The organism is Kocuria sp. CPCC 205235 (assembly GCF_040980905.1).
Classification (GTDB): domain Bacteria; phylum Actinomycetota; class Actinomycetes; order Actinomycetales; family Micrococcaceae; genus Kocuria; species Kocuria carniphila.
In genome coordinates, this window is sequence record NZ_JAVKPR010000002.1 from 1 (window position 1) to 115,343 (window position 115,343).

94 protein-coding genes, 3 pseudogenes and 1 riboswitch (1 of these 98 running past the window's edge) are annotated in these 115,343 nt (G+C 63.8%); of the genes and pseudogenes, 44 read left to right on the forward strand and 53 right to left on the reverse strand.

Annotated elements, in window-relative coordinates; translation table 11 throughout:
- Positions 1-239: 239 nt before the first annotated feature.
- The 18 genes from RF638_RS01550 to dacB all read right to left on the reverse strand — a co-directional run bounded on the left by RF638_RS01550 (position 240) and on the right by dacB (position 16,881).
- On the reverse strand, positions 240-572 hold the full coding sequence (locus RF638_RS01550; RefSeq protein WP_095797707.1) for an Lsr2 family protein: 333 nt from the start codon (positions 570-572) through the stop codon (positions 240-242).
- Positions 573-831: 259 nt separating this feature from the next.
- Positions 832-1,095: a hypothetical protein gene (locus RF638_RS01555; RefSeq protein ID WP_129700748.1), complete on the reverse strand. Its 264-nt coding sequence runs from the start codon at positions 1,093-1,095 to the stop codon at positions 832-834.
- A gap of 59 nt (positions 1,096-1,154) precedes the next feature.
- Complete coding sequence (gene lysS, locus RF638_RS01560; protein WP_259912660.1) at positions 1,155-2,678, reverse strand: lysine--tRNA ligase; 1,524 nt, start codon at positions 2,676-2,678, stop codon at positions 1,155-1,157.
- Between the two features lie 23 nt (positions 2,679-2,701).
- On the reverse strand, positions 2,702-3,544 hold the full coding sequence (gene panC, locus RF638_RS01565) for a pantoate--beta-alanine ligase (protein ID WP_259912661.1): 843 nt from the start codon (positions 3,542-3,544) through the stop codon (positions 2,702-2,704).
- Positions 3,541-4,467, reverse strand: coding sequence for a Rossmann-like and DUF2520 domain-containing protein (locus RF638_RS01570; protein ID WP_095797704.1), 927 nt, complete (start codon positions 4,465-4,467; stop codon positions 3,541-3,543). Before RF638_RS01570 ends, panC begins: the two co-directional genes overlap by 4 nt.
- On the reverse strand, positions 4,464-6,188 hold the full coding sequence (locus RF638_RS01575; RefSeq protein ID WP_129700744.1) for a PH domain-containing protein: 1,725 nt from the start codon (positions 6,186-6,188) through the stop codon (positions 4,464-4,466). The genes RF638_RS01570 and RF638_RS01575 overlap by 4 nt, the downstream gene beginning before the upstream one ends.
- Complete coding sequence (locus tag RF638_RS01580) at positions 6,188-6,703, reverse strand: PH domain-containing protein (protein ID WP_129700742.1); 516 nt, start codon at positions 6,701-6,703, stop codon at positions 6,188-6,190. Before RF638_RS01580 ends, RF638_RS01575 begins: the two co-directional genes overlap by 1 nt.
- Positions 6,687-7,244 (reverse strand): DUF3180 domain-containing protein, encoded by a 558-nt coding sequence (locus tag RF638_RS01585; RefSeq protein ID WP_095797701.1) that lies wholly within the window; start codon positions 7,242-7,244, stop codon positions 6,687-6,689. The genes RF638_RS01580 and RF638_RS01585 overlap by 17 nt, the downstream gene beginning before the upstream one ends.
- A 7-nt stretch (positions 7,245-7,251) precedes the next feature.
- Positions 7,252-7,767, reverse strand: coding sequence for a 2-amino-4-hydroxy-6-hydroxymethyldihydropteridine diphosphokinase (gene folK, locus RF638_RS01590; RefSeq protein WP_129700740.1), 516 nt, complete (start codon positions 7,765-7,767; stop codon positions 7,252-7,254).
- A 2-nt stretch (positions 7,768-7,769) separates the two neighbouring features.
- On the reverse strand, positions 7,770-8,171 hold the full coding sequence (gene folB, locus RF638_RS01595; protein WP_095797699.1) for a dihydroneopterin aldolase: 402 nt from the start codon (positions 8,169-8,171) through the stop codon (positions 7,770-7,772).
- A gap of 6 nt (positions 8,172-8,177) precedes the next feature.
- Positions 8,178-9,089: a dihydropteroate synthase gene (gene folP, locus RF638_RS01600; protein WP_315278839.1), complete on the reverse strand. Its 912-nt coding sequence runs from the start codon at positions 9,087-9,089 to the stop codon at positions 8,178-8,180.
- Complete coding sequence (gene folE, locus RF638_RS01605) at positions 9,086-9,742, reverse strand: GTP cyclohydrolase I FolE (protein ID WP_129700738.1); 657 nt, start codon at positions 9,740-9,742, stop codon at positions 9,086-9,088. The genes folP and folE overlap by 4 nt, the downstream gene beginning before the upstream one ends.
- Positions 9,743-11,890, reverse strand: coding sequence for an ATP-dependent zinc metalloprotease FtsH (gene ftsH / locus RF638_RS01610; RefSeq protein WP_129700736.1), 2,148 nt, complete (start codon positions 11,888-11,890; stop codon positions 9,743-9,745).
- Between the two features lie 221 nt (positions 11,891-12,111).
- Positions 12,112-12,663, reverse strand: a complete 552-nt coding sequence (hpt, locus tag RF638_RS01615; RefSeq protein ID WP_095797695.1) for a hypoxanthine phosphoribosyltransferase — start codon at positions 12,661-12,663, stop codon at positions 12,112-12,114.
- A 52-nt stretch (positions 12,664-12,715) separates the two neighbouring features.
- Entirely contained in the window at positions 12,716-13,738 is a 1,023-nt protein-coding gene (tilS, locus tag RF638_RS01620; RefSeq protein ID WP_368841275.1) for a tRNA lysidine(34) synthetase TilS, read from the reverse strand.
- Between the two features lie 39 nt (positions 13,739-13,777).
- On the reverse strand, positions 13,778-14,239 hold the full coding sequence (locus tag RF638_RS01625; protein WP_259912669.1) for a DNA-binding protein: 462 nt from the start codon (positions 14,237-14,239) through the stop codon (positions 13,778-13,780).
- Between the two features lie 52 nt (positions 14,240-14,291).
- Positions 14,292-15,389 carry a zinc-dependent metalloprotease gene (locus RF638_RS01630; RefSeq protein WP_259912670.1) on the reverse strand — a complete coding sequence of 366 codons (1,098 nt, stop codon included), beginning with the start codon at positions 15,387-15,389 and terminating at the stop codon, positions 14,292-14,294.
- 46 nt (positions 15,390-15,435) lie between these two features.
- Positions 15,436-16,881, reverse strand: a complete 1,446-nt coding sequence (gene dacB, locus RF638_RS01635; protein ID WP_368841276.1) for a D-alanyl-D-alanine carboxypeptidase/D-alanyl-D-alanine-endopeptidase — start codon at positions 16,879-16,881, stop codon at positions 15,436-15,438.
- Between the two features lie 171 nt (positions 16,882-17,052).
- Between dacB and RF638_RS01640 the strand changes: the two genes are divergently transcribed.
- Positions 17,053-17,568: an inorganic diphosphatase gene (locus RF638_RS01640; protein ID WP_095797691.1), complete on the forward strand. Its 516-nt coding sequence runs from the start codon at positions 17,053-17,055 to the stop codon at positions 17,566-17,568.
- A 438-nt stretch (positions 17,569-18,006) separates the two neighbouring features.
- Complete coding sequence (locus RF638_RS01645) at positions 18,007-18,900, forward strand: hypothetical protein (protein ID WP_259912672.1); 894 nt, start codon at positions 18,007-18,009, stop codon at positions 18,898-18,900.
- A gap of 81 nt (positions 18,901-18,981) precedes the next feature.
- Here RF638_RS01645 and RF638_RS01650 read toward each other — a convergent pair whose 3' ends face one another.
- The 3 genes from RF638_RS01650 to serS all read right to left on the reverse strand — a co-directional run bounded on the left by RF638_RS01650 (position 18,982) and on the right by serS (position 21,970).
- Positions 18,982-19,593, reverse strand: a complete 612-nt coding sequence (locus RF638_RS01650) for a hypothetical protein (protein ID WP_238663118.1) — start codon at positions 19,591-19,593, stop codon at positions 18,982-18,984.
- Between the two features lie 79 nt (positions 19,594-19,672).
- Positions 19,673-20,584 (reverse strand): HAD family hydrolase, encoded by a 912-nt coding sequence (locus tag RF638_RS01655; RefSeq protein WP_095797690.1) that lies wholly within the window; start codon positions 20,582-20,584, stop codon positions 19,673-19,675.
- 81 nt (positions 20,585-20,665) lie between these two features.
- Positions 20,666-21,970, reverse strand: a complete 1,305-nt coding sequence (serS, locus tag RF638_RS01660) for a serine--tRNA ligase (protein ID WP_259912674.1) — start codon at positions 21,968-21,970, stop codon at positions 20,666-20,668.
- Between the two features lie 127 nt (positions 21,971-22,097).
- On the opposite strand from serS, the gene RF638_RS01665 reads away from it, so the two are divergent.
- A complete protein-coding gene (locus RF638_RS01665) occupies positions 22,098-23,090 on the forward strand; it encodes a diacylglycerol kinase family protein (protein WP_259912675.1) in 993 nt (330 codons plus the stop codon).
- A 208-nt stretch (positions 23,091-23,298) separates the two neighbouring features.
- On the opposite strand, the gene RF638_RS01670 is transcribed toward RF638_RS01665, so the two are convergent.
- Genes RF638_RS01670 through RF638_RS01685 form a run of 4 tightly spaced genes read right to left on the reverse strand, consistent with a single transcriptional unit; the run spans position 23,299 to position 27,566 of the window.
- Complete coding sequence (locus RF638_RS01670) at positions 23,299-24,693, reverse strand: GntP family permease (RefSeq protein ID WP_095797687.1); 1,395 nt, start codon at positions 24,691-24,693, stop codon at positions 23,299-23,301.
- 5 nt (positions 24,694-24,698) lie between these two features.
- Entirely contained in the window at positions 24,699-25,703 is a 1,005-nt protein-coding gene (gene pheA, locus RF638_RS01675) for a prephenate dehydratase (protein WP_368841277.1), read from the reverse strand.
- A complete protein-coding gene (locus RF638_RS01680) occupies positions 25,700-26,035 on the reverse strand; it encodes a rhodanese-like domain-containing protein (RefSeq protein WP_031272826.1) in 336 nt (111 codons plus the stop codon). Before RF638_RS01680 ends, pheA begins: the two co-directional genes overlap by 4 nt.
- A 43-nt stretch (positions 26,036-26,078) precedes the next feature.
- Positions 26,079-27,566, reverse strand: coding sequence for an amino acid permease (locus RF638_RS01685; RefSeq protein ID WP_368841278.1), 1,488 nt, complete (start codon positions 27,564-27,566; stop codon positions 26,079-26,081).
- Between the two features lie 343 nt (positions 27,567-27,909).
- On the opposite strand from RF638_RS01685, the gene RF638_RS01690 reads away from it, so the two are divergent.
- From RF638_RS01690 to RF638_RS01710, 5 genes and pseudogenes are all read left to right on the forward strand, one after another.
- The gene (locus tag RF638_RS01690) at positions 27,910-29,586 is read left to right on the forward strand and encodes an amidohydrolase (RefSeq protein WP_315278873.1); all 1,677 of its coding nucleotides are present in this window, start codon (positions 27,910-27,912) and stop codon (positions 29,584-29,586) included.
- A 95-nt stretch (positions 29,587-29,681) separates the two neighbouring features.
- Positions 29,682-31,328 (forward strand): thiamine pyrophosphate-binding protein, encoded by a 1,647-nt coding sequence (locus RF638_RS01695; protein ID WP_095797683.1) that lies wholly within the window; start codon positions 29,682-29,684, stop codon positions 31,326-31,328.
- 99 nt (positions 31,329-31,427) lie between these two features.
- The gene (locus RF638_RS01700; protein WP_129700716.1) at positions 31,428-32,639 is read left to right on the forward strand and encodes a PLP-dependent aminotransferase family protein; all 1,212 of its coding nucleotides are present in this window, start codon (positions 31,428-31,430) and stop codon (positions 32,637-32,639) included.
- A 355-nt stretch (positions 32,640-32,994) separates the two neighbouring features.
- A pseudogene (locus RF638_RS01705) lies at positions 32,995-34,325 on the forward strand (amidohydrolase).
- Positions 34,326-34,424: 99 nt separating this feature from the next.
- A complete protein-coding gene (locus RF638_RS01710) occupies positions 34,425-36,053 on the forward strand; it encodes an amidohydrolase (protein ID WP_368841279.1) in 1,629 nt (542 codons plus the stop codon).
- A 114-nt stretch (positions 36,054-36,167) separates the two neighbouring features.
- Here RF638_RS01710 and RF638_RS01715 read toward each other — a convergent pair whose 3' ends face one another.
- A complete protein-coding gene (locus RF638_RS01715) occupies positions 36,168-37,208 on the reverse strand; it encodes an Lrp/AsnC family transcriptional regulator (RefSeq protein ID WP_016996809.1) in 1,041 nt (346 codons plus the stop codon).
- Between the two features lie 592 nt (positions 37,209-37,800).
- Here RF638_RS01715 and RF638_RS01720 point away from each other — a divergent pair.
- Positions 37,801-38,772 carry an MFS transporter gene (locus tag RF638_RS01720; protein ID WP_368841280.1) on the forward strand — a complete coding sequence of 324 codons (972 nt, stop codon included), beginning with the start codon at positions 37,801-37,803 and terminating at the stop codon, positions 38,770-38,772.
- Between the two features lie 91 nt (positions 38,773-38,863).
- Here RF638_RS01720 and RF638_RS01725 read toward each other — a convergent pair whose 3' ends face one another.
- Positions 38,864-40,243 carry an NAD-dependent succinate-semialdehyde dehydrogenase gene (locus RF638_RS01725; protein WP_368841281.1) on the reverse strand — a complete coding sequence of 460 codons (1,380 nt, stop codon included), beginning with the start codon at positions 40,241-40,243 and terminating at the stop codon, positions 38,864-38,866.
- A gap of 126 nt (positions 40,244-40,369) precedes the next feature.
- On the opposite strand from RF638_RS01725, the gene RF638_RS01730 reads away from it, so the two are divergent.
- From RF638_RS01730 to pgm, 6 genes are all read left to right on the forward strand, one after another.
- Positions 40,370-40,693: a helix-turn-helix transcriptional regulator gene (locus RF638_RS01730; protein ID WP_016996806.1), complete on the forward strand. Its 324-nt coding sequence runs from the start codon at positions 40,370-40,372 to the stop codon at positions 40,691-40,693.
- 509 nt (positions 40,694-41,202) lie between these two features.
- On the forward strand, positions 41,203-42,630 hold the full coding sequence (locus tag RF638_RS01735; protein WP_223286231.1) for an APC family permease: 1,428 nt from the start codon (positions 41,203-41,205) through the stop codon (positions 42,628-42,630).
- A 105-nt stretch (positions 42,631-42,735) separates the two neighbouring features.
- The gene (locus RF638_RS01740) at positions 42,736-44,211 is read left to right on the forward strand and encodes an NAD-dependent succinate-semialdehyde dehydrogenase (RefSeq protein WP_368841282.1); all 1,476 of its coding nucleotides are present in this window, start codon (positions 42,736-42,738) and stop codon (positions 44,209-44,211) included.
- Between the two features lie 44 nt (positions 44,212-44,255).
- Positions 44,256-45,599, forward strand: coding sequence for a 4-aminobutyrate--2-oxoglutarate transaminase (gene gabT, locus RF638_RS01745; protein WP_368841283.1), 1,344 nt, complete (start codon positions 44,256-44,258; stop codon positions 45,597-45,599).
- A 332-nt stretch (positions 45,600-45,931) separates the two neighbouring features.
- Positions 45,932-47,440 (forward strand): amidase, encoded by a 1,509-nt coding sequence (locus RF638_RS01750; protein WP_259912682.1) that lies wholly within the window; start codon positions 45,932-45,934, stop codon positions 47,438-47,440.
- A 66-nt stretch (positions 47,441-47,506) separates the two neighbouring features.
- Entirely contained in the window at positions 47,507-49,141 is a 1,635-nt protein-coding gene (pgm, locus tag RF638_RS01755; protein ID WP_368841284.1) for a phosphoglucomutase (alpha-D-glucose-1,6-bisphosphate-dependent), read from the forward strand.
- Between the two features lie 314 nt (positions 49,142-49,455).
- On the opposite strand, the gene RF638_RS01760 is transcribed toward pgm, so the two are convergent.
- The 3 genes and pseudogenes from RF638_RS01760 to RF638_RS01770 form a co-directional block, all read right to left on the reverse strand.
- Entirely contained in the window at positions 49,456-54,285 is a 4,830-nt protein-coding gene (locus tag RF638_RS01760; RefSeq protein ID WP_368841285.1) for a DEAD/DEAH box helicase, read from the reverse strand.
- A 112-nt stretch (positions 54,286-54,397) separates the two neighbouring features.
- The gene (locus RF638_RS01765; RefSeq protein ID WP_259912685.1) at positions 54,398-54,778 is read right to left on the reverse strand and encodes a GIY-YIG nuclease family protein; all 381 of its coding nucleotides are present in this window, start codon (positions 54,776-54,778) and stop codon (positions 54,398-54,400) included.
- A gap of 282 nt (positions 54,779-55,060) precedes the next feature.
- Positions 55,061-55,309, reverse strand: a pseudogene (locus RF638_RS01770) (hypothetical protein); the annotation flags it as partial.
- Between the two features lie 124 nt (positions 55,310-55,433).
- Here RF638_RS01770 and RF638_RS01775 point away from each other — a divergent pair.
- Complete coding sequence (locus RF638_RS01775) at positions 55,434-55,724, forward strand: YrhK family protein (RefSeq protein ID WP_193554306.1); 291 nt, start codon at positions 55,434-55,436, stop codon at positions 55,722-55,724.
- Between the two features lie 223 nt (positions 55,725-55,947).
- Here RF638_RS01775 and RF638_RS01780 read toward each other — a convergent pair whose 3' ends face one another.
- Positions 55,948-56,721, reverse strand: a complete 774-nt coding sequence (locus RF638_RS01780) for a metal-dependent transcriptional regulator (protein ID WP_202976193.1) — start codon at positions 56,719-56,721, stop codon at positions 55,948-55,950.
- A 98-nt stretch (positions 56,722-56,819) separates the two neighbouring features.
- Between RF638_RS01780 and RF638_RS01785 the strand changes: the two genes are divergently transcribed.
- Positions 56,820-58,202: a uracil-xanthine permease family protein gene (locus RF638_RS01785; protein WP_368841286.1), complete on the forward strand. Its 1,383-nt coding sequence runs from the start codon at positions 56,820-56,822 to the stop codon at positions 58,200-58,202.
- A 64-nt stretch (positions 58,203-58,266) separates the two neighbouring features.
- Here RF638_RS01785 and RF638_RS01790 read toward each other — a convergent pair whose 3' ends face one another.
- The 13 genes from RF638_RS01790 to RF638_RS01850 all read right to left on the reverse strand — a co-directional run bounded on the left by RF638_RS01790 (position 58,267) and on the right by RF638_RS01850 (position 71,506).
- Positions 58,267-58,833 carry a type II toxin-antitoxin system RelE/ParE family toxin gene (locus tag RF638_RS01790; RefSeq protein ID WP_129700698.1) on the reverse strand — a complete coding sequence of 189 codons (567 nt, stop codon included), beginning with the start codon at positions 58,831-58,833 and terminating at the stop codon, positions 58,267-58,269.
- On the reverse strand, positions 58,830-59,138 hold the full coding sequence (locus RF638_RS01795; RefSeq protein WP_368841287.1) for a type II toxin-antitoxin system Phd/YefM family antitoxin: 309 nt from the start codon (positions 59,136-59,138) through the stop codon (positions 58,830-58,832). Before RF638_RS01795 ends, RF638_RS01790 begins: the two co-directional genes overlap by 4 nt.
- A gap of 84 nt (positions 59,139-59,222) precedes the next feature.
- Entirely contained in the window at positions 59,223-60,104 is an 882-nt protein-coding gene (locus tag RF638_RS01800; RefSeq protein ID WP_368841288.1) for an alpha/beta fold hydrolase, read from the reverse strand.
- A 32-nt stretch (positions 60,105-60,136) separates the two neighbouring features.
- Entirely contained in the window at positions 60,137-61,177 is a 1,041-nt protein-coding gene (locus RF638_RS01805) for an enoyl-CoA hydratase/isomerase family protein (RefSeq protein WP_368841289.1), read from the reverse strand.
- Positions 61,178-61,211: 34 nt separating this feature from the next.
- The gene (locus RF638_RS01810) at positions 61,212-62,375 is read right to left on the reverse strand and encodes a serine hydrolase domain-containing protein (protein ID WP_368841290.1); all 1,164 of its coding nucleotides are present in this window, start codon (positions 62,373-62,375) and stop codon (positions 61,212-61,214) included.
- A complete protein-coding gene (locus tag RF638_RS01815; RefSeq protein WP_368841291.1) occupies positions 62,372-64,333 on the reverse strand; it encodes an ATP-binding cassette domain-containing protein in 1,962 nt (653 codons plus the stop codon). Before RF638_RS01815 ends, RF638_RS01810 begins: the two co-directional genes overlap by 4 nt.
- Complete coding sequence (locus tag RF638_RS01820) at positions 64,334-65,275, reverse strand: ABC transporter permease (RefSeq protein WP_129700688.1); 942 nt, start codon at positions 65,273-65,275, stop codon at positions 64,334-64,336.
- Positions 65,272-66,228 carry an ABC transporter permease gene (locus tag RF638_RS01825; RefSeq protein ID WP_368841292.1) on the reverse strand — a complete coding sequence of 319 codons (957 nt, stop codon included), beginning with the start codon at positions 66,226-66,228 and terminating at the stop codon, positions 65,272-65,274. Before RF638_RS01825 ends, RF638_RS01820 begins: the two co-directional genes overlap by 4 nt.
- A 3-nt stretch (positions 66,229-66,231) precedes the next feature.
- Positions 66,232-67,869, reverse strand: coding sequence for an ABC transporter substrate-binding protein (locus RF638_RS01830; RefSeq protein WP_368841293.1), 1,638 nt, complete (start codon positions 67,867-67,869; stop codon positions 66,232-66,234).
- 319 nt (positions 67,870-68,188) lie between these two features.
- Positions 68,189-69,058, reverse strand: coding sequence for a glycerophosphodiester phosphodiesterase family protein (locus tag RF638_RS01835; protein WP_368841294.1), 870 nt, complete (start codon positions 69,056-69,058; stop codon positions 68,189-68,191).
- 36 nt (positions 69,059-69,094) lie between these two features.
- Positions 69,095-69,889 (reverse strand): HAD family hydrolase, encoded by a 795-nt coding sequence (locus RF638_RS01840; protein WP_129699654.1) that lies wholly within the window; start codon positions 69,887-69,889, stop codon positions 69,095-69,097.
- Between the two features lie 46 nt (positions 69,890-69,935).
- Complete coding sequence (locus RF638_RS01845) at positions 69,936-70,457, reverse strand: YbhB/YbcL family Raf kinase inhibitor-like protein (protein ID WP_129699655.1); 522 nt, start codon at positions 70,455-70,457, stop codon at positions 69,936-69,938.
- 119 nt (positions 70,458-70,576) lie between these two features.
- A complete protein-coding gene (locus RF638_RS01850; protein WP_368841295.1) occupies positions 70,577-71,506 on the reverse strand; it encodes a carbohydrate kinase in 930 nt (309 codons plus the stop codon).
- Between the two features lie 201 nt (positions 71,507-71,707).
- On the opposite strand from RF638_RS01850, the gene RF638_RS01855 reads away from it, so the two are divergent.
- Positions 71,708-73,123 carry a glyceraldehyde-3-phosphate dehydrogenase gene (locus tag RF638_RS01855; RefSeq protein ID WP_368841296.1) on the forward strand — a complete coding sequence of 472 codons (1,416 nt, stop codon included), beginning with the start codon at positions 71,708-71,710 and terminating at the stop codon, positions 73,121-73,123.
- A gap of 442 nt (positions 73,124-73,565) precedes the next feature.
- Here the strand turns inward: RF638_RS01855 and RF638_RS01860 are convergent, their stop codons facing one another.
- The 5 genes from RF638_RS01860 to RF638_RS01880 form a co-directional block, all read right to left on the reverse strand.
- Positions 73,566-73,787, reverse strand: a complete 222-nt coding sequence (locus tag RF638_RS01860; RefSeq protein WP_368841412.1) for a GNAT family N-acetyltransferase — start codon at positions 73,785-73,787, stop codon at positions 73,566-73,568.
- 43 nt (positions 73,788-73,830) lie between these two features.
- The gene (locus RF638_RS01865; RefSeq protein WP_368841297.1) at positions 73,831-75,105 is read right to left on the reverse strand and encodes an acyl-CoA dehydrogenase family protein; all 1,275 of its coding nucleotides are present in this window, start codon (positions 75,103-75,105) and stop codon (positions 73,831-73,833) included.
- A 102-nt stretch (positions 75,106-75,207) separates the two neighbouring features.
- A riboswitch (SAM riboswitch) is annotated at positions 75,208-75,299 on the reverse strand.
- A 52-nt stretch (positions 75,300-75,351) separates the two neighbouring features.
- Positions 75,352-76,680, reverse strand: coding sequence for a M18 family aminopeptidase (locus tag RF638_RS01870; protein ID WP_095797658.1), 1,329 nt, complete (start codon positions 76,678-76,680; stop codon positions 75,352-75,354).
- A gap of 10 nt (positions 76,681-76,690) precedes the next feature.
- A complete protein-coding gene (locus tag RF638_RS01875; RefSeq protein ID WP_368631044.1) occupies positions 76,691-78,088 on the reverse strand; it encodes a lysostaphin resistance A-like protein in 1,398 nt (465 codons plus the stop codon).
- A 71-nt stretch (positions 78,089-78,159) separates the two neighbouring features.
- Positions 78,160-78,894, reverse strand: a complete 735-nt coding sequence (locus tag RF638_RS01880; protein ID WP_315276373.1) for a glutamine amidotransferase — start codon at positions 78,892-78,894, stop codon at positions 78,160-78,162.
- Positions 78,895-79,093: 199 nt separating this feature from the next.
- On the opposite strand from RF638_RS01880, the gene uraD reads away from it, so the two are divergent.
- The 8 genes and pseudogenes from uraD to RF638_RS01920 all read left to right on the forward strand — a co-directional run.
- Entirely contained in the window at positions 79,094-79,588 is a 495-nt protein-coding gene (uraD, locus tag RF638_RS01885) for a 2-oxo-4-hydroxy-4-carboxy-5-ureidoimidazoline decarboxylase (protein ID WP_368841298.1), read from the forward strand.
- The gene (gene uraH / locus RF638_RS01890; RefSeq protein ID WP_095797655.1) at positions 79,585-79,911 is read left to right on the forward strand and encodes a hydroxyisourate hydrolase; all 327 of its coding nucleotides are present in this window, start codon (positions 79,585-79,587) and stop codon (positions 79,909-79,911) included. The genes uraD and uraH overlap by 4 nt, the downstream gene beginning before the upstream one ends.
- 70 nt (positions 79,912-79,981) lie before the next feature.
- Positions 79,982-80,872, forward strand: coding sequence for a factor-independent urate hydroxylase (gene pucL, locus RF638_RS01895; RefSeq protein ID WP_259912731.1), 891 nt, complete (start codon positions 79,982-79,984; stop codon positions 80,870-80,872).
- 87 nt (positions 80,873-80,959) lie between these two features.
- Positions 80,960-82,510: a nucleobase:cation symporter-2 family protein gene (locus RF638_RS01900; protein ID WP_368841299.1), complete on the forward strand. Its 1,551-nt coding sequence runs from the start codon at positions 80,960-80,962 to the stop codon at positions 82,508-82,510.
- 150 nt (positions 82,511-82,660) lie between these two features.
- Positions 82,661-85,399 carry a pyruvate dehydrogenase (acetyl-transferring), homodimeric type gene (gene aceE, locus RF638_RS01905; protein WP_368841300.1) on the forward strand — a complete coding sequence of 913 codons (2,739 nt, stop codon included), beginning with the start codon at positions 82,661-82,663 and terminating at the stop codon, positions 85,397-85,399.
- Positions 85,400-85,499: 100 nt separating this feature from the next.
- The gene (rfbA, locus tag RF638_RS01910; protein ID WP_259912754.1) at positions 85,500-86,378 is read left to right on the forward strand and encodes a glucose-1-phosphate thymidylyltransferase RfbA; all 879 of its coding nucleotides are present in this window, start codon (positions 85,500-85,502) and stop codon (positions 86,376-86,378) included.
- A 138-nt stretch (positions 86,379-86,516) separates the two neighbouring features.
- Complete coding sequence (locus RF638_RS01915; protein ID WP_368841413.1) at positions 86,517-86,687, forward strand: twin-arginine translocation signal domain-containing protein; 171 nt, start codon at positions 86,517-86,519, stop codon at positions 86,685-86,687.
- Positions 86,663-87,628: pseudogene (locus RF638_RS01920) on the forward strand (aminotransferase class V-fold PLP-dependent enzyme); the annotation flags it as partial. The gene RF638_RS01915 and the pseudogene RF638_RS01920, both read left to right, overlap by 25 nt.
- Here the strand turns inward: RF638_RS01920 and RF638_RS01925 are convergent.
- Entirely contained in the window at positions 87,625-88,914 is a 1,290-nt protein-coding gene (locus RF638_RS01925; RefSeq protein ID WP_368841301.1) for an acyltransferase family protein, read from the reverse strand. The pseudogene RF638_RS01920 and the gene RF638_RS01925 sit on opposite strands and share 4 nt — an antisense overlap.
- 155 nt (positions 88,915-89,069) lie before the next feature.
- Between RF638_RS01925 and RF638_RS01930 the strand changes: the two genes are divergently transcribed.
- The 9 genes from RF638_RS01930 to RF638_RS01970 all read left to right on the forward strand — a co-directional run bounded on the left by RF638_RS01930 (position 89,070) and on the right by RF638_RS01970 (position 100,169).
- The gene (locus tag RF638_RS01930; protein ID WP_259912756.1) at positions 89,070-89,729 is read left to right on the forward strand and encodes a hypothetical protein; all 660 of its coding nucleotides are present in this window, start codon (positions 89,070-89,072) and stop codon (positions 89,727-89,729) included.
- Between the two features lie 36 nt (positions 89,730-89,765).
- Positions 89,766-93,305, forward strand: coding sequence for a fibrinogen-like YCDxxxxGGGW domain-containing protein (locus RF638_RS01935; RefSeq protein ID WP_368841302.1), 3,540 nt, complete (start codon positions 89,766-89,768; stop codon positions 93,303-93,305).
- Positions 93,302-94,057 carry a CDP-alcohol phosphatidyltransferase family protein gene (locus RF638_RS01940; protein ID WP_368629234.1) on the forward strand — a complete coding sequence of 252 codons (756 nt, stop codon included), beginning with the start codon at positions 93,302-93,304 and terminating at the stop codon, positions 94,055-94,057. Before RF638_RS01935 ends, RF638_RS01940 begins: the two co-directional genes overlap by 4 nt.
- On the forward strand, positions 94,054-94,980 hold the full coding sequence (locus RF638_RS01945; protein ID WP_368629235.1) for a glycosyltransferase family 2 protein: 927 nt from the start codon (positions 94,054-94,056) through the stop codon (positions 94,978-94,980). The genes RF638_RS01940 and RF638_RS01945 overlap by 4 nt, the downstream gene beginning before the upstream one ends.
- Positions 94,980-96,257 (forward strand): O-antigen ligase, encoded by a 1,278-nt coding sequence (locus RF638_RS01950; protein WP_095797645.1) that lies wholly within the window; start codon positions 94,980-94,982, stop codon positions 96,255-96,257. The genes RF638_RS01945 and RF638_RS01950 overlap by 1 nt, the downstream gene beginning before the upstream one ends.
- Positions 96,254-97,705, forward strand: a complete 1,452-nt coding sequence (locus RF638_RS01955; RefSeq protein WP_368629236.1) for a polysaccharide biosynthesis C-terminal domain-containing protein — start codon at positions 96,254-96,256, stop codon at positions 97,703-97,705. The genes RF638_RS01950 and RF638_RS01955 overlap by 4 nt, the downstream gene beginning before the upstream one ends.
- A gap of 167 nt (positions 97,706-97,872) precedes the next feature.
- The gene (locus RF638_RS01960) at positions 97,873-99,042 is read left to right on the forward strand and encodes a Wzz/FepE/Etk N-terminal domain-containing protein (RefSeq protein WP_095797643.1); all 1,170 of its coding nucleotides are present in this window, start codon (positions 97,873-97,875) and stop codon (positions 99,040-99,042) included.
- Entirely contained in the window at positions 99,039-99,488 is a 450-nt protein-coding gene (pssD, locus tag RF638_RS01965; protein ID WP_095797642.1) for a PssD/Cps14F family polysaccharide biosynthesis glycosyltransferase, read from the forward strand. Before RF638_RS01960 ends, pssD begins: the two co-directional genes overlap by 4 nt.
- A 27-nt stretch (positions 99,489-99,515) precedes the next feature.
- A complete protein-coding gene (locus RF638_RS01970; protein WP_368841303.1) occupies positions 99,516-100,169 on the forward strand; it encodes a glycosyl transferase in 654 nt (217 codons plus the stop codon).
- A gap of 86 nt (positions 100,170-100,255) precedes the next feature.
- Here RF638_RS01970 and RF638_RS01975 read toward each other — a convergent pair whose 3' ends face one another.
- Entirely contained in the window at positions 100,256-101,020 is a 765-nt protein-coding gene (locus RF638_RS01975; RefSeq protein WP_368841304.1) for an IclR family transcriptional regulator, read from the reverse strand.
- A gap of 199 nt (positions 101,021-101,219) precedes the next feature.
- Here RF638_RS01975 and RF638_RS01980 point away from each other — a divergent pair, with 199 nt between their 5' ends.
- The 4 genes from RF638_RS01980 (at position 101,220) to RF638_RS01995 (ending at position 106,646) form a co-directional block, all read left to right on the forward strand.
- Positions 101,220-102,614: an NAD-dependent malic enzyme gene (locus RF638_RS01980; protein WP_315276396.1), complete on the forward strand. Its 1,395-nt coding sequence runs from the start codon at positions 101,220-101,222 to the stop codon at positions 102,612-102,614.
- A gap of 134 nt (positions 102,615-102,748) precedes the next feature.
- On the forward strand, positions 102,749-104,356 hold the full coding sequence (aceB, locus tag RF638_RS01985) for a malate synthase A (protein ID WP_368841305.1): 1,608 nt from the start codon (positions 102,749-102,751) through the stop codon (positions 104,354-104,356).
- Between the two features lie 92 nt (positions 104,357-104,448).
- Positions 104,449-105,792: an aldolase gene (locus RF638_RS01990; protein WP_368841414.1), complete on the forward strand. Its 1,344-nt coding sequence runs from the start codon at positions 104,449-104,451 to the stop codon at positions 105,790-105,792.
- Entirely contained in the window at positions 105,789-106,646 is an 858-nt protein-coding gene (locus tag RF638_RS01995; protein ID WP_095797637.1) for a bifunctional allantoicase/(S)-ureidoglycine aminohydrolase, read from the forward strand. Before RF638_RS01990 ends, RF638_RS01995 begins: the two co-directional genes overlap by 4 nt.
- A gap of 299 nt (positions 106,647-106,945) precedes the next feature.
- Here the strand turns inward: RF638_RS01995 and RF638_RS02000 are convergent, their stop codons facing one another.
- Together RF638_RS02000 and RF638_RS02005 are read right to left on the reverse strand one after the other, a co-directional pair.
- Entirely contained in the window at positions 106,946-107,665 is a 720-nt protein-coding gene (locus RF638_RS02000; protein ID WP_368841306.1) for an aspartate/glutamate racemase family protein, read from the reverse strand.
- Between the two features lie 135 nt (positions 107,666-107,800).
- The gene (locus RF638_RS02005; RefSeq protein ID WP_368841307.1) at positions 107,801-109,345 is read right to left on the reverse strand and encodes an NCS1 family nucleobase:cation symporter-1; all 1,545 of its coding nucleotides are present in this window, start codon (positions 109,343-109,345) and stop codon (positions 107,801-107,803) included.
- Positions 109,346-109,561: 216 nt separating this feature from the next.
- Between RF638_RS02005 and RF638_RS02010 the strand changes: the two genes are divergently transcribed.
- The 5 genes from RF638_RS02010 to allB form a co-directional block, all read left to right on the forward strand.
- Positions 109,562-110,347, forward strand: a complete 786-nt coding sequence (locus RF638_RS02010; RefSeq protein WP_368841308.1) for a hydroxypyruvate isomerase family protein — start codon at positions 109,562-109,564, stop codon at positions 110,345-110,347.
- A 16-nt stretch (positions 110,348-110,363) separates the two neighbouring features.
- A complete protein-coding gene (locus tag RF638_RS02015) occupies positions 110,364-111,317 on the forward strand; it encodes a 2-hydroxy-3-oxopropionate reductase (protein ID WP_368841415.1) in 954 nt (317 codons plus the stop codon).
- Between the two features lie 55 nt (positions 111,318-111,372).
- Complete coding sequence (gcl, locus tag RF638_RS02020) at positions 111,373-113,148, forward strand: glyoxylate carboligase (RefSeq protein WP_368841309.1); 1,776 nt, start codon at positions 111,373-111,375, stop codon at positions 113,146-113,148.
- Positions 113,149-113,243: 95 nt separating this feature from the next.
- Complete coding sequence (locus RF638_RS02025; RefSeq protein ID WP_344223683.1) at positions 113,244-114,398, forward strand: glycerate kinase; 1,155 nt, start codon at positions 113,244-113,246, stop codon at positions 114,396-114,398.
- A 429-nt stretch (positions 114,399-114,827) separates the two neighbouring features.
- On the forward strand, positions 114,828-115,343 hold the 5' portion of the coding sequence (gene allB / locus RF638_RS02030) for an allantoinase AllB (RefSeq protein ID WP_344223728.1). Its footprint extends 837 nt past the window's final position; the window shows 516 of its 1,353 coding nt (coding positions 1-516); the start codon lies at positions 114,828-114,830; the stop codon falls past the right edge of the window.

Here is a 115,343-nt window from a genome sequence, read left to right on the forward strand (position 1 = left end):
ACTACATCGCCAGATCGCTCCTGGAGACCGGCGGGTTCAGGCCGCGACTACACCCTGGATCCTGAAGAGCCTGTATAGCCCAGAGCTAAAACCTGTTGTGCCCGGCAACGGCAACGGCCGGAATGCACCCAGTAGGTGCATTCCGGCCGTTGAGCTGTTCGCCGGGATTCGCCCTTCCCGACCTACATCATCAGGTCCGTGCCGAGTCGAACTCTCCCCTTGGCACGCCTGAACTTTTCTTACTTGTGAGCGTCGTAGTACTTGTCCTGGATGTCCTGGTGGATACGTCCACGATCGGACACCTGGAAACCCTGTTCCTTGGCCCACGCCCGAATCTTGGGCGTTTCGGGGTTGCCCGAGCGGGTGGGACGCGTGGTGGCCCCGCGGTTGGTCTTGGCCGAGGCGCGGCGGGCCTTGGACACGTAAGGACGCAGAGCTTCGCGCAACTTGGTGGCGTTAGCGGAATTCAAATCGATTTCGTACTGACCGCCATCGAGACCAAAACGGATGGTCTCATCTGCGGAGCCGCCATCGATGTCATCTTCAAGAATGATCTTGACTGTCTGTGCCATGTCGGATCCTCCTCATCACCCCGTCAAGGGTCATGTCAAAATTAGTGAGACATTAGGTGCCATGAGTGCTCTCCGGGCGGAAAGCCACACGTGGTGTCATTTCGCGTGAACCTGTCCCCCGATTAGTCCCTAATCACCAACGATGGTCTTGATATCCATCACACCTCGCGGTGATAAGCCGACAAAAACACGAGTGTTTCACGCGGTCCTATCATGACATGATTGTTCACTAATGTCACGGTGGGATAATTGCGCAGCGTTATTTATCCTGCGGGGTATCCCGGATCGGAATGGTGTTCTTGAGTTCTAAACCACGTTTCTTCTTTGAGCTTACTTCTTGGTAGCCAAAGGGAACCTGGTCACCTTCGCGGTCCTTGACCTGCTCATACCAGCGCTCAGCATCCTGTTCCACATTCGCTTGTGCGGAACGTTCTGCCCGGTCACCGCGGAAAAGCCACCTCATGACCAGATAGAAAATGAGGCCCACACCGAGAGAGGGCAAGAAAACGGAAAGATACTCCATGGTGATTATTGTCCTCTACTGCCCTGAACGGTCACTGGCACTTGGCTACTCATTCCCGATCACTCGGGCTTCATGAGCGGGAACAGGATGGTCTCCCGGATTCCCAGGTTGGTGAACAGCATGATCAGTCGATCCAGGCCGAGTCCCAGCCCGCCCATGGGCGGTGCGCCGTACTCCAGCGCCCGCAGGAAGTCTTCATCGAGCTGCATGGCCTCCACATCGCCCGCAGCGGACTTCGAGGACTGTTCCGTGAGTCGCTCACGCTGGATCACTGGATCGATCAACTCGGAGAATGCGGTGCCCCGCTCCATTCCCCCGATGATTAGATCCCAGGCTTCAATGAGTCCGGGCTTCTCACGGTGCTGACGGGCCAGCGGCTGAGCCGAAGGTGGGTAATCGTAAACAAATGTGGGCTGGATCAAGTTCGGCTCGACAATTTCCCCGAACAACTCGACCACGAGTTTTTCTGCATCCCACGCGGAATCGACAGAGATCTCGCGCTGCTGAGCAATCTCGCGCAGCGTATCCGCCGATGTGTCCGGCGTGATTTCCTGCCCCACAGCTTCCGATAAAGCCGGGTAGACGGAAACCCATTCCCACTCACCGAAGAGCTCGATGCGGCCCTGATCAGTATCAATACCCTCCACACCCAATGCGGAGGCGCACGCCTGAATAATTTCTTTGATGCGGTCAGCCATCACGAATTGATCCGCGTACGCTTCGTACGCTTCCAGGGTGGTGAACTCCGGGCTGTGAGTTGAATCCACACCCTCATTGCGGAATACCCGGCCGAGCTCGAAGACCTTTTCAATTCCACCCACCACGGCTCGCTTCAAATAGAGCTCGGTGGCAATTCGCAAGGTCATGTCCTGGTCGAACGCGTTGAGATGCGTTTCGAACGGCCGCGCGGCCGCACCACCGTGAATGAGCTGCAGCATGGGTGTTTCAATTTCGATATACCCGCGTTCCTCGAGAACCCGGCGTACGGTGCGCGTGATGAGCGAGCGGGTCAGCACAACGTCGCGAGCCTGAGGGCGCACCATGAGGTCCAGGTAGCGCTGACGCACCCGAGTCTCTTCGTTGAGCTCCTTGTGCAAGGTGGGCAGCGGGCGCAGCGCCTTCGAGGCCATGCGCCACGAATCGGCCATGATGGACAGTTCACCGCGCTTGGAGCTGATCACGCGGCCGGTCACGGCCACGAAGTCACCCAGGTCCACCTGGGCCTTCCAAGCCGCCAGGGCGTCCTCGCCCACGTTGGCCTTGGAGATCATGACCTGCAGCCGGGTGCCGTCACCCTCTTGAAGTGTGCCGAAGCACAGCTTGCCGGTGTTACGCACGTAGATCACACGTCCCGCGACGGTCGCGACGTCATCGGTTTCCTCTCCGGCTTCGAGGTGCTCGTAACCCTCTCGCACCTGAGCCAGGGAATGGGTGCGACCCACCCCCACCGGGTAGGGGGAAACACCCGATTCCTCAATGGCCTTGCGCTTGGCAGCACGGAACGCCATTTGGTCGTTGAGTTCGTGCTCGGAAAGCTCCGGCGTGGAATCTACTGCTGTGGTGTTATCTCGCTGCTCGGTCACAATTCTCCAGGATAGCGGTCAGATCAAATCTTCATGTTGTCGATGAGGCGGGTGGGGCCCACCCAGGCGGCGGCCAGCGCCAACGCCCCAGCTCGCGGTTGGATCTCCGCGAGCGTATCCGGGTCCACGGTGACCAGGTAATCGAGTTTTACACTCGGCTCCGCGTCGATGCGCCCGCGGGCCTGATCCAGAGTAAGTTCACCCGCGGCCAGCGAGCGCAAGGTGTGGTTGAGAACCAGGGCGTGGGCGGCGTCGTCGGTGGTCAAGTACTGGTTGCGCGAGGACAGCGCGAGGCCTTGCTCCGAGCGCACGATGGGCACCGGTCGGATCTGCACGCGGTGATTGAAATCACGCACCATTCTTTGCATCAGCAGCAATTGTTGGGCGTCCTTTTCGCCGAAATAGGCGCGGAATTCGACACCGGGGCCCGGCTGAATAATCGTGAAGAGCTTGTTGACCACGGTCAAGGCGCCGTCGAAGTGACCGGGGCGGGTGGCACCTTCCAGCACGGAACCGGCCTGACCGGAGGTCACCGAGACCACCGGAACGCCTCCCGGATACATCTCCTCGGTGCTCGGCGAAAAAACGATGTCCACCCCGCTCGCGGAGAGCCCGGCGACATCCTGCTCGAGCTGGCGCGGATAGCTGTCGAAGTCCTCATTGGGCCCGAATTGGAGCGGATTCACGAACACGGAAACCACGACCAGTTGATTCTCCTCGCGCGCGGTCTGCGCGATCCGGAGATGACCGTCGTGCAACGCTCCCATGGTCGGGAACAACCCCACGCTTGTCACGCCCTGAGCCACGCGTGTCTCGAGCACCTCACGCATTTCGGCAACGGAGGTGCACACCACGGGTTGAGTCACTGGAGGTCCTTCCCCTCGAGCGCGGCAAGCACCGCGCGATATGTCGTGTCGTCGATCCGCCCGGAGGCCACGGCGCGCTGGGCCGTGAGCTTCCCGAGGGCGCGATAGCCCTCGAGCAGGTCATGCCCCGCCGACGACGCCGCAGCGTCCGGTCCCGCAAGTTCCGTCAGGGCGGCCACGTGGGCGGCCACCGTGCTCACGTCACCTCGCGCCACGGGTCCGGTCAACGCGTTCTCGCCGGAGGCCAGGGCGTTGTCCACCGTGGCTCGCACCAAGGGACCCAGCACGCGATCCGGGTGTTCGACACCGATCTTATGCAGCAGCTGCATGGACTGGCCCATGAGCGTCATCACATGGTTGGATCCGTGGGCGAGAGCAGCGTGGTAGAGCGGGCGATCCGCCTCCGCAATCACGACCGGCTCGGCACCCATTTCCACGACGAGTGCCTGCGCAATGGGCAACACGGGAGCAGCAGCGGTGACCCCGAAGCTACAGTCGGTGAGCCGTTGGAGGTCAAGACTCAGGCCCGTGAACGTCATGGACGGGTGGATGGCCAGGCCGATGCCCCCGGCCGCGCGCACCGGTTCCAGCACGTCCGTTCCGAAGCGCCCGGCGGTGTGCACGACCAGTTGACCCGGCTGCCAAACGCCCAGTTTGCCGAGCCCCTCGACCAGTCCCGGGAGTTGATCATCCGGTACAGCCAGGAGAACGAGTTCGCTGCGTTCCACGATGGTGGGAACGTCGAGCACAGGAACGTCCGGCAGGAGGGCATCCGCGCGGTCACGACTGGCTTCGGAGTGGGCGTACACACCCACCACGGCGTGTCCGGCGGCGCGCAATGCCGCGCCCAGAACGGAACCGACCTTTCCGGCACTGATGATTCCCACGCCCAGGCGCCCCGGGCGCTGTTGTGGCTCGTTCACTGGATCTCCTCGCGTGAGTGATGTGCACTGTCCTGGTTGACCCGGTCCCGGGCGGCACGTGCGAGGCCCGTCTGCCGCGCCAAGAGAGCACGGGACTGCCGCACATCCAGGTGGTAAATGGCCGTGGTGACCGGTCCGGCAATCATGTGCGCGTGGATGCTCGCCAGCTTCATCCGCCGATCGACGGGCCCTTGCTGCAGACCGAGGGACTGCGTCTTGTGATGGGGAATCACGCTGACATTCCGGTTGAGCCGGCCCCACCGCATGGCCAGAACGGCGTTGTCCATGGCGAAACCCGTGCGACGCCACGTCAGCGGGTCCACCCAGCGGGCTCGGCGGGGGCTGATCGTGTAGTTCTGGTCCCCGTCGATCCCGTTGAGTCCGTCCCGCACCAGTTCGGTGGGCGGTTCCGCGAGCGGCAGCACGAGTTCCAGGATTTCGGCCACGTTCTCGGGAGAGCCCACGGGCAGGACGAGTGACCGCAATCCCTCGAGGTCATCTGCCCCGCCCTTGCCCGCGGTGATCACCTTGACCCGGTGGCCGTCGAAGACCCGCCAGAGCATCGGTTTGGACACCTGCAGCGCCTGGACCCGGCCCACCGGAATGGTCGAGGAGCGTTCATTGAGCAGACCGGAGCGCACCCGCACGCCCACCTGCACCTGGCTGAGGGTGAAACCCCAGCTGCTTTCCAAGCGGTTGTAGAGCCCGGAGACGATCATGATGACCACGGGCAGGTAACTGGGGATCAGCACCCGCAGGGCTTCAGGGTTCCACTGCCACACCACCACGGCCACGACGGCGAAGAACACCGCGGAGACCGTGCTCCACGAGAGCAACAGGCTCAGCAGCACGCGGCTCGTGGGCACGGTGAACACGCGGCGTTGCTGATCTTGATCGTCCTGGTCCGTGAGCAGACCCAACCGCTGGGCCGCTCGAACTTCCCGGGAGCGTTCCTCGTCTGCTGTCAGGCTGGAGCCCGCACCGTGCTGGGCGAGCAACGCCCGGTGTTCCTGTGCCTGCGGAGAGTAGTCCCACGGTGCCGGCCGGTGAGCGGCCGCCACCGGGTTCGGGGCGCCGAAAGGTGAGCCAGCGGCGTCGTCGGACCCGTGGAGACCCTTGGTATCACCGTGAGTGACCGTGCCGGAGCCCGAGGCCTCGCGTACCGCGCCGAGTAGTTGGTGGCGCAGTTCCCGGGCCTTGTCGCGGCGCAGGTACGAGAGTTCCAGGGCGGTGCTGCCGCCGTCCGCGACGTCGAATTTCAGGGACGCCAACCCGAAGATCCGCGGCAGGAACTTTCGCTCGATGTCGATGCCCTGCACCCTGTCCAACCGAGCTTGGCGCTGCGTGCGGAAGATGGCGCCGTTTCGGAAGCGCACGTGGTCCGGGGTGATCTGGTAACGGGTGAACCACCACGAGAGCACACCCAGGCCGATCACCAGACCGACCACGCCGCACAACACCGCGGCGACCAGGCCGAGACCCACCAGTTGAACGGTTCCGGCGAAATCCACGTCGAGCGGATCACCGTAGACGACGGCCGCCAGGACATCGTCCAGGAACACATTGCCCACGCCCCACACGAGCGCCACGATGAGGAGCCAGCTGCGCACGTACGGGGTGAGCGGGTGAACGCGCAGCCACTCCCCTTCGGGTGCGGGCTGCGGGGCCTCCTGGTCGAACGGCGCGCTGGTCTGGGGGTCGTTCATCCCGGGGGCACTCATCACAGTCCCACCATGAGCTCTTCTCCGCGGCGTGTGAGCTCCTCACGCAACCGGTCGGCCTCAGCCCGGGGTAGGCCCGGAAGATCCGCGTCAGTGTTCGCCGCCGCCGTGTGAAGTGTCAGGTTGGCCAGACCGAACGCGTTGAGCAGCGGGCCGGTCTTGATGTCCACGTACTGCATGCGACCGTAAGGGACCACCGTGACGCTGCGGAAGATGATGCCCTTGCGCAACCAGAGTTCGGTGGACTCCTCCGCATAACCGATCGCGCGGACGCGGCGGGGAATCAGACACAGGTCGATCAGGCCCCACACCAGCACCACGGCGGGCGGGAACCACATCCACGGCGCCGGAGAATCACCCCAGATCCCCAGCACACCGAGAATCAGCGGAATGCCGAAGCCCACGGTCCAGATCACGGTGCTGATGGTGCCGGAAATGAGCCGCACCTTGATGTAATCGGGCGATACGCGCTTCCAGGTCAAACCCTGCGGGCTCAGGTCATTGGTGTCGGGCATAGCCTCCCTCTCCGGTGGCGTAAGGGTCTTGACGTCCACCGTACGGGGTGTCCTTCTCGGATTCGGGGTCGTCCGGGGGCAGCTTGCACCAATTCTCGACGATCCACCCGATGACCATGAGCAGTACGCCCGCGACGATCTGCGCCACGCACAACCACAGCGGTTCCTGGGTGGTGCGCACGCCGAGCAGCATGACCTGATCCACGCCGAGACCCGCGTGCCATCCCGCGGTCAGTGCGCCGTAGTACGCCACAGCCTGCGCCGCCGCTGCGGTGCCCACGCCCCACACGGGGTCGTAGGGTTTCCGGTCGGCCGGGGCTCGACGACGCCGCCGCCCCTCCCCTTCCGGGTCGCGGTAGGCGCGCAGCCGCAGACCCAGATAGAGCAACACGGCCGCCGCGGCGCCCTCGGCCACAAGGCTTCCCCACGGGAGAATCAGCAGCGCCTGGTTCTGCCCGGAGACCGCGTAGTTGATGCTCCAACCCAGCACGGCGGCGACGAGTGCAATCACCACCAGCGTCAGTACGTTCAAGTAGCGCATGATTGATTCAGCTCCCCTCCGTGCCGTCACACAGCGTGAGATCCGTGGTGCTCAAACCCTCGAGGTCGGGGGCGCGCTTGGCCAAGTCACGCACTAGCTGCCCGCCCAGCTGCGCGGAAGGATCCAGCCGTGACCACGGGACCAGAACGAAGGCCCTTTCATGAGCGCGCGGATGCGGCAGCGTGAGATTCGGGTCCTGTTGTTGGACGCCCTCGAACCAAATGATGTCCACATCCAGGGTGCGGGGACCCCAGTGAACCGTGCGCTCGCGGCCGTGTTCCTGCTCCACCTTTTGACACGCGCGCAGCGTCTCTTCGGGAGTTAATTCCACACTGAGTTCGAGCACCGCGTTGAAGTAGTCCGGAGAGCCCTCGGGGCCACCCACGGACCGGGTGCTGATCACGGGTGAGCAGCCGGTCACGGACATTCCAGGGATGCCGTCCAGAGCGGACACCGCGGACCGCAACGCGGCCAACCGGTCCCCCAGGTTCGCCCCCAGGGCCACAACACACCGGGCTGTCATGACTACCCCTCCGTATCCCGCGTGCGGAAAATGGTGACCGCCACGTCCGAAAACGTGACCTCGATGGGGGCCTTGGGCTTGTGTACGGTCACTTCGAGGGCCCCAATCAAGGAGAACTTCGCGAGCAACTCAGTGGAGATGCGTTCGGCGAGAGTTTCGATGAGCTGGTAACGGGGACCGATCACGATCTCGCGCACGAGTTCGGCCACCTCCCCGTAGTGCACCGTGGCCGTCAGTTCATCGCTGCTTCCCGCGGCCTTCAGGTCCGTGTACATCACCAGGTCCACGAAGAACGGTTGGCCCGTGCGACGTTCCTTCTCGAAGACGCCGTGGTATCCCACAGCGCCCAAGCCGGTGAGGGTGATGCGGTCGTGGTGGCTCAAGTCAGCGGGGGAAGTCATCATTCGCGCTCAGTTTTCACTCTCGTGGGGAATCTCATGGGGATCAAGGATCGGAGGGGTGACACCCAACCACGCGTGGGCGGTGGCCACGGCGTCGGCGGTCGCGGCGACGTCGTGAACCCGAACCGCCCAGGCCCCGCCGAAGGCCGACAGCGCGCTGAGGGCGGCCGTGGCGCCGTCGCGCTCGGCCACGGGACGCGGGCCGTGTTCGTCCCCCAGGAGGTGGCCCAGGAAGCGTTTGCGGGATGCCGCTATGAGGACCTTGTTGCCCATCTCGAGCAACCGGGGAAGGGCGCGGAGCAGATCCCAGTCCTGGGAACCGGCCTTGGCGAATCCCAGGCCAGGATCCAGGATCAGGTTCTCTGGTTTCACCCCGGCGCGGTAGAGGCGCTCGCGCAATGCGAGCAACTCGGCGATGACCTCGTCCGGAACAATCTCGTAGCGGGACAGCGCGTCCATCGTGGTGGAGGTGCCGCGCGAGTGCATCAGGATGTACGGCACCTGGCGCTGTGCCGCGAGCTCGATCATGTCCTGCTGGACGTTCATTCCCGAGACGTCGTTGATGATGTGCGCACCGGCGTCCAGGGCGGCGGCCGCGGTCTCCGCGTTGAGAGTGTCCACACTGATCACGATGCCCCGCTCGGACAGCCCGCGGATGACCCGAAGAATGCGATGCTGCTCTTCTTCGAGACTCACCCGCACGGAACCCGGCCGGGTGGAGTCTCCGCCCACGTCCACGATGTCCGCTCCTTGGGCGGCGAGCTCCAGTCCGTGCGCGATGGCCGCGTCCACGGTGTCGTGGGTACCGCCGTCACTGAAGGAGTCCGGCGTGACGTTGAGAATTCCCATGACCAGGGTCCGGCCCTGGGGCAACTGCTCGTACGATCCCCAACCCAGCTGGTCGGCACGGTTCGGGCTCATCGATTTTGGCCCGACAGAATCAGGTTCATGGCCTCCGCGCGAGTGGCCGGATCACGCAATTGACCGCGCACCGCAGAGGTCACAGTCTTGGCTCCCGGCTTGCGCACCCCGCGCATGGACATGCACAGGTGCTCGCATTCGATCACGACGATGGCTCCGGCAGGGTGCAGGTTGTCCACGAGCGCTTCGACCACCTGTGTGGTCAATCGTTCCTGGACCTGCGGCCGCTTGGCGAACAGGTCCACCAGGCGCGCGAGCTTGGACAGCCCGGTGACCCGACCCTCGGGACCGGGGATGTAGCCCACGTGGGCCACCCCGTGGAACGGCACCAGGTGGTGCTCACAGGTCGAGTAGAACGGGATGTCCTTGACCATGACCATTTCGGCGTGGCCGATGTCGAACGTGGTGGCCATCAAGTCCGAGGGGTCCTGATGGAGCCCGGTGAAGATCTCCGCGTACGCTCGGGCCACCCGCGCGGGGGTGTCCTTCAAACCGCTGCGGTCCGGATCCTCACCGATGGCCAACAGAATCTCTCGCACCGCGGCCCGAATGCGCGGTTGGTCGATGCGGCTGTCCACCTGTTCCGATTCCAGGTAGTCCGCGTACGAGCCGGAGATCGGCTCGGATAATTCCTGACCGTTGTCCGGGCTCATTCAGCGCTGCTCCTGCGATCCGCCGGACCAGGGATTCTGGCCGTCGCCCTGCTGCTCACCGCCGGCGGGTCCGCCCTGAGGGCCACCCCGCCCGTCCGTGCCGGGCATCTGGGATTCACCGTGATCCGGGACCTCGAGCGGGTGCTCGGGCTTGGCGGCCACCGCCTGGTCCTGGGGAGCCATGGTGTCCGGATCCTGGGTGTGTTTGCGGTGTGCCTCTTCGCGCTCGGCAGCCGTGATCACCGGAGGGATGTCCGACACCGGGCGATTTTCGCCCGAGTGCCACACGGGTCGCAGCTCGCGCTTGCGCACGTCGCGGAAGATCTCGGCGATCTGCGCCTCGTTGAGCGTTTCCTTCTCGAGCAGTTCCAGGGCCAAGCGGTCCAGGACATCGCGGTTCTCGTCCAGGATCTCGTGGGCCTCGGTGTGGGCCTGCTCGAGCAGCTTGCGCACCTCGTCATCGACGACCGCCAGCGTGCTGTCCGAGTAGTCCTTGCCCGTGGAGCCCATTTCACGGCCCACGAACGGATCGGAGTTGTCTCCGCCGATCTTCACGGAACCAATGCGGCTGCTCATGCCGTACTGCGTGACCATCTTGCGCGCGGTGTCCGTGGCTTTCTGGATGTCGTTGGACGCGCCGGTGGAAGGATCGTGGAACACGAGCTCCTCCGCGGCACGGCCGCCCATCGCGTACGCCATCTGGTCCAACAGCTCGTTGCGGGTGGTCGAGTACTTGTCGTCCGCCGGCATCACCATGGTGTAACCCAGTGCGCGGCCGCGCGGCAGGATGGTGATCTTGGTGACGGGATCGGTGTTGCGCAGCGCGGCAGCCACCAACGCGTGGCCGCCCTCGTGGTACGCGGTGACCTTGCGTTCGAGTTCCTTCATGATGCGCGAACGCTTCTGCGGTCCGGCAATCACGCGGTCGATGGCCTCGTCCACGGCGCGGTCGTCAATGAGCTGGGCGTGGGAACGGGCGGTCAGCAGGGCTGCTTCGTTCATGACGTTGGCCAGCTCGGCGCCGGTGAAGCCCGGGGTGCGCTTGGCCACGGACCCCAGGTCCACGTTCTGGGCGAGCGGCTTGTTCTTGGAGTGCACGCGCAGGATCTGCTCGCGGCCCTTCATGTCCGGGGCGTCCACGCCGATCTGGCGGTCGAAACGACCCGGGCGCAACAGCGCGGGATCCAGGACGTCCGGGCGGTTGGTCGCGGCAATCAGGATCACGTTGGTGTTCGCGTCGAAACCGTCCATCTCGACGAGCAACTGGTTCAGGGTCTGCTCGCGTTCGTCGTTGCCGCCGCCCATGCCGGCACCGCGCTGGCGCCCCACAGCGTCGATCTCGTCCACGAACACGATGGCGGGGGAATTCTCCTTGGCTTGCTGGAAGAGGTCGCGCACGCGGGATGCACCCACGCCCACGAACATTTCCACGAAGTCCGAACCGGAGATCGAATAGAACGGCACGCCCGCCTCACCGGCCACGGCCTTGGCGAGCAAGGTCTTACCGGTACCCGGAGGGCCGTAGAGCAGCACGCCCTTGGGAACCTTGGCACCCACGGCGGTGAACCGGTCGTGCTCGACCAAGAACTGCTTGATCTCGTCGAGTTCCTGAACGGCCTCGTCCGCACCGGCCACGTCCGAGAACATGACCTCGGAATTCTCCTTGTTGAACATCTTGGCCTTTGAGCGGCCGAACTTCATGGCCTGCCCGCCGGACTGCATGCGGGAGAAGATGAACCAGAAAATCGCGAGGATGATCAGGAACGGCAGCATGAACCGCAACAGGGACAGGAACCAGTTGTTCTCAACGGGCTGGTCGGTGAATCCTTCCAGCTCGGCGTTGTTCATGGTCTCGATGACTTCTTCAGCGCGCGGCTCCACGAAGAAGAACTCCACGTCTTTGCCGAGTTGCTCGTCGTTGAGGGTGAGGTCTTCCTTGAGCTGGAGCTCGACCTTCTGCTGGCCGTCGTAGATCTTGGCCTCTTGCACCTTGTGGTCGCGCAGCAGCGACATGCCCACGTTGGTGTCCACGCGCGAAGTGGACGGGCCAAAGAGATTTGCGCCCACGGGTACCAGCACCAAGACGGCTAGCAAGATCCAGAAGAACGGTCCCTTAAAGAAGCTGGTGGGTTTTTTCGCCGTGGCCAAGCCGATGATCCTCCCGTGGACGTGACACGCAGTGCCGCGCCCCAAAAACTGACGGTGCTGTATCCGGGTCCGTTTGATCCGGTTACCGATGTAGGTGCGCGGCGCGTAACGCACAATCTATCGTTTCCGGGAACACCGGGCCTCATCCGGGTCCGGTCGTTCCCTGAGAGCGCACGCGCCGCGCTCACGCTACATGCGGGACCCCACTGTTCCCTGAATTCTTACTCGTAGACGTGCGGGGCCAAGGTGCCGATGCATTCCAGGTTGCGGTAGTGCTCGGCGAAGTCCAGGCCGTAGCCGACCACGAACTCGTTGGGAATGTCCCACCCGACGTACTTGACGTCGATGGACGTCTTGGCGGCGTCCGGCTTACGCAGCAACGCGCAGATCTCCACGGACTTGGGGCCGCGGGATTCCAGGTTGGTCCGCAGCCAGGACAGGGTGAGGCCCGAATCGATGATGTCCTCCACGATGAGAACATCCTTGCCGTGCAGGTCCGTGTCCAGGTCCTTGAGGATCCGCACCACGCCGGAGGACTTGGTGCCTGAGCCGTAGGAGGAAACCGCCATCCAGTCCATGGGGTACTGCCCCTTGAGTGCACGGGTGAGGTCTGCCATGACCATCACAGCGCCCTTGAGCACGCCCACGAGCAGGACGTCGCGGCCTTCGTAGTCGCGGTCGATCTGCTCGGCGAGCTCCTCGATCTTCTGGGCGATCTCTTCTTTGGTGAATAGGACGTGGGTCAGGTCTGACTCGACGTGCTCGGCCTTCACGTTGCGCTCCTGAGGTGTTGCGTGAACAGGGTATGGGGTGTGTGGGAGGGGATCATGCGGTGCAGTGGAACTCCAGGCGCCCCTTGGCGCAGTGTTTGTCCGCGCGTCGTCGCCACACGGTCACCTTACCCGCCATTTGCAGTGGACCGGCAGCCCCGTATCCCAACGCGAACTGTTCCAGTGCGCTGAGCCGCTCGAACGTAGGGGTTTCACCGCCCGCGGCCACACATGCCTGAGCGAGCATACGACGCCGCATCGCCGCCGGTGCCGCCTGCACGGCCCCACAGTCCAGCTCCAGGTTTTCCGACGACGACGCCGCGGGGTCCAGTTGTGCGCGGCGGAAAAACTCGGCTGCCTGCTCGTCCAGGAAATCTGCGTCGGCATCGAGCACGGAGGCCGTGCGAGCCAGCGCGTTCGACACACCGGGGCCCAGATGGTCCTCGAGCCACGGCAGCACCTCGTGCCGGACCTTGGAGCGCATGAGCGTGGTGTCCGAGTTGCTGGGGTCGTGCCACGGGTCAAGCCCCTCGGCCCGGCAGATCTCTTCGATCTCCTCACGCGTCACGTTGAGGAAGGGGCGCATGTACTGGACACCGTCGATCGTGTGCCGCGGGGACATCCCGGACAGCGAACGCGTACCTGAGCCACGCGCCAATCCCAGCAGCACAGTCTCTGCCTGGTCATTGCGGGTGTGTCCCAGCAGCACCGCGTCCGCGCCGGTCTGCCGCGCGATGTCGTTGAGCGCGTCGTAACGGGCCAGGCGAGCCGCCATTTCGGGGCCGTGACCCGCACGGTCCACGGTGACCCGGCGCGAAATCACAGGCTCCAGACCCATGTCCTCCAGGACGCGAGCGGTGGACTCGGTGACGTCTGCGGAGCCGGATTGCATCTGGTGGTCGATGACCGCGGCCCCCACGCGTAATTTTCCACGGCGCTCAAAATGGGCAGTGGCCGCGGCCAGTGCCAGGGAATCGGGTCCGCCACTGCAAGCGATCAGGACCAGCGGAAGCCGTCCGTCGTGTCGAGCAGGCAGTTCTTCGATGGCGCGCCCCACGGCTCTGCGCGCACGGGCCACCCAGGGGTGTAACCGGCCGGTTCTACCTCGCTGCAAGGATCAGCCCTGGGCGTCGCGCGTGCGGCGGGACATGTCCTCGGCCATGCTCAACACCTTGGACAACACGGGGGTGTGCTCCCCCAGCATGATCAGGGCGCGCTCGAGTTCACCGGAGGGCACCACGGTGGCCAAAGCGGTCACGGCGTCCGTCTCCGTGCTGATACCCGTGCGGATCTGTGTGGTGGACAACACCGGCTGGGCTGCTTCCACGCGACGCAGAACGGCCTCAATGTCCTGGGCACCCACGCTGTCTTCCAACATGACCAAGCGTTCATAGACGGCGGGGTTACCGATCTTGATCCGGCGCCCGCTGATGAGCTGGGAAAGCATGGGCGCAGACAGCCCCAACACCTCGGCCAGGCGTCGCTGAGTGATGCGGTAAGCAGCCACCACGTTGCCGAATCGTTCCGACAAAGGTTGGCCGTACAGCTGAATCTGCTGATCAATATTTTCCGAACTCACGGAATCATCCTGACACATTCGGCTGAAACGAACCCTCGGAAAGGATGGAACGTCACGCGAGCACCCGATCCATCCAGCGCTGCGGATCGTGGATCTCCGCCTCGGTCGGCAAGGTCTCCGCCGAGGTCCACACGGTGTTGAATGTGTCCATTCCGGCCCGTTCCACGATGTACTCCACGAATTTCTGCCCGTTGCTGTACTGGCGCATCTTGGCGTCCATACCCATGAGAGTACGGATCGCCCGGTCCAGGGCACCGTGGTTGTCCGATCGTGCATTGAACCGGCGCCGAATGGTTTTAACGGTGGGCACAATGCTGGAGTCCACCGCATCCATGACCGCGTTGGCGTGACCTTCCAAGAGGGACATGACGGCGGTGAGGTGCGACAGCGTAGCTTTCTCCTCATCGGTCAGCAGGTGGCCGATAGGCCCCAGACCCGTGTCCGGGTGATCACCGGATCCGCGCCCGGTCACCGAGGCCACCACCGCGCTCAAGCGATCCCAGGGTGAGACATCAAAGGAGCCCAGGGTGGATATCTGTTCGAGCATGTGCCCGCGTAACCAAGGCGCGGCCGCGAACTGCACGCGGTGGGTCTGCTCGTGGAGGCACACCCACAAGCGGAAGTCGTCGGGTTCTACGTTGATTTCTTGTTCGGTCCACAGCACGTTGGGGGCCACGAACATCAATCTGCCGCCCGGATGTGATTCGGCGGCCTGCGGAGAGACCAAACCCGCGTACGGGTCGTACTGGCCCAGCACCTTGGACGAGAGGAAACCGACCATCGCCCCCATTTCGGCGGCAGCGGCCGTGGGTGCGAAACCGCGCAGGGCGGCGTCGAACTTCTCGGGATTCTTGATGCGGATCCTGTCGAAGATCGGCTGCATGAGCACCGAGAACGTCTGAGTGTTGGCCTTGGCCCACCCTGCGCGGTCGACCACCAGGATCTTGGAATCGCGCAGGTTCTCGGCGGCGTCCAATCGAGTGATGTTGTGCACGTGATGGACGGATTCATGGGCGAAGTACCGCAGCGACTCCACGGCCTTGCTCATCTCCCGCGGTTTCGGCGTAGGCCCTGGCGGGGTGAGTTTGGCGGCGATCTGCGCCGCCGAATCCCAGTCCACGAGTGAGGGTCGAGCAAGCTCTTGAGTCATGCCCACCACTCAACCACACACAGCCGGTAAGCACACTGCCCGAAGTTCAGCCTTGGGCGAGCGCGGCCACCGTTCGGTCCACGGTGTCCTTGGCGGGGTCGGTCTGGCCACGCACATCGTTGAAGATCACCGAGTACACGAGCACCTCCCCTTCCGCCCGTTGGACGTAGCCGCTCAGCGACACCACAGAATTGAGCGTGCCGGTCTTGGCGCGGGTGAGTCCCCTGGCCGCCTGCTCGTCCGGGTCGTCGAAGCGCTCGGTGAGCGTTCCGGTGGCACCGCCCAGCGGCAGTCCCTGGCCATAGGGCCCCAGCTCCGGATCGGTCAGCAGCGCACGAGTGGCCTGCGCCAGCATTCCCGTGGTCACTCGGTTGGACAGCGCCATGCCACTGGCGTCCACGACCTTCGCCCCGGTGAGGTCGATCGCGTGGGCGTCCAGCGTGGCACGAATGGCGTTCTGCACACCCGCGACGCTGCCCTGCTCCCCCGCTTCTCGAGCCGCGATGCGTGCCAGGGTCTCCGCGAGCGAATTGTTCGAGTGTTCGAGCATGAACGCGGTTTGTTCGTGGACGGGTGCGGATTCCACGCGCGCTAACTCCGTACCCTGCTCGGGCACGGAGTGGTTTCCCGGGCTCACGCTGGTGCCCGCCCCCAGGTGCCGTTGCAACCGCTCTCGGAACTCCGTGGCGACGGCGTTCGGCGCGTTCTCGGGGCGTTCGCCTCGGGCTCCCGGATCCCGCCCGTCCGGGGTGGGAACCCTGTGCGAATACATGGCGATGGGTGAGACGGCCGTGATTTCGCCGGCCGTGACATCCTCGGCCGCCCAGCCCGGGTTCAGCGCGGGCCCCGAGAAGAGGGAGGTGTCCAACCCCACCTCGATCTCCCCCTGAATGCCGCGCTCGACGAGCGCATCCGCGGTCCCTTCGGCGAGGTCCTCGATCCCGGCGTGACCGTTCACAGCTTTGGGGTCGCCCTCACCCGGCGCCAGGAGGGTGTCTCCGCCGGCGACGAGCGTGATCTGGCGGGGATTTTCCCCCGTCACCACAGTGGTGGCAAGCCGCGCGTACGGGTCCAGGTGCTCGGCCACCGTCAGCGCGGTCAGCGTTTTCTGATTGGACGCGGGGATTCTCGGCCCGCCGGCCTCTCGTTCTGCAAGCACCTCTCCGGATTCGGCGCCGAGGACCGTGACACTTGAGTTCCCCGGTGCGCCGGTCAGTTCGGCGTCCACGATGTTCTGGACCTCGGCACCTTGTGCAGCCGGGCTCCCCGTCGACGACGCCGCGGCCTGCAGTACCCCGGGCAGGTCCCCCGCTTCACCGGGCGGGGTAACCACCCTCATGGGCTCACCGGGCTCGCCCCGATCCACTTCCGCCAGCAACGCGGGGATTGCCCATAGCGAACTGAGAATTAGCGCCACGATGAGCAACGCCGCCACAACGGGACCCAAGAGGCTCTTGGGTCGCTTGGGCGGCGGGGCGCTGGGCTTACTCATGCGGCCATTCTTTCGCATGTGCGGGACTGAAACGAACCGATTGCCAGGCCCCGAGCGGCGTCGTTGATTGCTGTGCGCGCGGCACGTGCCGCTATCGTGGAACCCAACGTGATTTCGGGGCCTCAACTCGCGCCCCGATACAACCAAGACTCGAACACGAGGAGCACTGCTATGGAGCTGGACGTCACTATCGAGATTCCCCGCGGATCCCGCGTCAAGTACGAAATCGACCACGAGACCGGTCGCATCCGCCTGGATCGTGTGTTGTTCACGTCCATGCAGTACCCCACCCACTACGGCTACTTCGAAGACACCCTGGGTGAGGACGGCGACCCGCTGGACGCCATGATCATCATGGACGTGGACATCATGCCCGGCGTGATCGTGGAAGCCCGCCCCATCGCCGTGTTCAACATGACCGACGAGGCCGGTGGCGATGCCAAGGTGCTGTGCGTCTCCGTGGACAAGCGGTACGACGAGATCCAGGGCCTCGAGGACGTCAACGAGTTCAAGCAGAAGGAGATCCAGCACTTCTTCGAGCGCTACAAGGACCTCGAGCCCAACAAGTGGGTCAAGGGTGAAGGCTGGGAAGGCAAAGAGACCGCTGAGCGCCTGATCGTCGAGGCTCAGGAACGCTTCCAGAAGTCCCAGTACGACTCCGCAGCCGAAGCCGAACAGGACAACTGAGTCCCGCTCACCTACTCGTGGGACCCCGCACCAATTCCTGGTGCGGGGTCCCGGCGTTTTCGCCCACGTCAGCGCCCCGACCAGGAGCTCGAGGTGGCAGGTCGTTGGACTCGAAAAACTTTCGGAGGAAAGCTCTTGTCGCTCCGCATTTCGTGCGCTAAATTTTCCACTAACCGGTAATACCGGTGACGAACCGGGAGAATTTCCCCCAAATCCCTCCCGGATTCGAGTACCCGAGCGCAGCAGATTTGAAACTCTCGCGAGTTTTAATGGTTCCCCCAACTAGTCGAAACTTTTGGCGCTCGGACGAACCCCGTTCGCGGCGTACACCGAGCACGGGAGTCGGCCGGTGAATGTCCCCCATGTTCACCGGCCGACACCTTTTTAACGTGACCGTTCGGCGGCCTATGCGTGTCGGTGGGTTGTGGTGGGATGGTTTTGAGCACCCCGCAGACCACGTGCGGTGGCGCTCCGTCCACCCGCCCCGCCCGCCCGCTCGAGGTGATCTCCGTGCTTGGCTCACAACCTGCGCCTTACGAGCGCGTGTATGTGTTCCACGGCAGCGCCTCGACGCAGTTGCTCGGGACCGACCGTCTGGTCACGGCAGCGCAGAAATTGCTCGTGGCCGCCGGTGTCGATCCGCACGTTTCACCGGCCATCCACACGGACATCGTGGCCCGCCCGTACACGAATGAAGCGCTCCAGGATCCGATTCTCGATGCGCCCTCGCCCTGGGTCCGTTCCCACACCAGCGTGACGGAGCTCTCCGTGCAACTGCCCGCCCAGATGTTCTGGGACCGGCTCAATGCCGGAAGTTGGGCCACCTGGTCCGAGCAATGGCCCTCCCCCGCGGACGGCCCCATGTTCCCGCCCAGTGTCCCGGACTGGTTGGCTCATGCTCCCCGGTGGGAACTGGACCCGCTCGCACCGGCCCTGGGGCCCGCCGCACCGGGTGGTTGGATCTGGGCCCCCGCATCATCGGACGGGTCCACCGAGGCCGGTGGTTCCGAGGCCTCCGCTCCGTCTTCACCCTCTCGAGCGAGCGGTGTCGCGTGGGACGAGGCCCACGAGACCGGGGAACAGTATCCCTGGGTGGGTCTCTTTCAACTCACGGATGTGGAGTCATTCTGGGTGCTGACAACTCCGGAGCGTCTGGATCAGGTGGTCGCCCTCTGCGAAGAGCTCAGCGGCACGCACTCCGCCTTCTCGTGGCTGACCGGGTATTTCGATCCGATGGACGTCCTGGGATCGCTGCGCCTTCCCATGGAGTGCGCCGCGGAGCTGGAGTACGCCCTGACCGAGCGTGGCTATTCCGTGGACGTGTGGTGGTGAACGGATGAACTCGGGCCCGAGCGCACTTCGGTAGTGACGGCTGGAGCGCCGGTCACCGGCGGCGAACCAAGGCACGGTCGGCTAGAACTGTTCGGCGCACCGCTGCAAGAGCGTGGCAGCGGCGGGACGGGCTTCCCATTCTTCGTTCCATAGTGAGCGCACCACGGCTTTGGAAACGGCCTGCGGGGTGATGCCCAGTTGAGCGGCTACGTCCTTCTGTTGCCCCCTCGCGCCGGGTGTCAGCAGATCCACCACGCGCCATTCGGCGTCACTGCGCACGCTGACGATTCTTCCCACGAGTTTAAGCACGGCCTGGGCCTCGGCCGCGGATTGTGGGTCGGCCGCGCACACGCGCACGGCCACTCGTTCACCGAGGCGTTGGGTCGCTGCGGCCTCGTGCCCGTAGAGCATGCCCGCGCCGTCTGCGGCGACCGCCAAGCGCCCCTCCGGATCGGTCACCCGGGTCAAGAACACTTCTCCCACGCCGATGGCCACCGCATAACGGTCCTCGCGCAGGGCGATCATGGTCGCGCTCACGGCGGCGTTCGGGTCTTCGGTCAACCCACGGACCTCACCGGGCCCGGTGGGTTGGAACGGCGCACTGGTGTTCAGATCGCTCAACTCGCGCGTGAGTTCACGGTCGGTGTCGGTACTGGGCCGGGAGCTGTCCTCCACGCGCTGAGTCAATGTCATCACAAACACGTTCTCAGTATCGCAGCTCGCTGCCCGGATTCATGCGGTTGAACCCGGTGCAGCGGAGCAGTGTCTGGGCTCAGAGCAGCGTCTGCAGGATGCGCGCCGCGCCGTCCTCGTAGACCGTGGTGGTGACCTCGTGGCACACCTCGGCCACTTCGTCGGGAGCCTGTCCCATGGCCACCCCGCGGGCGGCCCAGTCGAGCATCTCGATGTCGTTGCGACCGTCGCCCATGGCAATCGTGTGCGCGGGATCCACGTTCAACTGGCGCCGGATCTGCTCCAGCGCGCTCGCCTTGGACACTCCGTTGGCGGCCACGTCCAGCCACGAGGACCAACCCACGGAATAGGTCACGCCGTGCAGACCGGCCTCGTCGATCACCTTTCCGAACTCTTCAGGGGTGTCGTTGGCGCTGTAGACGACCAACCGGACCGCCGGTGTTTCGGACAGGGTCTTCAGATCCACGCCGATCGCCTCGATGCCGAAGGACGAGTCCTGGAACCGCTCGGTCGAATAAAACGTTCCGTCCTCACCCTCGAGTGCGAACTTGGCGGTGGGCAGTTTATCGGCCAGTGCTTCCAGCGCGGATGACGGGTCGAAGCTGACCCGGTCCACCACTTCGTAGTGGTTCTCGAGTTCCGGATCGAGTCGCAGTGTGATGCCGCCGTTGGAGCACACGGCAAAGCCGGACTCCATGTGTACCTGCCGGATCACGGGGAGTGTTGCGCCCATGGAGCGGCCGGTCGAGATCACCACGTGGTGACCCGCCGCGACCACTGCGCGGGCGGTGTCCTTCACGGCGCGGGACATTTTTCCGTCGTGGTCCACCAGGGTGCCGTCGACGTCCAGGGCAACGAGATACTTGACCCCTTCCTCCTTGGTCCAGGAACCCGTACGAACGGGCTGAACCTTGGTGGGGGGAAGCGTATCCGCCGCTGATTTCAGTTGTGCTTGCTGCCGGTCATCGATGCCAGCCTGTGTTTCAGTCATAACAGTCATGGTGTCACACCACCAGCTGCTCATGACACGACGCAGACCACACGGTTAAGGGCGCATGAACTCCCCGGCGCGTCAGTTCACCGGGCGCATCATGTCCTGACCGCGCATGTAAGGGCGCAGAATCTCGGGAATCACCACGGAACCGTCCTGCTGCTGGTGGGTCTCGAGGATCGCCACAATCCAGCGAGTGGTCGCCAACGTGCCGTTGAGGGTGGCGACGGCGCGCGTGCCCGCCTTCTTGGGTTTGCCGTCCGCGCCCGTGGTTTCCGGCAGGCGCTCGCGGATGTTCAGACGGCGGGCCTGATAGGTGGTGCAGTTGGAGGTCGAGGTCAGCTCGCGGTAACGGCCCTGGGTGGGTACCCACGCTTCGCAGTCGAACTTGCGGGCGGCCGATGTCCCCAGATCACCGGCGGCAGTGTCGATCACGCGGTAGCTGAGACCGCAGGCCTGCAACATCTGCTCCTCCCACGCCAGCAGCCGTTCGTGCTCGGCGGCGGCCTGGTCCTGGGTGCAGTAGACGAACATCTCCAGTTTGTTGAACTGATGCACGCGGATGATGCCGCGGGTGTCCTTACCGCCCGATCCTGCCTCGCGGCGGTAGCACGAGGACCACCCGGCGTAGCGCAGCGGACCGTCCGAGAGATCCAGGATCTCATCCATGTGATAGCCGGCCAGGGCCACCTCGGAGGTGCCGACCAGGTAGAGGTCGTCCTTCTCCACGCGGTAGATCTCGTCGTCGTGTTCCACATCAAAGCCGGTGCCGCTCATGACCTCGGGGCGCACCAGGTTGGGTGTGGTCATGGGAATGAATCCGTTGTCCAGCGCCAGGTCCTGGGCCGCGAGCAACAGTGCGTTCTCCAGGCGGGCGATGTCACGCTTGAGGAAGTAGAACCGGGAGCCGGAGACCTTGGCCCCGCGTTCCATGTCGATTCCATCGAGCAGTTCGGCAATTTCCAGGTGGTCTTTCGGCTCGAATCCTTCGGCCACGAAATCGCGCGGGGTGCCCTCGGTGCGCAGCACCGTGAAGTCTTCTTCGCCGCCGGAAGGCACGCCCTCTTCCACCAGATTGGGCAGCTGGGTGAGCAAAGCCTGCTGAGTCTGCTGAGCGGCATCGGCGGTGGCCTGCGTGGCCTTGACGTCCGCGGCGAGCTGCTTGACCTGGGCGAGCAATTCTTGCTTCTCCTCACCCTGCGCCTTGGCGACCTTCTTGCCGAACGCATTCTGCTCCGCGCGGAGGTTCTCGAACTCGGTGATGGCCGTCCGGCGCTGGGCGTCGGCATCGAGAATTCGATCCACCAGGCTCTCGTCGGCCTCGCGGGCCTTCTGGGAAGCACGGAACAGTTCGGGGTGGGCGCGCAGCTCATTGATATCGATCACCGTTCCAGGGTAGCGAACGCCGCAGGGTGACGCGGAACCCATTGCCGCACGCGGCTCGCGCCAAGCTGGCGACCGTAGACTGTCCCTAATCAACAGGTGACTGTTCTTCCTACCGAGAAAGGCTGCCGTGCGCACCAATTCTCTGGTTCCGCAGCGAGTCGCTGTGGTCCTCAATCCGATCAAGCTCCAAGCCGACGAAGCCCGCGACGCCGTGATCCTGGCATGCCGCAAGGGCGGCTGGTCCGATCCTGAGTTCTACCTCACCGAAGAAGACGATCCCGGATACTCCATGGCCCGGCAGGCCGTCGAGGACGACGCGGACGTGATCATCGCCGCCGGCGGTGACGGCACCGTGCGAGCCGTGGCCGAAACACTGGCCGGCACCGACACCGCACTGGGTCTCGTTCCGCTGGGCACTGGCAATCTACTGGCCCGCAACCTGGGAGCCAATCTGGATGATCCCCGGCAGTGCGTGGACGTGGCCCTTTTCGGTTCCGAGAAGTCGATCGACACGGTCTCCTTCAACGTTGAACGCGAAGACGGCACCACCGACGAGAACCGCTTCCTGGTCATGGGCGGCGGCGGCTTCGACGCGCAGATCATGGCGGACACCAAGGACGACCTCAAGGACATGGTCGGCTGGGTCGCCTACGGCGAGGCCGGTGCCCGCCACCTGTTCAACCGCCCCGGTTGGGCCCGATTTCAGGTGGACGGCGGCGAATGGGAATCCGCCCGCTCCCGCTCCGTCATGGTGTGCAACTGCGGCGAACTCACCGGCGGCATGGTCCTGGTTCCGGACGCCAAACTCGACGACGGCGTTCTGGACCTTGTCGTCATGAGCCCCCGCAGCATGCTCGGCTGGGCCCGCATGGCCGCCAAGGTCCTCTTCCGCCACACCCACGACCTGCCCGTGATCGATTTCCACCGCGGCAAGCACGTGCGCGTGGAGTTCTGGGATGCCACCGAGTCCGAGATCGACGGTGATTCGCTGGGCAAGATCAAGGCCTTCGAATCCGAGGTGTTCCCCCGCTCCCTGCGCGTGCGCGTTGCACCCTCCATGGCCGATCTGGACGAGCCCGAGGCCCCGGTCATCGACGCCGCGGATCCGGACAAGATCTGAGCGCACCCTGATCGACGGTAGGGCCAAAAGATCGCGATTTTGTGGTCGCACCGTTGATCATGTTGCGGCCCGCAAGAAACCAGAGTCGCACCGCCGATTCAGAGGTGCCCATCTACGACGACGCCGCCGCATCCCCCACTTCTTGCACCCGGCCCGGGGGCCGGAAGAGAAGGGGACGCGGCGGCGTCGTTTTGGGTGAACGTGGCGGCTAGGCTACGCCGGCGAGACCGAAGATCGCCGCGGCGATCGCGAAGCCCACCACACCAATGATGGTTTCCAGAACGGTCCAGGTCTTGAACGTGGTCTTGACGTCCATTTCGAGGAAGCGACCGACCAGCCAGAAGCCGGAGTCGTTGACGTGGGACAGCACCACGGAACCGGCGGCCACGGCAACCACCATGGCGGCCAGTTGCATCGCGTTGTAATCACCGGCGAGCACAGCGGGAGCCACCAGTCCGGCCGCGGTGGTCAGCGCGACCGTGGCCGAACCCTGCGCAACGCGCATCACGGCGGCGATGATGAAGCCTGCCAGGATCACGGGGATACCCAGGTTCGAGAGCACGTTCTCCATGGCGTCGCCGATTCCCGAGGTACGCAGCACACCGCCGAACATGCCACCGGCACCGGTGATCAGGATGACCGAGCAGACGGGGCCGAGCGCGGACTCGAACGTCTTCTCGATCGCGGAACCGCTCATGCCGCGGACCTTACCGATGGTCAGGGCCGCAATGACCAGTGTGATGGTCAGGGCAATGGGTGTCTCACCGATGGCTCGAAGCAACTCGTACCAACCCCGACCGGCCGTGTCCTCCGAGACGGCGCCGGAGTTGGCCAAGGTACCCAGGCCGGTGTTGAGGAAGATCAACAGCATGGGCAGCAACAGGAGCATGATGACCAGGCCGACCGACGGCGGGTTCTTCACGTTCTCGGCCTCGCCCAGGATGCTGGGCACGGGGAGGTTGATCTTGCGCCCCATGACCTTGCCGAACAGGTAGGACGAGAGGTACCACGCGGGGATGGCGCAGACCAGGCCGACCAGGATGATGTAGCCGACGTTCGCCTCGAAGAAGGTCGCCGCGGTCACCGGACCCGGGTGGGGCGGCAGGAACACGTGCATCACGGAGAACGCACCCACGGCCGGCAGCGCGTAGGTCAACACGCTCCCGCCCAGGCGACGCGCCACGGAGAAGACCACCGGAAGCATGACCACCAGGCCGGCGTCGAAGAAGATCGGGAAGCCGAACAGCAGTGACGCCACACCCAGGGCGAGTGGGGCGCGCTTCTCCCCGAAAATTCCGATGAGCCTGTCCGCGAGCACCTGGGCACCGCCGGAGGTTTCCAGCAAGCGGCCGAGCATCGCGCCCAGGCCCACGAGCAGAGCCACGCTGGCCAGGGTGTTGCCGAAGCCGAACAGCAACACCGGAACCACTTCGCCGGTGGGGATACCCGTGGCGAACGCGGTCAGCGCGGAAATGATGATGAGTGCAAGGAACGCGTGAACGCGCAGCTTGATGATGAGCACCAGCAGCACGGCGATCGCCGCGGCTGCGATCAACAGCAGGGGACCCGCTGTGAGGGTTTGACTCCAGCCTTCGATTTCCATGGCGGCTATTGTCCTCTCAAGTGATCGACCCAGGATCGGGCCTGAATAAACGCGGCATCCGAGTGTTGTTTGGCAACCTCGATGACTCGCTGATCTGCTCGCGGATAGGAACCCAGGAATCGGGTGCGCGGGCACATACGCCGAACGCCCATCAGCGCATCCGCCACGCGGTCGTCCTGAATATGACCGTCGACGTCCACACTGAAGAAGTAGTCACCCAGGTGACTTCCGGTGGGCCGGGATTCAATGCGGGACAGGTTCACCCCGCGAGTGGCGAACTGCTCAAGGATCTCCATGAGCGCTCCGGCACGATCCTGCCACAGCGGAATCACCACCGAGGTTTTATCCGCGCCGGTGGGTTTGGGCATGGTTGCATCGGGCCTGGCCACCAGGATGAAACGTGTGACGGCATTTTTGTTGTCACCGATGTTCTCGGCCAGCACGGTCAGTTCGGGATGCCGATCGACGACGACGGGCGAGCACACCGCAGCGTCATAGCTGACACCTTCGGAGCTGGTACCGCCGTGACCGTCCAGGAAAGCGACGGCCGAGGCCGCCGTGGATGACGCCGCGACATATTCCACGCCCGGGATATTCTGCTCAACCCACCCGCGGATCTGCGCCCAGGCGTGGCTATGGGTGGAGATGGAGTGGATCTGATCCAAGGGCAGCTCCCCCGGCGCCACCAGCGTGAACTGAATGGGGACCAGGATCTCCTGGAGGATGCGAAGCTCGGCGCCCGAAGCGACGTCGTCAAGGGTGGCCGTCACACCGCCCTCGACCGAATTCTCGATGGGAACCACCGCGGCGTCCACGGTGCCCTCGCGCACGGCCGCGAGAGCGGACGGAACGGAGGCCATGGGAATCCGCTCGGATTCTCGAGCACCCGGAACCTGCATGAGAGCGGCCTCCGTGAAGGTGCCCTCGGGCCCGAGAAAAGCAAACCGACGCGGGCGTGGCCCCGAGTCCGCAAGGGGACCCGGGGCCACGCCGGAAACTGCCGCGTTCACAGGACGCGCGGAGTTTCGCCGTTTTCGGAAACCAGGGGCTTATCGGCATCCGCCCACGCGCCCATTCCGCCCAACACGTTGACGGGGTCGAATCCGTACTGCGCGAGGTAGGCGGTGGCCTTCAACGAACGTCCGCCGGAACGGCAGATGACGTAGACATCTTCATCCACCGGAACCTCGCCGGTGCGCTCGGCCAGCTGGGACAGCGGCAGGTGCTGAGCGCCGTCAATGTGGCCGGCATCCCATTCGTCCTGCTCGCGGACGTCCAGGACGGGTGCGCCCTGGGGAATGTCCTCAACGGACGCGGACGGCAGATTGTTCACGTTGTCCATGGTTCCTCCGAACTCAGAAGCGGAAAATTGATCCGCCTCCACCTTAACGCTGGACCGGGTCCAGGGGCTCTTCTTCGTGCGACGCGAACGGGCCGAGATCAGGCAGACCGTTCTTGGCCACACTGCGCTTGGACGCGCTGAAGCCAATGGTGGTGCCCACCACGATCACCACGCCGGCGATCAGGCTGTAGTACCAGTGCGGGTTGCTGAAATCGAACATGATGTACAGCGCCACAATGATGAGGAACGCCAAGCAGATGTAGTTGGTGACCGGAGCGCCGGGCATGCGGAAATTGACGGCATGCGCTTCGCCACGGGCTACCTTGCGGCGGTAGCCGATGTGCGAGACGAAGATCGAGATCCAGCCGAACAGGATGAACACCGCGCATGCGCTCAACACGACCTCGAATGCGGAAGCAGCACCCAGTGCGTAAATCAGGATGATGCCCAACAGGTAGAAACCGAGCAGGCAGATCAGTGCACCGGAGGGCACACCGCGCTTGGACACCGTGGCCGTGACGCGGGGCGCCTGACCGTGGGCTGCGAGGTTACGAAGCAGACGCACGCACGCGTAGAGGGTTGCATTCACGCCAGAAATAGCGGCGGTCAACACCACGAAGTTCATGATGCCCGCGAGCGCCGGGATGTTCAGCGAGCCCAGTGCGGTCACGAACGGTGACTCGTTGCCCGAGTACTGCTGGGTGGGCAACAGCATGGACAGCACCAGGATGGAGCCGATGTAGAACAGTGCAATACGCAGTACCACGGAGTTGATGGCGCGGGGCATGGAGCGCTCGGGGTCCTTGGCTTCACCAGCGGAGACGCCCACGATCTCAATGGCGGAGTACGAGAAGACCACACCGGACATCACGACCACCAGGGCCAGGACGCCACTCGTTGCGAAACCCTCCGACCACAGGTTGGAAACAGAAGCCACGGTGGGGGCATTGAAGATGTCACCGGCAACCACCAGGATGATGCCCGCAATCAGGAACAACAGGATGGCCAGCACCTTGATCATGGCGGCCCAGGTCTCGATGAAGCCGTAGAGCTTCACGCTGAGCAGGTTACAGCCGACTATCACGAGTGCCGCGACCAGGGACGGGATCCAGCCCGGGATCTCCGGCCACCAGAACTGCACGTACACGGCGAGCGCCGCAATCTCGCCCACGCCGGCCACTGCGGCCAGCACCACGTGGATCCAACCGGTCATGTAAGCGAAGCGGTCGGAGACGAACTCTCGGGCGTAAGACACCCACGCGCCGGTGGTGGGCCGGTAGATCACCATTTCGCCCAGTGCTCGCATGAGCAGGTAGACGACCACGGAGACGACCAGGTAGGACAGCACCAGGGCCGGCCCGGCGGTGGCCAGACGTTGCCCGATTCCGAGGAACAGGCCCACACCGATGGCGCCGCCAATGGCGATCATCTGGATCTGGAAGTTACCGAGGGACTTCTTGTACCCCTCGTCACCCCGATCCTCGTACGTGGGCATGGGCCCTGTGGCGGGCTCTTTCGGGTCGAATGGCATGACATTCTCCTGTTCGTGGGGTGAACCACCCACCTGATGCGTCAATCAGTAATGCTCACGAGACGGACCCCCACCACGCACCGCCGGTAGTTGCTCAGTGAGGGTAGTTCTGAAATCGGCGTGCAACGAACATTTCGGTTCATTTGCCCGAGTGAGTCGAAATGCGTCATATTGCGCCCGCGAAGAGCAATAAATGGCAGACAAGTGACACGTGGCTGTTGACGAGAGGCGATGTAACGGTCCACGCTGACCACCAATCGGCCGGTGTGAGACGGTTAGTCACGATGCCGCTTCTGGTGGATTCCACCATCGATCGCACGAGTAAAGGACGGTAAGAGACTTCATGACTCTCGACGTGATCTTCACCAACGGCACCATTCACACCCAGGATCCTGAGCACCCCACGGCTCACAGTTTGGGTGTTCACCAGGGGAAGGTCGTGAGCCTGGACGACGAGCTGCCCACCGATCTCTTCGAGCGCGTGGTGGATCTCAAGGGTGCCGCCGTGGTCCCCGGGTTCAACGACGCTCACTGCCACCTGAGCTTCTTGGGCGAGTCGCTGGTTCAGCTGGACCTGCGCCCGTCCGCCATTTCCACCATGGACGACCTGATCGGCGCCGTGCGCGATGCCGCCGCAGACGCCGAGCCCGGCGAATGGATCCTGGGTCAGGGCTACGACCAGAATTATCTGGACGGCGCGCATCCCACCGCGGTAGCCCTGGACGAGGTCGCCCCGGACAATCCCGTGTGGCTGTGGCACAACTCGCGTCACATGGCCGTGGTCAACAGCAAGGCCTTCGAAATCGCCGGTTACCCCGGCCGCAAGGGCTTCGAGGTTCCGGAGGGTGGCGAGGTCCCGCTCGACGAGGACGGCGCCGCGCAGGGCCTGCTCTCGGAGACGGCCCGCGGCCTGGTCCAGGAAGTACTGCCCGCCAAGACCACCGAGGACGTTGCCGATCAGATTGCAGCCGCCTGCGACGCCGCTCTGGCCGCCGGCATCACGTCCATCACCGAACCGGGTTTGGGCTCTCCCGCGAACATCGGTCAGTCCTTCACGGATATCGCCGCCTACCAGCTGACCAAGGACCAGGGTCGGCTGCGCTTGCGCGCCACCGTGATGCCTTATCTGACCACGCTGCACCCCATCGATCCCAGCGGCAAGGACGTTGCCAATGAGTTCCCGGATGAGGATCAGCCCTTCGGTCTGGACTTGGGAATCCGCTCCGGCATGGGTGACGACTGGTTCCAGATCGGCGCCGTCAAGGTACTGTCGGACGGCTCTCTGATCGGCCGTTCCGCGTTCATGACCGAGGGCTACGCCGCTGATGCAGAAGAGGGCGTGGAGAACGTCGGCTTCCTGCAGTTCCCACAGGAATGGTTGGAACGCCGCCTGATCGCGGCGCACAAGAACGGCTGGCAGCTTGCCGTGCACGCCATCGGCGACGGCGCCGTGGACGTGGTGCTGGACATCATCGAGAAGGCACAGCAAGAATTCCCCCGCGAGGACGCCCGCCACCGTATCGAGCACTTCGGTGTCGCCAGCGACGAGCAAGTGGCCCGTTCGGCGGCTCTCGGAGTGGTTCCCGTGCCCCAGGGGCGGTTCGTGAACGAGCTCGGCGACGGTATGGCCAAGGCGCTGGGCGAGAAGCGCACCCGCCTGTGCTACCGCATGAAGTCCCTCATCGACGCGGGCATGGTGGCCCCCGCCTCCACGGACGCACCCGTGGTGGAGTACCCGCCGCTGTACAACATTCACGACATGGTCAACCGCCGCACGGCATCCGGCGCCCAGTTCGTTCCGGAAGAATGCATCACCGTGGACCAGGCCGTGAACGCCTACACCGTGGGCAGCGCGTACGCGTCCCACCAGGACGACTTCAAGGGCACCTTGAGCGCGGGCAAACTTGCGGACTTCGTGGTGCTCTCCGATGACATTTATGACATCGACCCGCAGACCATCAAGGACGTGCAGGTCACGGCCACGATTGTGGGTGGGGAAATTATGCACGGAAACCTGTAACCACCCGACAAATCATTCAGCGCGTCACCATTTATTGAAGTTAACGACCATTCTTCCGGCTCCCGGCGAGTCCGGTGCCTAACCAGGAGGTACTAATGACCAAACAGTCAGCCGGCCATCTCATTGTCGAGTCGCTCAAGCGCCACGGCGTGGAACGCGTGTTCTCCGTGCCCGGTGAGAGCTACCTGGACGTACTCGATGGCCTCTACAACTCGGGTATCGAGAACGTGGTGTGCCGCCAGGAGGGCGGCGCCCTGTACATGGCGGAGGCAGTGGGCAAGGCCACCGGTGAGCCCGGTGTCGCCATGGTGACCCGCGGTCCCGGTGCATCCAACGCATTCGTTGGTGTCCACCTCGCATGGCAGGACTCCACTCCCCTGGTGCTATTCGTGGGCCTGATCCCGTTCGAGCACCGCATGAAGGAAGCCTTCCAGGAGTTCGACCCGTACGCGTGGTTCGGCACCCAGACCAAGCGCGTGTTCGTCCTCGACGAGGCCGAGCGCGCGTCCGAGGTCGTGGCCGAGGCATTCTTTGCCGCTACTTCCGGCCGCCCCGGTCCCGTGGTGGTCGGTCTCCCCGAGGACGTCATCACCGAAATGGTGGACCGCCCCGTGGTGCCGCGCATCCCCGTGACCGAGGGTTCCGTGAGCAACGAGGAGATCAACGACCTCAAGGCGGCCTTCGCCAAGGCCGAGCGTCCGGCAATGCTGCTCGGCGGTCCCCGCTGGACCGCGGAGGCCTCCAAGCAGGTCACCGCATTCGCCGAGAAGAACGGCATTCCGGTCATTACCGATTGGCGCGCCGCTGACCGTATCCCCGGCAACTCTTCCGTCAACGCGGGCGAGGTGGGTTATGGTCGCACCGAGGAGTCCTTGGCTGTCCTCAAGGACGCCGATCTGCTGCTCCTCGTGGGCGGCACCCTCTCCGACGTTCCGACGGAGAGCTTCACCGTTCGCCAGAACCCCGATGACGTCAACTGGATCGTCAACATCGACGCTTCCTTGCGCCAGCACTCGGGCGCGGTGACTCGTCAGATCCTGGCTTCCCCGGTGGCCTTCGGTCAGGCCGTGGCAGATCTGGACCTGGGCGAGCACCCGGACTGGACGTCGTGGCGCGAACCCGCCGTGGAAGCGCACCGCAAGGTCTCGCAGATCCCGGACAACACCGGCACCAACGCGGAGGGCACCGCTGACATGACCCTGGTCATGGAAGAGGTCCTCAAGCACATGCCGGAGGACACCCAGATCACGTTCGGTTCCGGTAACCACACCGCGTGGGGTCACCGCTACTTCCCGAACTCCTTCTACCCGTCCCAGTTCTCGGTGCGTAACGGCACCATGGGCTATTCGGTTCCCGCCGCCGTAGCGCTGTCGTTGGAGGACAAGGATCGCTTTGTCTTCTCGATCGCCGGCGACGGTGAGTTCCTCATGAACAGCCAGGAACTGGCCACGGCAAAGCAGTTCGGGGCGCACCCGCTGATCCTGGTCATGGACAACTCCCAGTTCGGCACCATCCGTTCCCACCAGGAAGCCCACTACCCGGGCCGCATCTCCGGAACGCAGCTGGCGAACCCGGACTTCGGCGTGCTGGGCGAGGGGTACGGCGGGTACGGAGCCCGCTTGGACAACAACGACGACATTGAGCGCGTCATCTCCGAGGCCATGAAGGCCACGCAGGAGGATCGCATCCCCGCCGTGGTGCACGTGGTGGTCGACCGCTCCAAGGTCATGCCGGGCATGTAATAACAGCCCGCTCGGTGTGTGGTGGCGGAATTTCCGCCGCCACACACCGTTTTCAGTCGGCACTAGCCGAGCATCGAATTATTTCAAGGAGGTATTGGCATGAGCCAAGAATTTACTATTGAGGACTGCGCCGCCGGAGTACGGAACGCCAAGCCCTCCGAGGTCCGTAAGGTTTTCGCAATGTCCGCCAAGCCGGGCATGATTTCCTTCGCGTCGGGTATGCCGGAGCTCAGCTCCCTGCCCATGGATTCGCTGGCGGACATCACTGAGGACCTGATGCGCAACCGCGGCATGGAGGTCATGCAGTACGGCGCTTCCACCGGCACGGATCACCTCAAGGCCCAGATCATCGAACTCATGAAGCTCGAGGGCATCGAGAACGCCAAGCCAGAGGACATCATTGTCACCACCGGTTCGCAGTGCGGTCTGGACATCCTGACCCGCGTGCTGATCGATCCGGAAGACGTGATCCTGGCGGAAGCACCGTCCTATTCGGGTGCCATGGCCGTGTTCACCGGCGCCCAGGCCAACGTGGTGCACGTTGGCGCTGACCACGAGGGCCTGATTCCCGAGGAACTCGAGAAGACCGTGGAGGAGCTCAAGGCGCAGGGTCGCCGCATCAAGTTCCTGTACACGATCCCGAGCTTCCAGAACCCGGGCGGCACCATGATGCCGCAGGAGCGCCGTGACCGCGTGCGCGAGATCTGCGACGCCAACCACATCCTGATCGCCGAGGACAACCCCTACGGTCTGCTGGGCTTCGAGGGCCAGGTGGGCCGCGCCATGCGCGCCGACGACGACAACGTGGTTTACCTGGGATCCTTCTCCAAGATGTTTGCCCCCGGTTTGCGCGTGGGTTGGACGCTGGCGCCCAGCTCGCTGTCCAAGATCCTTGGCCTGCAGGCAGAGGCCGCCGTGCTGAACCCCTCCGTGTTCGGCCAGGAATTGGTCGCCGAGTACCTGGAGAAGACCGACTGGCAGGCTGTGCTGAACCAGTACCGCGAGCTGTACGGTAAGCGCGCCCAGGCACTGATGGACGTCTTCGACGAGTTCATGCCCGAGGGCGTGACCTGGACCCGCCCCGAGGGCGGTTTCTACTCGTGGATCACCCTGCCCGAGTCCGTGGACTCCTACGAGCTGTGCATGACCTGCATCGACCGCGGTGTGGTGTTCGTACCGGGCACCGCGTTCTACACGGACGGCCGTGGCACGCACGAGGCCCGCGTCTCGTTCTGCCACCCCACCGAGGAGGACATCCGCAAGGGTGCAGAGATCTTCGCCACCGCACTGAAGGAAGCCATCAGCGGCTGATTTCCCTCGCGTAGCGCTCATGACGACGGCGCCGCACCCCGGAAACGGGGCGCGGCGTCGTCGTATTTCTGTTAGCAAATCCCCAGGTCACTGACTTCTGTAATGTCCACAAGAACCCCTAGGCCAGGCGAGGCACGGGTATTGCAACCGCAGGCGTTCAACAATGTTCGGACTGTTCCACAATGCAAAGATCCACTCCATGAATCCGGCCGCCGGCTGGACTCCGCAAAACGCCTGGCACGCCTCGGACACTCCCCACCCGGACGCCATTTTGACCTCCCATGACCGCATCGTGGCGGTGGGTGATTATCAGGAACTCAAGGATCTGGCCCCGCTGGGCACCGAGCACACCGACATGGAAAACCGTTCGGTGCTGCCCGGGCTGGGCGATGCGCACATTCACTCCGCCATCTACGCACGCTCCCTGTTCGAGCCGGGCATGCGCAATTGCCGGTCCTTGGAAGAGGCCTTGGACGTGCTGAAGCCGTACGTGGCGAAAGCTCGCGAGGATGAGAGCATCACGTGGATCTTCGGTGGGCAGTGGAACGTCAATATTTGGGACAAGCCCGTGGTGCCGGATCGCAAGGCGCTGGATTCTGTCAGCCCGGACATCCCCGTGGCGCTGGGGTCCATGGACTGGCACACCCTGTGGCTCAATTCCAAGGCTCTCGAAGAACTCGGCCTGGACCGCGACGTGCCTAACCCAAACGGCGGAACGTACGTTCGTGACGAGCACGGTGAACTGACCGGTATTCTGCGCGAGGCCGCAGCCATCCCGGTACGCGACGGTCTCATGCAGTCGGACGTCTCGGGCCATATCGACGACATGCTCCCGCACGGGCAGCGTGAACTGCTCAAGCGCGGCATCACTTCGATCCACGACATCGACGGGGCAGACTGTCTGTACGCGTACCAGAAGATCCGCGAGCGCGGTGAGCTGGACATCCGAATCCACAAGGTGCTCCGGCAGGAACAGATCCTGGACTTCATCAGCCGCGGCATTCGCACGGGATCCGGCGACGAGTGGATTTCCATTGGCCCGCTCAAACTCTTCACGGACGGCGCCCTGGGTTCCCACACCGCACACATGTCGGAGCCGTGGGTGACCAGGCCGTCACCGATGTCTTGGACTCGTTCGAGGCCAACCGAACGATCGCCCAGGTCTTCGGGCTGCGCCAGCGCGTGGAGCACGCTCAGTACATCAAACGCGATGACATCCTGAGGTTCCAGCGATTAGGGGTGACCGCTTCCATGCAGCCCCTGCACTGCCCCGAGGAGATCCCCATGAACGACTTTGTGGAGGGCCGGGATATGGTGGCCTACGGGTGGAACAGTCTGCGTGCTGCGGGAACCCCCATGGCTTTCGGCTCGGACGGGCCGGTGGTGGACCCCAACCCGTTCTTCGGGATTCACGCCGCTGTATGTCGTTCGGAACCGGAGAAGCCCGCCAATCGCTGGCAACCGGAGGAGAGCATCGGTCTACCGGAGGCACTTTGTTACTACACCCACGCGGTAGCCCGCGCCTCCTATGAGGAGAACCTCAAGGGGTGCCTGGCACCGGGCATGCTCGCGGACTTCATCGCGGTGGACCGAGATGTGTTTGCGGAAGACGCCCAAGCGGTCAAGGACACCGTGGTCGAAGCCACCGTGGTGGGTGCGCAGATCCGTTATCAGCGTGAACGGTAAAGGGGACAAGGAGCCTGCGCCAGTCCACCGGTTGCTTCGATAGGATCGGAGGTCAGCCCTTGTCCACCCCGCACCGGTTCGCATCGAGGAGTCCCACGGATGTTTCGCCTGTTCCATAACGCCAAAGTCCACGCCATGAACCCGGCCACGGGGTGGACTCCGCAGGCCACCTGGCACTCCCACGACATGCCTCACCCGGATGCCATCCTCACCTCGGACGACCGCATCGTGGCCGTGGGCGACTATCGGAGGCTCAAGGACATGGCTCCGTTGGGTACGAAGCGCACGAGCCTCGAGGGTAAGTACGTGTTGCCGGGCATGGGTGACGGACACATTCATTCGGCCATTTACTCACGCTCCATCACGGAACCCGATATGCGTTTCTGCGGCTCGTTGCAGGAGGCCCTGGACCTGCTGAAGCCGTTCGTGGAGAAGGCGCGGCAGGATGAGTCCCAGACCTGGATCTTCGGCGGACAGTGGAACGCCAACGGCTGGGACGTTCCGGTGTTCCCGGACAAGCACAGCCTGGATAGCATCTGCCCGGACATCCCCATGGCCCTGGGTTCCCTGGACTGGCACACGCTGTGGCTCAACTCCAAGGCGCTGGAGACTCTGGGTTTGGACCGCAACGTCAAGGACCCGGACGGCGGCACCTACGAGCGGGACGAGCACGGTGAGCTCACCGGCATCATCCGGGAAGCGGCGGGCATCCCCATCCGCGATGGCCTGATGCAGTCGGATGTCTCCGGCAACATCGACGATTACCTGCCCGTGGGCCAGCGAGAACTGCTCAAGCGCGGTATCACCTCCATCCACGACATCGACGGCGCGGACTGCCTCTTTGCCTATCAGAAACTGCGGGAACGCGGTGAGCTGGATATCCGCGTGCACAAGGTGCTGCGGCAGGAACAGATTCTCGATTTCATCAGTCGCGGTATTCGCACCGCATCGGGCGATGAGTGGATTTCAATGGGTCCGCTCAAGCTCTTCGCGGACGGCGCTCTGGGCTCCCACACTTGCCACATGTCAGATCCGTGGCCGGGCACCCAGGACCATGGGATGGCCGTGACTACTCGGGACGAATTGGATCATTGGATCCACCTGGCGGCGAGCGCCGGCATTGCCACCGCGGTTCACGCCATCGGTGACCAGGCCGCGACCGAGGTGCTCGACGCGTTCGAGACTCATCAGGCCATTTCACGGGTCTTCGGCCTGCGCCAGCGCATCGAGCACGCGCAGTACATCAAACGCAGCGACATCGCCCGATTCCGTCAACTGGGTGTCACGGCCTCTATGCAGCCCATGCACTGCACGGCTGACATCCCCATGAACGATTTCCTGGAGGATCGCGACCTGATCGCGTACGGCTGGAACAGCCTGCGGGCGGCAGGTGCGGAACTCGTCTTCGGTTCGGATGCACCCGTGGAGGATCCCAATCCGTTCCAGGGCATTCACGCGGCCATCACGCGGACTCGTGACGGGGATGCCGTGGACGGTTGGCAGCCACAGGAAATCCTTCCCCGTGCGGAGGCCGTGTACTACTACACCCACGCCGTGGCGCGCGCCTCCTACGAGGAGAACCTCAAGGGGTGCCTGGCACCGGGCATGCTCGCGGACTTCGTGGTCGTGGACCGGGACGTCTTCGCGGAGGACGATCGCGCGATCAAGGACACCGTGGTCGAGTCCACCGTGGTGGGGGCTCAGATCCGCTACCAGCGCGAGGACTGAACCACTTCCGGTTGTTCTCGAACGCCCCACCTCGACGCCGCCCCGGCACCTTGGTAGGTGCCGGGGCGGCGTCGTTGGCGAACCCGTCGTGGAGACGGGACAGGCCGCAGAAGGTTAGCTCAGGTGCAGCTCGGGCGAAACGAACTTCTTACCCACGTGACCCTCCGTGCCCAGGACCCATCCCATGCGCTTGATGGGCCGCAGGGACACCACCGTCTCCTGGGTCTCGATGCCGGACACCGCGGACTGGATGGCCCGTTCGGCCTCGAGGATCTCCCCCACCGAGCCCAACCACATGACGACCATCAGGTTCGCACGCCCGGTGATGGACGTGACCACGCGGGTACGAGGGTCGTGCGAGAGCGCTTCCGCCGCCGTTTCGTGCAGATTCGCGTCCAGGCGCGTGAACCACTGCGCCGTGATGGGCGATGCGGAGACCCGCTGGATCAAATCGCACCGGATGGACAACATCCCAGAAGCGAGCACCTTGTGCAGATACCGGCGGGCGGTGGCCGGGTGCAGGCCGGTGGTGCGAGCGATTTCCGCCGCGCTAGCGCGACCGTCGAGCATGAGCGCTTCGATCACGGGACGCTGATCCTCGCCCAGCGGCGTGCTGCTCACGGGCAGAGACTCCTGCTCAGCCTTCACCCAGGCCTGCGCGGCGGCCCGCTGCTCATCGCTGAGCCTGTCCAGACGCCACTTGTCACCGGCACGGTGGAGCTTGGTGGAGATCATGTTGTGGATCTTCACGATGCCCTGAACGCGGGAGATTTTCTCCTCGATGATGCGCGAGAGCGACTGCAGATCCCGACTGACCACGGTGAGACCGAGGTCCGGTTCTCGGCCGAAAGCCTCAACCGAAAGCACCTCCGGCATGGCCACGAGCTCTTTGACCACGTGGTCCCACTGCTGGGCGTCGCAGGAGATCTCCTGGAAGGACAACAGATTGCGGGGATCGTTGAGATTGACCTGGGCCGTGATCCAGGCTGCGCCGGAGCTGCGCAGTTTCTCCCAGCGTCCGGCCAGGGTGGTGGGGTGTGCGTCCAGAATCTCGGCGGCTTCACCCCAGGTGATTCTGGGTGCCCACTGCAGCAGGCTGATGAGCTCCAAGTCCTGGTCGGACAGCTCAGTCTTGGACTGGCCGTTGCTTGCCATGGATCTCCCTTAGATGTGTGTGGTGGCCGATACATGATTGTACAAAGTCAGGGTGATGACCCTGGGTCTGTGGTTTCAGACGCTGGGGCAATAATTTGAAACAAAATCGCGACATGTGCCCGTGAACTGTAAAAAATCTTACACAAGTCTTGGTAATCTGGAACGCATCGTGCACAATTGCCTATACGAGCTGTGGCACCCGCCACTTTCTACTTCTTTCGCGGCGCCCCTCACGAGGCATCGCTCCACCGATTCAGGATGCACGTTATGGCTACTTCAACTGCCACCCCTTACTCGGAGACCAATCCGGGCGGCATTGCCGTCTCTTCCAGGAAAACCCTCATCAACACGGGCATTGGCAACGCCCTGGAGTGATACGACTGGAGCATCTACGCGACTTTCTCCATTTACTTTGCTCGCGAGATCTTCAACCCGTCGGATCCCGTGGCCTCCATCCTGGGCGCCATGGCCATCTTTGCCGTGGGCTTCATTTTCCGCCCCATCGGCGGCCTGTTCTTCGGCTGGATGGCCGACCGCGTGGGCCGCAAGGCCGTTCTGCTGACCACGGTCGGCGGCATTGTGCTGGGCGCTGATGATCGGCCTCACGCCCACCTTCGAGACCGCAGGCGTGTTCGCCGCGATCATGTTGTTGGCCGCACGCCTCATCCAGGGCCTGGCCTACGGTGGCGAAATGCCTACCGCCCAGACTTACCTGGCGGAAATGGCTCCCCCGGAGCGCCGCGGCCTCTGGTCCTCCATGATCTACGTCTCCGGCACCATTGGCGCGTGCCTGGGTATCTTCATGGGCGTCATCATGAACCTGTTCCTCTCCCCCGAGCAGATGAGCGAATGGGGCTGGCGTGTGCCGTTCTTCATCGGTGCCCTGGGTGGCCTGTGGGCCCTCGTCGGCCGTTCGCAGCTGCACGAGTCCGAGACCTTCAAGACCAACAAGGCCAAGCGCCCCTCCATCTGGCCCGAGTTCCGCCGCAATTGGAAGTCCGCCTTCCGTGTGATCGGACTGACCATCGGCGGCACCGTGTGCTACTACGTGTGGTCCGTCTCCGCCGTTCAGCAGGCCGTGGTGGTTCACGGAATGCCGCAGGCCACCGCCCTCAACGCGAGCCTCTTGGCCAACGTGGTGCTCATCATCTCCCTGCCGTTCTGGGGCAAGTTCTCCGACCGATTCGGTCGCCGCCCCGCACTGATCATCGGCAACGTTGTTCCGCTGCTGCCGTTCTTCCCCATGAACGCCATGGTGGGTCAGACCTTCGTGTCCCTGGTCTTCCCCGCCGCACTCATCCTGCTCTTCATGGGCGCCACCCTGGCCAACACTCCGGCCGTATTCGCGGAGTTGTTCCCCACCAGCGTGCGCACCGTGGGCGTGGCCTTCCCGTACGCGGTGGCCGTGGCCATCTTCGGTGGCACCGCACCCTACCTGCAGAACTGGATCAGCACCCAGTACTCCGTGAGCGCTTTCTCGGTGTATGTGTGCCTGCTGCTGCTCGTGTCATCGGTGGTCGCATTCTTCCTTCCCGAGACCAAGGGCAAGGACCTGCGCCACTAAAGCTTTCCCGAGAACGACGCCGCCCCCGCACCTTTTCCAGGTGCGGGGGCGGCTTTCGTCTGTCTACCGTTCGAGAACGGTCAACCCTGCCTTACTTCTTGGCGGGGGTGTGCAGCAGCTTCTTGTTGGCGAACTCTTCGATACCGAAGGGGCCCAGCTCACGGCCCACACCGGAACGCTTGACGCCACCGAAGGGCAGGTCCGGAGCGGTGCCGGTGACCTCATTGACGAACACCATGCCGGAGTCCACGCGCTTGGCGATCTCCAGAGCGGCGGCCTCGTCCGCGCCGAACACGGAACCACCCAGGCCGAAGGGCGAGGAGTTGGCGAGTTCGATCGCTTCGTCAGCGTCCTTGACCTTGTAGACCACGGCCACCGGGCCGAAGATCTCCTCGGCGTAGGCGCGCATCTCGGGGGTCACGTCAGCAAGGACGGTAGCTTCCATCCATGCGCCGTCGCGCTCGATCTTCTTACCACCGGCCAGCACGGACGCGCCCTTGTCGATGGCGTCCTGGACCTGCTCCATGATCTCGTCACGAGCACCCACGGTGCTGATCGGGCCCAGGAAGGTCTTGTCGTCCGAGGGGTCACCGGGCTCGATGCCCTGGACAGCCTGCGCGAACTTGTCCACGAAGGACTCGTAAGCGTCTTCCAGAACGATGAAGCGCTTGGCGTTGGTGCACGCCTGGCCGTTGTTGGACATACGACCCATCACGGCGTTCTTCACGGTGCGTTCCACGTTCTGGTCGTCCAGAACGATGAAGGGGTCGGAACCGCCGAGCTCCAGAACGACCTTCTTGAGGTTCTTACCAGCGGTGGCGGCCACGGAGGCACCTGCGCGCTCGGAACCGGTCAGGGACACACCCTGCACAGCCGGATCCGGGATCACGATGTCAGCGATCTGGTCGTTGGAAGCGAAGATGTTGATGTAAACATCCTTGGGGAAGCCCGCCTCGTGGAAGAGCTCCTCCTGCACCACGGCAGACTGCGGAACGTTACCGGCGTGCTTCAGCAGGATGGTGTTACCCAGCATCACGTTGGGTGCTGCGAAACGAGCCACCTGGTAGTACGGGAAGTTCCAGGGCATGATGCCCAGCAGGGAACCGGTGGAATCCAGGACCACGCGAGCTTCGCCACCCGTGGACGGTTCCAGGGTGCGGCCTTCCATGAAGCCCTCTGCGTTGTCCGCGTAGTAGTCGTAGATACCCGCAACGATCATGACCTCGCCAATGGCCTGAGCCTTGGGCTTGCCCATCTCGTCGGTCAGGATCTTTGCGAGCTCTTCCTTGCGCTCGCGGTACAGCTCAGCCATCTTGTGCATGAGCTGGGCGCGCTCCGAAACGGGAGTGTTGCGCCAAGACTTGTAGGCCTCACCGGAACGCTTCACTACGTCCTTGATCTCTTGATCCGTTGCGGTGGGGAACTCTTTTACGGTTTCGCCTGTGGCGGGATTAACTGTTGCGTAAGCCATACCCCTAGGTTATGCCTCACTCAGAGTTTGGCGAACAGCGTTCACCGAGGGCGAGAGTCCTCCTTCTGTATTGCATCGGGCCCCACGGGGCTTGATATCGCAAATTTCTTATATAAGGATGGTCTTATGACAACCGAGGCTACGGGACCGCTGTCCCCCTATCTGGATGTGGCTCGCCTGTTCGGCGCGCTGGCCAACCCGGCTCGCTGCGCCATCGTGGAGCGACTCACCGTGGAGCCCCGGTTCGTCGGAGAGCTGTCACAGGAGTTGGGCCTGTCCCAACCCCTGGTCTCGCAACATCTCAAGGTGTTGCGAGAGGCCCACCTCGTGGAAGGTTTCCGCGACGGCCGAGTCACGCGCTACCGCTTGATCGACGAGCACGTAGCGCACGTCTTCCTGGACGCCCATCAACACACCAAGGAGCACCACAATGAGCGCTGCAACCACTGAGACCACCTGCGCCTGCGAGAAGTGCGGCCCCAACTGCACGTGCGAAACCTGCACCTGTGAGAACTGCACGTGCGAGAAGTGCAACCACGCCGCCTGATCGCAAGACCATCTAGCCTCTTCGCTTTAGCGGGCACCGCCCGCTAGCGAATACAGCGGGGACCTTGCCCTTAAGGGCGGGGTCCCCGCTGTCATGCACTCCTTCTACGGCGAGTCCCGCGCATGCACATTGCGTGGGGTTCCCCACGTGTATCCACCCCGCATGAGGTGCCGCCGGCGCCTTAAGTGACGCTTCTGGTTCCGCCGGAACCCTCGCGGCGATCCCAAGAGGTTCCCACGAAACACCACGTGCGCCGGGAGGATCCAACGAAACCTGGGGCGCGGCGTCGTCGGCGGGAAGCAACCTTGCAAAGGTGGGCAACGCGCAATGGAGCGGCGAAAAGCCCAATTGAGTCCTTCGAGCGACAGAATAAGGACATCAATTCGCATTACTTGCTCGATAGGACGTGCCCATGACTCACACAGACCAACGGGGATTCAAGAAAGTCCTTGGCCGGATAGATGCCATTGCACTCGGGGTGGGCGCGATGATCGGCTTCGGCTGGGTCGTGCTCACCGGCGGCTGGCTGGATGACGCCGGAACCATGGGCGCCGCGCTGGCCATGCTCGCCGGTGGCATCATCATGACGGTTGTGGGTCTGGTCTACGGCGAGCTCGTGGCCGCCATGCCCGCAGCGGGCGGTGAGCACAACTACTTGCTGCGCGGCATGGGTGCGCGCTGGGCATTTATCGGCTCGTGGGGCATTACGGTCGGCTACATCACCATCGTGGCGTTCGAGGCCGTGGCCGTACCGCGAACCGTGCAGTACATTTTCCCGGGGTTGAGCCAAATTCCTCTGTGGACCATTGCCGGCTTCGAAGTGAATCTCACGTGGGCGCTGGTCGGCTCGCTCTCCGCAGTGATCATCACCTGGATCAACATCCGAGGGGTGAAGCAGGCTTCAACCGTGCAGATTTTCGTGATTCTGTTCCTGGCCATTGTGGGCCTGTTCATGATCTTCGGGGCCTTCAGCGGCGGGTCGGAACAGAACATGGAACCCTTCTTCTCCAACGGGATGGCTGGATTCTTCACCGTGCTCGTGGTGGTGCCGTTCCTGTTCGTCGGTTTCGATGTAATCCCTCAGGTCTCCGAGGAGATGAACCTCTCGCCCAAGAAGCTCGGCGGAACCATCGTGATCGCCGTCCTGCTGGCCACCGTTTGGTACGGAATGGTGATTCTCACCACATCGGCTTCGCTGCCGGTAGCCGAGTTGGCCGTGGCCGACATCGCCGTGGCGGACGCGGTGGGAGCCGTGTTCAACTCCCAGGCCATGGCCAACCTGCTTCTCGCCGGCGGTCTGGCCGGCATTCTGACATCCTGGAACTCCCTGCTCATGGGCGCTTCCCGGTTGCTTTGGGCCCTGGGGAATTCCCGCATGCTGCCGCGCTGGTTCGGCAAGATCCACCCCAAGTACGGCACACCCATCAACGCACTGCTCTTTGTGGGCGCACTGTCCTTCATCGCGCCGTTCTTCGGCGAGGAAATGCTGGGTTGGCTAGTTGATTCAGGCTCACCCTCCATTGTGATTGCGTACCTGCTGGTTTCCGTGGTGTTCGTGATCCTCCGTAAGCGCGAACCCTCGATGGAACGCCCGTACCGAATCGGCGGCCGCAAGAATGGCGGAGTTGTCATCGGAATCCTGTCGGTCGTCCTGTGTGCCGGATTGGCCATCCTGTACATCCCGGGCATGCCGGCCAGCCTTGGCGTAGCCCCCTATGTCATCTTCGGTTTGTGGTGGCTGCTCGGACTGATCTTCCTGCTGCGCATCCCCCGAGGCATTGAACCGGGAGAAGACGCGGAGCCCCGACTGGTGGCTGCCGTGGAAGCCCGCAAGAAATGAGGGATGCTCGGACTTGCGCCGGGGCATAACATGGAATCAGGGGCATTGCGCCCAAGCACCTTCAACTGCACAATTTCTAGGATGAAGTTGTGAGAGAGGCACGATATGACTAACCAAGAGAAAATTTCTGCACTTCTTGAAGCCACTCCCAAGGGTCTGCTGATCAACGGAGAATGGCGCGATGCCTCCGACGGCGGCACCTTTGATGTCGAGAACCCCGCCACCGGTGAAGTCCTGGCCACTCTGGCCTCGGCCACCGAAGAAGATTCCCGCGCTGCCATGGATGCCGCCGCGAACGCTCAGGAGTCCTGGGCACGCACCTCCACCCGCGAACGCTCGGACATTCTGATGCGCGCGTACAACCTGGTGAAGGAACACACCGACGAGCTCGCGACGCTGATGACCCTGGAAATGGGTAAGCCGCTCAAGGAATCGCAGGGTGAAGTTGTCTACGGCAACCAGTTCATGCGCTGGTTCTCGGAGGAAGCACCCCGCCACTACGGCCGCTACGCGGACACCCCCGAGGGCAACCTCAAGATGATTGTGACCCACAAGCCGGTTGGCCCGTGCCTGTTGATCACCCCGTGGAACTTCCCACTGGCCATGGCAACCCGCAAGGTTGCTCCCGCCGTGGCCGCAGGCTGCACCATGATCCTCAAGCCTGCGCGCCTCACCCCGCTGACCTCGCAGTACTTTGCCAAGTTGATGATCGAGGCGGGTATCCCCGCGGGTGTTCTCAACGTAGTGTGCTCGGCCTCCGCCTCCAAGGTTTCCGGCCCCATCATGGACGACCCGCGCCTGCGCAAGGTCTCCTTCACCGGTTCCACCCCCGTGGGCAAGCAGCTCATGAAGACCGCTGCGGACCGCGTGCTGCGTACCTCCATGGAACTGGGTGGCAACGGCCCGTTCATCGTGTTCGAGGACGCAGACCTGGACAAGGCTGTCGAGGGTGCCATGGCCGCCAAGATGCGCAACATGGGCGAGGCCTGCACCGCGGCCAACCGCTTCCTGGTGCACGAGTCCGTGGCTGAGGAGTTCTCCAAGAAGTTCGGTGAGAAGCTCGGCGCGCTCAAGACCGGTAACGGTATGGACGAAGGCACCGATGTGGGCCCGCTCGTCGAGAAGAAGGCGCGCGACGGCGTCGTCGAGCTTGTGGAAGACGCCAAGGAAAAGGGCGCGACCATCAGCGTGGGCGGCAAGGCTGTGGACGGCAACGGCTACTTCTTCGAGCCGACCCTGATCACCGGTGTGACCGAGGACTGCCGCGTGTTCACGGAAGAGATCTTCGGCCCCGTGGCTCCGGTCATCACCTTCAAGGACGAGGACGACGCCGTGCGTCTGGCCAACTCCACCGAGTACGGCTTGGCCTCCTACGTGTACACCAATGACATCTCGCGTGCGCTGCGCATCGGCGACCGCATCGAGTATGGCCTGTTGGGCATGAACGTCGGCGTGATCTCGAACGCCGCCGCTCCGTTCGGTGGCGTCAAGGAGTCCGGTCTGGGCCGTGAGGGCGGCGCCGAGGGCATTGCCGAGTACACCACCACTCAGTACATGGGCCTGCCCTCCCCGTGGGCCTGATCCACACCTAATTTTTCACCCTTCGAAAGGACAATCAGACAACTATGGCTGAAATCGAATACACGCTTGAGCAGAAGCGTGACCTGAAGACCAGCATCCCGGGCCCCAAGTCCGTTGAGCTGGCAGAGCGCCGCAGTAACGCGCTCGCTTCCGGTGTGGCGTCCTCCGTCCCCGTGTACGCGGACAAGCTGGACGGCGGCGTGATCCTGGATGCCGACGGCAACCAGCTGATCGACCTGGGCTCCGGCATCGCCGTGACCTCCGTGGGCGCATCCGCTCCCAAGGTCGTGGAGAAGGTCAAGGAAGCCGTGGAGAAGTTCACCCACACGTGCTTCATGGTCACCCCGTACGAGGGCTACGTGGCGGTTGGCGAGAAGATCGCCGAGCTGACCCCGGGTTCCTTCGACAAGCGTGCGGCCCTGTTCAACTCGGGTTCCGAGGCAGTGGAGAACGCGGTCAAGATCGCTCGCACCTACACCAAGCGCAGCGCAGTGGTCGTCTTCGATCACGCGTACCACGGCCGCACCAACCTGACGCTGGCCATGACCTCCAAGGTCATGCCCTACAAGCAGGGTTTCGGTCCGTTCGCTTCTGACGTGTACCGCGTTCCCATGTCCTACCCGTTCCGTGATGCTGACGGCATGACCGGTCAGGAAGCCGCCGAGCGCGCGCTGCTCCTGATCGAGAAGCAGGTCGGTGCAGAGAACGTTGCCGCAGTGGTCATCGAGCCCATTCAGGGCGAGGGTGGCTTCATCGTCCCCGCCGAGGGCTTCCTGCCCACGCTGACCAAGTGGTGCCAGGACAACGGCGCTGTGTTCGTGGCTGACGAGGTCCAGGCCGGCATCGCTCGCACCGGCAAGTGGTTCTCCTCCGAGTGGGAGGGCATCGAGCCCGACCTGGTGACCTTCGCCAAGGGCATCGCCGGCGGTATGCCGCTGTCCGGTGTGGTGGGCCGTGCGGAGATCATGAACTCCGTGCACGGCGGCGGCCTGGGTGGCACCTACGGCGGTAACCCCGTCGCCTGTGCAGCAGCCCTGGGCGCCATTGAGACCATCGAAGAGTGGGGCCTCAACGAGCGCGCCTTGGAGATCGAGAAGATCATCAAGGAAGAGCTGGGCGACCTGGCCGAGTCCTCCCCCATCGTGGGCGAGCTGCGCGGTCGCGGCGCCATGATGGCGCTCGAATTCGTGGAGCCGGGTTCCAAGAAGCCCAACGCTGACGCTGCCAAGCAGATTGCCGCTAAGTGCCTCGAGCAGGGTGTTGTCATCCTGACCTGCGGTACCTTCGGCAACAACGTGCGTTTGCTGCCGCCGCTGGTCATCGACTTCGACCTGCTGCGCGACGGCCTGCGCGTGTTCGTCAAGGCCATTGAAGAGGCTGGCGCCTGATCTGAACTGATCACGTAGCGCTTTTCGACGGGCGGTCACCGGTTTCCGGTGGCCGCCCGTTCGCATTTATGGGTTTCTGCGTTTCTTGCGTTCCTGCGTTCCTGGCCAACCTTGACGCCACTACGGACGACGACGACGACGCCGCCCCGCCACCTTCCGCGGTTGCGGCTCCATGGTCTTCGTCTTCCGGTGTCACTTCCGTGGAATAGGGTTCCCTATGCCTTGTTTTCGGCCGGAAATGCGGGATAGGGAACCTTAAACCCTCACGGTCGATGTGGGATGGTGGGACTAACCCGCCGTATACCACTTCATTCCGAGCCCGGAGGACCATCGTGGAGCACTATCCGTCACTCACCGAGACTGTTCTGGCACTGCGCAACGGTCAGGTCACCAGCGAGGACACCGTGAAGTCCTCGCTCGACCGCATCGAAGAGCTCAATGACACCCTGGGCGCGTTCATTCACGTGGATCGTCAAGTTGCTCTGAAGCGGGCCCGAGAGGCGGACGAACAACTGGCCGAGGCGGCGTCGGACCCGTCCGCTGAAGCAGAATTGCCAGCGCTTCTGGGTGTACCCACGGCGTTGAAGGACGGGCACGAAGTTGCGGGGATGCCCACGACCTTCGGAACCCTGATCAACCAGGACGAGAACGGCGAGTTCCCGATCGCTGCCGACTCTGACCCTCTCGCGCAAACCCTTGAGGCAGCCGGCGCCGTGATGGTGGGCAAGACACAAGTCCCGGAGTTCCTGCTCAATTGTTATTCCGAGAACAGAATATTTCCGCCGGCGCGCAATCCCCACTCGCCGGAACACAGCCCCGGAGGCTCCTCTGGTGGCCAGGCGGCGGCTGTGGCCTCCGGGATGCTGGCGGGGGCGATCGGTTCGGACGGCGGCGGTTCGGTGCGAATTCCTGCCGCGGCGTGTGGATTGATCGGGCTCAAACCGAACCGTGGGCGGGTCCCGAGCAGCGATGCACTGAACAACGTGGGGCAGTTGGGCGTCAACGGCCCCATCACGCGCACCGCCTTGGACGCCGCCCTACTCATGGATGTGCTGTCCTCCACCCCGGGACACACCGCCATCAATCGGCCCGTGAAAGCAGTGCCGGAACGGTCGTTCACATCCGTGGTGAGCCGCGCGCTGGCCGGGGATGCTCCATGGGGAGATCGTCCGTTACGGATTGGCGTGAGTACGGCATCCCCGTTCGAGGGCACCTACGACATCTCGGTCTCCCCCGAAGCAGAGCTCGCTCTGTCCGAGGGCGTCCGCCAGTTGCAGGCGCTGGGGCACGAGGTCGAGGAAGCGCAGATCAACTACCTGCCCGGTTATGCGGAGAACTTCTTCAAATTGTGGACGACCGCCGTGGGTCAGATCCCCTTGGCCGACGGGCAAGAGTTGCAACTGACCGGCCTGGCGCGGCACTTTCGAGAAGCCGCGTTGAACCGCTCTGCCGTGGAGTTGGCGGACGCCGTGAGCGCGATTCGCGTGTTCGAGGCCGACACTATCGCTCAATATGCCCAGTACGACATGATTCTCACGCCCGCCCTGGCCATGCCGCCGCGGCCCATTGATTGGTACTTCGAGGGCTACGACATGGCCGATCCTCGCAGCGCAGAACGCGACTACGAGCGGCAGTGCCAGTACACCCCCTACACCTCGTTCATCAACGTGGTGGGGCTACCGGCCATCACTGTTCCCACCGTGTGGACACAGCCGGAATCCGGTGACTACCCCGGCAAGGTGCCGATGGGTGTGCAACTGGTGGGAGCGGCGTCGTCGGAGGCGTGGCTGCTCTCCCTGGCCGCGCAGCTGAACCCGCCCACGGACCCGCGGGCCGCGTGAGTGCAATCGAACGGAACATTGCGTCGCGTCACTGACGAGCGCGGGTTTCCAGAGTAGGTTTGGGGTATGGCGAACCGTGCGGGCACCGAAGCCCAACCCAGTGACCTTGTGAACATCGACGAGCTGATCGCGGCGTATTTCGACCGCGTGCCTGACGCCGGTGATCCCGATCAGCGAGTGGCGTTCGGTACGTCCGGGCACCGTGGATCATCGCTCAAGACCTCGTTCAACGACACACATATTGCGGCCATCACGCAGGCGATTGTGGAGTATCGCGCGGGGCAGGGCATTGCCGGCCCGCTGTTCATGGGCAAGGACACGCACGCGCTGTCCGGGCCGGCGCAGGACACCGCGCTCGAGGTGCTCGCCGCCAATGGGGTGAACGTGCTGCTGGATTCGCGCGAGGGCTTCACACCCACCCCGGCGCTGTCCCACGCGATCATCAAGTACAACGCGTCCGGCGCGGCCGAGCAGGCGGACGGCATCGTCATCACGCCCTCCCACAACCCGCCGTCCGACGGCGGCTTCAAGTACAACCCTCCGCACGGCGGCCCCGCCGATTCGGACGCCACCGAGTGGATCGCCGCGCGCGCCAACGAACTCATGGAGGCCGGGCTCGACGGCGTGAAGCGCGTCTCGAACGACGCCGCTCGGGTCGCAGCGACCACCGGCACCTTCGACTTCCTGGACTCCTATGTCTCGGATCTGCCCTCGATCATCGATCTGGATGTGATTGCGGAATCCGGTCTGCACATCGGCGCGGATCCCATGGGTTCCGCCTCCGTGGCGTACTGGGAAGAGATCAGTAAGCGTTTCGGGCTGAACCTCACCGTGGTGAACCCGGAGGTGGACCCGCAGTGGGCGTTCATGACGCTGGACTGGGACGAGAAGATCCGGATGGACTGCTCCTCCCCCAACGCCATGGCCTCATTGATTGGCAACCGCGATAAATACGACATCGCAACCGGCAATGACGCGGACACCGACCGGCACGGCATCGTGACCCCGGATGCCGGGCTCATGAACCCGAACCACTACCTGGCCGTGGCGATCGATTACTTGTACCGCAACCGCTCGGGCTGGTCGTCAGATGCGGGCGTGGGGAAGACGCTGGTTTCCTCGTCGATCATTGACCGCGTGGCTGACTCACTGGGCCGGCGGTTGGACGAGGTCCCCGTGGGCTTCAAGTGGTTCGTGCCGGGGCTGATTGACGGTTCCATCGGTTTCGGAGGTGAGGAGTCTGCGGGCGCATCGTTCCTGCGCATGGACGGCTCCACCTGGACGACCGACAAGGACGGCATCATCTTGGCCCTACTGGCCGCGGAGATCACCGCCCGCACCGGCAAAACGCCGTCGCAGCGTTACGCGGAGCTAACCGAGGAGTTCGGCGATCCGGTGTACGAACGCATTGATGCACCGGCCAACCGCGAGCAGAAGGCCGCCTTGAAGAAGCTTTCGGCCGAGCAGGTCACCACGGACACCCTGGCCGGTGAGCCGATCATCGCGAAGCTCACGGAGGCTCCGGGCAACGGTGCCGCCATCGGCGGCTTGAAGGTCGCCACGGAGAACGCGTGGTTCGCCGCCCGTCCGTCCGGCACCGAGGACGTCTACAAGATCTACGCCGAGTCCTTCAAGGGATCCGAGCACCTCGCACACGTGCAGAAGGAAGCCAAGGCGCTGGTGGATTCGGTGATTGGGTAGGGACTTCTTTCACATTGACGCGCAGAAGACAAAATTGAAGAAACAGACTTCAGATAAAGCTGACTGACGATCCTGGGCGATGCATACTCATCGCCCAGGATCAGTCGTCAATTCCTACTTGCCCTTCTTACCGAGCTTGTAGGTCGTGCTCGGACTCGACTTCGCGTGCTTCGCAGTTACGAACTTGCCCGTTTTGGCGCTCTTAAAAGAACCGCCCTTGCTCTTACCCATTTGCTGCTCACCTCCTTCACATCAAGGTGAGCATTGCACCACCGTCAGACATGCATAAGAAGCAGCTGAACAACGCCTCGCGATTAGAGGTCGACAGACGGGAGGGCCTCTACGATGCGCATAGTCTCGACACTCACCGTGGTGACTCGCTTGATGAGGTCCACGATGTAACGGGGTTCATTGTGCTCGGTGGCCCAGGCATTGGGGTCGTTGACGATGCCCGATGCCTTGTCCGTCTTCACCTGGTAGCGGTCGATAATCCATTCCAGGGACGAGCGTGATCCCAGCATGTACTTGTGGGCCTCGTCCGGAATGCCGCTAACGGTGACATTACCGTTGTAGAGAATGGTTGAACGGTCTTTTGACTTGCCAGTTCCACCCCAGCGCAGCTTGGATACTCGGTAATATCCAGGGTCCGATTCATTGCCGGTGCTGTGCGACTCGGTCAGCGGGTACGGGTCGGCCGATTCGTAGTTGATATGCAGATCCATGAGTTTGTGCCCTGCGTCCGCGTACGCATGGAACGCCTCAGTCGAACCGGGCAGTGGGATCCGAGGCAACTGCCGTTGGAGGTCCGCTGCATACTTTTCTCGATATAACGGATGGTGCAGCTGCGCGTACACACTGACAAAGATGTCGTCCTTAGTCACTCCCTGGCCGAAGGCCTCACGATAGCGCGCCAACGCATCGTCACTCACATTGTCGATCTGTCGATACCCGTCCATGACGACGTCGCTCTCGCTACCTTCTAGGCCCAGATCCAATTCTCCGCGGGTTGCGGCTACTTGGTCTACCAACTCATAGGTGTAGCGGGAGAAAAACTGACCCGCCTTACCGAAGAAGTCCAGACAGGGGATTTCATCCGTGGCCAATAAAGCGAATGGCTGTCCGGGATTAATTCCGTGGAGATAGAATCCGTAGTTCTCGTGCCGCGGGGTCGGGAACATACGGGGCAGTTGACTGCGTTCGTGGTTGTATCCTAGGCCGAAGTACACGTTCTGTTTAGAGAACGGCCTGTAGACACTCACTCTATATCCTTCAGGTGCTGGCTCGAGTCGTCGATTTTTAGCTGCGAGTTGCCGCAAAGATCGCGACCAGGACAAGCGGGACTGGTCCGCAAACTCGGTATTAAGTTGTAACCATTCCGCCACGTCTTTTTCATTCCCGGAGCCACGATTGGAGTACGTATACGACTGTCTGGCGTCGTCATAGGACTCAGTCATTCGCTCAACATTTTCAGAAAGCCTCGGAGCCGAATAGTTGTAAACCCACGCATCTCTGCCGGTCTCCAACCCGCGCGTAAAAGTCTTAAGGATCCGATTGACCTCCGGATTCTTACCCTTGTCACCCAGCGGTGCGAAATTCTGAAACTCGCCAGAGGACTGGTTGAGCCACTCGCCCTTGTCATTGGGGTCGAGCTCCTGCCACCCTTCACCGGTCAGGTTGGCCGTTTCAATGATCTTAAGCTTCTGTTCGCGCGAGAGGTAGTCACCGATATCGCGATAGTGCAGTTCGCAGGCTCCGGTGTGCGCGGGGTCCTTGATGGCGAGCAGGACGGCAACGGTAGTACGGCTGCCTCCACCAAATACGTTGCCCGCTTCCCTCTTGCGTAGGTCGCCGGCACCGCGCGCATTTCCGCGAGTATTGAAAACATACAAATGGTCAAAGTCCTTGACCAACGACTTTCGAATCCCGTCGGCGGAGTTGCCGTCGATGTATCCACCGTTGGTGACGTACGCGAGAATCCCGCGGTCACCGATCCGGTCAGATCCCCAGCGGATCGCGCGAACATAAGAGTCATAAAGGCTGTTCTTGTTCTGACCGCTACCGAGCTTGGCGTAGGTATCCCGAATTCGTCCATCAAGAGTCGGATAAGCCAGGTTGGCGTTGTTGTCATTCGCGCTGGTCTGCCCCACCGAATAGGGCGGGTTACCCACGACCACCCGGATGTCGGCGTCGAGCTGCTTCCGAGCTCGGCGGTTATTGCTCACAAACACGTCCGAGTCGATGACGTCCTTGTCCTCGGTCATTTGGAACGTGTCGCCAAGCACGATCCCCTCGAACGGCACGTAATAGCCGCCCTGAACCCCGTGATACGTGGCTTCTATGTTGATCGCGGCAATGTAGTAAGCCAGCAACATGATTTCATTGGCATGCAGCTCTTCGGCATACTTTCTGGCCAGATCGTGCGGGCTGATGATCCCAGACTGGATCAGCCTCACGATGAACGTGCCCGTCCCTGTGAAGGGATCGAGCACATGCACGCCCTGATCCGTGATCCCCGCCCCAAAGTGCCTGCGGGCCAGTTCATCCACTGACCGCAGAATGAAATCCACGATCTCCACGGGCGTGTAGACAATCCCCATGGCATCGGCCTGCTTAGGGAACGCCTTGGTGAAGAAGTTCTCGTACAGCTCGGTGATGATCTGCTGTTTACCTGCGGCGTTGTCGATGCCCGTGGCGCGCCGTCGAACGCTCGCGTAGAACCCCTCCAGGGAGGAGGTCTCGGAGTCCAGGTTGTTGCCCTCCAAAGTGTCGATCATCTTCTGCATCACCTGGGATACCGGATTGTTCGCGGCGAAGTCATAGCCATCGAACAGGGCATCGAACACGGGCTTGGTGATGAGGTGCTGAGACAACATCGAGATGGCATCGGTCCCGGAGATACCGTCGTTGAGGTTGGCTTTCAGCGCCGTCACGAATCGCTCGAACTCGCGGGCCACCTCAGGCGTTGGATTCTGACGCACCAATGCCGAGATTCGATCAGTGTGCTTGGCCGCAACTTCGGCGATGGTGTTGGACCAGTTTTCCCAGTACTCCCGGTCCCCCACCTTCTGGACGATCTTGGCGTAGATCGCATCTCGCCAATCCTGCGCATTGCCGAAATCCAGTTCCAGCGCCATTTGCTCGGGGCCCGGGACCCGCACCACAGAATCGTCGTCCACCGTCACAGGGATCACGTCGAGGCGATCGTCACGGTTCTGGTTGAGATCGATCTTGTTGACCATAGCTTCGAAGCGGTCATCGTGGGAGCGCAATGCGTTCAGCACGGACCAGATGACCTTGTACTTCTTGTTGTCCTTGAGCGCCACCTCTGGAGTCACGCCAGCGGGGATTCCCACCGGCAAGATGATGTATCCGTACTGCTTGTTCTTCGCGCGGCGCATCACACGGCCCACAGACTGCACCACGTCCACCTGCGAATTACGCGGGTTCAGGAACAGCACTGCGTCCAAGTTGGGGACATCCACACCCTCAGACAGACAACGAGCGTTGGTTAGGATCCGGCATTCGCCCTGCTCGATGTCGGATTCGAGCCAACGAAGCTTTCCGCTACGTTGCGCTACGTTCATGCCGCCGTCCACATGTTCGGCGCGCAATAGCAAGTCTTCGGGGTTCTCCTCGGTTAGCTGCTCGCTCACACGCTCAAACATGCGCGCGACCCGCTGCGATTCCCGGATATTCGCAGCGAACGCAACCGCACGGTTCATGGGTTCGACGACGCCGCTCGGCGCGGCGTCGTCGTCGGTCTCCCCGCGATCGCGGTCGGTGCCGCGCGTGGACAAGCCCTTCCAACACCCCACCATTCGAGCGACGTCGTCAATGTTGAGCTGCCCGTCCTCATCAGTGAGTAGATCCTGGAACTGGCGCGTAATGGAACCTTCGTCCACGGCCAAAACCAGGACCTTGTAATCCGTGAGGAGGCCGGCTTCCACAGCCTCGCCAAAACCCAACCGGTGGAACTCCGGGCCGAACAAGTTTTCGTCGTCCATTGACGCCACGACCACGGAGTTCTCATCCGCCTTGCGCTTAGTGCTTTCGTCGAAAACGCGCGGGGTGGCCGTCATGTAGAGCCGCTTGGCGCCGTGAATGAAGCCCTGATCATGGACACGAACGAATGCCGATTCGGCCGCACCGGCCAACGTGGCACCGGTGGTGCGATGAGCTTCATCGCAGATGATCAGATCGAAGTCAGGGAATCCCTGTTCTTGCGCTTGGGACAACACGTCGATGGACTGATACGTGGAGAAGACCACGGTGCGACCCGCAAAGTTTGGTGCGATATTCAACTGCACCATAAGTCGTTCCGCATTAGTGGTTGCGGGAATGACCAAGTCCGTTGCGGAAATGTCGTCATCCGTGCTCTTGCCGACCTTGACATCAGAGCACACCGCGAAAGCTCGGAAGTCCTCCGAAGCATCGCGCTTCCACTCGGTCAGGGTCTGAGATAGCAGCGAGATGGACGGAACTAGGAATAGCACCGTGGCATCCGAAGCTGTCTGCTCCTGCATGATCTGCAGTGACGTATAGGTCTTGCCCGTGCCGCACGCCATGATGAGCTTGCCACGGTCATGATCGGTGAAGCCGGCGGCAACATCCGCCATGGCCTTGATCTGATGGGGCCGAGGAGACTTCTTGTCGTCCGTGCGGACCATGTGATCCGGTTGGTCCAGACTGAACTGCGACCAATCGATGGGGGCATCCGCCAGCTGCTCCAGACCCAGCGTGATCATGGGCGGATCGAGCCGGTCGATAGTCTGACGAGCGTTCTTGCCCATCTCCTCAAGCGAAGTGGAAACCAGCATCCGCTCCGCGAACTCACCAGTGGCGGAGGCCGAAATAAAGCTGTCGATCGCGCCCTTGGAGATCTTCTCGTTCGGGTCCTGGAACTTGCACTGAATGGCAACCTTCTCGCCGGTGCCAGCACGCACACCCACCAGATCCACGCCGGTATCAGTGCGGTTCCCCTTGTCTGGGTACTCATTCCACAGCCAGACATTGCTGAACGAATATGCGCGGTCAGCGAGCAGGTAGGAACGCATCAGTCGCTCGAACTTGGTTCCCCGGTCTCGCTTGTCCAAGGAACCGTAGTACAAGGTATCGAGCAGCTGTCCGAATGCGTCCTGGGTCATGGTGCCCATTATTCATGCGCGCGCACGAGAATCGGGGCAAGCTACCGGCAAGTTTCTTCCGTTGAATTTACTAGTCACTTGCAGTCGCCGAGGGCATCTCCGAGAAGTTGCGTTACTGCATGAGTTTCCGCAACAGGGTTTGCATCGCGGCCTGTTCCTTCAACTCATGATCAACAGACTGCTGGTACTCCTGGCCGACCATCGCATCTCCTTGCCGACGGTTCTGCGGAGGTTCCAACCCCTCGATCAACAAAGCCTCCATCGTGGCAACGACGAGATCGGTGCCAAAGTTCTCGGCCGGGTCGCCCAGCTTGCCATCGCTCAGTACTGGTCTGAGTCCGAACCAGGAGAACCTGTCCCATCGTCCAGACAACCGGTCTTTGGTGTGTTCCCACAGCCGTACGCCTAATCGCGGCGCTGACACTCGGCCCACATAAATGGTCCGGGCTCCGTCGTGGAGTAGGTAAACGCCGATCTGGCTGGCCACATTCACCGACGATTCTTCACCAGCTTGGTGCCCCAGTATCTTGACGTTCCTACCCTTTTTCCAGTCCACCTGGTTCCGATTCCAGAACATTCCGAAGGCGGAGATCAGACCCGCTGACTCGGTTACCTCGTCTGTCTCCTCGGGTTCGGCTAGCGCTCGCTCAGTTGTGACTTCATGGGTCACAAGCGCAGACGCAATCGGCTGCGAGGATGAGGTGAGCCCATTCGCCTGATTCGCATCAGAGGCGGATGTCTGTTTCGCTGGCGTGGGCAAGTCGTTGAGGTACCGGGCACGGATGTCAGTGAGCGGGGTCGTTCTTCCGTCACGTACGACCGCCCAGAAGTCCCACCCGTTGATAGAACGCCCTTGGCAGACCACTTTTCCTGCACCAGACAGAGTCTTATATGAAGTCCCGTCCAGGCTGATGCTGCCATCAGCGTTCAGTGCCGCAGTCGCCGGCCATGATGGGCTCGTAGATCTGAGCTCGTCCCCAGGCTTTAGCAACCCGTGCTCGATCAGATCCGACACAGACGTCATAGCTCTCCCCTTGATTGCTCAGTTCATTAACAATCAACAATAGGTGAGCACCACGGAATGGGCCGAGATGTGAGCCACACGCTTATTTTGATCGAGCCCCCTCCGCACCGGCACGATGGAAGACATGAATACGCAGACCTCGGGCACCACCGTCAAAGTTGAAGTCGGCCATCACGAGCTCATCATCAGGGACCGCTATGAGATCGCGTCGATCTGCAACGACATTCTGATCGGTGTGATCTTCGTGATCGGCTCGTTCTTGTTCTTCTCTGAGGCGACCATGACCATCGCCACGTGGTTGTTCGTCGTGGGAAGTCTCTTGATGCTCGTGCGACCCGTGATTCGGTTGGCCCGCCGGACTCACCTGAAGAAGATTAACCCCCGCAGTGATGCCGCAACCAGCAGAGACTTCTGAGTGATGAACATTCCAGTCCGTAAAGATGCACCTGAGCGGCCCAAAAATGCACTTCTGATGACTGGGATGTCGGGGCCACCGCTCCCCCACCAACTCGTCCAGGGGGCCCGCTGGCGCGAAAGCCCTCAGTCATCAAAAAGCCACTTGGACGCGGTCCAGGTGGCTTTTTCGTGCCTCAGATTTGGCAGTGGCTTAAAGCTGACTCAGATCTCGGCGCGAACAATTAAACCCGCGTCACCCACACCGCTTCCGCCGCGAGAACGCCCATGCTGACCACGGACTGCGGATCGGCAAGGGTGGGCGCAGCAGCGGGAACATCACCAGCACCGTCACCGCCCCCCGCAACACGGCCATGCGCGCCCGCGGCAACAACAGCGGCCGCAGTCCCAACCACCGACACCGCAACCATCCCCGGCGACCCCGAATCCGGCAACACCCGCAACCGCGTACCCGGCACCACGCCAACCCCGGCCAGATAGCGCAAGGTCGCAGGATCATCATCGGACACCCGCACCACGTCAACGGCCACCGGCTCCAGCACATCCACCAGTTGCACAGCCGTGGGTGCGGCGATCACCCCACTCGGCGAAGGAATCACATCCCCGTGCGGATCAGCGGACGGATGCCCCAGCAGCGCATCGATCCGGTCTAAGAACTTCTCCGAGACGGCGTGCTCAAGCACCTCGGCCTCATCGTGCACCTCATCCCACGCGTATCCGAGCTTGGTGGTCAGGAACGTCTCCAGCAGCCGATGCCGCCGCACCATGGTGACCGCCACCGAGCGGCCCTCATCGGTCAGCTCGACCACTCCGTAGGACGGACGCGTCACCATGCCCTGCGCCGTGAGCTTCTTGAGCGCCTCGGACACCGTGGACGCCGCCAGCCCCATGCGCGCGGCCAGGGTCGTGGTGGTGACCTTGTCCGGCGACCACTCGCCCAACTGCCAAATGGTCTTCAGGTAGTCCTGCGTGGAAGAACTGAGCTCTGCGGGTTGCACGTGTCCAGGGTACCGGTCGCCCCGGATTAGAATTTGGCGGGCGGTACTCATTTCCCGGCCGCCCGTCAGACGCCACGCGCCGCTGTCTAGGAGCCTTCATGAGTTCGTCACCGTCCACTCCCCCCACTAACGACGCCGCTGCCCCCGGTCTCGCGGAACGCCTCGGGTTGGGCTGGCGCCTCCACGGGGACGGACGCACCGTGGCCCCCGGCGACGTCGTCACCCCGCGCGAGCGGCTCGTGTGGCCCCGAACGATCTCGATCGGCGCCCAGCACGTGGTGGCCATGTTCGGCGCGACGTTCCTGGTGCCGCTGCTGACCGGATTTCCACCGGCCACCACGCTGTTCTTCTCGGGCATCGGAACCATCCTGTTCCTGATCCTGACCGCGGGACGTGTGCCCTCATACCTGGGCTCGTCGTTCGCGTTCATCGCCCCGATCTCCGCGGCCATGAACCAGTACGGCCCCGGTGGCGCGCTCGGTGGTGTGGTCATGGCCGGCATCGCGTTGGCGATCATCGGCCTGATCGTGCAGCTGGCCGGCACCGGGTGGCTGCAGAAGCTGATGCCGCCACTGGTCACGGGCACCATCGTGGCGCTGATCGGCTTCAATCTGGCACCCTCGGCCAAGGCGAACTTCATGGAAGCCCCGGTCACCGCCATGGTGACCCTGGGCTCCATCATCCTGATCTCCGTGCTGTTTCGCGGTCTGATCGGCCGCCTGTCCATCCTGTTGGGCGTGGCCATCGGCTACATCACCGCCGTGGTCCGCGGCGAGGTCGATTTCACCGCCATCAACGCCGCGTGGCAGGAACAGGGCCTGTTCGGACTCCCCCAATTCCACACCCCCGAGTTCCACCTGAGCCTGGCCGGGCTCTTCATCCCCGTGATCCTGGTGCTCGTGGCCGAGAACATCGGGCACGTGAAGTCCGTAGCGCTCATGACCGGCGACGACCTGGACCCCTACGCCGGCCGCGCCATCATGGCCGACGGCCTGGCCACCATCATCGCCGGCTCCGGCGGTGGCTCCGGTACCACCACGTACGCGGAGAACATCGGAGTCATGGCCGCCACCCGTGTCTACTCCACCGCCGCGTACTGGGTCGCCGCGATCGTCGCGATCCTGCTGAGCGTTATGCCCGTGTTCGGCGCAGCCGTTGCAACCGTTCCCCAGGGTGTCCTGGGCGGCGCGGCCACGGTGCTGTACGGCATGATCGGCATGCTGGGCGTGCGCATCTGGGTCCAGAACCGCGTGGACTTCTCCAACCCCGTCAACCTCACCACCGCGGCCGTTGCCATGATCGTGGGCATCGCCGACTACACGTGGTCGGTATTCGGTCTGGACTTCGCGGGCATCGCCCTGGGCACCGCCGCGACCCTGGTGATTTACCACCTCATGGCGTTCATTGCCCGCGTGCGCGGTTCCGTGGGCTCCGACCCGTTGACCCCGGACACCTCCAAGACGCCGTCGCCGCTGGGCTAGGTCAGACAGTAGAAATGGGGGTTGCTCACCACGGTGAGCAAGCCCCCACTTCTAGCCCTCGGACTTAGGACCCCTGGTCGCTCCATTTAGCCATGATGAGTTGCTTGGCTTCAGATTCAGACAACTCTTCAATCTCCTCGGCACTCAGGTTCAGTTCTTCACTGAGTGCGCGCCTGAGCCACTCAGGCAATGAACTGGGCGGTGGGGGTTCCTCATTCACCGAGATGTCCTGGAAAAGTCGCCCCATCCCACTAATGACGTCCGCCAGGGGCTTTATCTCTGGCCCGCCGTTAGAACGAAGTTTGGCGATCCGGCCCTTCATTTCTTCGTAGACCTCGGAATCCGAGCGGACTCCTACCGCCCAAACTTCCGAAATTTCGAGAACCGTTGGTCCGCCGGGCTCTTCCTTGACTCGCCACACAATCCTGTAGTGCCGGTCACCGACTACAAGTTTTCGAAAACCCACCAAAGCGCCAAGTAGAGGTTCCCCTGCCAGTGGCGAGCGCTCCAACAGGAGCATCTTCTTGAAGACTGCACGAAGGATGGATGGATCCTTCTTCTTCAAGCGGAACAGATCACTGACTGCGTCTTCTGTCAGCCGTACCACGCAGTGTGAATCTGGAAGATTCACGACCGTGTTGAACCGATTTCACCAGCTAGCTCTGCTTCGAGTTCTTCGCGAGTAAAGCCAAAAGCCTTCATAGCCTGATCCAGGTCCGTTCTAACTCCTGAATCCGTGGCGAAGCGTGCCATGACCAACGCCGCATCGCGGAGAGTATCCCGATCCCGTCGAAGCCCGTCCATCTCGTCCGCAGAGACCACCTCTGCCACAACTCTCCCGTGCCGCGCCAAAGCGACGTCGTGGCCTTGTTCAGCTGATGACACCAAAGCAGATACGCCGGCACGCGACGCATCGGAAATCGACAAAGTACTCATGTCCCAAATATACACATTTTTCTACACAGAATTCTAGGAGACCATCGAGGCGCGAACCGGGTCTAAGAGACTGCCGCCTCTGAGCTAAATACTCGCGCCGCGCTCAACGACGCCGCTCAGCCACCTCTCCAGCGCCGGCCACGCATTGCGCCCGGTCGAGCGGCGCACCAGACCGTGGTGTCCCAGCGAGGTGACGCCCAGCTCCCCCGGCGTGAACGTCCTACGCTCCACGGTGGTTCCGGTGAGGCGGTCGGTGATTTCCTCGATCTGCTCCGGCGTGGCCCAGGGGTCGTCCGACGCGCCAACGGCAAGCACGGGAACAGAAACCTTAGCGGCCCGCGAGACAGCATCCATCGTCGGGTCATCGAAGAAGTAATGCGGTTTCCGCGCCCACTTCCCCCACTCGAGCATGGCGCCGGAAGGCATGTCTTCGCCCAGCCCGGCTCGACGCCCCGGCATGTAGCCGAACACTCGACACAGCACCGGACCGGCCACGTGGAGCACGGCTGCCACGCGGCGTCGTTCGGCGGTGCCGCGCACGGTGTTGGTGACGCCGGCGTGAGATGAGATGGTCACGAATCCGGCGAGGCCCTCGGTGCCGTAGTCCAGTGCGAGCGCATGGGCGCCCACGCTGTGACCAATGGCCACTTGGGGCAGGTCTCCAAATCGCGAGCGAACCCACGAAGCCACCGCCGGAACATCCTGGGCCATCCAGTCGCGCATCCGCAGCTCGGGATGATCCTTGGGCTTGCCGGAGCGGCCAGTGCCACGGAAGTCGTACGTCACCACCGCGTAGCCCCGAGCGGCAAAGTACTCCGCCAGACCACGGTAGAAACGCTCGGGGGTGGCGGTGGCCGGGTGAATCGTCAGCGCGGCGGACGGCTCATCCAAAGGCAACCACAGCGTCCCGGTCACCGAGGAATCCCCGACGACCGGAATCTGCAGCTGCTCGGTTCGGATGCTCACTCCCGGCTCAGCCGGAGAAGACGATGCCGTGCTCAGAACGGCAGCTCCATCTTGCGCTCCACGACCCGGCGAACTTCCTCCGCGTCCACCTCTGCCACGGTGGCCGGGGACCACTGCGGGTTCTTGTCCTTGTCGACCACCATGGCGCGCACGCCCTCCAAGAATTCCTTAGACTGCGCGGCAACCGTGGCCATGCTGAGTTCGCGTTCCAGGCAGGAGCGGACGCTATCGTCCTTGGCACCCGCATTGAGCAGCTCGAAGACACGAACCAGCGAGGTGGGGCTCATGCCGTCCAGGTCGCTGCCGGTGCGCTCGACAATCGCCTCGAGCGAGTCGCCGCCGTAGGTCTCCTGAATCTCGTCCCATTTGGTGATGATCTCGGAAGCCGGCGGTTCCTGACCGAACTTGGCAACGGCGGCGTCCACGCCGTCGGAAATGGTCAGCTCCACGAAAGCCTCGGCATCGGACGAGGAAATGTAAGTGTCGGCCAGGCCCAGGGCAATGGCGTCCGCACCGTTGAAGCGGGCACCGGACAAGCCCAGGTACCGGCCGAATTCCAGGGACGTCTCGCGAGCGCCGTCGGCGGTTTCGCGGGAGACGCGCGGCAAGAAGTGGCTGGCTCCGATGTCCGTGAAGAAACCGATCGCGGTTTCGGGCATGGCCATCAGAGTGGTTTCGGAGACGATACGGTGCGAGCCGTGCACCGAGATGCCCATGCCGCCGCCCATCACGATGCCGTTCATCATGGCCACGTACGGCTTGGGGTACTCAGCGATCAGGTTGTCCATGGCGTACTCGGTGCCGAAGGTGTCCTCCACCTCGTCCGAGCGGCCATCCAGGGCTGCCTCGCGGACTTCCTTGATGTCACCGCCGGCGCACAGCGCCTTGGGGAGCGTGGACTGCATGACCACCTGCGTGATGGCCGGGTCCTTGGCCCAATCCTGAAGGGCTCCGGCGATCTGGTGGTACATGGAACGGCTCAGCGCGTTGAGCGCCTTTTCGCGCGTGAGCGTGAGCACTCCGGTGCCGCCCACGATTTCTGCCCGGACAAAATTCTCCTGAGATGTGGTCATGATCACCACCCTATCGAGACCGGGCTTGGAGAATTCAGGATTCCAAAGCTTTACGCAGTGCGCCCAACAGGTCCTTGGCGCGGCGGTCCACGTTTTCCGCGAACATCTCGTTGGTGTGGAACGAGAACCCGATCCCGTAGTCCGGCCACGCCCCGTGCAGGCAACCGCCCGCGCCGGAGTGCCCGTAAGCCCGCTCCACGGGACCGTAGGTGTGGATGGGATCCTGCAGCTCGTAGCCCAGACCGAAGCGCAAAGGACGGTCGTTGACGGCGTCCAGTCCCTCGGACCAGGTCCGAGTAAACAACTCACGGGTCTCCGCGGACACCAAAGAACCGGACTCCACGAGCGAGTACGCCCGGGCAATCGAATCCGCCCCACCGATCGCACCTCCGGACGCCAGCCCCGCCGCGTGGAACGCCGGCGAATTGGCGGGCAGCTCATCCCCCATCAGCGCATCGCCGTACATGCGGTCCACGATGGCGCGGCGTTCGGGGTCCTTGAGGAACGTGCTGATGGCGTAGCCGGGGGCCCGGAACACAGGCGCCACGCGAGACTCCAGACCTTCCGGCAGCCCCAGGTACAGATCCAGCCCGTTCGGCTCCACGATCCGTTCCGCCAGCAGCTGGCCGGCTCGCTTGCCGGTGATGCGAACCAGGATGCCCTCCACCAGGTAGCCGAACGTCACCGCGTGATAGGCCACCTTGGAACCGGGCTCCCACACGGGCTTTTGCTGCGCCAGGATCTCGGAATGGGCGGTCAGGTCGAAGAAACTGTCCGTGGGATCCGGATCCGTGTATATCAACCCCACCGTGTGGTTGAGCACCTGGGCCACGGTCACGTTTTCCTTGCCAGCGGCGGCGAACTCCGGCCAGTACTCGGCCACGGGTGCGTGCACGTCCAGGACGCCGTCGTCCACGAGCATGGCCGCCAGCGTGGCCACCAGCCCCTTGGTTCCCGAGAACATCACGGCCAGGGTCTCGTCGGTCCACGGCGTCTCCGCCGGATCATCAGGAGACGAACGCCGCTCCTGCGAACCGCCGTGCAAACGAACCAGCGGCTCCCCGTCGCGGTACACGCTGAACGACATGCCGCCGCACGTTTGCCTCAAATGCTGCTCGAAGATCTCCCGGATCACCCGCCCTGTGGTGCCGGGCAGATGGGTTTCGGCGATCAATTCCTGTGCACTTCCGGCGGTCATTCGGTGACGGTTCCTTCCCCCTCGCGCTTCAGCGTGGGTACGTGCTTCAACAGCGACTTGGTGTAGCCATGCTGCGGGTTACGCAGCACGTGGTCCGTGGGCCCGTAATCAACCAGTCGACCCTTCTCCAACACCGCGAGTTTATGGGACACGTGCCGCGCAAGCGCGATGTTGTGGGTCACGAACAGCATGGCCAGCCCGCGTTCGCGCTGCAGATCGCGCAGCAGCTCGATCACCGAGGCCTGCACGGACACGTCCAGCGCGGAGGTGATCTCATCACACACCAGCACCGAGGGCGCATTCACCAGCGCTCGCGCCACCGCCGCACGTTGCCGCTCACCACCGGAGAGTTCACCGGGCCTGCGGTTGATGTAGCTGCGCCCCAGCCGCACCGCATCCAGCGCGTCGGCCACGGCGGCGCGCCGCTGCTTCCGGGACATTCCGCCGCTCATTTCCAGCGGCACTTCGAGCGAGTCACCAATGCTGCGACGCGGGTTCAGCGATGAGAACGGCGACTGGAAAATGTACTGAATCCGGCGGCGGTCCTCGTTACTGCGCTTGCGCGTTCCGTTCGCGAGCACGTTGCCTTCCAGCAGCACCTCGCCCGTGTACGCGGCGTTGAGGCCGGCAATGCTGCGCGAGAGCGTGGTCTTACCCGAACCGGATTCACCCAAGAGCATGGTGGTCTGGCCCTCGACCAGGTCCAGATTGATGCCGTCCAGAATCACCGCCGGTCCGTACGCCAGCCGCAGGTCGCGTACGGCGACCAACGGTTCATTGGCAGGTTTCGTTTCGGTCGGCGACGCCGCTCGGTCATGTACCTGGGCCGTATCGCCGGTTGACGACGCCGCCCGCTCACCACCGCGCGATGCCTCGTCAGATCGCGCGGGTTCGGCCGCGACCGCGGTGGCACCGGAGGATGCTCCGTGAGCCGACTGGGCGGCGTCGTGCTGGCCGACACCGCGAGCGTTGTCCCGGCCATCGTTCGCGCCGCGCGCGCTATCTGCGACCTGACCGCTATTGGCGACCGGGACGTCGTCGTCATGGCTGTTGTCCCAGGGCGCACGCACCTTGGCACTGGGGCTCACCGCAGGCCCGCCGCCCATGGCGCGTTCACCCTGGAGGTCGGGCACCGCGGCCAGAAGTGTCTTGGTGTAGTCGTGATCAGGATCGTAAAGAACCTTCTCGGCGGGACCGCGTTCCACTATCTCGCCGCGGAGCATGACCGCCACGTCGTTGGCGACCTGGGCGACCACGGCGAGGTCGTGAGTGATGTAGAGGCCGGCGACATCGTGCTTGGTAGTCAACTGGTACACGGTCTTGAGGACCAGGTCCTGGGTGGCCACGTCCAAACCGGTGGTCGGCTCATCCAGGATGATCACGGCGGGGCGGCACGCGAAGGCCATCGCAATGCCGATGCGTTGCTGCTGACCGCCCGAAAGTTGGTGCGGGTAGCGCCGCTGGTACTTCTTGGTGCTGGGCAGGCCCACTTCTTCGAGCACCTCGGCCACGCGAGCCTCGCGTTCCCTACCATTGCGTCCGAACTCGTGGATGCGCAGCACCTCGTGGATCTGCTCCCCCACGCGCAACGCACCATTGAGCGAGAGCGCGGGATCCTGAGGAACGTACGCAATGGTGCCGCCGCGCAGCTTACGCACCTGCTTCTCAGACAGCGTCAGCAGGTCCATGTTCTGGTTGAAGAACCGCGACGCACCTTCGTGCAACTGGACGGAGCCACCGCGCAGTTCCAATCCGGTGCGCAAATGGTTCATGCATGCCAGCGCGGCAGTGGTCTTACCAGAACCGGACTCACCCACCAGGGCCAGAATGCGCCCGGGCGTGAGGTCGAAATCGACGTCCTTGAGGATCAGGTCCCCGCCTTGAACACCCAGGGACAGGTCGCGCACGGAAATGGCCGTGGCCACCGTGGCCTTGGGAACGGTAGTTGTGCTGACCATTTACTTGTCCTTTCGCGCGGAACCGGTGGTGCGGCCCGCTGAGGCGCCGGACACGGCGTCGGCAATGAGGTTGGTGCCCACGGTAAGAATGGCGATCGCGATCACCGGCAGGATCACGCCCCATGGCTGGAGCGAAAGCGCAATGCGGTTCTCGTTGATCATCAGGCCCCAGTCCGCGGTGGGCGGCTGCATGCCCAATCCCAGGAACGACAGCGAGGCGACGGCGCCGATCGAATACGTCATGCGCAAGCCCATCTCCACCATGAGAGGGCCCATGATGTTGGGGACCACGTCCCGGCCCAGAATCTTCCACTGGGGCACGGCGTACATTTGCGAGGCCAGTACGTAGTCCTCCGCGACCACACCGGAGGTGGCCGAGCGAATCACGCGGGCCACGCGCGGTGCGTGGGTGATGCCGATGACCACCACGAGCACCCAGCCCTGCGGGCCCAGCACGGTAATGGCGAGCATTGCGAAGACCAGCTGCGGGATGGCCAGCAGCACGTCACCGGTGCGCATAATGGCCGAGTCCATCCAGCCGCCGCGGAACGCCGCGAGCATGCCGAGAACGGTGCCGAGCCCAACGCCCAGCACTGTGGCCAGGGCCGAGTACAGCAGCAGTCGCCAGCCGCCCTCAAGGAACCGGGAGAGTACGTCACGGCCCAGATTGTCCGTGCCGAAGATGTCGTACTGGAACGGTTTGCCCGCGTACGAGGTAGGACCGTAACCGGTCCACGCGGGAACCACGAACGGACCCGCGATGGCCACCAACAACACCAGGCCGGTCAGCACCAGGCCGAACTTGGCCTCGGGTTGGGACAGGAACCGGCGGAAGAAGGAAACAGGACGGGCGTCCCCGCGGGACTCCGCAGGTTCAAAACTTGCTGCGGGCTGGGTGACCGGAGTTTCCGGTGTCACCGGTTGATGGTTCTGCGCGCTCATTTGGAGGACTCCGTCCGCAGCTTGGGATTGGCCAGGATGCCGATCACATCAGCAATGAGGTTCACGACCACGTAGAACGCGGCAATGATCATGGACAGTGCTTGGACCACCTGAACGTCACGGATCTGCACCGCGTCCACCATGGCCTGGCCCAGACCGGGATAGCGGAAGAGGAACTCGACCACCACAATGCCGCCGGCCAACCAGGCCAGCTGCATGGCCACGACCTGCGCGACCGGTCCGATCGCGTGGGGCAGCGCATGCTTCATGATCACCTGGCGTTCGGGCACGCCCTTGAGCCGGGCCATCTCCACGTAGCCGGAATCGAGCACGTCCAGCATGGTGGCTCGGGTCATTCGGATCATGTAGGGAACGACCACGAGCACCAGTGTCAGCGTGGGCAGAACCAACTGCAACGGGTAATCCCACACCCGGGTTCCCGGCGCGGCCATGGTCACGGAGGGCAGGAGCTGGAACACCGTGGTGGACAACAGCGCAGTCAGCGCAATACCGATCACGAACTCGGGCAGTGCTGCCAGGACCAACGAAATGCCGGTCAGAGTGTGGTCAGTGGTGCGGCCACGGCGCATGGCGGACCAGGTGCCCAGCAGGATGCCCACCGGGATGGAGATGACTGCGGCAATGATCATCAGCAGTATCGAAGCCGAGACCTTTTGCCCCAGCAGCTCATTGACCGAACCGCCGGTGGCGGCCGAGGTACCGAGGTCGCCAACCAACAGGCCACCCAGCCAGGTGAAGTAGCGCTCGTACCAAGGGTCGTTGAGGTTCAGCTGTTCACGCAGCACCGCGAGGCGTTCCGGCGTGGCCTGCTGGCCGAGGATCGCCTGCGCCGGATCACCGGGCAGCAGGAGCGTGAAGACGAACACCACCACGGACACTGCCAGCAGCACGAAGACCGAGATGCCCAGGCGTTTGAGAATCATTTGTCCCACGGGTTACTCGCTTTCCTGTGCAATCCACAGATGCCGGAACTGGAAACCGCTCACCGGCATACCCGTGCGGTAGGTCATGGTTCCCCCCACATAGTTCTGATAGGCATCGGCCTGGTTGAAGAATCCCCACACGATGTAGCCGCCGGCGTCGTGGAGTATTTTCTGCAATTGACCGATCAGTTCGTTGCGTTCGTCGTCGTCCAGCGTGGCGCGCGCTTTGTTGTAGAGCTCGATGAATTCCGGATCCGCCCAGTGCGTCTCGTTGAACGGAGAACCAGGAAGCGTGCCATTGGCCGTCTGGGGCAAGAAGTTGCGTGTCAGCCAGAAATCTTGGGCGAACGGGTACTGCAAGTAGCCGTCGCCGAAGAACGTGGTGGTGTCCACGCGGCGCAGGCTCACGTTGATCCCGGCTTCCGAGGCCTGCTCAGCGAAGACCTGGGCGGATTCCACGGCGCCGGCTTGGATGGGTGCCGTGACCATTTCCACGTCCAGCCCGTCCGGGTACCCTGCATCGGCCAACAGTTGTTTGGCCTTCTCGATGTCCCGAGTTCGCTGCGGCAGCTCAGGTGTGCCGGGGTCGAACGGCGCGTACATGTCGTTCCCCACGTTGCCGTGCCCGGAGAAAACCTGCTCCACCATCTGCTCACGGTCCACCACGAGCTTGAACGCCTCGCGCACCCGGGGGTCATCGAACGGCTCCACGTCCACGCGCATCGTGAACGGCAACCAACCGCCGGTTTCGGACATCTCGGTGAAGATGCGCGGGTCGGTTCCCACCACGTCCACGAGCGCCATGGGCAGCTGGCCGACCGCATCAACTTGGGAGGACAGCAGAGCGTTGACCATCGCGTCCTCGTCGTTGAAGTTCATCATGTGAACTTCATCCAAGATCGGTGCGCCGCCCCAGTAGTTCGGGTTCTTCTTGAGCACCGTGATCTGACCGGGTTCGAACTGTCCCAGGGTGAACGGTCCGGTACCGATCGGATGTGCGGGATCGTAGTCCGGGGGCACGATGCCCACCGCGTACTCCGCCGTCGAGTAAATGAACGCGGCATCCGGTTCGGACAACTCGAACCGAACCGTGTGATCGTCCACGGCCACGGTTTTTTCCAGACTCGCCAGACCGGACGCACCCGATTTGGGGTTGTCAGGAGCTGTTACTCGGTCGTAGGAGAACACGACGTCCGCTGCAGTCATCGGGCGGCCGTCGTGGAAGGTGACATCGTCGCGCAGTTTGAAGACCCAGGCCCGCCCATCGTCTACGGGTTCGGCGCTGACCGCGAGCGCCGGCACCGGTTCGTAGTCCTGGTCGAACTCGTAGAGCCGGTCATAGAGGTTGATCACACGACCGCCGTCCGGAGTGGTCACAGGCACGTGCGCATCCACGACATCCGCGGCACCACCACCTGCGAGTCCAACTCGCAAAATGCCACCGGGCTCCGGCTCTCCGGTAGCCGCAGTACCCGAGAAGGCCTGCTCCGTGTTACTTCCGCAACCAGCCAGCGCGAACACCGCGGCCGTCGCGCCCACGCCCAGGAAACCGCGTCGTGACAATGCCCGACGCCGCGCAGCCGAGCGACGCTCGTTGCGCACCCCTCCGGCGTGGTCCGGAGAGTGATGTGGATAGGGTTCTGCGCTCATATTTCCTCGCTGTTGAGACACGACGTTGTGAGACTCCTGGCGAGCGCCCTTCGGAAAACAGGGCGTGCCGTGGCATGCCCACACGGGCACACCATTGGGACAGGGAAATGTAGCTACGGGATCTTGCTGAGACAGCCGATCCACCGCGAACGGACGAAGCCCACCGGCTGACGAGCCGGGCCGTGGGCGGATTGAATCTGATGCATCTCCGCCTCCGTTCGATTGTGGGCGGCGCATTCCGGAGCCAAGCTCACGGATCAGTGCGCCGCGTGTTTCACCTACTTATGACATTAGAAACATCACAGGTGTGAGTCAAAGCTCACACGCGAGATGACGCGGATCGAGGTGGCCACTGACCGCTGTCGGCCAGCACCCGAGCCAGGATGTCTGCGCGGTCGGTCACCAGACCGTCCACTCCGATGGCCAGTAGCCGGCGCATCTCCTGGGCGTCGTTGATCGTCCACACGTGAACGGCAATGCCCACCCGATGTGCCACTTCCACGAACTTCTGGTTAGCCACCGCCACGGGCAGCTTGAAGCCACCCGGCAGGGAGAGTTCGTAGCTCACCGGTAGCTGAACGGTGTTGAACTCCGCGACCTTGGGGGCCCACAACTTGGTCAAAGCGGACCAGATAGAGCTCACGATCCTGGGCGAAATCTTGTCCGTCACCCGCGCCACCTTGGACAGAATCGTCAGCCCCGCGCAGCCGACGGTTCCCGCCGAAGTGAGCGGGCGTTTCCCGGTGAGCTGCGCGATCGAGGCGAGCGTGCGGCGTCGGCGAGACTCAGAGAACGAGGTCACCCGCACCCGGTCCACCGCGCCCTCGTCCGCGATCACCCGAGGAAGGGCGGCCACGGATGATTCGTCCTTGACGTCGATATTGAAGTGCAGCTCGGGCAGTTCCCGCAGCAGCTGCGCCAGAGTTGCCAGAGGCTCGGTGCCGCCGATCCGCACGTCCTCCAGGGAGGACCACGGAACGTCACTGACATCCCCGGAGGTGTCCGTCACGCGATCCAGGGTGGGGTCGTGGAAGGCGAGCACCACGCCGTCGGAGGTGGTGTTCACGTCCGTCTCGGCCCACACGAAACTCAGATCCGCGGCCGCGCGGAACGCTCGGAGCGTGTTCTCGTGGCCGTCCAGTGAGAATCCACGATGGGCAAGTGCTGTGACCTGGGGTGCAACTGACATGTACTAAACAGTAACTTGTCATTAGGGCATTAAGCGTCAGTTGCTGTTCAAGTAACTTTCAATCACCTGAGCCACGCCGTCCTCATCGAAGGGCGGGGCTGTACGGCCCACCGCGGTCACCACGCCCGGGTGGCCATCCGCCATGGCGTAACCGTGGCCGGCCCACGTGAGCATTTCCAGGTCATTGGGCATATCGCCGAAGGCCATTACCTGCTCACTGGCAATACCGTGCTCTGCCGCGAAGCGTTCCAGCGTGCGAGCCTTGGTCAACCCGCGCTGACCAATCTCGACCAGCGGCGCAGCCGCGACCGAGTGGGTGACAGCCAACCGCCCGTCCACCAGGTCACGCACGTGTTCGAAGTACTCGTTGGGCACTGCCCCGTCCAGCTTGGCCAGCAGTTTCACCACACCGGCGCCGTGGGGCAGACAGTCCCTGATGGGGGCTTCCTCGACAGGAAAAATTTCCATGCGGTCGCTGCGGGACCAACCGGGATCGGTGAATACGCGGTCCAGGGTCTCCGCCGCGTAGAGCGTCTTGGGGAAGAGCTCGCTGATCTCCCCCATGATCCCGAAGGCTTCGCGCACATCGAACAGGCTGGTTTCAATGATGCATTCGGTCCGCAGGTCGTAGACAACCGCCCCGTTGGAGCAGATGACCACACCCACGTCCTCAAGTTGTTCGTGGAGAGGGTGCAACCACCGCTTGGGACGCCCGGTCACGAAAACCACGTGGATCCCGGCGTCCCGCGCGGCGGTAATGGCTTCAACGGTGCGCGGCCGGAAACGAAAATCGGGTCCCAGAACCGTCCCGTCCAGATCGCTGGCGATCATTCGGACAGGTTGGGATTCCTCGATTCCACCGCGGGCCACTGCTGCGTTACTTGACTTCGTACACGGGGGTCAGGAAGGCCCGCCCGATCGCGTGCGAGAACAGGTTGAAGTTCACCACGGCGGGGCTGGTGTTCTCGTCCACGTCCATTTCCTCCACGTCCACGGCGGTCACGCACAGGATGTAGCGGTGCGCTCCGTGTCCCTCGGGCGGGGCCGCGCCCAGGAACTCGTCCGTGCCTGCGTCGTTGCGGTGCTTCACGGCTCCCTGGGGCGGGTTCGATGCGGCACCGGTGGCCAGTTCCGTGACCGAGGCCGGGATATTGGACAGGCACCAGTGCCAGAAACCGCTCGGTGTGGGTGCGTCCGGGTCGTACATGGTGACCACGTAGGACTTGGTGCCCTCGGGTGCGCCGGACCAAGACAGCTGCGGGGAGATATCCTCTCCGCCCGCGCCCATGATTCCGGAGACCTGGGCGGTGGCCATGGTCTGGCCCTCCGCAACATCCGTTGAAGTCAGAGTGAACGTGGGAAGGTCGGGCAGGTCTGCGTAAGGTTTACGGTCAAACATCGGTATTCCTTTCGTTGAACGATTCGTACTCACGGACAATTCGTTGCCGACGGCGCTCGGCCGGGTTCACGGCCTCATCTCACCGAGCTTGCCGCTCGCCTATGAGCAGACTGGACGCATTAGTGAGCGGGCAGGTCCGCCTTGGTCGGCAGATCCGCTCCGGAGCGGGACACGGTCACGCCCGCTGCGGTGGCCGCGTAGCGCAGGATCCCGAGCACCTGGTCCTTGCTGAGTGCATCCAGTCCGCGACGAGCCTCGGCCCCCGTGAGACCGCGGTCGGTCAGTGCGGAGATCAACGCGGCCATGAAAGAGTCACCGGCACCCACGGTGTCCGCCACGTCCACCTTGGCGGCGGGGGTGTCCATGCCTTCTCGTCCGGTGCCACGACTGACTGCCCACGGACCCAGGGCACCGCGGGTCACAACCACCAAGCGAGCTCCGGCCTGCAACCAGGCACGGGCGCTGTCCTCGATGGAACGGTTCGGGTAGAGCCACAACAAGTCCTCGTCCGAGGCCTTTACGATGTCCGCAGATGCCACAATCGCCTCCGCGCGGGCGCGGGCGTCCGAGGAATCCGGGATGATGGTCGGCCGGCAGTTGGGGTCATACGAGACCAGAGCATGATCGTGGGCGCGTTCCACGGCCTTGCGGACCATGGTGGCCCCGGGCTCGAGCATGGCGCCGATGGAGCCGACGTGCAGCAGACCGGTCTCGTTCAGGAGCCGATCGATCTGCTCGTCCGAGACATCCAGGGACCAGTCCAGCTGAAAGTTATAGGTCGCAGCACCCGCCTGATCCAGCGTGGCCTGGGCGACGGAGGTGGGTTTGGAATCCGGATTGAACGGCAGATTCACGTTGTTGTCCCGCAGGTGAGCGGCCACTTGCTCGCCGTACTCGTCCTGACCGTAACGGCCCAGGAACTGCACTTCTTGATCCAAGCGGGCGAGGCCCACGGCCACATTCATGGGGCTTCCGCCCACGTGCGCGCGGGGTTCTTCACCGTCGCGTGAGACCACATCCACGAGAGCTTCACCGATCACCGTCAACATGGCACCACGGTAGCAAAGGCGACCGACAAGAAGAGGCCACCGAGCGGCGTCGTCACCTTAAGAGACACGTGCGCGAGCCACGTACACTGGCGTACGACGAGCCGCCTCATCTTGTGCGGCGCCATCACGCTAGACCGCACAACGAAGCGCGGCACAACACGGCCCTCACGACGAAGTCCGGGTCGAGGAAGAAGGATGCTGATGAGCACCACCTGGTCCGATCGAGAAGCACTTGCTGAAGCACTGGTCCCCCTGGTGGGCCGTTTGCACCGCGAGAACAAGGTGGTCACCACCGTGTTCGGCCGGTCGCTGGTTCACAAGTCCGTTACCGAAATCATCAAGGCGCACCGCTTCACCCGCCGCATCCTGGGCGAAGAGCTGCCGCTCAAGGACACCCTGGACATCGTCGAGACGCTGACCAAGCTCAAGCTGGGTACCTGCAACATCGACGTGGCCAAGCTGGCACAGGGCGACAAGGAATCCGGTAGCAACGACCTCGAGGCGTACCTGCGTGAACAGCTCGCGTCCGTAGTCGATCACCAGGGCGAGAACGAGCCCGAGTCCCAGGACGTGGTGCTCTACGGTTTCGGTCGCATCGGCCGTCTGCTGGCTCGCATCCTCATCAACCGTAATGACGGCACCGGTCTGAACCTGCGCGCCGTGGTGGTTCGCAAGAAGCCGGGCAACGACCTGGTCAAGCGCGCATCCCTGCTGCGCCGTGACTCCGTGCACGGTTCCTTCGACGGCACCATCACCGTGGACGAAGAGAAGAACGTCATCATCGCCAATGGCGTGGACATCCAGTTCATCTACGCCGGCTCCCCGGCCGAGGTGGACTACACCGAGTACGGCATCGACAACGCCCTGGTGGTCGACAACACCGGTGCGTGGCGCGACGAAGAGGGACTCTCCCAGCACCTGCAGTCCAAGGGTGTCGCGAAGGTCCTGCTGACCGCTCCCGGCAAGGGCGATCTCAAGAACATCGTGTGCGGCGTGAACGACAAGGACATCCTGCCCGAGGACAAGATCCTCTCCGCAGCATCCTGCACGACCAACGCCATCACCCCGGTCGTCAAGGTCCTCAATGACCAGTACAGCATCAAGCAGGGTCACGTCGAGACCGTTCACTCGTACACCAACGACCAGAACCTCATCGACAACTGGCACAAGGGCGACCGCCGCGGCCGTTCCGCAGCGCTGAACATGGTCATCACCGAAACTGGTGCCGCCAAGGCTGTGGCCAAGGCTCTGCCGGAGATGAAGGGCAAGCTCACCGGCAACGCCATCCGCGTGCCAACCCCGGACGTCTCCATGGCCATCCTCAACCTGCAGCTGGACAAGGCACCCGAATCCGCTGACGAGGTCAACGAGTTCCTCAAGGACATTTCCTTGAACTCGGCCATGCGCAAGCAGATCGACTACGTGGACTCCCCGGACGTCGTCTCCACCGACCTGGTCGGCTCCCGCCGCGCCGGCGTGGTGGACGGCTTGGCCACGATCGTCAACAACAACTCGCTCGTGCTCTACGTCTGGTACGACAACGAGTTCGGTTACTCCTGCCAGGTGGTGCGCGTGCTCGCACGCATGGCAGACATCTCCATGCCGCAGCTTCCGTAAGCTGCCCCGCTAGTACGACGCCGCCCCGGTCCCTTCCGCGCGAAGGTGCCGGGGCGGCGTCGTTGGTTGTTGCAATTGCATGTAAATACTGTGTCGCACGGAAGGCCGCGCGCCTCATGTGGCGTAGGAACGCTGCTGCGCACTTGGTGTGTCATTAGAACCTTTCTGAGCTCGGCCAAGGGTTCTGATGGCACATGAGATGAACGCGAGGGTCCTAACGTCCCTTTAGGTGCGTCTTTGCCGCAACGTCACCTCCGCCGACGCTGCTTCGCTCGCGAAGCCGTGCCCCCACCAGCGCCTCTCGCATCTCAGGTGCCCTTGGGACCCAGCCGCGCACCTGGTGCGCCGTTAGAACCTTTTTGAGCGCCGCCAGAGGCTCTAACCACACATGAGATGTACGCGAGGGTTCTAACGACCCTTGAGGTGCGTCTTTGCGGGGAGGTCAGACGTCAGTGGGGTCGTGCATTGCCCAGATGACCTCGCCATCGACCAGTTGCGCGGTGGGATGCGGGCCTAATTTCTGCGCCACCCGTTCTGACGCGTCATGGCCAGGAGAAATGCGCGCGGTAAAGCGTGCAACGTCGTCCCTCCGCAGCAATTCCACCGCCGACGACGCCGCTTCAGTCGCGTAGCCGTGCCCCCACCAGCGTCTCTCGCATCTCAGGCACCCTTAGGACCCAGTAGCGCACCTGGTGTGCCACGCAGGTCTATTGGAGCTTCTCGCCGGATGGCTTAACCTCGCCAATGGCATTGAGCCCGAACATCGGGGTGCCGTTGACGCGGTAGTCACCCACGATGCGGGCCTTGTAAATGGTGGGGTTGTGAGTGGCCACGGTGCGGGCGTTGCGCCAGAAGCGGTCGAGGGACTTGGACTTGCCCACGGCGGAGGCACCGAGCAGGTCGAAGATCCCGTCGGTCACATCGCGCACGAGTTCCGGAACAACCACCTGGGCTTGTGCCACGGGCAGTTCGCACGCGTTGGTCAACTCCTGGGGGTTGTCGAGAAGGGGGTCTCCGCCGAGAACGCCGATGGCGGCGTCGAGCTCGCGGGCCGCCTGAAGAACGATCGCCCGTGCCGCGGCAGCCTTGGCGCTGAGCTCTCCCACGCGCTGCAGCACCTGCGGATCCTCGCGAGCGACCGAGCCCGTACCGGTATTGAAACCGCGGGTGCGTGACCGCACCAGGTGCACGCCCTCGTCGATTGCGGCCTTGGCGATCCCCGCCTCGACGGCCAAGAGCACGAGCTGGAAGACAGCGGTCTCCTGGGTCGCGCGGCCGTCGCGGTTGCGCACGTTGGCTGCCGGAACCTTGACCCCGCGGAAGTGCGTGGTGCCGGTTCCGGTGAGTTGCTGGCCGAAGCCGTCCCAGTCGTCGATCAGCTCGATGCCGTCCCACGAGCTCTTCACCAGCGCGTGCGAGCGCGCCTCCTGCCCGGGGATCTGGGCGGTGACCTGGATCCAGTCGGAGAAGATCGAACCGGTGGAGTAAAACTTGGTGCCGTTGAGCTCCCAGTTACCGTCTGCGGTCTGGGTGAGCGCGGTGGCCGCGGTGCCCAGAGCTGCACCGGAGCGCTCGGTCGCGGCATTACCCACGGTCTCACCGGCGGCGATCCGAGGGAACCAGACGTCGGATTCATCGGAGCTGAGGCTCGCGATGAATCCCAGGTGCGAACGGTAGACGTGCGCCACGTTGGAGTCGGAAGCGGCCAGGACGATCAGCAGCTCCGCCACCTGTTCCAGCGACGCGCCGTAACCACCCCGCGAGCGCGGCACCGTGAGCGCTCCGAAGCGGTGTTCATTGAGCCACGCGAACTGCTCGAACGGGAGAATCCGCTGCTGTTCGCGCTCTACGGCACCGTCGGCAACGCGATCAAAGACCGGCTGGAACACCTCGAAGAGTTCGCGGGTGCTCAGGGATCGCTGCGGATCCCCGTAAAGGGTTGCGGTGTCGAACTGTTCCTTGATCCCGGTGTCGCTGCTCATGTTCTCGGTAGTCCCTCGCGTTCAGTCGCGATGCCCCGCACGGCCGACCGATAGCAGCACAGCGCACGGGCGTGATCGTGCGAACCGCAGGAGCTGAAGAGCTGTCCATCGGTCGTGGCGGAAGCACCGTCCCGGTATCCGGGTGGTTGCTGCGGCGTTGACGAGCCACGTCTCTCGGCCGCTCTTGATGGCGTTACGGATTCAGAGCATCACGCACCCAAGGTGACTGTCAACGCGCGTGACGGTTTATGACCGCCAGAACGCCCCGGTCACTCGGGACAGCGCGTGCAGGTCGTCCACGTGGGCGAGTTCGCGGGCGGAGTGCATCGACAACAGTCCCACGCCCACGTCCAGGGTGCGCATACCCAGGCGGGTGGCCGTGATGGGGCCGATGGTCGAACCGCACGGCACGTTGTTGTTGGAGACGAACTCCTGATAGCTCACGCCCGCACGCTCGCACGCGTCCGCCCACAAACCGGCACCCACGGCATCCGTGGTGTAGCGCTGGTTGGCGTTGATCTTGAGCAATGGACCCGCACCGGGCTCGGGAGTGTTCACGGGGTCGTGGTGACCGCGGTAGTTGGGGTGGACCAGGTGACCGGCGTCAGCCGACAAACACACCGATTCGGACAGGGAACGTCGGTAATCATCTTGCGATTCACCCTGCGCCGCGCTGATCCGCGCGAGCACGTCTTCCAGGAACGGACCCGCCGCACCGGAGCGCGTGGCGGAGCCGACCTCTTCGTGGTCGAACGCGGCCAGCACGGACATCTGCGACGCGGATTCCAGGTCCTCGGCATGCTCGACCAACGCGTGCATTCCCGCGTACACGGAGGACAGGTTGTCCAGCCGCCCGCTCGCGAGCAGCTGCCGCCGCTGACCGATCAGTTCGGGCTTCTGTGTGTCCGCGAGCACCACGTCGAATCCCACGATGTCCTCCGGAGCCACCGACGCCTCGGCCATGTCGGCGAGCAGGCCCAGCACGTCAGCGTCCTGAGCCGAACCGGTCCCCCAAATGGGCTGCACGTGCTGCTGCTTGTCGAGTTTGAGCCCTTCGTTGGCGCCGCGGTCCAGGTGGATGGCCAACTGCGGGATCCGGGCGACCGCCTCCGTGGCGCACAGGTGCTGCGTGAGCTCGCCGTTCTCACCGCGCACCACGATCCGTCCGGCAAGACGCAGGTCCCGGTCCAGCCACGAGTTCAGCAGCACGCCGCCGTACACCTCAACACCAGCCTGGTACCAGCCGTTGGAGACCGTGGTGGGCTTGGGCTTCAGCTTGAACCCTGGCGAATCCGTGTGCGCACCCAGGATGCGAGCCCCGGCGCCCGCACGATAGTCGCGCGGGGCCACCCAGGCGATCAGAGCGCCGTCGCGAATCGTGAAGTGCCGCCCGCCGACGTCGCTCCACGCCTCGGATTCGCTCAGTTCCGTGAATCCCGCCCCGCGCAGTAGCTCCGCCGCGGCCGCGACCGCGTGGTACGAGCTGGGCGAGGCCATGACGTAATCGCCCAGGGCGCGGGCGTAGCCGAACGGGGCGCGGTGGGAATCCAAGTCAGAAACGCTGTGATGGGCCATGCAGGACAGTCTAGGGAGTGCGGTCCTGGTTGGTAGCCGAGTCGCCACCGTGGGAGCCCCGGTTCGGCGGCTGCGCACCCGCGAGCTGGCGGTCCCGCGGATCGCCACCCTGTGACGGGCCGTTCGGCCAAGGACCGTTCCCGGATTGTCCGTTCGGTGACTGCGGACCCGACGTCTTACGCACGTCCAACAAACCCACCGGGCGCCCCTGACCATCCCGAACGGTGTAGGGACCGTACTGCTCGGGCAGGGAGAGGTAGTTCTGGGTGCGGGGATCCACCACGAACGCCGCGAGCTCGGAACCCACCTGGCTGACCGTGCGGGGCCGCTGCGCCAACGCCGGCAACCGCGGCGGGGGCGGCAGGATGATGGTGCGAGACGTAGCAATTCGAGTCTTACGGGCCATCCGGAACACGACCAGGAGGAAGACCCCGTTGACAGCCAGCGTGAAGAGGACGTCGATGGGCCCGCCGCTGGTATCACTCAGGTCCGCCAATCCAACGATGGCCATGAGCGTGACCGTGCAGTTGTTGACCACGTGCAGGGCGACCGCCGCTTCCAGCCCGCCGGTGCGCCACGTGATCACGCCCATGGTGATCGCCATGACGGCAATGGAGGCCTGTCCCCACACGTCATAGAGGTGCCCGGCGACGAACAGCGGGACCGGCAGAAGAATCGCCCAGGCCGGGTGCTTCAACCAACGGCCCACCGTCTGCATCAGATAGCCACGGAAGACCAGTTCCTCCGCGAAACACTGGATGGGCACCAGCAGCACCACCATGAGCAGCAACCATCCCCACTGGGGTGCCACGGTGAACTCGATCGCCTCGCCGCCGGTCATCAGGTCGAGCAGGATGGACAAGCCGTTGATCACCACGAAAATGGCCAACGCCGCGAGCCCGCACTGGAGCATCCACTTCCAGCGCAGCCGCCCAGTCACAGAATGGAGCAGCCCCAATGGCCGCGGCCCCATGATTTTTCGGGCCAGGTACGCCGCCGGTGCCAGGAGCGCGACGGAACCGAACAGGAAGAAGAAGATGAGCGGATCCAGCTGGTCCATGGTGGCCACGTTGTCCAGGCCCATGGGGTTGTCCATGAACAAGATGACCGGGATGGCGAACAACACCGACAGAACGAGGAACAAGAAGAACAGAATCGCGCCCTCGACCAGGGGCTTCCACCATTCGTGGTTGCGGTCGGCGAATCCTAACCGGTGATACGCCAGCGTGCGTAGCTGCTCCGGCGGCACCTGGGACGGTCCGGTGGCCGGTACAGGCGCCGGGACACGACCGCCGTTCATGGTCGACGACGCCGCTCCCCCACCCGCGCCTCTCACCTCGCCGGGCCGTGGGGCCGGGCTCGAGTTCGGTGCTGGCGGCTTGCTCCAAGGCGCGGGATGCTGGCTCATGACTCCACGCTATCGGTCACTGGACCCCGGTGCGGTCATTGTGGAGGGCGTGTACCGCGGGCCGCGCTGCCTTACACCGCATAGCGGTCGACGAATGCGGCCAGGATCTTCTTGGGCTGGTCCACTTCGGGCCCGTCCTTCACGCGGTCGATCACGGTCTGGGTGTCTCCGGGACGGAAGTACCCCAAATCCTTGTATGCAATCACGCGGTTGATCAGCCCGCCCGGGTCGAGTTCCGGGTGGAACTGCGTTGCGTAGAGGTTCTGCTTGACCCGGTACATCTGGACCTCGCACACCGTGCCGCTGGCCAGCAGCACGGCGCTGGCGGGCAGGGACCGGGTGCCTTCCTTGTGCCCCACGTACGCGGTGAACTCCCCCGGCAGTTGGGACAACAGCGGGTCCTTGGCACCCTCGTCGGTGACCGTAACGGTGATCGGCCCCACCTCTTCACTGCGGGTGCGATCCACCACAGCACCCTGGTGGATCCCCAGCGTGCCCACGCCGTAGCAAGCACCCAGGAACGGGAAGTCTCGAGCCACGACCTCGTCCAGAAGCGTGCTGATCCACTTCTCGGCGCGGTGCTGGGTGGACGACTTCTCCTCCGCGGGGTCGGAGGAATTGAAGGGCGAACCGCCCACGATGATTCCGCTGTAACGCTCCAGGTCCAGTTGCGGAACGGGCCCCTTCTCCAAACGCAGGTGTTCGAGCTGAGACTCCTGCAAGCCACCGAAACGCCGTACGGCGTCGTATTCCTCCAGAGCCACATCGTCTTCGGGCCGGGTGGCCAGCAGTACAAACGGTTTCATGACCTCATCGTAGGCACCGTTTCAGCACCCGCCGTGCGCGTCACGATGTGCGTCACACCACGTCACGCGTTACAGCGGGGTGACACTTGGTTTCGGTTCTGAAAACTCCGGCCCAACCCTCTTGACTTCCGTCCTGTGATCCAGTTCACTATCTTTATATGGAATTTAGATTTCACATAGCGGAAAAGTAAGGGACGCAATGACGCTCAGCGAGTTCAACGAAACGGATCGACAGTCGGCGGTGGAAACCGTACGCCCCGCTCTGGACATCCAACGCTGGATCGAAGAGATCGTGGACGGTCGTCCGTACGAAAGCACCGACGACGCACTGGCCGCCGCACGCGACGCAGCCAACCCTTTCACGGACGCAGAGGTCGATCAGGCTTTGTCGCACCACCCCAAGATCGGCGAGCGCGCCGCCGGGGAGTCCAAGGAAGCCGATCTCTCCCGCAACGAGCAGGGCGGACTGGGTGAGTCCACCGAGGACATCAAGGCCGAGCTCGCCCGAGGTAACGCTGAGTACGAGGAGCGCTTCGGCCAGGTGTTCCTGATCCGCGCCGCCGGCCGTTCATTGCCCGAGATTTTGTCAGAGCTGCAGCGCCGCCTGCAGAACACCCCGGAGGACGAGCGCACCGAAGTTGCCGATCAACTTCGTCAGATTGCACTCCTCCGCATCGAAGGGATCCTGTCATGAGCTTCATTTCCGCACACGTCCTTGATTCCGTGCACGGCTGCCCAGCCCAAGGAATCGACGTCACGCTCCTCACCGGTGAGGGCCAAGAACTTGGCACTGCCACCACCAACGAGGACGGCCGAGTCACCGAGCTCGGCCCAGAGACCCTGGAGTCCGGCCATTACCGGATCATTTTCGCAACCGAGCCGTACTTTGCCGGTCGCGAGCTTGAGACGTTCTACCCGTTCGTCTCAGTGGATTTCTCGGTGCGACAGGAGCAGGGCCACTACCACGTGCCCTTGCTGCTGAGCCCGTTTGCGTATTCCACATACCGCGGCAGTTGACCCAGGAGCCGACCCAGTCGACGATTGCCGATCCACTCAGACAGCACATCAATTTTCTACATAGGAGTAGATGAACATGACCGAAGTAGTTCTCGGAAAGAATCAGTACGGCAAGGCGCAGAACCACGTGGTGCGCATCAACCGTGACAACGACCGTCACATCATTCGCGACCTGGTCGTCACGTCCCAGTTGCGCGGTGACCTGACCGACGTGCACACCAAGGGCGACAACGCTCACTGTGTCCCCACCGACACCCAGAAGAACACAGTGTTCGCGTTCGCCCAGAAGTACGACATCAAGTCCCCGGAGGACCTGATTCTCAAGCTCTCCGATCACTTCACGAGCGAGTTCGACTGGATTTCCGGTGGTCGTTGGGCAGCGGATGAGTACCGCTGGGATCGCATCAACGACAACGACCACTGCTTTGTCCAGAACAAGCAGGAAGTCCGCACTTCCGTGCTCGTCACGGACGGTGACAAGAAGACCGTGATCTCCGGCTTCAAGGACCTCACCATCCTGAAGTCCACCGAGTCCGGTTTCGAGGGTTACCCCAAGGACCAGTACACGACCCTGAAGGAAACCACGGACCGCATCATGTCCACGGACGTGGCGACCCGCTGGCGTTACAACACCACCGATGTCGACTTCGACGCCGTGTACGACAGCGTCAAGAACATCATCCTCACGAAGTTCACCGACCACTACTCCCGTGCGCTGCAGGAGACCCTGTACCTCATGGGCAAGGCCGTGATCGAGGCTCACCCGGAGATCGACGAGATCAAGTTCTCATGCCCCAACAAGCACCACTTCGTCTACGACTTGAGTTTCTGCGATCTGGGCAACAACAACGAAACCCACTACGCCGCTGACCGTCCCTTCGGCCTGATCGAGGCCACCGTGCAGCGCAAGGACGCTGCCGAGGACGAGCACGCCTGGATGGGCATCACCGGCTTCTGCTGAGCCATCTGCTCTACCGCCGATGTGTCCCCGCCTCTTGAGGCCGAGGCGGGGACACACCAGCTCATTCATTCTTAGGAAGGCTTCCCAATGTCACAAACCGCTACGACCGAGGTCAAGCGGCCCGAGGACGAGTACCTCGGCGCGGGTCCGAGCTTAGGCTACGGATTCCAGCACGTTCTGACCATGTACGGCGGCATCATCGCTCCGCCGTTGATCGTGGGTGGCGCAGCCGGTCTGTCCACCAATGAGCAAGCGCTCCTGGTCGCTTGCTGTCTGTTCGTCGGCGGTCTGGCAACCATGCTCCAGTCCTTCGGCATCAAGTTCTTCGGTTCCCAGTTGCCCTTGGTCCAGGGCACCTCGTTCGCCGGTGTGGCCACCATGACCGCGATCGTCAACGGTGACGGCGGGATCCAGGCGGTCTTCGGGGCGGTGATGGCATCAGCGGCCATCGGCTTCCTGATCGCACCGTTCTTCGCGCGCATCATCAGGTTCTTCCCGCCGGTCGTCACCGGCGTGGTCATCACGACCATTGGCCTGTCTCTGTTCCCCGTGTCCGCGCAGTGGGCCATGGGTGGCGCCGCCGTCGCGAATGCCGGGGACGAGAATGCGATCTTCAAGAACGTCTGCCTGGCCGGCGCAACGCTGCTGATCATCATGCTGCTGTCCAAGGTGCGCAGCGCGATCATTTCGCGACTGTCCATCCTGTTGGGCATTGTCCTGGGCACGCTCTTCGCCCTGGCCATCGGCATGGCCGACTTCTCCAAGGTCATGGACGGCTCGATCTTCGCCTTCCCCGAGCCCCTTGCGTTCGGCCCGCCGACCTTCCAGCCCGCGGCCATCATCTCGATGACCATTGTGGTGCTGGTGATCCTCACGGAAACCACCGCGGACATCATTGCCGTGGGTGAGATCGTGGACACCAAGGTGGACCGCCGCCGTATCGCTGACGGTCTGCGTGCCGATATGGGCGCTTCCTTCCTGGCTCCCCTGTTCAACGGCTTCACTCAGTCCGCGTTCGCGCAGAACGTTGGTCTGGTCGCCATCACGGGTGTGAAGAGCCGATTCGTGGTCACGGCCGGCGGCCTGATCATGTTGATCCTCGGCCTGCTGCCCATCCTGGGTCGCGTGGTTGCTGCGGTCCCCATGCCGGTCCTGGGTGGCGCGGGCATCGTGCTCTTCGGCACCGTGGCCGCTTCCGGTATCCGTACCCTGGGTAAGGTCAAGTACCAGGGCACTCCCAACCTGGTCATCGTCTCCACCGCCATTGGTATCGGTATGCTGCCGATCGCAGCTCCGGATATCTACAGCGGCTTCCCGACCTGGTTCGAGACCATCTTCCACTCCGGTATTTCTTCCGCCGCCGTGGCAGCCGTCCTCCTGAACATTCTGTTCAACGAGATCAAGCTGGGTAACCCGCCCAAGGGCGAAGGTTCGGTCTTCACCGCGGCCCCACCTCGCTACGTTCGCCAGGAATCGCTCGAGCATCTGCAGGGATCCTTGCGCGAGGGCGACACCATCAAGAACGGCAAGCTCGTGGATGCCGAGGGCAAGGAAATCCCGGCCATTACGGCGTCGGGCGAGGTCGTCCAGGCTCCGGTCGTGGAGAATCGGTCAGGGTCCACAGCCGGCGACCACTAGCCAGGCCGACGACGCCGCTCGCGACCTTCGCGATCGACCGCACCGAGCGGCGTCGTCACCCGAAAAATACTCGCGGCTGCCAGGCCCCCACCGGAGCCTGGCAGCCGCACTGCCACATCGGTGAACCACCGTGACACTGCAGGAGAAACTGTGCAGCCTTCAAGTAACCACCACATTCTGAGTGGGTTGACCAACAACCTCAAAGACGCCAACTCCGAGGAAACCCAGGAGTGGATCGAGTCCTTCGACGGGCTGATCGCGGCGCAGGGAACGGAGCGCGCGGAGTACATCATGCGCGCTCTGTTGCAGCACGCGGGCACCCATTCCGTGGGCGTTCCGATGGTGACCACCTCGGATTACGTGAACACCATCCCGGTCGACCAGGAACCGGAATTCCCCGGCGACGAGGAGATCGAGCGCCGATACCGCGCGTACCTGCGGTGGAACGCCGCGGTTATGGTGCACCGCGCTCAGCACCCGGAGATCGGCGTGGGTGGCCACATTTCTTCGTACGCCGGCGTGGCCACGCTCTACGAAGTGGGCTTGAACCACTTCTTCCGCGGCCCCGAACACCCGGGCGGCGGCGATCAGGTGTTCTGGCAGGGTCACTCCTCCCCCGGTAACTACGCGCGCGCGTTCCTCGAGGGTCGAATGTCCGAAGCGGATCTCAACGCGTTCCGCCAAGAAAAGACCAAGGCTCCTCAGGGGCTCTCGTCCTATCCGCACCCGCGTTCCATGCCGGACTTCTGGCAGTTCCCCACGGTGTCCATGGGCATCGGCCCGATGAACGCGATTTACCAGGCACAGTTCAACCGCTACATACACAACCGCGCCATCAAGGACACCTCCGAGCAGCACGTGTGGGCCTTCCTCGGCGACGGTGAGATGGACGAGCCGGAAAGCCGCGGGCTTCTGCAGCTGGCCGCCAACGACAAGTTGGACAACCTCACGTTCGTGATCAACTGCAACCTGCAGCGCCTGGACGGACCCGTTCGCGGTAACGGCAAGATCATTCAGGAACTCGAGGCGTTCTTCCGCGGCGCGGGTTGGAATGTCATCAAGGTCGTGTGGGGTCGCGAGTGGGATGACTTGCTCGAGAAGGACAAGACCGGCGATCTGGTCCGCATCATGAACGAGACGCTGGACGGTGACTACCAGACGTACAAGGCCGAGAACGGTGGCTTTGTCCGCGACCACTTCTTCGGCAAGTCGCCTGAGACCAAGGAACTCGTGGCGGAGATGTCCGACGACGAGATCTGGAAGCTCAAGCGCGGCGCTCATGATTACCACAAGGTCTACGCGGCCTATAAAGCGGCCACGGAACACAAGGGTCAGCCCACGGTGATCCTTGCGCAGGCTGTGAAGGGCTACGGTCTGGGCACACACTTCGAAGGCCGCAACGCGACCCACCAGATGAAGAAGCTGACCCTGGATGACCTCAAGGTCTTCCGCGATCACCTGCGGATCCCCATCAGCGACGAGGAACTTGAAAAGGACCTCTACAACGCGCCGTACTACCACCCCGGCGAGGACTCCCCGGAGATCAAATACCTCCTGGAGCGCCGAAAGAAACTGGGTGGCTTTGTGCCGGATCGCCCGCACGAGCAGAAGGACATCGTGCTGCCCTCCGACAAGGCCTATGCCTCGGGCAAGAAGGGTTCCGGCAAGCAGCTGGCCGCCACCACCATGGCGTTCGTGCGTATCTTGAAGGACCTCATGCGCGAAAAGGAGTTCGGCCACCGCATCGTGCCAATCGTCCCGGACGAATCGCGCACGTTCGGTATGGACTCGTTCTTCCCGACCTCCAAGATCTATAACCCCAACGGGCAGAACTATCTGTCGGTGGACCGCGAGCTCATGCTGGCCTATAAGGAATCGCCGCAGGGCGTGCTGTTGCACCCCGGCATCAACGAGGCCGGTGCCACCGCAGCGTTCACCGCGGCAGGCACCTCCTACGCCACCCACGGCGAGGCCATGATCCCGTTCTACGTGTTCTACTCGATGTTCGGTTTCCAGCGCACCGGCGACTCCTTCTGGGCCGCCGCGGACCAGCTGGCACGCGGGTTCATCATCGGCGCCACTGCAGGCCGCACCACGCTCACCGGCGAGGGTCTGCAGCACGCCGACGGCCACTCCCCGCTGCTGGCCGCAACCAACCCGGCCGTGATCCATTACGACCCGGCCTACGGCTACGAAATCGCGCACATCATCAAGCGCGGCATCGAGCACATGTACGGGTCCAAGGACGAAGACCACAACGTCATGTACTACCTGACCGTCTACAACGAGCCGATCCGCCAACCAGCGGAACCGGAGAACGTGGACGTCGAGGGCATCATCAAGGGCATCTACCTGCTCAAGCCGGCCGAGAACGAGGGCACCAAGGCCCAGCTGCTCTCCTCCGGTGTGGGCGTCGCTTGGGCACTCGAGGCACAGCAGATCCTCGCCGATGAGTGGGGTGTCTCCGCCGATGTCTGGTCGGTGACCTCGTGGACCAACCTGCGCCGCGATGCCTTGGCCGCGGAGCGGGACGCGTTCCTCAACCCGGGCGAAGCTCGTCGCGTGCCCTACGTGACCGAGAAACTGGGCGCAACCCAGGGACCGGTCGTGGCGACGTCGGACTTCGCCTCCGATCTGCAGGACCAGATCCGCCAGTACGTGCCCAACCAGTGGGCGTCCCTGGGCGCGGACGGGTTCGGTTTCTCGGACACCCGTGCCGGTGCCCGCCGCTTCTTCAACATCGATGCCCACTCCATGGTGGTGCGCACGTTGGAGATGCTCGCGGATTCCGGTGAGGTGGATGCGGAAGCTCCCAAGCAGGCCATTGAAAAGTACGACCTGCTCAACCCCAAGGCCGGAACCTCCGGTAACGCCGGCGGAGACGCCTGATTCCATCCAGTTCGACCGTGGCCCTCGTTCCGTAACGGACGGGGGCCACGGCTGTGCGCGGATCCATTCATCTGCACGGAGTCCTGTAAGAATGGGCGGCATGAAGGGGATTATTCTCGCGGGAGGCACGGGCAGCCGACTGCATCCGATCACCATGGGCATCAGCAAGCAATTGGTCCCCGTGTACGACAAGCCCATGATCTACTACCCGCTCTCCACCCTTCTCTTGGCGGGCGCGAGGGAGATCCTGATCATCACCACACCCCAGGATTCGGAGCAGTTCCGGCGGCTGCTGGGCGACGGATCGCGCTTTGGAGTGTCCATCACCTACACGGTGCAGGCATCCCCGGACGGGCTCGCGCAGGCGTTCACCCTGGGCGCAGAGCACATCGGTGACGAGCCGGTCTGCTTGGTGCTGGGCGACAACATCTTTTACGGCCCCGGCCTGGGCACGCAGCTGCGCCGCTTCAACGAGATCGACGGCGCCGCGGTGTTCGGTTATCGCGTGGCCGACCCCACCGCGTACGGCGTGGTGGAATTCGACGCCGCCGGCCGCGCCATCTCGCTCGAGGAGAAGCCGTCCCAGCCGCGTAGCCCCTACGCGATCCCTGGTCTCTACTTCTACGACAATCACGTGGTCGAGTACGCGCGGTCACTGAAACCCTCGGCCCGCGGGGAGCTGGAAATCACCGACCTCAACCGCATTTACCTGGAGCAGGGCAAGCTGCAGGTGCAGGTCCTGGACCGCGGCACCGCGTGGCTGGACACGGGAACCTTCGACTCGCTGGCGGACGCCTCGAACTTCATCCGCACCGTCCAGGCTCGTCAGGGGCTGTCGATCGGCTGCCCGGAAGAGGTTGCCTGGCGCATGGGGCTGCTCTCCGACGACGAGCTGCGCGAGCGCGCGGCAGGCCTGGTCAAGAGCGGCTACGGTCACTACCTCCTGGGACTGCTGGAGCACGAACGGCTGCGGGGCTGAGCGAGCGGTGGCCGCGCGGCGTCGTCACCGGAATTTCACCCGAGGCTCCCCTACCCGCAAGTTGCCGTCCGACCGGGCGTGACGTCAGACCCTCAGAGTGTGCTCGACAGCAACACTCTCGGGGGAAGGCAGCACGCCGTGGAACTCAATCGAAGGAATTTGGTCAAGGGAACCGCGGGACTGGGGACCCTGGCCGTAGGTGGGCTCGTGGCCTCTCCCGCGCACGCGCACGAGGGTCGCGGCCATGGCCATGGAGGCTCCGAGCTACCGAACGCGCCCGGCTCGCCAAGGCGGCGGGATGCTCCGTGAACGAAATCGCGATCACCCGCGGTGCGACCGAGGCGCTGCAGGTCATGATCGGCGGCTACAACAAGCTCAAGCCCGGGGACGCCGTGGCCTACGCGGACCTCGACTACGACTCCATGCAGTACGCCATGAATTGGCTCAAGGACCGCCGCGGCGTGGACGTGATCACCACCGCGATTCCGGAGCCGGCCACGTACCAGAACGTGATCGATCATTACACCAAGCTGCTCTCGGACAACCCGCGCATCAAACTGCTCCTACTGACCCACATCTCGCATCGCACCGGACTCAAGGTGCCGATCTCGGAAATCTCCCGCATGGCCGCCGAGCGCGGGGTGGACACCGTTGTGGATGCCGCCCACTCGTGGGGTCACGTGGACTTCGACGTCAAGGATCTCAACAGCCCGTTCGTGGGATTCAACCTGCACAAGTGGATCGGCGCGCCGCTGGGCTGCGGCTTCCTGTACATCCAGAAGGATCGCCTGGGCGACATCGACCGGCACTTCGCGGACGAGGACTTCGACGCCGACGACGTGCGGTCCAGGATTCACACCGGCACCGCCAATTCGGCCAATTACTTATCCATCCCCGCAGCCTTGGATTTCCACCACGCAGTGGGTGCCGCCAATAAGTTCGCGCGGTTGCAGTACCTGCGCGACCGCTGGGTCAAGCAGGTGGTGGACGTACCCAACCTGACCGTCATGACCCCGGAGGATCACCGGATGTACGGGGCTCTGACCTCGTTCCGGATCGACGGCAACACCACTCGCGAGCAGAGTGTGGCGATCACCGATTACCTCACCAACGAGTGGGGCGTGTTCACGGTGCGCCGCGGTGGTGTGGCCAAGGGCGAGGTCATTCGCGTGACCCCGGCCCTGTACAACACCCCGCAGGACAGCGACCTGCTGGCGCGGGCGTTGAAGGCTGCGGCGAGGCGGTTCTAGGCGTTCGGGTTCAACGCGGTGGTGGCGGCGGCGTTCTTGGCTTTCTGGCGTTGCCGCCACCGCACCACCGGCTCCTCGATACCCCACCATGCCAAGATGCCGGCACCGGTTCCGAGAATCACTCCCAGCACTACGGTGAGGGGCTCGGGTAGCCCCGTGGTGACCGGCTCGAGAGCGCGGATCACGATCAGGTGGGCCAGGTAGATGCTGTAGCTGGCCAGGCCCAGCAGTTGGACGAGCTGGAGCTTCATGATCCGATTGAGGGAGCGGCCCAGCGGGCCATCCGCGCCCCCCAGTCCCCACATGATGACCAGAGCTGCAGCCACTGCTTGCATGGAATAGCGGAGGGTTTCGCGAAATAATTCATCGCGAATGACTAATGACGCCAGGTACAGCGTGAGAGCTGTCCACAGAATGGCGTCTTTCCCCAGAAACTCTTTCCTTCGCGCAATTTCGGCGTGAATACCTGCTGATTCATGAGAACGTAACCGTCTGCTCCTGAACCACAAGGCCACCAGGACACCAATGGCAATCGCCTCCGAACGGGTATCCGTGCCGAAGTAAATCCGATCCGAGGTAGCGCCGGAGAAGTAAAGAACCGCGCGAGCCAGCACCGAACACACGATGATTGCCCAGGCCAGAACGCGCAGACCCATTACCGGGCGACGCCCCCGCACCATCAGAAACCAGAAGAACGCGACTGCCAGATAGAACTGCTCTTCGATGGACAGACTCCACACGACAATGGTCCCCGGAAGTACCGAGACATCCGAGTCAATGTACATCCAATTAAAGAAAAACAGCAGCTGACCTGCGACGTCTACCCAGTTCAACGATTTGAACAGCCCATAGATCAGTGATGGCAGAATCACGATGACCAACAGTGGCGGGAAGATTTTCAACGCTCTGCGGAGATAAAACCCTCGAATATCAAAAGAGTTCGTCTTTTCGAGTTCACGTAATAACAAATGCGTAATGATGAAACCCGAGATGACGAAGAAAATGGTCACCCCGCTGCCGCCCGGAACCACGGTCAAACCTGCGTGCGACAGTACAACCAGCATGACCGCACCTGCACGCATGGCATCGACATGTGCGAATCCCCTCAAAGGAAGTTTGCGATTCTGCGCGTCAAGTGGCGTGTTAATAGCGCGATGCTTCGAAACTGAACTCCCCAAAACTGTCTCCCCCCGTAGCCACACACGTGTTTCATTGTGGCATCCCCCGATGCCACAGGGCACTTGGCGTCCGTGAAAAATCCGTTGACCGCCCCAAATGGCGTACATACACAAGCACCCTGCGCATGGTAACGTGCCAGCAAGATGTCAGCGAGTTTTAAGGGAATAAGCGTTGACATCCGGCGCAAAAAAAATAGCGCCACGGGACCAAGCATCCAAGGGGGCTTGAGATGCGGTCCGTTATCTCATGGGGAGGGATAAGTGTGAACACTCAATCATCACGACAATCGCTGACACCAGCTACGAAACGCCCGAGAACAATCATTCTGGGCACCGTGATCACGCTGGGCATCGGCGCACTCGGATTCACAGGATTCGCGGCGGCCCAGGCCGATCCGGACAATAACGACACGTCTGCGGCACCAGCCGAACCCGGACAGATCAATCCACACTTGGCCGCAGATGCCTTCGCCGCCGACTACGTGGTCGACAACAAACCCGCGGAGGACCTCCCTCGGTCGGGCAACCTCAATCGAAACGGCCCGGAGATGAAGGCCGTGGCCTCATGGCTCGCCGTTCCGACCACCACGGAGCAGGACAGCTCCGTGGCTGCCATCGGACCAGCTGCGGAGCAAATGGCGAATCTCGAGGACGAGTTCGAGCGCGAGGGCTGGAAGCAAGTTGGTGAGCCCAAAGTGGTAGGCACACCCACCAGCGCACCCATCACGATCGACGGCACGTCCGGTCTGCGCATCACCGCATGCTTGAACGACGCATCCGTCAAAGTGATCGGCCCCAACGGCCGTGTCGTGCGTCCCGAGTCTCAGGGACAGCGCGTCCTGAACACCTTTGACCTCATCGAGGATCCCGACGCTGGCTGGAAAGTTGTCGCCACCGGTTTCCCGTCCGATCCCCGCTGCTGATCCCAGCTCCACTCCACACTTCCGGTGGTTGACATCATGAATATTCTGCGTCGTTTCCTGTCCATGACAGCACCCTCGGCACTGGCTGCCGCGCTCGTGGTCACGTCACTGACACCCGTGTCCCCCGCTGCTGCGGCACCGGGTCCCGTGGACGGTAAGACCCAACAAACCGCTGCGGCCTCCTGCTTTGAAATCAAACAGCGGGATCGCACGTCACAGTCCGGCGTTTACTGGCTCCTCACGCCGGCCATGGACACACCCCAGGAGTTCTACTGTGACCAGGCCACCGATGGCGGTGGCTGGGTCATGGTGGGTCGTGGGCGCGAAGGTTGGACCGAGAGTTACGAGGGTCAGGGCAATCCCGCCTCCCTTCGGAACACCATCACCGGGCCCGAGGCGTTCAAACCCGCACAACTGTCCTCGGAGACCGTGGACGAGCTGTTGAACGGCCAGCGCCCGGACGAGTTATCCGAAGGCCTACGGATCCGCCGCGCCAAGGACCAGGCCGGGCGAAACTGGCAGGAAGTTCGGCTGGACACCACCAACCAGCCGCGCTGGTCCTGGACGCTCAGCGCCAGCATCCCCGTTCCCAACGCGTACTTCGACGGCGAACGCGTGACCAATCAGCTGACCTCGTGGGCCCAGATTCCACGCCACTGGCTCCGCGGCTACGACCCGCTGAAGGCGTTACGCTTCACCGATCGTGCGGAGCAGGGATACCTGCGCGGATTCGCCTTCGACGACGGCGTGCGGGGAACCACCGACGCCAATTCCCACTTGTGGGCCAGGGATTCCAGCACCGGAGCCATCCCGTTCGCCCAGATGTACATCCGACCGCAGGTCACCCAGGATGCCTTTGCGGGTCGGGAGATCCCGGCTGCAGGAACGGCTGTCCAGGAACGTCGCGAACTGCCCAACTCTGGCGCCGAACCCACCCGCTGGGGCGCCGTCGGACGAGCCGACGGCGGCCAGGGCGAGTTGAACACCGAGGTGCAGGCCTTCGCGGAGTCGGCGGGTTCGGTCTTCGCGGGCGGTAATTTCGCTCGGATGCAGCGGGACGCCAACGGTGCCGAGGCTGTCGATCAGAAGTACCTGGCGGCCTTCGATGTCGACACCGGTGAACTCCGGACGGATTTCCGACCGGTGCTCAACGGTCAGGTCAAAGCGCTGCAGGCGCTGCCCGGTGATCGGGTGGCGGTCGGTGGTCAGTTCTCGACCGTCAATGGTGTGACCTCCCCCGGTCTGGCCGTGCTGAACGCTCGCACCGGTGAACTGGACCCCGCATGGAAGCTCAAGATCGAGAACTTGGTGTCCGGAGGTGTGATTCAGGTCCGAGGGTTGTCCCTTCGTGACAACGACCTCTACCTGGCCGGTTCCTTCACCCACTTGACCGGCGGCACCGATCCCTACCAGGTCTATGCCCGCGGTGCTGCGAAGATCAATGCCACCAACGGCACGCCGGATCGCGCGTGGAACCCGAACTTCAACGGAACCGCGACCGATGTGGACGCCTCAGACCGAGGTGACCGTGTCTATGCCTCCGGCTACTTCTCGCAGTCGGGTCCCAACCCGGCCTTCCGCCTGGCGGCGATGTCCGCCCAGGGCGCCGCCACGTTGACACCGTGGTCCTGGACCCCCTCCATGCCACCTCGCGCCGGTCGCGTGGACGGCTTCCAGTTTGCGGTCAAGGAACACGGGGACACCGTGTGGGCCGGTGGCGCGGAGCATTCGATGTTCGGCTACAACCGGGACACCCTGAGCCGCACTCAGGAGAACATCACCATGGCCGGTGGCGACTTCCAGTCCATCTCGAACAACGACGACACGGTGTTCGGTTCGTGCCACTGTGGTCACTTCAACTACTCAGGGGCCAATAAGTATGCGGTTCCGCGCGGTGCCTTCAGTGTGGCCGACCGCATCGATCTGATCGGCGCGTGGGATTCCGCGAGCGGTTCCTACCTGCCCGAGTTCAACCCGCGCCTGAAGGGCCACGGCGGCTGGGGGATTTGGGGTTCCATGGTCGACAGCCGCGGTGTGCTGTGGGCCGGCGGCGACATTGCCCGCTCCGACACCCAGGCCGGCTGGTCCCAGTGGTCCGGCGGTTTCGTCCGCTTTGCTCCGCGTGATGCGAGCGCCCCGGGCACTCCCACCGACTTCCGCGTGACACCGGAAACCGTGAACGGAGCGGCAACCCACAAGCTCAGCTGGAAGGGTTCGGGCGGCTCCGGAACCGTATACCAGCTGTTGAGCGGTGATCGCACCGTGGCCACCACCGCGGAGACCTCCTACTCCCTGCCCGCCACCGAGGGCGCGACCTACGCCGTGCGCGCGGCAGATTCGAGCGGGAACATCTCGGCCAGCACGCCGCTGACCGCCGTGGGTGCCGAGCCCACGCCGGAACCGACTCCTGAGCCCACTCCCACCGAGGAACCAACTCCGACACCCACGCCGGAACCGAGTGACACCACACCGGGCACCGCGCCATATTCCGTGCTCGAGGCCAAGCAGCAATGGCGCTACCGGTTCGACGCCACGGCCCCGGACAGCAATTGGCGTTCCGTGGACTTCGACGATTCGTCCTGGCCCGAGGGCGCAGCACCGTTGGGCCGCGGCACAGCGGATCTCGGTACTCAGCTGACGGCTCCGGAGGGAACCACACCACGCTCCTTCCAGGTCCGCCGTGAGGTGAACATCGATCAGGCAGCCGACGTGGAGAAGTTGACGCTGACCACCCGCGCCGATGACGGCATCGTGGTGTACGTCAACGGTGTCGAAGTGACCCGATCGCAACTGCCCGAGGGTCCGATCAATCACAACACCTTCGCGTCAGCCGCACCGCGTACCGCTGCCGCTGTTCAGAACCCGGTGACCGTGGAGGTTCCCGGGTGGATGCTCAAGGACGGCAGGAACGTGGTGTCCGCCCAGGTGCACGCCAACTGGGGCGCCTCCCCTGATCTGTCCTTCGAGCTGACCGCCCAGGCCACACCGGGTGAGGCGCCGGAACCGCCCACCGAGTCCAGCGGTAACCAGCCCCTGGTCGCTGCGGGTTCCAAGTGGTCGGTCCGGCACGTGAACTCGGCGCCTTCGGACAACTGGTTCCAGGGACCCGTGGATCCTGAGTGGTCGGTCCTAACCGCTCCAGTGGGTTGGGGCCAGGGCGTCAGCTCGGTGCTCAAGGCGGATTCGACCCGCCCCATCAGCACCCAGTTGATCCGCGAGTTCGACGTCACGAACCCGGATGAACTGCACGAACTGCTGTTGACCACCCGCTCCGACGACGGAGTGATCGTGTGGATCAACGGTCAGGAAGTGGCCAGGGCAGGATTGCCCACCGGCGCCGTCAACTGGAGCACCTACTCGACCCAGGCGCCGCGGACCGCCGCCGCCACGGAAAACCCCATGAGCGTCGTCGTCCCCGCGTCTGCCTTGAAGGCCGGGAAGAACACCGTGGCCGTCCAAATGCACGTGAATTATCGGAGCACCCCTGATGCGAGCGCTGATGTGACGCTTCAGGCCGTTCCCGAAGAGGCAGCTGAGGCCCGCATGGCTGAGGCGGTCGAGGAGGAGAATCAGTGACAGTGGCCCAACGGCTGACCTATACCGATGCTTATGAGCAGCTGCGACGCGCGCAGAAACCCGGGGCGGGGGTGCCCGCATACACGCGCTGGGTCAACCGGTCGTTGGCACGGTATGCGGCGGCATTCCTGGCCTCCAAAGGGGTCAGCGCGGACGGCACCACGGCACTGAGCGCAACCTTCTCCGCGGTTGGCCTGGGCCTGCTGGCGCTGGGGCCCATCTCGTGGTGGACCGGTGTGGCGGTGGCCGTGTTGTTCGCCATCGGGTACGTCCTGGACTCCGCGGACGGCCAGGTGGCTCGCCTGACCGGAACCGGCTCGCCCGCCGGTGAATGGCTCGACCACGTGGTCGATGCCATTCGGACCCCGGCCATCCACTTGTGCGCATTGATCTCCTGGTACCGGCATGACCCGGTGCGCGACGACATCAGTTCGTGGCTGCTCGCGCTTCCCGTGGTGTTCGCCCTGGTGGCCGTGGGGCACTTCATGAGCCAGATCCTCGCGGAGCAGTTGCTGCGGGCACGCGGGGTGCGCACCAATGTGGCCTCCGATGCGGGACCCATCCGGTCGTTCGTCAACCTGCCCATGGATGCCGGCGTGACGTGCTGGGTTTTCGTGCTGTGGGGCGCTCCCGGGGTGTTCGCCGTGGCGTACGGACTGTTGCTGATCGCCCACATCGGGATCGGTGCCATATCCATGCGCCGGAAGCGCCGTGCCCTGCACGCCCTCAAGAATCAGGAGACCACCACATGAGCACTCTGCCCACCGTTACCGGGATCATTTGCACCATCGGTGGTCGTCCGGAGATGCTGCGCGACGCCGTACGCGCCATGGCGGCCCAGGACATCACTGCGGACCTCGAGATCCTGGTGCTCTTCGACCACGTGGCGATCGACGAGCTGACGGACGTGGATCTGCCCGAGAACGTGAGCCTGCGAACCATCGTCAACGACGGCCCTCGAGGTCTGGCCGGTGGTCGCAACAGCGGGGTGCGCCACGCGCGCGGTCAGTTCGTGGCCTTCTGCGATGACGACGACGCCTGGGAACCCGCCAAGCTACGCCTCCAGTTGGCCGCGTTGGAACGGCGCCCGGACGCGGTGGCCGTGGCCGGCGGCATTGCCATCGTGACGGACTCGGGAACCGTCCACCGCGATCCTCCCGCCGAAGCTTCCTTCGACGATTTCCTGCGCTCCCGCATCACCGAGATCCACCCCTCGGCGGTGCTGTACCGCACGGAGGATCTGCGGCCCGGCGGTGCCATTGGCCCCGTGGACGAGGACCTGCCCCACGGTTACGGTGAGGACTACGATCTGCTGCTGCGCGCCACGCGTAACGGGCCGGTGATCTCGGTCCCGGAGACGGTGCTGACGGTGCGTTGGGACCGTCCGTCCTACTTCGCGGGGAAATGGGATTCGCTGGCCGAAGGGCTGACCTACATCCTGCGGAAGTTTCCGGAATTCGAGAGCTGCCCACCGGGCCTGGCGCGCATCACGGGCCAGGTCGCCTTCGCGCATGCGGCGCGCGGGCGCCGTCGTACGGCCGTGGAATGGTCCCACGCCACGCTCCGCAGGAATCCCCTGCAGCTGCGCGGCTGGGCCGCTCTCGTGGTGGCCATGACCCCGGTGCCCGCGGATGCGCTGCTGAACGTGGTTCAAAGCACCGGCCGAGGTCTGTAATGACCCAGCTGCACAACCGACCAGCATTGCCGGCAGACTCGGCGACGACCTCTCAACGGTCACTACCCGCGTGGCCGATTCTCATCCTCTTCCACGGCTTCCCCATCATTTGGGCCATGGGCGCACTGCAATTCGCGCCGTTCGCTCTCGCGGTGATCATGGCCGCGCTCATGGTGTTGCGCGGCCGCGTCATGGTGCCCCTGCCTGCGTGGTTCCTCGCCGCATTGGTGGTCTGGGCGCTCGCGTGCGCCACCCAGCTACCCGACGCCGGTGCTCTGGTGGGTTTCGCACTACGCTGGGGCAACCTCTTGGCCGCCCTGATCATCCTGCTGTACGTGGTCAACGCCCGAGACAGGCTGGGCCAGCACGCGATCCTGGCCGGGTTGATGACCGTGTGGGCCACGGTGGTGCTCATGGGTGCCCTGGCCCTGTTCATCCCCGATGTTCGGCTGAACACGCCGGTCGGCATGCTCCTGCCCGGTTCATTGACCTCCAACGAGCTGGTCAAAGACCTGGTGTTCCCGCCCATGGCCGAAGTGCAGTTGCCGTGGGGCGCTCCGGAACCCTACATCCGTCCGTCGGCCCCGTTCCCCTACGCCAACAGCTGGGGGGTCGCCTACGTCATGCTGACCCCGGTGGCACTGGCCACGCTGCTGACCGTGCGTACCTGGTGGGTCAAGCTGCTGATCAGTGCCGGGCTGGTGCTCTCCCTGGTGCCCGCCGTTGGCACCAGCAACCGCGGCATGTTCCTGGGTCTGGGGATCGCCTTGGTGTACGCGGTCTTCCGTCTCGCCCTCTCCGGGTACTGGAAGGTTGGCCTGGCAGGTCTGCTGGCCCTCACCGGTGCCGCCATGTGGCTGATCCTGGGCGGAGTGGCGGAGCAGATCCTGGGTCGCCAGGAATACAGCGACAGCACCGGCGGCCGGCTCAACCTCTACCGGCAAACCTGGGAGGCCTCGCTGGAGAGCCCGCTGCTGGGTCACGGCGCCCCGCGCATGGAGGAAAGCGTGGGTGTCTACATGGGCACCCAGGGCTACCTCTGGTTCTTCCTGTTCAGCTACGGCCTGGTGGGCCTCATCCTGTTCGTGGGTTTCCTATGGGGATCCACATGGTGGACCCGCGGCGTGAAATCGCCGGCTTCCATCATGCTGCACTCCGTTCCCCTCGCCGCGAGCGCCATTTTCGTGGTTTACAGCTTCGACATCATGCAAACCTGCATCCTGGTCACGGTCCTGGGTCTGCTCATGCGTGAGCGGATCGCCAAGGCTCGTTCATGAGTCGGGTGGGAGGCGCCCGCAGCGCCGCGCTGACGTTCGGTTTCGTCATGGCCGGCGCGGTCATGGCCTTCGGGATCACCCTGAGCATGACGCACGGTTCCGGCGCAGCCGATGCCGGCCGCCTCTTCCAACTCACCGCGATCCTCGCGATCGCGACCACCGCGTGCACCGTGGGCGCCGACGTCGGTCTGGTGCGTACCCTGCCCTCGCTCGCCGCACGACGCCGCTCGGACCAGTTGCGCACGGCCGTGCGCGCCGCCGCTCCCCCTCCGGTGATCGTTTCGTTGCTCGTCGCTCTCACAGCGGGAGTGGTTGCGCTCGTAGGGGCGCTCGAGCAGGACACGGGGACCGCCGTGCTGATTCTCGGTACCGCACTGGTGGCGGGGACCATCCTGAACCTGTGCTTCGGCGTGCTGCGTGGACTGCACAAGGTTCCGTGGTTCTCGTTCCTGCAGAACGTGGCCCTGCCGTCCCTGCGGTGGGCGGGTGTGCTGATCGTCATCTGGCTGGGAACGTCGCTTCCTGCCCTGACCCTCGCCTGGTGTCTTCCCGTGATCGTGGTTCTGGGCTTCGCACTCATCGCCGCCAAACGTGCCTGGCCCGACAGCGAGATCGCTGAGGAGCCTGCGGCGGAGGGCTTCGACAAGAAACAGTTCTGGGGATTCTCCTCCGCCCGCGGTGTCACCGCCATGATCGAGACGCTGCTCGAGTGGATCGATGTGCTCCTCGTGGGCGTCTTCCTGGGGCCGGTGGCCGCAGGTGTGTACGGCGTAGTGAATCGCTGTGTCCGAGCCGGCACCATGTTGGATCACACCGCCCGTATGGTCACGGGCCCGGGGATCAGCGCGGCCATGGCGGTCAAGGATTTCGGGAGCACCAATCGCATTTACACGGTGGCCACCGCCGTTCTGGTCGCTGCTGCGTGGCCCCTGTATCTCACCTTGGCGCTGCACGGCCGCGCGGTGCTGAACCTGTTCGGCGAGGGCTTCGAATCGGGCCACACCGCCATGGCCATCGTGTCCCTGAGCATGCTGTTCGTGGTCTCCGCCGGCGGTGTGCAATCCATCTTGTTGATGGCGGGTCGCAGCTCGTGGCAACTGGGGAACAAGTTCTCCGCCCTCATCGTCGCCGTGACGCTCAACCTCCTGTTGATCCCGGTATGGGGTATCACCGGGGCCGCCGTTGCCTGGTCCGCGGCGCTCCTCACGGATGCGGGCCTGGCGCTCTGGCAGATCACTACCAAATTGGGGATCCGCCCAGATCTGGGTCTGATTTTGCGCACCGGAGCCATCACCGGCGGCTGGACCCTCTTGGTGGGCCTGGTCACGGTGTGGTTCGGAGGTGGCACGGTGACCGCGCTGCTCGTTCATCTGGCACTCATGGCCCCGGTGGTCGGATGGGTGCTCCTGCGCTTGGCTCGCCGGTCCACGGTGCGGGATTCCGCATAAGGGAGGACACGTGTCGCCTTGATCGAATTCACAGAAACTTACTAGTCTGTTAATCAGCAGATCACCTTCAATTCACTAGGCATTTTGCGGGCGCAGGATGCCAACAGAATTTGACGCATTCGGGGGAATGTGAGGGTGGCTGCACAGCTTTCACGGGGGAGAAATACATGGGCTCGAGTACCAAGTCTCACTTCAAGAGACGCCGGAAACGCACCGGTTCGCATGAAACTGCACCGCTGGAGATCAGCCAACTCGTGGCACGCGTCCTGCGCCGTTGGCCCACGGTTCTGTTGACCGCACTGATCATCCTGGCACTCGTGGTACTCGCCAGCCTTCTGGCCCCCCGCTCCTACACGGCTACCGCTTCGGTTGCGGTCTCTCCCATCGTGACCGCCTCCAACGTGGGCGGCGCATCGGCCAACGACGTGGACATGCCTACGGAGATCGCCACGGCCACGTCTCGAGTCGTGGCCGAACGGGCGGCCCAGGATTTGGTCGACGCCGAGGACCAGGACCTGGTGAGCGATCTGCTCGAGAACACCGAGGTCGGTTCACCGTCCCAGTCGAGTGTGCTGCGTATCAACGTCACCGCGAACTCGGCAGACACGGCTTCGGAGCGAGCCAATGCACTGGCCGATGCCTACTTGGCCGACCGCCAGGAAACCGCAGAGTCGCGCGCCGGCGAGGCCGCCGATTCGCTGCAGGAGTCATTGGGCGACATGTCATCGGATGATTCATCCAGGCAGTCCCTGGAAGAGACACTCGTTGAACTGCGATCGGCCTCGCCCTGGCCCGGCCGCATCATCAGTGCTGCGCTTCCCCCCGCTGCCTCCACCGGCCCGGGTCTCAGCGCAGCCATCCTCGCCGGTGCCCTGGGCGGGCTCATGCTCGGCCTGGTCGCCGCGCTGATTCGCGATCGGATTGCCCCTCGCGTGGGATACGCGGATCGTTTGGAAGACCGTGTGGGGATCGCGACCGTCAACGCGACGAACGAACCTGCCCACGTTGCCGTGTCAGACGCCGTCTCTGCCCTGGACGACCGCTTTGGACTCGCCTCCAAGGGCCGGCTGGCCGTCACTTCCCTCAACGGCACCACGTCCGAAGCCATGGTGGATGAATTCAATCACCAGTTGACCACCTGGACGGTAACGGCCACGCCCATGGCGCAGTCGCGCTCCGACGTGCGCCAAACGTTGCAGTCCTACGACGCGGTGGCGGTCCTGGTGGATCCCCGCGACGGTCTGGACGAGACGGCCCAGCTGCTGGCCACCCTTGATCGCGGCTCCGCGAGCATCCTGCCCGTGGTGTGGGACCGCACCGGAGAGGACCGGTCATGAAGATTCTGCTCGTTGCGTCCGCTGGTGGGCACCTGGCTCAACTCCAGAACCTGCAAAAGCTGTGGGAGGACCACGAACGCAGCTGGGTGACCTTCGACCTTCCCGAGGTCCGTGCCGGTCTGCACGGTGAGGACCTGCACTGGGCGCACTTCCCGACCACTCGGAACATCCCCAACGCCATCCGCAATTTGGGGGTCGCGCGAAAGCTCATCCGGGAGCTGAAACCGGACGTGGTGATGTCCACGGGTGCCGCGGTGGCCGTGCCGTTCTTCCTGGTGGCCCGGCGCCGCAGAATCCGCACCGTATTCATCGAGTGCTTCGACCGCATCACCATGCCCACCATGAGCGGTCGCATGTGCTATCCGCTATCAGATGTTTTCGCCGTCCAATGGGACGAACAGAAGCGCCATTTTCCCGACGCCGTGAATATCGGCGCGCTGATGTGATTCGTCCCCTCGCCCAAGGAGCCCACCATGAAACACACCGGACAGTCCTCCTCCCAGCACGTGCCGCTGCGCAAAGGCGCGCCCGCCCCGGACATCGTGGTCTCCTTAGGAACCGATCATCATCCGTTCCCCCGACTGGTGGAGTGGTTGGATGAGGCCCTCGAGCACCTGCCCGAGGTCTCCTGCCTGCTTCAACACGGATTCACCCGTCCGTCCGAGCGTGCCATGAACACCCACCGCATGCCACGCATCGAGTTGCTCGAGCTGTATCACTCGGCTCAGGTGGTGATTGTCCAGGGCGGCCCGGGTTCCATCCTTGATGCCCGCCTGACCGGTCACATTCCGTTGGCGGTCCCGCGCCTGGCTCACCTGGGTGAGGTCGTGGATGACCACCAGGTCGCCTTCACCCGGCGCATGGTGGAAGACGGCGAGGCCAAGCTCGTCCAAGGCCCCGACGATCTACTGACCGCCGTCACAACGATCATGTCCCGCCCCTCGGAGTTCCGCACCGAGCCGCGCGTGCCGCAGCCAGAATTGGCGTCCCAGGCGCTGTGGTCCACCCTCGATGCGCACAAGGATCCGTGGCGCCTGCGCACCATGGGACGCAGGTCGCTGCAAACCGCCGTGGACATGATCGGTCTGCGGTTCCGCCGCGCCGACTACGACCAGCAGGCGGTCTGACACCTCACATCACCGAAACCGCCGCGGCCCCGAAAACCGGGCGCCGCGGCGTCGTCGTCAAGAGTGCGCGATCTGTGAGATCCGCGTCAGGAACCGGCCGGTGTGAACTGGCTCGAAAGTTCCTGAGCTGCCTTGCGCAGCAGCGGGACGGCGCGATCGCCGAAGTCCCAGTCCACGCGCGTGGTGGGCCCGGAGACCGAGATCGCGGTGGGCGTGGGGGCGTTGGGCAAGGCCATGGAGAAGCAGCGCACGCCGATCTCCTGCTCCTCGTCATCAATGGCGTAACCGCGTTCGCGAATCTTCTCGAGATCGGCCAACAGGTCGTCCACGGTGCCCAAGCTCTTGGGGGTGGGGGTGGTCATGCCCATCGAGTGCACGATGGACACCACTTGCTGCTCCGGGAGCGTGGCCAGGATGGCTTTACCCACGCCGGTGTTGTGCAGGGGCGCGCGGCGGCCCACTTCGGTGAACATGCGCATCGAATGCTGGGACTGCGCCTGGCCCACGTACACGACCATGCGGCCGTCGAGCACGGCCATGTTGGCGGATTCGCCCAATTCTTGGACGAGTTGCTGGAGCACGGGCTGCGCGTAGGTTCCCAGCTGCAGGCTGGCGGTGTAGCCCAGGCGAATCAGGCCGGGGCCCAGTGCGTAGCTGCGGTTGGGGAGCTGTCGCACATAGCCCAGTGGCACCAGGGTGCGCAGCAAGCGATGAATGGTGGGCAGCGGGAGCTCGGCCTTGTTGGCCAGCTCGCTCAAGGAGGACTCACCCCCGGTGGCGGTGATGATGTTCAGCAGGTCGAACACTCGCTCGACGGACTGGACCCCTCCCCCACTTTTGCCTTCTGCCATGGTGAAACTCGCTTTCCGTGATCGATGGGAACCCGTTGGGTTGGGGGCCATCGGATGTCACCATGTGAAATAAGTCTCACACGGGTCTTGTCTTTCGTCCCAGAGTACATCTACGATTCAAGAAGTGGAAACTTTATTCCACAATGCGGATAACGAAGTGGAGCGAGGGTTCCGCTCAGTCTGAAAGGAACATCACCAGATGTCTACACCCAGCCCCGGATACTCCATGGTCCTGCGCGTTGAAGCACCCGCTACGTTCAACTCGACCAGTGAAATCACCACCGCAGCCGCCGCTGCCGGCGCCCAGGTGACCGCATTGGACATTGTCGAATCGCACCCCACCAGCGTGGTCATCGACATCAGCTGCAACGTCTCCAACGCCGAACACCGCGACGAAGTCCGGGAGGCGCTCAACGCACTGGACGGCGTGAACGTCCACAAGATCTCCGACCGCACCTTCCTGATCCACTTGGGCGGCAAGATCGAGGTCACACCGCGCGTTTCACTGCGTAACCGCGATGATCTCTCCCGCGCCTACACTCCCGGCGTGGCCCGCGTGTGCATGGCCATTGCCGAGAACCCGGAGGATGCGCGCCGTCTGACCATCAAGCGCAATACCGTTGCAGTGGTCACCGATGGCACCGCCGTGCTCGGCCTGGGCGATATTGGTCCCGCCGCCGCACTGCCCGTGATGGAGGGCAAAGCCGCTCTCTTCAAGGCTTTCGCTGACGTGGACGCCTGGCCCGTGTGCTTGGACACCAAGGACACCGAAGAAATCATCAGCATCGTCAAGGCCATGGCCCCGGTGTACGGCGGCGTGAACCTTGAGGACATCGCGGCGCCGCGCTGCTTCGAGATCGAGGCCCGTCTGCGCGAAGAACTCGACATCCCGGTCTTCCACGACGACCAGCACGGCACCGCCATCGTGACCCTGGCCGCCCTCTACAACGCCCTGCGCGTCGTGGACAAGAAGATCGAGGACGTCAAGGTCGTCGTCTCCGGCGTGGGCGCTGCCGGCAACGCCATCATCCAGTTGCTGCTCGCCAACGGCGTGGCCAACGTGATTGCGTGCTCGCGCAACGGCGCGATCCACTCCGGCGAGACCTACACCGATCCCCACCGCACGTGGCTGGCCGAGAACACCAACAAGAACAACTTCTCCGGCTCGCTCAAGGAGGCCGTGGCCGGCGCGGACGTCTTCATCGGCGTGTCCGCCCCCAACGTGCTCACCGGCGAGGACGTCGCGACCATGGCCGACGACGCCATCGTGTTCGCCATGGCCAACCCGGACCCCGAGGTGCACCCGGCCGAGGCAGCCAAGCACGCCGCCGTGGTCGCCACCGGACGCAGTGACTTCCCGAACCAGATCAACAACGTGCTCGCCTTCCCGGGCCTGTTCCGCGGCCTGCTGGACGCCGGAGCCTCGGACATCACTTCTGAAATGCTCGTGGCGGCCGCCAAGGCCATTGCGGACTGCGTGGAACCGGACGAGCGCAACGCGAGCTTCATCGTCCCCAGCGTGTTCGACCCCAACGTGGCCCCGGCCGTGGCGGAAGCGGTCAAGAACACCGCGCTGGGCGAGGACGGCCAGTAACGCGAAAACCTGCGGAGCGGCGTCGTCGCCCATGCCGGACGACGACACCGCCCACCCGCCGCTTCGAGCGCAACCGAGCGACAGCGGCGAGACGACGCACTACCAGCACCACCCGAACTTTCCAGGAGGCAACCATGACCATTACCCACAACACCCCGCAGAACGTGGCCGCGGCCAACAAGATCCTCAGCGACGAGGCACTCGCGTTCGTCGAGGCGCTGCACGAGAAGTTCAATGACCGCCGCGAAGAGCTACTCGGCAAGCGCGAGACCGCTCGCGAGCAGGCAGCCAGCACCGGCACGCTGGACTTCCCGGAGGAGACCCGCGAGGTCCGCGAGGGTGACTGGAAGGTTGCCCCGGCACCCGAGGCACTGCAGGATCGCCGCGTGGAGATGACCGGCCCCGCCTCCCCGGCCAAGATGGCCATCAACGCGCTGAACTCCGGCGCCAAGGTGTGGCTGGCCGACCTCGAGGACGCCGCGAGCCCCAGCTGGTCCAACCAGATCGACGCGGTTGCCAACCTGCGCGACGCCGCCCGCGGCACCCTGGCCTTCACCTCGCCCGAGGGCAAGGAGTACAAGCTGCGCGAGGACGCTCCGCTCGCCGTGGTCGTGACCCGCCCCCGCGGCTGGCACCTGCCCGAGCACAACATCACCGTGAACGGCAAGGAAGGCTCCGGTTCGCTCACGGACTTCGGCCTGCACTTCTTCCACACCGCCAAGCAGCTGCTCGAGAACGGCCACGGTCCGTACTACTACCTGCCCAAGATGGAGTCCTACCTCGAGGCTCGGCTGTGGAACGACGTGTTCACCTTTGCCGAGGAGTACCTGGGCATCGAGCACGGCACCATTCGCGCCACGGTGCTCATCGAGACCATCCCCGCCGCCTTCCAGATGGACGAGATCCTCTACGAACTGCGCGACCACGCCTCCGGCCTCAACGCCGGCCGCTGGGACTACCTGTTCTCGATCATCAAGTACTTCCGCGACGCCGGTGACCAGTTCATCCTGGCCGACCGCTCCTCGGTCACCATGACCGCCCCGCTGATGCGCGCCTACACCGAGCTGCTCGTGCAGACCTGCCACAAGCGTGGCGCGTTCGCCATGGGTGGCATGGCAGCCTTCATCCCGTCCCGCAAGGACGAAGAGGTCAACCGTGCGGCCTTCGAGAAGGTCCGCAACGACAAGACCCGCGAAGCCAACGACGGCTTCGACGGCTCCTGGGTCGCCCACCCGGACCTCGTGCCCGTGTGCAAGGAAGTGTTCGACGGCGTGCTGGACGGCAAGCCCAACCAGGTGGGCCGCCTGCGCCCCGAGGTCTCCGTGACCGCCGAGCAGCTGCTGGACGTCCCCTCCGCCGGCGATCAGCGCACCGAAGCTGAGCTCAACGCCAATCTTTACGTGGCCATCCGCTACATCGCGGTCTGGTTGTCCGGCAACGGCGCCGTGGCCATTCACAACCTCATGGAGGACGCTGCCACCGCGGAAATCTCCCGCTCCCAGATCTGGCAGCAGATCAAGAACGGTGTGGTTTACACCGACACCGGAAACACTGCAACGCGCGAGCTGGTCGCGGACGCCCTGGACAAGCAGTTGGGTGTCCTCAAGGAGGAGATCGACGCGGAGAACTACGAGAAGTGGTTCGTTCCGGCCGGAAAGCTCATCTCCGACATGGTGCTGAGCGACAACTACCCGGACTTCCTGACCCTGCCCGCGTATGACCTCATGGAAGGGGCCAAGTGACACAGTCCATTCTCGGGGCGCGAGTCGCCTCCGCTGCTCCCGCCGACGCCGCTGCCAGCGGCTCGGCGGGGGCCGTCCCGGCTGGCGCGAGCCTGCCCACCACGTTCTACCAGCGGGCAGACCTCGTGCTCGCCGGCACCGATGCGGACCTCGCCCGGTTCTTCCCGGGTGACCCCGGGGTCCGCCAGCCCGTGCACACGTGCTACATCCCGGCCGACCTGGTCACCGTGGACACCCCCGCCGAATGGGGGCGCGCCGCTCAGGCCGCCGCCGATGAAGCGGGCGGCCTCCAGGTGCTCGCCGAATTGGCGGGGCTCACCGGGGACGGCGTGAGCGACGTCGTTGATCGCGTGGCTGCCAAGCTGCAGAGCGAGCCCATCGAGGACCTGCGATTGGACCTCGAGGACGGGTTCGGCAACCGCTCCGACGGCGAAGAAGACGCCGCCGCGGCCCAGGCCGCCCGCACCGTGGCGCAATTCGCGATCAACCGGGCCAATGGTTCCGCACCGGCCCCGGCCTTCGCGGGCATCCGATTCAAGTGCTTCGAAGAGGCAACCCGGGCCCGCGGACTGCGTTCGCTCGACGTTTTCGTCACCACCCTGGTGCGCGAGGGCGGCTTGATCGAGGCCGGCGTGAGTTCGGATGGCTTACCCGAGGGACTCGTGCTGACCCTGCCCAAGGTTTCCTCCGTGGAACAGGTGCAGATCATGGTCGAAGCGTGCCAAGCACTCGAGGATGCGCTGGATCTGCCGAACGGCCGACTGCGCTTCGAAATCCAGATGGAAACCGCCCCCATGATCCTGGGGCTGGATGGCACCTGCCTGATCCCCGCGATGCTGCGCGCTGCCGAGGGCCGCGCCACCTCGCTGCACTACGGCACCTACGACTACTCGGCGTCCCTGGGGATCTCCGCGCAGTTCCAGTCCATGGAGCACCCCGCCGCGGACTTCGCCAAGAACGTCATGCAGGTGGCAGTGGCCGGAACGGGCGTGCACCTCTCCGACGGCTCCACCAACCAATTGCCCGTGGGCGATGCCGAACAGCGCCGCGATTCCTGGGCACTGCACGCACGACTGGTCCGCCGGTCGTTGGAGCGCGGCTACTACCAGGGCTGGGACCTGCACGCCCACCAGCTGCCCACGCGCTTCCTCACCAATTACGCGTTCTACCGCGACGGGTTCGACGCCGCCGCCCACCGCCTGGAGGTCTACTCCCGTCGGTCGGTGCCCGGCATCGAAGCCGCCGACGTGGCCGATGAACCCGCCACCGCTCGCGCCCTGGCCCGCTACATTCTGCGCGGCACGCTGTGCGGTGCGGTGACCGAGGACGAGCTGCGCACCGCCGGCTTGTCCCCGGAAACGGTGAGCTCGGTCGCGAAGACGGGCGTGGCGGCGCCGTCGAACGCTGAACATTCCGAAACAGGAGAAACACGATGAGCGAACGCACGTACTGGGCCACCCACGGTGGCCACCCGCCGCAGACCGATCTGCTGACCGACCGGGCCATGTTCAAGGAGGCCTACGCGGTGATTCCGCGGGGTACGCAGCGGGACATCGTGACCTCGTTCCTACCGTTCTGGGAAGGCACCCGGCTGTGGGTGCTCGCGCGACCGCTGACCGGTTTCGCGGAGACGTTCTCCCAGTACCTCATGGAGGTCTCCCCCGGCGGCGGCTCGGACAAGCCCGAGGACGACCCGGATGCTGAGGCAGTGCTGTTCGTCATGGAGGGCTCGCTCGAGCTGACCCTGGGCGACGAGCCCGGCGACGACGACGTCCACACCCTCAACCCCGGCGGCTACGCGTTCATCGCCCCGGGCGAGACGTGGACCGTGCATAACCGCGGCTCCGAGGAAGCCCGCTTCATGTGGGTGCGCAAGCGCTACCAGAAGGTCGCGGGCATCGAGAAGCCGGAATCCTTCGTGACCAACGAGCAGGACGTGGAACCCACGCCCATGCCCGGCACCGAGGGCCGCTGGGCCACCTCGCGGTTCGTGGACCCGGCGGACGTGCGCCACGACATGCACGTGACCATCGTGACCTTCCAGCCGGGCGGGATCATCCCGTTCGCGGAGACCCACGTGATGGAACACGGGCTCTACGTGCTCGAGGGTCAGGCCGTGTACCGCCTCAACGAGGACTGGGTCGAGGTGCAGGAGGGCGACTTCATGTGGCTGCGCGCCTTCTGCCCGCAGGCCTGCTACGCCGGGGGTCCCAAACCCTTCCGCTACCTGCTGTACAAGGACGTCAACCGGCACGCTCCCCTGTCCCTGGGAGGGCATGCGGGGCGCTGATTTCGGCCCCATGACGATTTAAGGTTCCTTATCCCCGATTTCCGCTGTGGAATCGGGGATAAGGAACCCTATTTCATGTGTAGCGCTCATGCTGCGGGACGCAGCTACTCTGCGTCGTGGCGCTGCTCGCCGTCGGCCAGATCTGAGTCATCCTTAGGCCACGGCCAAGAACTCGGGCACCTATAAGCCACTTCCACGGAGGAAATGTGGCTTATAGGTGCCCGAGTTCTAGTTGGTGGCGTAAGAGTGTCTCAGATCTTGTCCCGCTCCAAGCATCGCGGGCAGGCCGCACCGACTGCTCAGCTCAACGGGAAGCCCTTGAGGTCCTTGGGTAGCGGCGGGGCGTAGGTGCGGGACTTGGATGTGGTGAGTCCCAGGCGCACGAGCGACTGCGCAATGGTCACCGCGGCGGCCACTCCGTCCACCACGGGAACACCACACTGTTCACGCACAGCGGCTTCAAGTGCTGCCATGCCGCCGCAGCCGAGCACGATCACTTCCGCGCGGTCCTCGTCGATGGCCAGTTGTGCCTCGGCCACGATCGACTGGATCGCAGCATTCTCATCCGCCTCCAATTCCAGCACCGATGTAGTGGACGCCCGCACGGACGCGCAGCGGTCCAAGAGCCCCGCCAGCTGCAGCCGATCCTCGATGAGGGGAACCGTGCGGTCCAGGGTGGTCACCACCGAATAGCTGCGCCCCACGAACGTGGCCATGGAGGCAGCGGCCTCGGTGATGTCCACGACCGGCTGCTCCAACAGTTCCTGCAAGCCTTCGCGGCCGTGTTCGCCGAATCCGGCCTGGATCACGGCGTCGAAGGGCTGGTCGTAGCTGAGCACGGCGTCCATCACGCCCACCGCGGCCAGGTAGGACTCCATGTTGCCTTCACACGAAGGCGCCCCGAAACGCGGGGTCAGTCCCACGATGTCGACGCCGGGCTCGGCCACTTTTCGCGCCGACTCCGCAATCGATTCCGTCATGGACTCCGTGGTGTTCACGTTGACCGTCAAAATGCGCATCGTCTAACTCCTTGAAACGTGAGTGATTCTCGATCGGTGCCCGGCGGGCGGCCGTACTAGAGACGGACCGCCCACCGGGCAGGACATGCGGTGGGCGGGGGCCGCCGGTCTAGCCGAACGGCCCCGCCAGGCAGGTCAGTGGGTGGTGGCCACGGCGATGGCTTCACCGTGCTGGTCCGTGTATTCCACGCGCTTCTTGGCGGTGATCAAGTAGCAGATCGCACCCAGGCCAGCGCCGATGAACCACGAGAACTCACTCGCACCAGCGAAGAACGGAAGCAAAGCCACGGCCAATGACGCCAGTGATGAGGGGATGAACGCCGCAATCGCTCGTGGATTCACACCCTTGCGGTAGTAGTACGCGCCGTCATTGGTGTCGATGTAGAGCTGCGGAACGTTGACCTTGGAGCGGCGGATGATCCAGTAGTCGACCATGATGATGCCGAACAGCGGGCCTAGCAGGGCACCCAGTCCACCCAGGAAGTACACGATCACCACGGGTGAGTTGTAAAGGTTCCAGGGCAGGATGATCAGGCCGATCACAGCGGAGACGATCGCAGCCTTCTGAAAGTTCAACGCCTTGGGGAACATGTTGGTCAGCGCGTAGGTGGGTGCCACGAAGTTGGCCATCAGGTTCACCGCGACCGTGAGAATCAGCAGCGCCAGGGAGGCCAGCACGATCAACGGCACGGAGGGAATCGTCTGAACGATATCCGCCGGTGCCGTGATGATGGTTCCGTCCAACTTCAGCTGCGCACCGGCCAGGGACACCACGATCAGGCCGAACAAGAGCATGTTGATGGGGATGCCCCAGAAGTTGCCCTTCACGATCGCGCCCCTGCTGGTGGCCGAACGCGTGAAGTCACAGAAGTTCAGCACGAACGTTCCGTAGATGGACACCCACAGTGCACCGCCGCCCAGGATGTGAACCCACATCTCCCAGCCGGTCAACGGGTTCTCGGTGGCCCACGCAATGGAGAAGTCCACGCGCCACAGCATCCACACGGCCAACGCCACAAAGGTGACCAGGATGATCGGACCGGCCATGGCCTCGTACCGGCGAATCATCTCCATGCCGTAGCAAACGATGATCACCTGAATGATCCACAAAGCCACAAAGCTGATCCACCCCAGAGTGGAGAGCCCCAGGACGTCGTTGGAGTCCAACGGCGCCAGCCCCGGCCACAGGGCAATGAGCATCACGCGTAGCACCACCGAGGCCAGGTAGGTCTGAATGCCGAACCAGGCAATGGTAACAATTCCGCGCACCGCGGCCGGCAACTGCGCGCCGTGCACACCGAAGGAGATGCGGCTCATCACCGGATACGGAACACCGGTCTTGTAACCCATGAATCCGGACAGGCACAGCAGGAAGAACAACAGCAGCGCGCCAACACCCAAAGCCGTGAGCACCTGCCACGCCCCGAGTCCGAGTGCGAAGAGCCCGATGGCGAATGAGTAGTTGCCCAACGAGTGCACATCGTTGGCCCACAACGTGAAGATGCTGTACGCGTTCCACGTGCGACCTTCCCTGCGCGTGGGGGCCAGATCCACGTTGTAGAGCCGGTCGCTGGTGATGGGCGGCGGTTCGGTCTGAACCGTGCCGGGCGAATATACGTGGTCGAATTCCGGGCGTCCGGCAGCACGTTCGCGTGACAGAGCGGTCTCGTCAGTGGCCATATCCCCTCCTTAGGTGATGAGTCGTTCTCCGGACGCGGCCCTGATGATCTGGCCCGATATGTGGTCCACCGGTGGGCGGGAGACACAGACAGAAACATCTCACACCAAAGGTTGACGTAGGTCACATTCTAACCTAACGTTTTCACCAGATAGAACTTAACTTCCACAATCCGAAAGATAGGCACCCGCGATGGGCCGCCACACAGGAGGAAAACCGTGAGCTACACCGTCAACTCTTCGATCTTGCTGACCGACCTGCCGATCAACGACCGCCCGCAGGCCGTGACCTCCGCAGGTTTCACGCGCGCCGAGTTCTGGTGGCCGTTCCCCACGCCCACCCCCACGGATGCAGAGATCCAGGACTTCGTGGACGCGCTCAAGAACGCGGGCGTCCAGCTGACCGGTTTGAACTTCTACGCCGGTGACATGCCCGGCGGCGAGCGCGGTGTGCTCTCCCAGCCCGCGCGTTCGGAAGAGTTCCAGGCCAATATCGACGCCGTGGTGAAGATCGCCCAGGCCACCGGCTGCAAGGCGTTCAACGCGCTCTACGGCAACCGTCTGGACGATGAGGACGCCGCTGAACAAGACCGGATCGGCGTCGAAAACCTGCAGCGCGCCGCGGATGCCGTGGCTCCCCTGGGCGGTGTCGTGCTGCTCGAGCCCGTTTCCGGCACCGAGGCCTACCCGCTCAAGACCGCTGCGGACGCCCTGGCCATCATCGAGAAGGTGGGCCGCGACAACGTCAAGCTGCTGGCCGACTTCTACCACCTGGCTGTCAACGGTGATGACGTGGAGAAGGTCATCGAGGAGCACGCCGCGAACTTCGGCCACATCCAGATCGCCGACAACCCCGGCCGCAACGAGCCCGGCACCGGTGAGCTGCCGCTCGAGAAGTGGATCGACCGCTCCCGTGAACTCGGTTACGACGGCGTGATCGGCCTGGAGTACAAGGCTTCGCAGGAGGATCCCTTCGCGTGGCTGCCCCGCGAGAAGCGCGCCTGATCCGGCCGCCTCGCCCCTGAGAACAACGAACCACAGAACACCAGTTACACGCGCGGATCACCGCAGAACTTCTAAGGAGAACATCATGACCAAGGTTGCAGTTATCGGATTGGGCATCATGGGCCTTCCCATGGCCAAGAACCTCGTCACCGCCGGCCACGAGGTGACCGGTTACAACCGCTCCCCCGAAAAGGCACAGGACCTCGCCCAGGCCGGCGGCACCGCTGCCGGCTCCGTGGCCGAGGCGGTCAAGGACGCCGAGGTCATCATCACCATGGTTCCGGACTCCCCGGACGTCCAGGACGTGGTCGAGGGTGAGGACGGCGTATTCGCCAATGCATCGAAGGGCGCCCTGTGGATCGATGCGTCCACCATCCGCCCGGACGTGGCCGTGACCCTGGCCGACTCCGCCCGCAAGGCCGGCATCCGCCCGTTGGACGCCCCGGTCTCCGGCGGCGAGCAAGGCGCAATCGACGCAGCCCTGTCCATCATGGTCGGCGGCGAGGCCACTGATTTCGAGGCCGCCCAGGAAGTCCTCAACGGCGTGGGCAAGACCATCGTGCACGTGGGCCCCTCCGGCTCCGGCCAGACGGTCAAGGCCGCCAACCAGCTCATCGTGGCCGGCAACATCCAGTTGCTCTCCGAGTCGGTCGTGTTCCTCGAGGCCTACGGCGTTGATACGGACGCTGCTTTGAAGGTCCTCGGTGGCGGCCTGGCCGGCTCCAAGGTTCTCGATCAAAAGGGACAGAAGATGCTCGATCGCAACTTCGATCCCGGTTTCCGCCTGGCCCTGCACAACAAGGACATGGGCATCGTCACCGCCGCCGCACGCGAGGCCGGCGTCACCATCCCGTTGGGCGCGGTCGTCGCCCAGCTGGTCTCCGCCTTGGTCGCCCGCGGCGACGGCGGCCTGGACCACTCGGGTCTGTTCAAGCTCGCCAATGAACTGTCCGGCGGCGACAAGAAGTAACTTCCCCGGCCCACGCGGGCACGGCGGTCTGAGACAAGATTTCAAGGAGAACATCATGACCAAGATGCGTACGGTGGACGCCATTGTCGCCATCCTCAAGAAGGAAGGCGCAACCGAGGCGTTCGGTTTGCCCGGTGCGGCCATCAACCCGTTCTACTCAGCCATGCGTAATGACGGCGGTATCCGCCACACGCTGGCCCGTCACGTCGAGGGTGCCTCGCACATGGCTGACGGCTACACCCGTGCCGCTCCCGGCAACATCGGCATCTGCGTGGGCACTTCGGGCCCCGCAGGCACCGACATGATCACCGGCCTCTACGCCGCGATCGCTGACTCCGTGCCGATCCTGTGCATCACCGGTCAGGCACCGGTGGCCAAGCTGCACAAGGAAGATTTCCAGGCCGTTGACATCGCCTCGATCGCCAAGCCGGTGACCAAGATGGCCGTGACCGTGCTGGAGCCGGGTCAGATTCCGGGCACCTTTGCCCGAGCGTTCCACGAGATGCGCACGGGCCGCCCCGGCCCGGTGCTGATTGATCTGCCCTTGGACGTGCAGTTGGCCGAGATCGAGTTCGACATCGACCTCTACGAGCCCCTGCCCGTGGCCAAGCCCGCAGCCACCCGTGCCCAGGCAGAGCGTGCCCTGGACATGCTGTTCGCTTCGGAGCACCCGGTGATCGTGGCCGGTGGTGGCGTGATCAACGCCAACGCATCCGAGAAGCTGGTCGAGCTGGCCGAGGTGCTGGACGTTCCCGTGATCCCCACCCTGATGGGCTGGGGCGCCATTCCGGATGATCACCCGTTGATGGCCGGCATGGTGGGTCTGCAGACTTCGCACCGTTACGGCAACGAGTCGTTCCTGGCCTCGGACTTCGTCCTGGGCATCGGCAACCGCTGGGCCAACCGCCACACCGGTTCCCTCGACAAGTACACCGAGGGCCGCACGTTCGTGCACATCGACATCGAGCCCACCCAGATCGGTCGCGTGTTCTCGCCTGACCTGGGCATCGTGTCCGACGCCGACGCCGCCCTGAGCGTCCTCCTCGAGGTGGCCAAGGAGCGTAAGGAAAAGTTCTCCGTCCCCGATTACGGCGTGTGGGCCAAGGAATGCATCCAGCGCAAGGGTCAGCTGCAGCGCAAGACGCACTTCACCGAGGTACCGATCAAGCCGCAGCGTGTGTACGAGGAGATGAACTCGGCCTTCGGTCAGGACGTCACCTTCGTGTCCACGATCGGTCTGTCGCAGATCGCCGGCGGTCAGTTCCTGCACGTGTACGGTCCACGCAAGTGGATCAACGCGGGTCAGGCCGGCCCCCTGGGTTGGACCGGCCCCGCGGCCCTGGGCGTGGTGCGCGGCAAGCCCGGTGAGACCGTGGTGGCACTGTCCGGTGACTACGACTTCCAGTTCATGATCGAGGAATTGGCCGTGGGCGCGCAGTTCAACCTGCCCTACATCCACGTGGTCGTGAACAACTCCTACCTGGGCCTGATCCGTCAGTCCCAGCGCGGATTCAAGATGGAACAGAACGTGTCGTTGGCCTTCGACAACATCAACTCCCCGGAGACCCAGGGATACGGTGTGGACCACATCAAGGTGGTCGAGGGCCTGGGCTGCAAGGCTGTTCGCGTGACCGATCCGGACAAGCTGCAGGATGCGTTCTCCGAGGCCAACTCGTTGGCTCAGGAGCACCAGGTTCCCGTGGTGGTGGAGGTCATCCTGGAGAAGGTCACCAACATCTCCATGGGCACCGAGTTGGACAACGTGGTGGAGTTCGAGGAGCTGGCGGCCCGCGGCGTGGACGCACCCACCGCCATCGCCCTGCTCGACTAATCACGGACTGTTCTACTTCAGTCCGATACACCGCGGGCCGCTCACGGATTCCGTGTGCGGCCCGCGGTTCATCTCTAGATTTTCGGGAGGTTCTCGTGCGCATTGTGGTGGCACCAGACAAGTTCAAAGGCTCGGTGAGTGCCGAGGAGGCGGCCGAGCACATCGCCGCCGGGATCCGCGAGGCCCAGCCCGACGCCCAGGTCACGATCCTGCCCGTGGCCGACGGCGGTGAGGGCACGTTGGATGCAGCGGTCACCGCCGGTTACACGCGCCACGACCTCACGGTCACCGGCCCCATCGGCGAACCAGTGGCCGCAGCCTGGGCTCGCCTCAACGACACCGCTGTGGTCGAGATGTCCCTGCCCTCCGGGTTGGCAGCACTCCCCCACGACGAGAACGGCGAACCAATCCTTGCCGCTCGCGAAGCCACCAGCCGCGGCACCGGCGAGTTGATTGCCGCCGCTCTGGACGCCGGCTGCACCCAGATCATTCTGGGCGTGGGCGGTAGCGCCAACACGGACGGCGGGGCAGGCATGCTGGCCGGTCTGGGCGCCCGTCTCTTGGACGACCGGGGCAACGAGATTCCCGACGGCGGCGCCGCCCTCGCGCAGTTGGCCTCCGTGGACGTCTCCGGCCTGCACCCCGGCATTTCCTCCGCGCAGTTCGTCCTGGCCGCGGACGTGGACAATCCGCTCACCGGCGAGCGCGGTGCCGCGGCGGTCTTCGGTCCCCAGAAGGGCGCTTCCGAGCAGGACGTGTCCGAGCTCGACGCCGCCCTGGGAACCTTCCGCGACGTCCTCGCCGAGGCCTTGGGTGCCTCGGCACGCTCAGCAGCCGAGGCCCCGGGGGCGGGTGCCGCCGGTGGCGTCGGCTATGCCGCGCTGGCCGTCTTGAATGCGACGCGGAGGCCCGGGATCGACGTCGTCCTCGACCTGGTCAACCTGGACGACGCCGTGACCGGCGCGGACCTGCTGATCACCGGCGAAGGCAGCCTGGACGAACAATCCCTGGGCGGCAAGACCCCGGTGGGCGTGCTCAAGGTCGGCCAGGCCCACGGCGTACCCGTGATTGCCGTGTGCGGCCGCACCACCCTGGACCGCGAGACGCTGGAAGCCACCGGTTTCCGCGCCACTCACGCGCTCTCCGACCTCGCCCCGGACGCCCAAACATCCATGCGTGAAGCACCCCGGTTACTCCGTGAGGTGGGACACACGGTAGCTTCAGAACTAGCCCAGACCTCGAACGGCTGAGCGGCCCGCGCCGCCACCGTTCCAACGCACCTCCGAAAGGAACTCCCCGTCATGAACGCAACCCCTCAACAGGGCAATAAAGACTCCGGTAAGAACTCCGGCAACGCCAAGAACAACCAGCCCGCTGAGGACAAGAACCAGCGCACCACGGACCCGCAGGTCAACGAGGAACGCGCAACGGACAGTGTGAAGGCCAAGGTGGCCGAGGCGGCGTCGAACCCCGAGGTCAACGAATCCCCGCAGGACGTGGCCCAGGAGAACTCGCAGCTGGCCGTGACCGAGGACCGCCGCGAAGAGGTCGAGTCCGCTCGCGCCGAGCAGATCAAGCTCGCCAACGAGGTCAACAGTGCCGAGCGCGTGCGCGAACTGATCCGCGCGTACAAGTCGGAGAACAAGCTCAAGGAATCTGACGAGCCCACCGAGGCTCGCATCACTGGTCAGCACGCAGGGAAGTTCGACCTGGTGGTGCGCGGCAAGCAGGTTTCGTGCGGCGATCATTTCTCCCCGCGTGAGATCGGCGTCAAGGACGGCAAGATCGTGGCGATCGAACCACTCGGTGCGAACCTCGAGGGCGCCAAGGTTGTGGAGCTGGCAGATGACGAGACCCTGATCCCCGGCCTCGTGGACACCCACGTGCACGTCAACGAGCCCGGCCGCACCGAATGGGAGGGCTTCGGCTCAGCAACCCGCGCAGCGGCAGCCGGTGGCGTTACCACCATCGTGGACATGCCGCTGAACTCCGTTCCCGCCACCGTGAACGTTGCCGCGCTGGAGTACAAGCGACTGTTCGCCCAGCAGAACGCCTTTGTGGACGTCGGATTCTGGGGCGGTGCGATCCCCGGCAACAAGAAGGACCTGCGCCCCCTCCACGACGACGGCGTGTTCGGCTTCAAGTGCTTCCTGCTCCACTCCGGCGTGGACGAGTTCCCGCACCTGGAAGCGGAC

Coding starts and splice junctions, on each gene's coding strand:
- RF638_RS01550 (WP_095797707.1), bottom strand. CDS start 572: ATGGCACAGACAGTCAAGATCATTCTTGAAGATGACATCGATGGCGGC.
- RF638_RS01555 (WP_129700748.1), bottom strand. CDS start 1,095: ATGGAGTATCTTTCCGTTTTCTTGCCCTCTCTCGGTGTGGGCCTCATT.
- RF638_RS01575 (WP_129700744.1), bottom strand. CDS start 6,188: ATGAGTGCCCCCGGGATGAACGACCCCCAGACCAGCGCGCCGTTCGAC.
- RF638_RS01580 (WP_129700742.1), bottom strand. CDS start 6,703: ATGCCCGACACCAATGACCTGAGCCCGCAGGGTTTGACCTGGAAGCGC.
- RF638_RS01585 (WP_095797701.1), bottom strand. CDS start 7,244: ATGCGCTACTTGAACGTACTGACGCTGGTGGTGATTGCACTCGTCGCC.
- folK (WP_129700740.1), bottom strand. CDS start 7,767: ATGACAGCCCGGTGTGTTGTGGCCCTGGGGGCGAACCTGGGGGACCGG.
- folB (WP_095797699.1), bottom strand. CDS start 8,171: ATGATGACTTCCCCCGCTGACTTGAGCCACCACGACCGCATCACCCTC.
- folP (WP_315278839.1), bottom strand. CDS start 9,089: ATGAGCCCGAACCGTGCCGACCAGCTGGGTTGGGGATCGTACGAGCAG.
- folE (WP_129700738.1), bottom strand. CDS start 9,742: ATGAGCCCGGACAACGGTCAGGAATTATCCGAGCCGATCTCCGGCTCG.
- RF638_RS01630 (WP_259912670.1), bottom strand. CDS start 15,389: ATGACTCAAGAGCTTGCTCGACCCTCACTCGTGGACTGGGATTCGGCG.
- dacB (WP_368841276.1), bottom strand. CDS start 16,881: ATGAGTAAGCCCAGCGCCCCGCCGCCCAAGCGACCCAAGAGCCTCTTG.
- RF638_RS01640 (WP_095797691.1), top strand. CDS start 17,053: ATGGAGCTGGACGTCACTATCGAGATTCCCCGCGGATCCCGCGTCAAG.
- RF638_RS01650 (WP_238663118.1), bottom strand. CDS start 19,593: ATGACATTGACTCAGCGCGTGGAGGACAGCTCCCGGCCCAGTACCGAC.
- RF638_RS01655 (WP_095797690.1), bottom strand. CDS start 20,584: ATGACTGAAACACAGGCTGGCATCGATGACCGGCAGCAAGCACAACTG.
- RF638_RS01670 (WP_095797687.1), bottom strand. CDS start 24,693: ATGGAAATCGAAGGCTGGAGTCAAACCCTCACAGCGGGTCCCCTGCTG.
- RF638_RS01680 (WP_031272826.1), bottom strand. CDS start 26,035: ATGGACAACGTGAACAATCTGCCGTCCGCGTCCGTTGAGGACATTCCC.
- RF638_RS01685 (WP_368841278.1), bottom strand. CDS start 27,566: ATGCCATTCGACCCGAAAGAGCCCGCCACAGGGCCCATGCCCACGTAC.
- RF638_RS01690 (WP_315278873.1), top strand. CDS start 27,910: ATGACTCTCGACGTGATCTTCACCAACGGCACCATTCACACCCAGGAT.
- RF638_RS01695 (WP_095797683.1), top strand. CDS start 29,682: ATGACCAAACAGTCAGCCGGCCATCTCATTGTCGAGTCGCTCAAGCGC.
- RF638_RS01700 (WP_129700716.1), top strand. CDS start 31,428: ATGAGCCAAGAATTTACTATTGAGGACTGCGCCGCCGGAGTACGGAAC.
- RF638_RS01710 (WP_368841279.1), top strand. CDS start 34,425: ATGTTTCGCCTGTTCCATAACGCCAAAGTCCACGCCATGAACCCGGCC.
- RF638_RS01715 (WP_016996809.1), bottom strand. CDS start 37,208: ATGGCAAGCAACGGCCAGTCCAAGACTGAGCTGTCCGACCAGGACTTG.
- RF638_RS01720 (WP_368841280.1), top strand. CDS start 37,801: ATGATCGGCCTCACGCCCACCTTCGAGACCGCAGGCGTGTTCGCCGCG.
- RF638_RS01725 (WP_368841281.1), bottom strand. CDS start 40,243: ATGGCTTACGCAACAGTTAATCCCGCCACAGGCGAAACCGTAAAAGAG.
- RF638_RS01730 (WP_016996806.1), top strand. CDS start 40,370: ATGACAACCGAGGCTACGGGACCGCTGTCCCCCTATCTGGATGTGGCT.
- RF638_RS01735 (WP_223286231.1), top strand. CDS start 41,203: ATGACTCACACAGACCAACGGGGATTCAAGAAAGTCCTTGGCCGGATA.
- RF638_RS01740 (WP_368841282.1), top strand. CDS start 42,736: ATGACTAACCAAGAGAAAATTTCTGCACTTCTTGAAGCCACTCCCAAG.
- gabT (WP_368841283.1), top strand. CDS start 44,256: ATGGCTGAAATCGAATACACGCTTGAGCAGAAGCGTGACCTGAAGACC.
- pgm (WP_368841284.1), top strand. CDS start 47,507: ATGGCGAACCGTGCGGGCACCGAAGCCCAACCCAGTGACCTTGTGAAC.
- RF638_RS01760 (WP_368841285.1), bottom strand. CDS start 54,285: ATGACCCAGGACGCATTCGGACAGCTGCTCGATACCTTGTACTACGGT.
- RF638_RS01775 (WP_193554306.1), top strand. CDS start 55,434: ATGAATACGCAGACCTCGGGCACCACCGTCAAAGTTGAAGTCGGCCAT.
- RF638_RS01785 (WP_368841286.1), top strand. CDS start 56,820: ATGAGTTCGTCACCGTCCACTCCCCCCACTAACGACGCCGCTGCCCCC.
- RF638_RS01795 (WP_368841287.1), bottom strand. CDS start 59,138: ATGAGTACTTTGTCGATTTCCGATGCGTCGCGTGCCGGCGTATCTGCT.
- RF638_RS01805 (WP_368841289.1), bottom strand. CDS start 61,177: ATGACCACATCTCAGGAGAATTTTGTCCGGGCAGAAATCGTGGGCGGC.
- RF638_RS01810 (WP_368841290.1), bottom strand. CDS start 62,375: ATGACCGCCGGAAGTGCACAGGAATTGATCGCCGAAACCCATCTGCCC.
- RF638_RS01815 (WP_368841291.1), bottom strand. CDS start 64,333: ATGGTCAGCACAACTACCGTTCCCAAGGCCACGGTGGCCACGGCCATT.
- RF638_RS01820 (WP_129700688.1), bottom strand. CDS start 65,275: ATGAGCGCGCAGAACCATCAACCGGTGACACCGGAAACTCCGGTCACC.
- RF638_RS01830 (WP_368841293.1), bottom strand. CDS start 67,869: ATGAGCGCAGAACCCTATCCACATCACTCTCCGGACCACGCCGGAGGG.
- RF638_RS01835 (WP_368841294.1), bottom strand. CDS start 69,058: ATGTCAGTTGCACCCCAGGTCACAGCACTTGCCCATCGTGGATTCTCA.
- RF638_RS01840 (WP_129699654.1), bottom strand. CDS start 69,889: ATGATCGCCAGCGATCTGGACGGGACGGTTCTGGGACCCGATTTTCGT.
- RF638_RS01845 (WP_129699655.1), bottom strand. CDS start 70,457: ATGTTTGACCGTAAACCTTACGCAGACCTGCCCGACCTTCCCACGTTC.
- RF638_RS01850 (WP_368841295.1), bottom strand. CDS start 71,506: ATGTTGACGGTGATCGGTGAAGCTCTCGTGGATGTGGTCTCACGCGAC.
- RF638_RS01855 (WP_368841296.1), top strand. CDS start 71,708: ATGAGCACCACCTGGTCCGATCGAGAAGCACTTGCTGAAGCACTGGTC.
- RF638_RS01865 (WP_368841297.1), bottom strand. CDS start 75,105: ATGAGCAGCGACACCGGGATCAAGGAACAGTTCGACACCGCAACCCTT.
- RF638_RS01870 (WP_095797658.1), bottom strand. CDS start 76,680: ATGGCCCATCACAGCGTTTCTGACTTGGATTCCCACCGCGCCCCGTTC.
- RF638_RS01875 (WP_368631044.1), bottom strand. CDS start 78,088: ATGAGCCAGCATCCCGCGCCTTGGAGCAAGCCGCCAGCACCGAACTCG.
- RF638_RS01880 (WP_315276373.1), bottom strand. CDS start 78,894: ATGAAACCGTTTGTACTGCTGGCCACCCGGCCCGAAGACGATGTGGCT.
- uraD (WP_368841298.1), top strand. CDS start 79,094: ATGACGCTCAGCGAGTTCAACGAAACGGATCGACAGTCGGCGGTGGAA.
- uraH (WP_095797655.1), top strand. CDS start 79,585: ATGAGCTTCATTTCCGCACACGTCCTTGATTCCGTGCACGGCTGCCCA.
- pucL (WP_259912731.1), top strand. CDS start 79,982: ATGAACATGACCGAAGTAGTTCTCGGAAAGAATCAGTACGGCAAGGCG.
- RF638_RS01900 (WP_368841299.1), top strand. CDS start 80,960: ATGTCACAAACCGCTACGACCGAGGTCAAGCGGCCCGAGGACGAGTAC.
- rfbA (WP_259912754.1), top strand. CDS start 85,500: ATGAAGGGGATTATTCTCGCGGGAGGCACGGGCAGCCGACTGCATCCG.
- RF638_RS01925 (WP_368841301.1), bottom strand. CDS start 88,914: ATGTACGCCATTTGGGGCGGTCAACGGATTTTTCACGGACGCCAAGTG.
- RF638_RS01935 (WP_368841302.1), top strand. CDS start 89,766: ATGAATATTCTGCGTCGTTTCCTGTCCATGACAGCACCCTCGGCACTG.
- RF638_RS01945 (WP_368629235.1), top strand. CDS start 94,054: ATGAGCACTCTGCCCACCGTTACCGGGATCATTTGCACCATCGGTGGT.
- RF638_RS01950 (WP_095797645.1), top strand. CDS start 94,980: ATGACCCAGCTGCACAACCGACCAGCATTGCCGGCAGACTCGGCGACG.
- RF638_RS01955 (WP_368629236.1), top strand. CDS start 96,254: ATGAGTCGGGTGGGAGGCGCCCGCAGCGCCGCGCTGACGTTCGGTTTC.
- RF638_RS01960 (WP_095797643.1), top strand. CDS start 97,873: ATGGGCTCGAGTACCAAGTCTCACTTCAAGAGACGCCGGAAACGCACC.
- pssD (WP_095797642.1), top strand. CDS start 99,039: ATGAAGATTCTGCTCGTTGCGTCCGCTGGTGGGCACCTGGCTCAACTC.
- RF638_RS01970 (WP_368841303.1), top strand. CDS start 99,516: ATGAAACACACCGGACAGTCCTCCTCCCAGCACGTGCCGCTGCGCAAA.
- RF638_RS01975 (WP_368841304.1), bottom strand. CDS start 101,020: ATGGCAGAAGGCAAAAGTGGGGGAGGGGTCCAGTCCGTCGAGCGAGTG.
- RF638_RS01980 (WP_315276396.1), top strand. CDS start 101,220: ATGTCTACACCCAGCCCCGGATACTCCATGGTCCTGCGCGTTGAAGCA.
- aceB (WP_368841305.1), top strand. CDS start 102,749: ATGACCATTACCCACAACACCCCGCAGAACGTGGCCGCGGCCAACAAG.
- RF638_RS01995 (WP_095797637.1), top strand. CDS start 105,789: ATGAGCGAACGCACGTACTGGGCCACCCACGGTGGCCACCCGCCGCAG.
- RF638_RS02000 (WP_368841306.1), bottom strand. CDS start 107,665: ATGCGCATTTTGACGGTCAACGTGAACACCACGGAGTCCATGACGGAA.
- RF638_RS02005 (WP_368841307.1), bottom strand. CDS start 109,345: ATGGCCACTGACGAGACCGCTCTGTCACGCGAACGTGCTGCCGGACGC.
- gcl (WP_368841309.1), top strand. CDS start 111,373: ATGACCAAGATGCGTACGGTGGACGCCATTGTCGCCATCCTCAAGAAG.